Raw genomic sequence first — 115343 nt, forward strand, 5'->3', positions numbered from 1 at the left:
ACCGTAGCCGCCGGCTGTGGCGGCCCTGGTGCGGAGGACGCCTTGCCCGAAGTCTCGCCCAAACCCGGCGCAGTCCGCTCGCGAGTTTCGCGTTTGCTCGTGCTGCTGGTCGTGGCGCTGATCCCGATTCTGCTGTGCGTCGCGCTCGGGCGTTACGAGGCCGAACGCATTGCGCGGCGCGAGGCGAACCTGGCTTCCACGTTCATCGTCGGGCAGGTGGTCTCGATCGTCGAGACGGCGCAAAGCGCAGCCCACGCGTTTGCGCCGCGCGCGGCCGAGTCATGCGAGACGCTCTCGCCGGAGCTCACGCTCAAGGCCGCCACGGTGCCTTATGTGCGTACGCTCAACATCCTGTATGGCGGACGCATCGACTGCTCTTCCGCGATCGCGCAACAGGCGATTCCCGCCGACGGCTTGCTCAACGGATCTATGCCGGCCCCCGGCGCCGAATGGATCATGATCGTCAGCGACACGCCGATGGTGCGCAACCGCCCCTCGCTGCTCGTCGGCGTAACGGGCGAAGCGGGGCGCGCGGTCGTGGCCGTGGTCGACGTGCAGTATCTGCTGGACCTGTTGCATGGCGCGGCGCCACTCACGGTGTTCCGCCAGGCCGAGTTGAGAGTGGGTGAGGGCGCCGTATTGCGCGAAGCCATGGCGCTCGTGAACGTGCGCGGCTCACCGTTGCTGGCCGATGTGCAAAAGCACATGTCGGGCTCCACGATCGACCTGAAGATTTACGGGCGGCCGGAGCGCATTTTCGAAACCTGGGGCGGCCTCTTGCTGCGCTACATGCCGTGGGCGGCCGCCTTCTCCGCGTGGCTCGTCTGGCTCGTGCGCCGCTTGCAGCAAAGCGGCCAGTCACGCCGCGATCAATTGCTGCGAGGCATACGCGCGAACGAATTCCATGTCGAGTACCAACCCCTCTACCGCGTAGAAACTGAGCGGTGCGAGGGTGTGGAGGCGTTGCTGCGCTGGGTGCGGCCAGGCATCGGCACGATCCGTCCGGACGAGTTCATTCAGGATGCCGAAGAAGAGCGCGTGATCGTGCCGCTCACGCAGCATCTGCTGAAGCTCATTGCGCGCGACGTCGCTACGTGGGACGTCGCGCCAGGCTTTCGCATTGGCGTCAATTTCGCACCTGAGCATCTGTCGGGCGACCAGCTCGTGAGGGACGTGCAGGCGCTGCGCGCGGCGGTGGCGCCGCGCGGCGCTGCGATCACTCTCGAAATTACCGAGCGCACACTGGTTCGCAATACCGGGCAGGCGCGCAACAGTCTGGTGACGTTGCGTCGCGAGGGTGTCAACGTCGCCATCGACGACTTTGGCACGGGATATTGTTCGCTCTCGTATCTCGAGCAATTTCCATTCGATGTCCTGAAGATCGATCGGGGATTCGTGCTCACGATCGATCCGGAGGGCAAGAAGGCGGCGGTGCTAGACGCCATCATCGAACTTGCGTATAGCCTTGGGGCGAAGCTCGTGGCTGAGGGCGTGGAAACCCAGGTGCAGCGCGACTATCTGTGTGCGCGCGGCGTGACGTACATCCAGGGCTTCTTCTACGCGAAGCCCATGCCGTCCGATGCGTTCATGCGCTGGTATCGCGCGAACGGGGCGCACATGTCGCCCAATCCGCACATGACGGCTGGCACATAGGGCGCAAGCGAAGCGCGCCCGCGCATTCCCGCCGGCGTGATTTGCTTAGCGCGAAACATCGGTTCTGCGAACGCGTGCGTGCCGGTAGCATCGACGGTTCGATGGCGGCGCCCTGTCGGCGCACGCCCAATGCCGACACGGACCTGCCGAAGATGACCCGCCCCACGCCGCCCAAGCCATACTCCCGCCGCCATTTCCTCGCCACGCTGGGCGCGACGCTCGCCGGCGCGGCGCTGCCCGCCACCGCGTTCGCGAAATATCAGCCCGACCAGTTCCGCATTGGCTACCAGAAGGCTGCGAGCACGCTCGTGCTGCTCAAGGCCAACGGCACGCTCGAAACGCGCCTCGCGCCGCTCGGCATCAAGGTGTCGTGGACAGAATTTCCCGCTGGGCCGCAATTGCTCGAAGGCCTGAACGTGGGCGCAATCGACTTCGGCTATGTAGGTGAGGCACCGCCTGTGTTTGCCCAGGCCGCGGGCGCGGATTTCGTCTATACGGCATACGAACTGCCCACGCCGCACGCAGAGGGCGTGGTGGTGGCGAAGAATTCGCCGATCCGTGACGTGGCTGGACTGAAGGGCAAGAAAATCGGCCTGAATCGCGGCTCGGACGTGCACTGGTTTCTCGTCGCGCTGCTGCAAAAGCACGGTTATTCCATTGGCGACGTGCAGCCGGTGTATCTCGCGCCCGCCGACGCGCGCGCGGCGCTGCAAAGCGGCGCCATCGACGCCTGGGCGATCTGGGACCCGTTCCTCGCCGCCGTCGAATCGCAGGATGGCGCTCGCCTGCTTGCCGATGCGAATGGGGTGGCGAGCCATCACCAATTCTTCCTGAGCCAGCGCGAATTCGCGCAAAACCGCAAGGACGCGTTGGCGATCGCGCTGGACGAACTCGGCAAGACGGGACAATGGGTGCGCGCCAACACGGCGGCAGCGGCCGCGAAACTCTCACCGATCCAGGGCCTGGACGCGGCGACGATCCAGACCGGTCTCACGCACTACGCACATGAATACCGGCCGATCGACGCCGCCGTGATCGCGCAGCAGCAGAAGATCGCGGACACGTTCTACGACCTGAAGATCATTCCGCGCCGCGTGGTGACGAAGGACGCCGTGCTCGCATGACCGTGCGAGCACGGGCGCCCCGTGCGCATGCCTGGTTCAACGCTTAGTGCGAAGACCAGCCCTTGTAGCTGCCCACGTTGTCGCGCGTGACGAGCTGCGGCGTCATCTCGATCATCGGGTTGCTGGGCTTCTTGCCGTTCATGATGTCGTAGCCAACCTGCACGGCCGTTTGCGCCATCTTCCACGGGTCCTGGCTCGCCGAGGCCTGCACCAGCGTATCGGACTTGAGCGCCGTTTCGATATCGGGCGCGCCGTCAACCGACGTAATCACGATGTTGCTGCGATGCAGCTGCTTCGCGGCAAGGTCGCTGCCAATGGCCTGCGGGTCGTTGATGGCGAACACGCCGGAAATCTTCGGGAAGCGCGTGAGGTAGCCCTGCATCACGTTCATGCCGCCTTCACGCGAGCCCTTGGCGTCCTGGTCGTCGGAGAGGATCTTGATGCCGGGCGCCTTCGCGAGCACCTGCTTGCAGCCGTTCACGCGGTCGATCACGGCCGAGACCTGCGGCCCGTTCTGGATGATCACGTTGCCGGTGTTGTTGATCTTCTTCGCGAGGAATTCGCACGAAATCTCGCCGGCCTTCACGTTGTCGGTCTGCACGGTGGCGTCGGCGCCCGCGGCGGCCACGTCCACGGCTATCACCACGATACCGGCCGCCTGTGCCTTCTTCACCGCCGGCAAGATCGCCTTCGGATCGGTCGCGTTCAGGAGGATCATGTCCACGTGCGCCGAAATGAAGTTGTCGATCTGCGTGAACTGCTTGTTGAGATCGTAGTCGGCGGAAACGGCCGTGACCTTGGCGTTCGGGTTGATCTGTTTGGCCTTTGCTTCCGCACCCTTGACGATCGTGACAAAGTAAGGATTACCTAGCGAACCCACGGTAACGCCGATCGACTTGAGTTGCTTGTCTGCGGCATGCGCGCCTTGCAGGGCGAAACCGAGGGTGAGGGCGGCAGCGGCGAGAACGGCTTTTTTCTTGAACATGAGGTTGTCTCCTGAGGGGGCCTGCTTGGGTCCTGTTTGGGTGCTTTCCTGGCGAGCGCAGCAGGACCGCCTGCGCTCGCGCTTGTACCTGTCTGTTGTTGAATCCAGTGGCTTACGTGCGGGCCGAACCACGCTGGCGATAGCGGTCGAGCGCCACGGCGCCGACGATCACGAGGCCCTTGATGATGTACTGCCAGATGTCCGAGACGCCGAGCAGCACGAGGCCATTGGTCAGGACTGCGATGATGAGCGCGCCGATCAGCGTGCCGATGATCGAACCCACGCCGCCCACGAAGCTCGTGCCGCCCAGAATCACCGCGGCGATCGCGTCGAGTTCATACGACTGGCCCAGTTGCAGGCCGTTGGCCGCGTAGAGACGAGCGGCCGACATCACTGCGCCGAGACCCGCGAGCAGGCCCGACACGGCATAGACGAACATCTCGATGCCCCACACCTTGATGCCCGAGAGGCGCGCCGCTTCCGGGTTGCCGCCCACCGAGTAGATGCGCAGGCCGAGCACGGTACGGCGCAGCACGAACCACGAACCGGCCACCACCACCAACGCGATGATCACGAGCCAAGGCACGCCGAGCACCGTGCCGTTGCCGATGAACGCGAACGACAGTTGTGGGTTGAAGATCGTCGTGTCGTGGCCCATCAGGCGCGCAATGCCGCGCACCGCCGTGAGCGAGCCGAGCGTGACGATGAACGGCGGCAGACGCAAGAGCGCGATGAGCGCGCCGTTGATGAGACCGAAGCCCAGGCCCACCGCGAGCGCCATCGGCACGCCCAGCCAGCCCCAGCCCACGATGTTCGAGCCGATCATGGCGGCCATGGCGGCAGCGGCCAGCACCGAGCCCACCGAGAGGTCGATACCGCCCGTGAGAATCACGAAGGTCATGCCGGCGGCGAGCACGATGTTGATCGAGGCTTGCTGTGTGACGATCGAAAGATTCTCCAGCGTGAAGAAGCCATCGTTGAGCAGACCGAAGCCAATGCACAGCAGCACCAGCACCGGCAGCATGCCAGCGGTGCGCACGAGCGACTTCATGCGTTGGCGATGACCGTCGACCGCTACGCTGCGCGTGGGTTGAGCAGCGGGCTGTGAGGACGAGGCCGCGACACCGTGCCGGGGAAGAATGCTTTTCATGTCGTACTCCTGAGGGACGTTTCTTGCGTATGCGGTGAAGGTCAAGCGGCTTCGTCGAGCGGTTGCTGCGAGCCGGTGGCGAGTTCGATGATCGCCTCCTGGGAAATGGGCTTGCCGGTATAGCCGCCAAGCTCGCCGGCGAATTCGCCTTCGCGCATGACGAGCACGCGGTCGGCCACGCCGATGATCTCGGGCAGTTCGCTCGAGATCACGATGATGCCCACGCCGGTCTTGGCGAGGTCGTTGATGATGCGGTAGATCTCCGACTTCGCGCCAATATCGACGCCACGCGTGGGCTCGTCGAGAATCAGCACGCGCGGCTTCGTTTCCAGCAGGCGCGAAAGCAGCACCTTCTGCTGGTTGCCGCCCGAAAGCGCGCCCACGTTCACGCGCGAGTTCGGCACGCGAATGGACAGCGAGCGGATCGCTTCCTTCGCGCGCTCGCCGCCGCGCGCGAGGTCGAGCACGCCCATGCGCGCGTCGCGCCCGGCCACGGCCACGTTGATGTTGTCGCGCACGCTCATGTCGAGAAAGAGGCCTTGATGCTTGCGGTCTTCGGTCAAGTAGACGAGGCCCGCGTTGATCGCGTCACGCGGCGTGTGCACGTGGAGCGTCTTGCCGTCGATGGCGATCTCGCCGCGCACGCGCGGCTCCGCGCCGAAGATGAGGCGAGCAAGCTCGGTGCGGCCCGCGCCAACGAGGCCCGCAATGCCGAGCACTTCGCCCGCGTGCAGATCGAGGCTGCAGCCGCGCACGCGCTTGTCGTCCGCCACGTCGCGCACGGTGAGCACGGCCTTGCCCGGATCGTACGGAGCGTGCGCCTTCTTGTAGAACCCCGAAATATCGCGGCCCACCATCATGCTCACGAGGCTTTCCGCGTTGAGTGCGTCGCGCATGAGCGTGCCCACATAGCTGCCGTCGCGCAGCACGGAAACGCGGTCCGAAAGTTCGTACACCTCGGCCATGCGGTGGCTGATATAGATGATGGCAAGCCCTTCGTCGCGCAGCTGGTTGATGAGCTTGAAGAGACGCTCCGTCTCGCGCGAGGAGAGCGGCGTGGTGGGCTCGTCCATCACGATGATGCGCGCGTCGCTGTGCACGGCGCGCGCGATTTCCACGAGCTGGCGCTCGGCGATGGAAAGCGAGCCGACCAGCGTGGTAGGCCCGAAGCTCGCACCGAGACGCTTGAGCACGTCTTCGCTGCCGCGCTCCATGGCGCGCCGGTCGACGGTGCCGAAGCGGCGGCCGCCCTTGCGCAGCTCGCGGCCCGCATGAATGTTCTCGGCCACCGAGAGATTGGGCGCGAGGCTCAATTCCTGATAGATCACGGCCACGCCGAGTTCGCGCGAAGCATGCGGCCCGTCGATCACGACCGTCTTGCCTTCGATGAGAATCTCGCCGCCGGGGTCGGCCTGGTAGGCGCCCGAGAGAATCTTCATCAGCGTGGACTTGCCTGCCCCGTTTTCGCCCATGAGCGAGTGGACCTCGCCGGGGTAGACGGTGAGGCGCACGTTGTCGAGCGCGCGCACGCCGGGGAAGGTCTTGGTGATGCCCCGCATTTCCAGCAGCGGGGGCGTGGACTCAGAGGGCGACATGGCTCTCCTCCTGCGCTTGAGCGTAAGTTTGTGCGCCGGCGCCCATGAGGATGCCCGCGCGCGGCGAAAAATTGAAGAACATGGGAAGCGTGGCCGCGCCGAGCGCGCCCGCATCGGGACCGAAGGTGCCGCGCACGAGCGCGGGCGTGCCGCGCGCCTCGGGCGCGGTGGCCGCCACCGCGAGGCGCAGGCGCTGCATGAGCGTGTCGATGAGACCCGCGTCCACGTCGGCGTCGAGCACCACGGCCGGCACGTCGAGCACGCAGAACGCCGAACGCAGAGCAGGGGCGAGCGCATCGATGCAGTCGTCGAGCCAGTCCTGCACGCCCGGGTGGCCGCGCGCGATGCACGCTTCGAGATCGGCGCGACTGTCGATCGTCTCGCCGCAATACTGCAGGTGACGGCGCAGTGCGATGAGCGAGGCGCGCGAGAGCAGAATGTCCCACTGGCCGGACGGCTTGTGCGCCGAGGGCAGGCGGCTGGGCGGCACGGGCATCACTGCGAAATCGCCTGCGTTGCCGGTCAGGCCGCGCACGCAGTCGCCGTCGATGGCGATGCCGCCGCCGATTGCCGGGCCGAGAAAGAGGTAGAGGAAGTCGTCGCGCTGGCGCCCACAGCCGTAGAAGATCTCGGCGATGGCGGCCGCGTTCCCGTCGTTCTCGCTGAATACGGGCAGTGCGGTGGCGCGCGCGAGTTCGCCCGCAAAGTCCACGTCGTTCCACACGCGGAAGGTGTCGGTGGGCAGGCCGAGTTCGCTCAGCCAGCTGCCGAGGTTATACGGCTGCGCCACGCCAATGCCGGCCAGGCGGCTACGCTCTTCTATCGTAAGTAACCCTAACAGTTCGGCGATATCGCGCTGGACGATTTCCTGCGCGACCGAGGGTTGCGGCAGCAGCATGTCGCGCGAGCGGCGCTCGATCATCTGGCCCGCGAAATCGACGAGCACAGTTTCGATATTGGTCCGGTCGAGCCGCACGCCAATCGCGAACGCGCCGCGCGGCGAGAGGCGCAGGAGCGAGGCGGGCTGGCCGCGCTGGCCGTCGCGGCGGCCGCTGACCTCGATCAGGCCATTGGCCGTGAGCGACGTGATGATGGTGCCCACCGCGGTGCTCGTGAGATTCGCGAGACGCGCGAGATCGGCCTTCGACGCCTCGCCCGCGCGACGCAGCGCCTGCAGCAGCAGGCGTTCGTTGAAGCGGCGGACATTGGCGGAATTGCTGCCCTGACCGACATGCGGACTTCTCACGTGTCTCCTCCAGCTTAGAGGGGCGACATCTGATCAACTGCGTCGCCGACTAAATAAATCAAGTTGATTTATTTAATGCCAGAAATCGGGGGCTGTCAGCCTGGGGAAATCCCGTTAAGGGTATTGGGGAGCGATGAAGTTCGTTGGCGCGACGCGCGCCTCGATGCAAAAGCTTAGGAGACTTTTGCAGGGAAGGGTAAGAAGCGGGGAGCGAGCAGATCGCGTGCCCGCGCGCTTGTGCGGTTCGCTGGCAGACCGATGGGCGAAGTCAAGTTGCACCCACTGACTGTAAGGCCAATCGTGTGAACGAAAATAGGACGACTTGATCAGGCACCGCCTCGGTCGATCTTGTTTGGTGACAGCGCCCCGATTCTTTAACGCCAGCAAATTGCTGAGCCACTTATTTTCGCTTTTATGTACTCGGCCAACGCTGAATCAGGTTGAGTCTCCACGTAACGCCAAACATCAAGCGCGGCAAGGCGACCATCGAAAGAAAACGCCTCAATGACAGCCAACCACGACAGGGGCGATGAATTCAAGAGAGGATCTGGTTTGCACTCAGCCTACTAGTAACGGCTGATTAAGAGATCGAGGGCTGGAAGAAAACCACTACCTGATCCAATGTCAACAGCCGTTGACACAGAGCCGGTGCAAACTGACTGACACGGACTTGAATGAAAACATTGAGTGCGAGCGGCCAGCCGCGAGTCTAAGACAGGTGACGCATAAATCTGACCGCACAAACAGCTGCATCAGCTATTCAACTTCAATATCGAGCGTGTCGAACTCGACGGCCAGTTCAGCGCCCGCGGTCGCGACGATCATCGAAATTTGACGCCCGGGTCCTTTAGAGAAATATTCGCTTTTTGCTAGCATGGCTAGCGCGAGGTCATAATTTGTGTCTCCCTGCTTGAGTATCTTAACTTCAAACACGATATTGTTTTCCACGCTGAAATGCTCGACGGTGCAGCGGATCGTTCCGTTGAAAGTAAGGGTTGCTCGTTTCCCGTCGTATTCCATCGCAACAATGAGTTGATGTCTGTTGCGAACGGCGAGAATGTCTAGATTCCAATCATGGAAATAGTCAAATTCTTTCAGTTTGTCCATAGAAAAACCTTTCAATGGGAAAGTAGGGAAAAGGCATTTCCGTCATCTCTAACGCCGTTGTCCCAATTATGCGCATGGGGGATGCCGAAACCATGATCATGACCGAAGTCAATATCAACTGCTGCGTTGCCATGCCCGTCATATAAGCGCCATTGTTGCTTGCCCGATGTATTCTCGACCCATTGATTCGGTGGTCCCCCCTTAGAGGGGAGCCATGCCGTTTGCATGTCGTTGCCGAGGGTTCCAGCGTCGTCACGATACTCGAACGCTTGTGCGTCGCTTAATGGCGTCGACGCTTCCCGCACGTTGTCGCTGAACGTGCCGTCATTTTCACCTCCGCTATTTTCCTCATTGTCTGAATTGTCACTGGCGCCGATCAATGCGGCCGCTGCCGTCTCAACCGCACCAAGCCAACTGGACGCACCTTTGGAAGCGGCCGCTTTGCTCACAGTAGCGGCAACCCGTGCAGCGACCGGAACGTATGGCGTGCGATCGATAAAGCCCCCGTCTGCGCCAAGCGGTTCAAGCTGACCGTTGCGGAACGAATAGATGGTCGGCTTCAGGTCGGGCGCCCGTTTTGGCCAACTTTGCGGCCCATAGCGCCGGGTAACTCGCCTGCTGCCGCGCCAGGCACGGTTGATGGCAGGAACGAGTCGGCCATCGCGCACCGCGTCACGAAGAATACGCGTCACGCCTTCACCATCGACCGGCGCAGACAGGCCAGAGATATGCAGGTGATCCCTGATAAACGCAATATGGGCCCTGAAATCACTACAGGCGCGCGCGGCGCGTCGGCTGATGGAAACCCGGAACAGCTGGTCGAAGTCCTTGCTGTCCTGTTCGATTTGTTCCTCACGCTCTTTGCGTGCTTTCTGTCGCTCTTCGTAAGGAAGCTTCCACCCGCGATCGACGTCCTCCACATCGCGTGCAGGCACGAGTGAGCATTGCCAGTCGCTCGTCAGCGGCACATAGAGAGCGTTGTATGAATGCCCCCATTCGGGAAACGACATGTCACCTCCGTCCGTTTTGTGATCGCATTGATATCACGCGACCGAACAAGGGACCTTGAGCTGCATCGGACCTTTGACCACTAACTGGTCGTTGCAAGGAGGTAGAAAGCCGACTCTGTCAGTGTTAGCGATTGAGTCACCGAACCCACGCGCCATCGTCGCGGCGCGATTTCCGCACGCCGGTTCCGCGATATCGCATTCATTGCGTTTGCAACCGTAATTCGACTTGTAGATCAATTGACGCGCGGACAAAACAAAAGCCCCGTAAGTCCTTCAACTCACGGGGCCTCATCACGATTGCTGGCAGTGCATGAACGACTGCGCTACGACCGCGCCTCACTGGCATTACGGCAAGCGAACCACCGGCGCGCCGAACGCGGCGGCTCAGCGCTTTCCACCACCTCGCGCCACCAGCGTTCGCCGCGATGCGGCTCCGCCAGATCAAGCCTTTCACCCATGCGCGGCGTGGAAAGCGTCACGCCGCGCGCGAGCGCAAGGCCAGTCACGCGCTCGAACGGGTCCTGCCAGCGATGCATCGCGAGATCGAACGTGCCGTTGTGAATCGGCACGAGCCACTCGCCGCGCAAATCCACGTGAGCCTGCACCGTTTCCTCGGGCTGCATGTGGACATACGGCCATTGCGGGTCGTACGCGCCAGTCTCGACGAACGTCACGTCGAAGGGGCCGAGCCGCTCGCCGATCGTGCGAAAGCCGTCGAAGTAGCCGGTGTCGCCGCTGAAGAAAACGCGCAGATCGGCGTCGGCGATCACCCACGAGGCCCACAGCGTGCTGTTGCCGTCGAACAGGCTGCGCCCGGAGAAATGCTGAGCGGGCGTGGCCGTGAATTCGATGCCTTCGACATTCGCGCCTTGCCACCAGTCGAACTGCCGCACCTTCGCACCGTCGATGCCCCATTCGATCAACCGGTCACCCACGCCAAGCGGCGTGAGAAACACGCCTGTCGTCGCCGCGAGCGCGAGCACGGTTTCGCGGTCGAGGTGGTCGTAATGGTCGTGGGAGAGGATCACGCCGCGCAATGGCGGCAGGTCGGCCAGCGCGATGGGCGGCGCGTGAAAGCGCTTCGGCCCGAGGTTCTGAAACGGCGAGGCGCGCTCGGCAAACACCGGGTCAGTGAGCCAGAACTGGCCGCGCAGCTTGAAGAGCAGGGTGGAATGACCAAGCCGGTAGACGCTGCGGTCGGGCGCGGCCTCGAGTTGCTCGCGCGTGAGCGGCTGAACGGGCAGCGCGCCGGCGGGCATGGTGCCGCCCGGCTTGTGGAAGATCATGTTCCACATGATCTTCAGTGTCTTGCCGAAGCCTTCGGCCGGGCGCGGACGCACGTTGCGAAAGCGCTCGCCGTCATGCTGCGGCGAGGTGTGCGAGAGCTCGCGCCCACGTTGTGCGGCGCTCAGGCCCAGGGTACGGCTCAGCGATGCGAAAGGCGAGGTCATAGCGGCGGCTGCCTCAGAGAACGGGAAGTAGACTGCACAGTGTAGTTTATTCTGGCGAAAAGTAAACTGCCTGGTGTAAAATTCTGAAATGGATTGCACCCCAGCCACCCCTCAGCGCCTGACCGATCGCAAGCGCGCCGCCATCGTCGCGGCGGCCATCGACGAATTCCTGGCCTCGGGCTTCGACGCCACGAGCATGGACCGCATTGCCGCGCGCGCGAGCGTTTCGAAGCGCACGGTCTACAACCATTTCCCTAGCAAGGAGGCGCTGTTCGCGTCAATCCTGTGCCAGCTCTGGGATTCGAGCGCGACCGCCGACGCACCGGCCTACCGCGCCGGCGAGCCGCTGCGCGCGCAGCTTGTCGAGCTTCTCATGCGCAAGCTGCGGCTGCTGAGCGACGAAGCGTTCTTCAAGCTCGCGCGCGTGGCAATCGCGGCGGGCATCCACTCGCCCGAGCGCGCGCGCGACATGGTGGCCCGCATTGGCGAGCGCGAAGAGGACCTCACGGTCTGGGTGCGCGCCGCCGCCGCCGATGGCCGCCTGAAAACGACGGACCCGGCCTTCGCCTCGCAGCAACTGCACGGCGTCGTGAAGGCATTCGCGTTCTGGCCGCAGGTCGCGATGGGCCAGCCGCCGCTCGACGAGGCGCAGCAGCGCCAGGTCGCCGAGTCGTCCGCCGATCTCTTCCTCGCGCGCTACGCCTGAAAGCGCACGCGCCCCCGACGCGCAACGGTTTTTCTGGCATAGACTCTTGCCTTTCAGGTTCGCAGGCTTCACTGAGAGGACATGCTCATGCCATTCATGCTGCTCATCGCCGAGCCGCGCGGCCAGCGCGATACGCGGGCGCAACCCGAAGGCGAGGCGCTTTACGCGCGCATGGTCGAGTTCGCCGATGAACTCGCCGCCGAGGGCAAGCTGATCGACGCGCACGCGCTCACCGCCGACACGAACGGCGCGCGCGTCCAGGTGCGTGAAGGCCGCACGAGCATCGTCGATGGCCCGTTCGCCGAGGCGAAGGAAATGATCGGCGGCTTTTTCCTCGTCGATTGCGCCACACGCGACGAGGCGCTTGCCATCGCCGGGCGCTGTCCGGCGGCGCAATGGGCGAGCGTCGAGGTGCGCGAAACCGGTCCGTGTTTCCGCTGAATCGGCGTCTTTCCAGGTAGTTTCCCCAGGCACGTAAAAAATTTCGCTGTCCGTTGTCGATTTCCGTGCGCTTCGCGCGTCGTGTTGATGAGCGCACCAGACGGTGCCTTCGAACATCCCCGAACGTCACATTCAGGAGAAGACAATGCGATTCATGATCATGGTGCGCGCCAACGCGTTGACCGAAGCGGGCGAGCCGCCCGACGACGTGGAAGTATTCGCGGAGATGGCCCGCTATCACGAAGAGCTGGCGAAGGCGGGCGTGTTGCTCGACGCCTCGGGCCTGCAGCCGACCTCGCGCGGCTTTCGCGTGCACTACACGAACGGCAAGCCAACGATCGTCGACGGCCCCTTTGCCGAAACGAAGGAGCTGATTGCCGGCTATACGCTGATCCAGGTGCGCTCGCGCGACGAAGCGCTCGAATGGGCGCGCCGCTTCCCGTCTCCGTTCGGCCGCGCCGAAGGCGAGGTCGAAGTGCGCCAGCTCTACGAACTCGACGAACTCCCGCAGTGCGAGGGCGTCGAGAGCTTTCGCCAGCTCCAGGAGCAACGTAAGGCATCCTGAGCATTCTCATCGATCACCGCAGGGACTCAATCATGCATAAGCACATCTTCGTCAATCTGGGCGTGCGCGACCTGAAGCGCTCGATGGACTTCTTCGGCCAGCTCGGTTTCAAATTCGACCCGAAATTCACCAACGACCAGGCCGCCTGCATGGTGCTGGGCGAGAACATGTACGCCATGCTGCTGACTTTGGACTTCATGCGCGGCTTCACCGACAAGGCGCTCGTGGACGCTCGCGAAAGCACCGAGGTGCTGACCTGCCTCTCGTGCGTCTCGCGCGAGGAAGTGGACACGCTCGTCGAAAAGGCGCTCGCGGCGGGCGGCACGTCGAAACGCCCGCCGATGGAGTGCGGCACCGACATGTACGGCCGCAGCTTCGAAGATCCCGATGGCCACATCTGGGAGCTGATGTACATGTCGCCCGCGGCGGTCGAAAAGGGCGCGCACGGCTCGTGACCGGCCCGCGCGAGCCTCAGGACACATTCACGGCGACGCGCCGCGCGGTCGAGGCCGTGTGGCGCATCGAGTCGGCGAAGGTGATCGCCCACGTTGCGCGCATCGTGCGCGATGTGGGCGTGGCCGAGGAAATCGCGCAGGACGCGTTCGTTGCCGCGCTGGAAAGCTGGCCCGAAAGCGGCATTCCCGAGAATCCCGGAGCGTGGCTCATGACCGCCGCGAAACATCGCGCGCTCGACCGGCTGCGTCGCGCGGCCTCCCATGCGCGCGCGCACGAGGCGATGGGTGCGGATCTCGAAGCGCTCGAAGCGCACTTCGCGCCCGACTTCGTGGACGCGCTCGACGCCGCGCGCGAGGACGAGATTGGCGACGATCTGCTGCGGCTCGTGTTCGTGGCGTGCCATCCCGTGCTGCCGAAAGAAGGGCGCGCCGCGCTCACGCTGCGCCTGCTCGGCGGCCTCACCACGACCGAGATCGCGCGCGCGTTCCTCGTGCCCGAGACGACCGTCGCGCAGCGCATCGTGCGGGCCAAGCGCACGCTCGCGGAGGCGAAAGTCCCGTTCGAAGTGCCGCGCCTCGCCGAGCTCGAGCCGCGACTTGCTTCGGTGTTCGAAGTGATTTACCTGATTTTCAACGAAGGCTATACGGCCACGGCGGGCGAGGACTGGACACGGCCCGCGCTCTGCGAAGAGGCGCTGCGCCTTGGCCGCATGCTGGCGGAACTCGTTCCGCTCGAGGGCGAGGCGCACGGCCTGGTGGCGTTGATGGAACTGCAGGCTTCGCGCCTGCCCGCGCGCGTCGACCGGGCAGGGCGCGCCGTGCTCCTCGCCGATCAGGACCGCAGGCGCTGGGACGCGCTGTTGATCCGTCGCGGGCTTGCCGCCATTGCGCGCGGCGCGGCTTGCGCAGGCGCGCCGGGCCCGTACGCGCTGCAGGCCGCGCTCGCGGCTTGCCATGCGCGAGCGCCGAGCGCGGCGGCGACCGACTGGGCGCAGATTGTCTCGATCTACGACGCGCTTCTGAAACTCGACGCCTCGCCCGTCGTGCGCCTGAATCGTGCAGTAGCGGTGGGCATGGCGCAAGGGCCGCAGGCGGCGCTCGATCTCGTCGATGCGTTGTGCGCAGAACCCGCGCTGCGCCACTATCCGTGGCTGCCGGCCGCGCGCGGCGATCTGCTCGAAAAGCTCGCGCGCCATGCCGAAGCGCGCATGGAATTCGAGCGCGCCGCCGCGCTCACGCAAAACGCGCGCGACCGCGAAGTGCTGCTGGCGCGGGCTGCGGCATGCGCGCCACGCACATAGGCATGTGCCACTGAGCGGCGCGCCCTTGCGCTTCTGAAATATCGGGGCACAACGCTTGCTACCTGTGCGCGCGGACCCACTCTCTTTGCGCAGTCCCGCGCGCAAGCCTGACGATGATTTCAAAGACGACGATTCTGGCCGTTTCGTGCTCGGCCTTGCTGGGCACGGCATGTGTGCATCTCGGCCCGACGCGCCTGCGCGCCGATCAGGTCGATTATGCGAGAGCACTCGGCGATGCAAAAAAGCGCAGCATACTCGCAGCGGTGGTCGGATTGCGCTACGGCGATGCGCCCGCCTTCCTCTCAGTGAGTTCGATCATCGCGGCGTATCAATTCGATTCGACGGCTGGCGCGACCGGCAATGTCGGTTCGGGCTCGCAGCCGAACTATGCGCTCGCGACCGGCAGCGTCTCCTGGTCGAACCGTCCGACCTTCACGTTCTCGCCGACCACGGGCGAAGCGTTCGCCAACGCGTACATCCGCCCGCTCGCGCCGGAACTCGTGATGCCGCTCGCCGAAGGCGGCATGCCGGTCGATCTGCTGCTGCGTATCGGTGCGCAATCGGTCGGCGGGCTGCAGAACGGCAGCGCGCTGGGCGGCGAGGACAGCGCGGGCTCGGCCGGCTTCTTCCAGTTGCTGCAGGCGCTGCGGCGCTTGCAACTGGCCGGCGAACTGAATGTGGAATCGCGCAGCGAAAACGGCAAGAACAGCGTGTTTCTCGCGCTCGGCGCGACGAACAGCGCGCAGTCGCCGCAAGTCTCGGCGGACCTGGCGCGCGTGCGAGAACTGCTCCATCTCGCGGCGGACACGCGCACTTACGAGATCGTCTATGGTCCCTCGGCGCAGGGCGGCAATCGCATTCCGATGGTGACGCGCTCGGTGCTCGGCATCCTCCAGAATATCGGCGCGCAGGTTCAGGTGCCGGACGCCGAAGTGCAGAGCGGCGCGACGAAACCGACCGTCGGGCTGATTGGGGGCGAAACGCGGCCGATCATCATCGTGCATCAGGGACCGAAGGCGCCCGCAGATGCTTATGTCGCGATCGACTACGACGGCACGGCGTACTGGGTCGAACGCGCCGACTTCGATTCGAAATACGCGTTCACGGTCCTGCAAAACCTCATGGCGCTCGCGGAAGCCGATACGAGCAGCAAGGCGCCGGTCGTGACGATTCCCGCTAACTAGCCCGCCTCGCTATGCAAAGCGCTTGCGCGCGAACATCGTCAGGTCGATGCGGCTCTCGCCTTGCGTGATGCGCTCGGCCAGCGCTTCGCCGATCGCGCTGGCGAACTTGAAACCATGCCCTGAAAAACCGGTCGCGATGTGCACGTTCGGGCAGGTGGGCACGCGGTCGATGATGAAATGCTCGTCGGGCGTCATGTCGTATTCGCAGGCGCGGCCCACGCGCAGCTTGCCCGCGCCCGGCAAATAGCGTTCGAGGAAGGCTTGCAGATCGCCGAGATCGGACGGCTCGGCGCCGAATGGCGCGAGCGGCGCATCCGCCGAAATGGGCTCGCCGGCATCGTGACGGCCCAGTTTCAGGCCGCTGCCGTCGAGATCGGGAAAGCCGTAAAAGCCGCCCACTTCCGAGGCGACGAAAAAGCCTGGGAAGCGCTCCGGCGCAAAGAGGCCGGGCTCGCCCTCGAACCACGCGAAGCTCTTGCGCACGCGCGTGACGGGAACCTCGAGGCCGAGCGGCGCGAGCAGATCGCGAGTCGATTTTCCGGCGCACACGATCAGGTCGCGGGCGGTGAACTTCTCGTTCTTGTCGGTCCAGACGTTGGCGCTTTCCCTCCCGTGGCACTCGATACGTGTGACGCGCGTATTCGTGCCGAGCGTTGCGCCAAGCGCGATCGCGAGTTCGCGGTAAGCGCTGATCGCCCGCTCGCAATAGAGCACGCCCGCGCCCGGTTCGAAGTTCGCAATCTGCTCCGGCTTGAGCCGCCACGCGGGCCAGCGCTTGCTGGCCGTGGCTGCGTCGAGCGTTTCAAGCGGGATGCCGTGGCTGGCGGCGCTCGCCTGCACCTCGCGCAAAAACGCGTCGCCGGGCGAGCCGATATTGACGACGCCCGTGCGCGTGAAAAGCGCCGTTTGCGTTTGCTGCTCCAGGTCTTCCCAAAGCGGCTGGGCGCGCAAGGCGAGCGGCACGTAAGCGGCACCTTCGCCGTAGGCGTGGCGGATGAGGCGCGTGCCGCCGTGATGCGCACCCTGATCGTGAGGCGGATCGCCGGCGTCGAGCAGCAGCACCTTGTTGCCGAGGCGGCTCAGATAGTAGCCGGCTGCCATACCCATCGAGCCTGCGCCGACGATGAGCGTGTCGAAATGTCGATTGCTTGCGTTGGTGTCCTGCATGGATGCCCCGTGCGCGCCACCGCGCGCGAACGTGTGCGCGCCCGCTCCCGCGGATCGGGACGGGCGCACCGTAAAGGGCATTCATTGTCGGCGCTTCCCCCGCGCCTGTCGAGCGAGGCCGGGTGCGTGCCGGATCAGGTTCGCTCGTGCGGCGGCAGGCTGAGGATGGCGTCGCGCTCGAGCCGGTCGAGCAGGCCGACAATGCGGTTGCGCTGGGTTGTAACCAGATCGTAGGTTTCGGCCACGGCTCGCAGGCGCTTGCGCCAGTAGGCGTAGTCGAAGCCGCTCACGGCGGCGTCGCCGTTGTGGGCGTAGTACTGGACCATGCGCTCGACGTGGTCGAGCTGCGTGTCGGCCAGCGCCGCCGGCAGAAGCCCCGCGGCCTTGTGAGGCGCGGGTTTGGCTAGTGTGCTCATGTTTTTTTCGGTTCTCTCAGGTCGCCTTTACGGCTGCACGGCACGGACAGGCGCATTCCTGGCATACGAAATGCCGCGCATGGCTTGCCTCAACTCCCCCGGCAGGCAAAGCAATGCGGAATGCAAGAATCCGGACCATCGACGGGCCAGCCGCCGCAGGAGCGGGCCGACTCGCCTCGTCGTGGCGCAAATTTACCGCGCTTTTCCGGGGCGGCTTGACCGTGCGTCTCAGTTTCCGGCGCGGTGGCGCGCAGTGGCGGGTTTGCCGCGCGGCATGCGCTCAGGCGCGCGCGCGCCGCTTGCGCGGCCCCGTGGACATGCGCGTGACCAGTTCGGGCGGCGGCCCGAGCACCATCGGCGGCTGCTGGTCCGGTTCGTCGATCAGCCGGATCAGGCTGCGGATCGACAACTCGGCCACGGCCTCGGTCTGGATCGCAACGGTGGTAAGGGCGGGGCGCATCTGATGAGCGAGCTGAATGTCGGTGATGCCGATCACGGAGACATCGTCGGGCACGGCGCGGCCCATGCTGACCAGCGCCTGAATCGCGCCAATCGCGAGCAGGTCGTTGGTCGCGAAGATCGCGCTCACGCGAGGGTGCCGGGCGAGCAATTCGTGGCAAGCCGCGTAGCCGGAGTCGATCGAGTCGCGCACCTGCATCTGCGCCACGTTTGCAGTATTCACGCCGCCTTCGCGCAAGGCCGTTCGGAATCCTTCCGAACGTGCGTCCTGCAAGCCGCCGCAACCGTCGCCGATCAGCATGGCGATGTTTCGGTGTCCCAACTCAAGCAGATGCTGCGCGGCGAGCGCACCGGCGCGCGCGAAGTCCACCGCTACGCACGGCAGCACCGGGGGATTCTCGGGGTGCTCCCACATCGCCAGCAGAATGGGGCCGTTGTGCATGGCCGAAATGCACAGTTCGTTCATGGCGATGTCGGTGTTCATCACGAGCACGCCGTCCGCAAAGGTGCCCGCGATCTGGTTCAGGTAGGCGCGGCCAATTTGTGCGTCGTCGTCGGTGTTGCAGACCATGAGGAAGTGGCCCGCCTTGCGCGCGGCGCGCTCGGCGGCGAGCACGAACTCGGGGTAGAACGGGTTGGAGATGTTCGAGAGCATCAACGCGAGCGTGGACGAGCGCCCCTGCGCGAGCGCGCGCGCATTGAGGTTGGGCCGGTAGCCCAGCTCGGCGATGGCCTGCAGCACGCGCTCGGCCGTTTCGGGGCGGACCTTCTCGCGGTTGCGCAGCACGTTCGAGACGGTAGCCGCCGTAACGCGTGCGCGCCGCGCGACTTCTGACAAGGTAACCATGTAGGACCTTTCCCACATTTAGGGAAGATGATTCAGATGTTGCAATGCTGCGGCCGGGTTTGCTACTTTTCTCCCACAACATCAACGGAGACAACGAATGCGCGATTATGCCGGATTCGAATTTAAGCGGTTAAATGCCCGCTGTGCAAGGGCTGCGTGCTGTTTTCCGCGCAAAAATTTAAGCGCTTAAATTTCGAGGCGAGAACATGGCGACGATACAGCTCTCGGGCGTCGGCAAACGCTACGGCGATCACCCGCCGGTGGTCCGGCGCGTCGATCTCGACATCGGGCATCACGAGTTTTGCGTGTTCCTCGGGCCTTCCGGCTGCGGCAAGTCCACGCTGCTGCGCATGATCGCGGGTCTCGAGGAATTGACCGAAGGCGAACTGCGCATCGGCTCGCGCGTGGTGACGGACGTGCCAGCCGCAGAACGCGGCGTGGCGATGGTGTTCCAGAGCTACGCGCTCTTTCCCCACATGACGGTGTTCGACAACATCGCGTTCGGCCTGAAGATCGCGAAGGTGCCGAAGGCCGAGATCGAGCGCCGCGTGCGCGACGCCGCGCGCAGCCTGCAACTGGAGGCGCTGCTCGACCGGCATCCCAAGGCGTTGTCGGGTGGGCAGCGGCAGCGCGTCGCCATCGGCCGCGCGATCGTGCGCGAGCCTGGCGTGTTTCTGTTCGACGAGCCGCTTTCCAACCTCGACGCCGCGCTGCGCAGCCACACGCGTATCGAGATCGCGCGCCTGCACCAGCGCTTCACGGATGCGAGCGTCGTGTATGTCACGCACGACCAGGTCGAGGCGATGACGCTCGCCGACCGCATCGTGCTGCTGCACGCGGGCGCCGATATGGAGCGCTACGGCAGCGTGGCGCAAAGCGGCGCGCCGCTCGATCTCTATCACCATCCCAAGTCGCGCTTCGTGGCCGGGTTCATCGGCTCGCCGCGCATGAACTTCATCGAGGCGAGCGTTGACTCGGTGGACGAAGAGGGCGTGCGCGTCACGCTCGAGGGCGGCGAGAAGCTCAACGCCGGCGTGGACGGCCGCGGCTTGCAGCGCGGCCAGCCGGTCACGCTGGGCGTGCGCCCCGAGCATCTGCGGCTCGACGGCGATGACCAATCGATTGCGTGCGCAACGGTGCTTGCCGAACGGCTGGGCGAACATAGCTATCTGCATGCGGATCACGTAGCCGGCACACTGGTCGCCAAAGCGCCGGGCGATTCGCCCATCGGTGTGGGCGAGCGCATTCGCGTGCATGTGCCGCCGCAGGCGTGCCATCTGTTCGACGCCGAGGGCGTAGCGCTGCGCCGGCTCGCGGCAGCGCACGCGCCGGCGCTGGCCTGATTTCGTTATACCCCGCCGATAGAGCGGGTCACCAGGTCTGGCGGCGCGAAAGCCGTCAGTCGACAAAGGCAGTCCAACAGCATGTTGGATGGATCGACATAGGAGACAAAAGATGTTTTCTAATCGCTTGAAAACGTTCGGTTCGCTGGCCCGCGCCTCGGCCGCCGTCGCGATCGTTGCGGCGACGGCGTTCACGAGCATGGCCGCCGACGCCGGAACGCTCACCGTCAACGTCTCGGCGCGCGCCAACCAGCGCTCGACATGGCAGGACGCCTTCGACAAGTTCCAGAAGGCGAACCCTGACGTCAACCTCAAGGTCTCCTATATAACGGAGGAAGCCTACAAGGTGCAGATGGGCGGCTGGCTCGCGACCGATCCGCCCGACGTGGTGTCGTGGCACGACGGCGAGCGCATGGCCTATTACGCCGAGCGTGGCCTGCTCGAAGACCTTTCGCCGGACTGGGCCAAGAACGGCTGGAACGAGCAGTACGCGTCGGTGAAGGGCGCGTCTACCTGGAACGGCAAGCAGTACGCCGCGCCGTTGGGCTATGACGCCTACGGCTTCTTCTATCGCAAGGACCTGTTCGCCAAGGCGGGCATCAAGTCGGAGCCGAAGACCTTCGACGAGCTGCTGGAAAGCTGCAAGAAGCTCAACGCCATTGGCGTGGCGCCCATTGCCGTGGCCGCGCGCGACAGCTGGACGCTCGCTGCGTGGTTCGACTATCTGGACCTGCGCATCAACGGCAATGAGTTCCATCAGCAGTTGATGGCCGGTCAGATTCCCTATACCGATCCGCGCGTGAAGAAGGTGTACACCACGTGGAAGACGCTGATGGACAACCATTGCTTCATGGAAAATGCGCTGTCCTACGACGTGGATTCGATTGCGCCAGTGCTCGTGAACGGCAAGGCGGCGATGATGCTGATGGGCACGTTCTTCTCGGCCAGCTTCCCGGCGAACATGAAACAGGACGTGGGCTTCTTCCGCTTCCCCATTATCGATGCCAACGTGCCGACGGCCGAAGACGGTCCCGTGAACGTGCTGCTGATTCCGGCAAAGGCCAAGAACAAGGCCGATGCGCGCCGACTGCTCGCCTTCATGGAAACGCCCGCGATCAACGCCGACCTCGCGCACGGCTGGGGGCAACTGCCTTCGAACAACAAGGCGGCGGAGCCTGACGATCCCATCTCCAAGGTGGGCTTCCAGACGCTCGCGAGCACGCGCGGCGGCATCGCGCAGTTCTACGACCGCGACATGCAGAAGGAAATGGCCGACGAAGGCATGAAGGCCATGCAGCAGTTCTACAGCGACCCGTCGCAGCTCGATACGCTGCTCGCGCGCCTCGAAACGACGCGCCAGCGCATCTATCACAAGTAAGGCCGCGGTGCGGCCGGCGCATTGCGCCGCCGGCCGCACCTTCTTCGATCACCGGCGAGACTTCACCATGTCCGATACCTTGGCGCGCCCCATTGGGGCGGCGCGGCCGCGTCGCGCCTCTACGGTGCGGCGGCAACAGAATCGTGCCGCGCTGTTTTTCCTGCTGCCGGGCTGCGCGCTTTTTACGCTGTGCGTGGTTTATCCGATCATCAGCAGCATCACGCTCAGCTTTTATAACTGGGACGGCATGACGGCGAAGACCTTCGTCGGCCTCGCCAACTACGTCGAACTGTTCCATACCGACACGTTCTATACCGCGCTCAAGAACAATCTGCTGTGGCTCGTGTTCTTCCTGCTCGCGCCGCCGCTCGGTCTCGTGTTCGCGCTCTATCTGAATCAGCACGTGCGCGGGATACGCGCGGTGAAGTCGCTGTTCTTCGCGCCGTTCGTGCTTTCGGGTGTGGTGGTGGGCCTCGTGTTCTCGTGGTTCTACGACCCGACCTTCGGTCTGCTGAAGATGATCGTCGGGCACGGCATACCCGTGCTGGGCGACCCGAAGCTCGTGACGTTCGGCATTATCTTCGCAGCGCTTTGGCCGCAAACGCCGTTCTGCATGATTCTGTATCTCACGGGCCTCACGGGCATCAACCCGGAGATCGTGGAAGCCGCGCGCATGGAAGGCGCGAAGGGCTGGCAGCTTTTCTGGCACGTGGTGCTGCCGCAGCTTCGCCCGGCCACGTTCATGGCCATTGTGCTCACGGTGATCGGCGCGCTGCGCAGCTTCGACCTGATCGCCGTGATGAGCGGCGGCGGGCCGTTCGACAGCTCCACCGTGCTTGCTTACTTCATGTACGACCAGGCGATCAAGTATTACCGCGAAGGCTATTCGGCAGCGATTGCCGTCGTGCTGTTCGCCATCATGCTTGTTTATATCGTGTTCCATTTGCGCCGCATGCTGCGCGAAGAACGCTGATTTTCAGGGAGTTTTCGCCCATGTATCCGCTTCCCGTCGATCGCTGGAAACCCGCGAATCGCGCGCTGTACAAGATCTCGCTGCCCATTGCGCTCGTCATCTGGCTGCTGCCCATGCTGGCGGTGCTCGTCACGTCGATTCGGTCTACCGAGGAATTGCAGCAGGGCGACTACTGGGGCTGGCCGAAGCACTTCGCCTTGCTGGAGAACTACGGCGCGGCGCTCACGCAAACGCCTATGCTCCATTACTTCGCAAACAGCGTGCTGATCACGGTGCCTTCGGTGATCGGCGCCATCGCGCTCGCTTCGATGGCGGGATTCGCGCTCTCCACGTATCGGTTTCGCGGCAACACGGCGGTGCTGTTCGCCTTCGTTGCGGGCAATTTCGTGCCGATCCAGATCCTCATGATCCCAGTGCGCGACATGGCGCTGCGTGTTGGGCTCTACAACACGGTGTGGGCGCTCATCATTTTCCACGTGTCGTTTCAGACCGGATTTTGCACGCTGTTCCTGCGTAATTTCATCAAGCAACTGCCATTCGAGCTGATCGAGGCCGCGCGCGTGGAAGGCGCGAGCGAATGGGCCATTTACTGGCGCATCGTCATGCCGCTCGTGCGGCCGGCGCTCGCTGCGCTCGGCATTCTCGTGTTCACGTTCGTCTGGAACGACTACTTCTGGGCGCTGTGTCTCACTCAGGGCGACGACGCCGCGCCGATCACGGTGGGCGTGGCGGCACTGAAGGGGCAGTGGACCACGGCCTGGAATCTCGTGGCGGCGGGCTCGGTGCTTGCGGCGCTGCCGTCGGTGCTGATGTTCTTCGCCATGCAGAAACATTTTGTCGCGGGGCTTACCTTCGGCGCGAGCAAGGGCTGAACGAGCTCGCTCGCTGCCGAAGGCCATTTTTTATCTAATTCGTATTACTGAAGTTATTCCGAGGCGGATTGTCACTCATGCAAATCGGTGTCTGCTACTACCCTGAACAATGGCCTCGCTCGATGTGGGCCGACGACGCGCGCCGCATGGCCGAACTCGGCATCACGTACGTGCGCATTGGCGAGTTTGCCTGGAGCCGGATGGAGCCGCGCGCGGGTGTCTATGAGTGGGCGTGGCTCGACGATGCGATCGAAACGCTCGCGGCCCGTGGCCTGAAGATCGTGCTCGGCACACCCACGGCCTCGCCACCGAAATGGCTCGTCGACGCGACGCCCGATATGCTCCCCGTGCGTGCCGATGGCACGCCCTGGAACTACGGCTCGCGCCGCCACTACGACATTGCGAGCGAGGCCTATCGCGCGCATTGTGTGCGCATTACGGAGGCAATGGCGCAGCGTTACGGCGCGCATCCGTCCGTGGTCGCATGGCAGACCGACAACGAACTGGGCTGCCACGACACCGTGCCGAGCTGGTCGAACGCCGCGCAGCGCCGCTTCCACGCATGGCTCGCAAAGCGCTACGGCACGATCGAAGCGCTCAACGAGGCATGGGGCAACGTGTTCTGGAGCATGGAGTACCCATCGTTCGAAGCGGTGGGGCTGCCCGTGCGCACGCCGACCGACGCCAACCCGGCGCATCATCTGGACTTTCGCCGCTACATGTCCGACGAAGTCGCGAGCTTTCATCGCGAGCAGGCGGAGGTGCTGCGCCGCCACGCGCCGAACGCGGATGTGCTGCACAACTTCATGGGCTTTTTCACGACCTTCGACCACTACCGGTTCGCGGCGGACAAGGCCATCGACGTGGCGACGTGGGACAGCTATCCGATCGCGCGCACTGAAGCGATCGGGCTGCCGGAAGCGGATAAAGCCCGCTACGCACGCACCGCGCATCCCGATGTTTCCTCATTCGACCACGACCGTTACCGCACGATAGGCGGCGGACGCTTCTGGGTGATGGAGCAGCAGGCGGGGCCGGTGAACTGGGCGCCGTGGAACCCGGTGCCCGCGCCTGGCATGGTGCGCCTGTGGGCTTATGAAGCGTTCGCGCACGGCGCCGAACTCGTTTCGTACTTCCGCTGGCGGCAGTGCCCGTATGCGCAGGAGCAGATGCATTCGGGCCTTAATCTGCCGAACAACGAGCTTTCTCCTGGCGGCCGCGAGGTGGAGCAGGCCGCGCGCGAGATCGCGGCGAGCGAAGCGTTGCGCACGCTCGCGCCAGCGGCGCGCGGCCAGGTGGCGCTCGTATTCGACTACGAAACACAGTGGATGTTCGAAATCCAGCGCCACGGCGCGAGCTTCGACTATCAAACGCTTGCGTTCGACTACTACAGCGCGCTGCGCGAACTCGGGCTCGATGTCGAAATCGTCTCGCAGCACGCGGATCTCTCGGCGTACCGGCTCGTGGTGGTGCCGTCGCTGGCCGTGATCGACGACGCCTTCGTCGATCAGATCGAGCGCAGCGACGGGCTCTGGGTGTTCGGGCCGCGCAGCGGCTCGAAGACCGCGCACTTCGCGATTCCCGGCGATCTCCCGCCGGGCGCGTTGCAGCGCGTGCTGCCCGTGCAGGTGCTCGAAGCCGAATCGCTGCGTCCCACGCTCGCGCCAGCCGTCACGTTAGGCGGCGTGCAGGGCGAGGCATTGCATTGGCGGGATCATGTGCGCGCCAACGGCGCCACGCGCGTTCAGGCGCAATTCGAAGACGGCTGGCCCGCGTTGCTCTCGCATGGTCGTGTGCGTTACGCCGCTGCGTGGCTCACGCGCGAACTGCATCTCGCCATGCTCGACGAAGCCGCGCGCAGTGCAGGCCTTGAAACGCAGCGTTTGCCCGAAGGCATGCGCCTGAGTCGACGCGGTGGCTTGTGCTTCGCCTTCAACTTCGGCGAGCAACGTGCGCAGGCTCCAGCGCCCGAAGGGGCGGAGTTCGTGCTGGGAGCGCGCGAGCTTGCGCGAGGCGACGTGTGCGCGTGGCGCGAAAGCGCGCAGAGCCGAAGCTAGCCAGAAAGAGAGCATGTTCCGCGTCGCTCGAACCCGCGGCGCGGAACACGTGCACTAACGTCAGAACAGATGCCGGATGCCGATGCTCGCACCCACCGTCGAGCCGGAGACTTCGAAGAGCGCGTTGTTGATCGACAGGCCCGTGTCCATGCGCCCGTGATTGTTCACGTAGCCCACCTGGCCGTAGAGCGTCGTTCGCTTGGAGAGGAAGAACTGCACGCCGCTCGATGCCAGGAGCGAGTGATTGCTGCCGTCGTTGCCGTCGCGGGTGTACCAGACGCCCGCATCGACGTCGAGGTAGGGCGTGATCATATAGCTCAGTCCGCCAGAGTAGACGCTGTTATCGAAGGACTGCGCCACCTTGTATAGCGCATACGACGCGGAGATCGTGAGCGAGTTCGGGAAGCGGTAGCTCGCGCCGATCGTGCGGCCCACGAACTCCACGGTGCTCGGCACCGGCGTCGTGGCGGCGCTGCCTCCGGCGTTGCCGCTGTAGAGAGCGCCCGTGAGCGTGAAGCCAGCAATGTGGTAGCGCAGGCTCGCCGAATACTGGCGTCCCGCCTGGAAGTCGCCCGCTGCGCCGCCCATGGCGAACATGCCCATCGCCTGAATGCCGGCGATTTCCGGCGACGTATACGTGATCGCGTTGCTGTTGAAGAGGCCGGTCACGTACACGTTGTTCACGTAGCTCACGAGGCCGCTGCCGAAGTACGACATGCCGCGCGGGTCTGTCTGGTACAGCGAGAGGAAAAACGGTGAGTACTGCAAACCGGCCTTGACCGTACCGTAGGGGCTTTCCATGCCGACCCACGCCTGACGCCCGAAGAAGTTGCCGTTGGAGTTGCTGAACTTGCCGTTCGCCATGCTAATACCGCTTTCAAGCGCGAATACCGCACGCATGCCGCCGCCCAGGTCCTCGGCGCCGCGCATGCCGAAGTTCGAGCCGGACATGCCGCTGTCCGTGAAGGAGAACTGGTGACCGGCGTTCTGGCCCGTCAGTGTATTCATCGTATGGCTTGTATAGAGAAGGGACGCGTCGACGATGCCGTACAGCGTGACGCTGCTCTGCGCGCTCGCGACACCTGCCGCGCCCATCAAACCGGCCGCTGCGAGGCAGCGCACCAGTCGTTTCATGCCGAGGTTGTCGCGTTTTAACATTTCGTCATCCTTAGTGTTATTTATGGATTGAGATCGATGCTGACAGGGTGTGGCTGACGCTTCAGGCAATGCTCAAGGCAAAATCGCAGGAAAAACTTTGGGCGACAGGTGGCCGGGGTCCCTTGCGGGACCACACGAAATCGGGAAAAGCGGGGAGTACTACTCGAGGGACTGCGCTCCGGCGCGGCGGCCGGGATCCTCTCGCTCGCGCAGGAGCAGCGTGGGCGAACGCGTGGTCATCGTGGGCCTGCGGCAAGGCATGAGCCGGATTGAATGCGCGTTCACCGATCGTGTCTCCCCAGACGAGAGGTGTGCAGCGTTGACGGAATGCTACGTTCGATGGAGGCTATTTTTGTACGACCGTGCGGAATCTGTCATCCTGGGAGAAACGATCACTTTTCTGCATAAAATTGATACGCACCGTGCATGTTTCTGCACGCGAGCGCCAACCTCACCCCGCCGGGTTCTCCTCATCCTGCGGCGGCGCGCTCCCCGCGGGCGCGCCCAGAATGCTGACCTGGAAAACCGCTGTGCCCGCAAGCGATTCGAGGCTCGGGTCTTCGGGATAGCTCAGCATCAACGGGAGGATGACCGAGCCGCCTATTACGGCGCGGCGACTGTTGTCGGCGGGGCGCAGGCCCCACACGTCCTGATAGACGAGCGGCACCGTCTTGCCGTCGCGCTCGGTGTTGCCGAGATACAGCATCACGTGGCCGCCTATATAGATGAGCGTGCGCATGGGCGCGCCGTGCTGCACGAGCCAGTCGAGGCGTTGCGCGGGCGTGGACGCCGAAAGGTCGGTCATCGCGCCGGCGTTCATTTGCGTGGACGAATGACGCGGCAACCACACGCCGAACGTTGCGAAAATGCTCTGCAGTTCCGCCGAGCAGTCGTTGTCGAAGTTCGTGTTGCCCCAGCCGTACGGGCGGCCGATCAGCGCTTTCATTAGTTGCGCGAGATGGCGCGGCGTGGCCGCGAGCGGTGCGGGAACGATTGCGTTCGAATCGAGCGCCGCCGTGCGGATCGCCGCGCGGCCGTTGATGTCACGGGCCGGCACGAGCACTTCGCCCGGCGTTGCGCCCGAAGCGGCCCGCAGCGGCAGCAGCGTGCCGGCGGGCGCTTCGAAGCGGAACACGCCGCCGTCGTCGCGCAGCGCGGCGGAGGCCGCCACCACGACGCCGAGCGACTGGTGTGCCGCCGCGCGCCACTTCGAAACGAAGGCCTCGTCGACGCTCGCCACGCCGTCGCTGCGCACCCAGCCCTGCACGTCCGGCGTCTGCACGTAGCGCCAGGCGCCGTCGGCGCTCGTGCCGAGCACGTAGAGCGGCGTGCCCGGCCGCACGGCGCTCACCTGCAGGTTGTCGAAGGGGTAGCCTTCGCCCGCGATGCGATGCGAATAGAACGACGGGTCGAGGGTGGGCAACTCGCGCACGTACAGCGGCGTCGTGGCAATCGCGCGGCGCGTGGCGTCGTAGCCGCTGGCCTGTTCGAACTGGTTGACGTTGGCGTTGCGCTCGATGGCGTCGATCCACGCCTTCGTGTGCGGCCGGAAATTCATGCCGTAGCCAAGGCGACGCGGCTCCTTGCCGGTGTTGTCGAACCAGGCGAGGCGGCGCGTTTGCAGCGCGGCGATGTCGCTGCCGCCGTCGCGATACACGCGCTGCTCGACAAACACGCGATTCCACGGCGAAGGATCGTTCGGACCCGCACCGAAATAGCGCGCGACGAGCGCATCGAATTGCGCGCGCTGGACTTCCGGCGAAAGGAAGGGCTTGTCGTACTCGGCGCTGGCCGGATCGATCCAGTGATCGACGTTCTGGTCGTAGTGCTCGATGGGGAAGAGCGTGACCGTATCGGGCGGGAGCGTTTGCGCGGCTTGCGTGTGCGAAGCCGGCCCGGTTGCGCACCCCGGCAGCACGCATGCGGCGGCTAGCGCCAGTGCGAGGATGCGGGCGCGCGGAGTGCGGGCGAAAGCGGAAAGGCGGATGGAAGAATCGAGGGCGGAGCGCATGGGCGAGCGGGCGGTTCGACAACCCGTGGATCATACAGGACCCGCTACCGCTCGCCCTCGATCAAACGATCACTGCTCGATCTGCCGGTTCCAGCGCGAGTCCCACTGCGCGCGGTGCTCGTTGATGACGTCCCAGTCCACCACGGTCACCTTCTTCACGAGCTGGTCGAGATTGCCGAGGCTCTTTTGCATGTCGGGCGGCATGGTCGCGTTCTGGTTGGTCGGAATCTGCTTGCCGGCGGCAGCCGCCTTGCTTTGCGCGGGCGCCGAAAGCAGGAACTGCGCGAGCTTTTGCGCGAGTTGCGGGTCGGGATTGTTCTTCACGACGCACAGGTCCACGAGCAGCAGCACGGCGCCTTCCTTCGGGTTGGCGTAGGCCACGGGCAAGCCCTTGTCCTTCAGGTCGCCCACCGCCGTGGGCGTGAGCGGGAAGATGCCGGCCTCACCCGTCTGGATCATCTCGGAGAGCTTGGCCGAGTTCGGAATGTATTCGACGACATTCGGCCCCACCGTGCTCGCCCACTTCGTGAAGCCCGGCTCGACGTTGGTCTCGCTGCCGCCCATCAGACGGTTGATGGCGAGAAAGCCGTGCAGACCGAAGGTGCTGCTCGAAGCCGACTGGAACACCACCTTGCCTTTGTATTTCGGATTGGCGAAATCGAGCCACGAAGTAGGCGGCGCCCAGCCTTTATCCGCGAAGAGCTTCGTGTTGTAGCCAATGCCCGTCATGCCCAGTTGCACGCCAGCGCCCACGTCGCCCTTCATGCGCGCAAACGGATACAGCTCCTTGAGCACGGGCGAATCGTCGAGCTTTTCGCACACACCCATGCTCACGGCGCGCGCCATCACGCCGTCGTCGAGAAAGGCGACATGCATCTGCGGGCTGTTGCGGTTGGCGAGGAGCTTCGCGAGCACGTCGGAGGAGGTGCCGGGCACGACCACCACCTTCACGTTGTTGGCCTTTTCGAAGTCGGGCAGGACCTGGCTCGTGTAGGCCTTTTCCATCGGGCCGCCGTTCATGCCGACGTAGATCGTCTTCGTTTGCGACCAGGCGCTGGCGGAGAAGCCAACGGCGACGAGTGCGGCTAGCGAGACCAGGGTGCGTGTGAATTTCATCGTTGGGACTCCTTATTTGATTGGGAGAGCGTCATGAACGGAAGACTGCGCGAAGCGGCCGATAGCGAACGCTTCGATGGGCGTGCTCGTCGCGCCTTGCGTGACGAGTTCGGCGAGGACTTCGCCAACGCCTGGCGCGAGCAAAAAGCCGCCGCCGGAAAAGCCGAAGGCGTGCAGCAGGCGCGGCGTGGTGTTGCTGAAACCGATGATGGGGTTGTTGTCCGGCGTTTCGCCTTCCACGCCGCTCCAGGTGCGGATGAGCAGCGCGTCGCGCAAGCCGGGCAGCAGCGCGCAGGCGTCGCGCATGACGGCGCGCGTGGTGGCGGTGGAGGGCTGCGCGTATTCGCCGTCGCCGTGCCCGCGCCCGCCGCCGATCACGCAGTTGCCGCGCTCCACCTGGCGCGCGTACACGCCGCCGCCATACACGCCCAGGTTGTGCTGGATGAAGCGCGGCAGCGGTTCGGTCACCCACATGTTCGGGTAGATCGGCTTCATCGGCACGGTTTCGCCGAACGCGCCCGCCACGGTATTGGCCCAGGCGCCCGACGAGTTGATGAGCCAGTCGGCGCTGATGCGCTCGTTGCCCGCGCGCATCTGGAAACGCCTCCCGTCGAAGCTCAGGTCGCTGAGCGCGGTCTGCTCCTGCACGTGCGCGCCGGCGCGGCGCGCCGCTGCCGCGAAGCCCGGCGAGACGAGACGCGGATTCGCATGGCCGTCGCTCGCGCAGAGCGCACCGCCAATGGCGGCCTTACCGAGCCACGGGTAGCGGCGGCGAAATGCTTCACCGCTCATGACCTGCGATTCCACGTCGAAATCGCGCGCCATAGCGGCCCACGCATGCAGGGCCTCGAGGTCGCTGTCGCGGCGCGCGAGGCGCAAGTGCCCCGAAACGACGAATTCGCCGTCGATGCCGATCAGTTCGGGCAAGCGGCTCCACACGCGCCGGGCGCGCACCGCGAGCGGCAGTTGCTCGGCGCTGCGGCCATGCGTGCGCACGCCGCCATAATTCACGCCGCTTGCCTGCGCGCCGCAAAAGCGCCGCTCGAACAAGCCGACGCTCACGCCCTTGCGCGCGAGCGCGAGCGCCGCCGATGCGCCGACGAGCCCGCCGCCCGCAATCACAACCTGGAAGTGGCGCGTGTCACTCATCGTGGGCTTCCTCCTCGATGACCTGCACGCCGTCGTCGAACAGCATCGGCGAAATGGGAATCGGCTTGATGGGCGCCTGGCTGCGCAAGCGGCCCACTTCGTGCAGTGGCTTGCCGGTTTCGGCGCTCAGCAGCGCCATCGCGGATTCTCCGCACATGCGCCCCTGGCAGCGCCCCATGCCGATGCGCGTGAGCGCTTTCAGGCGGTTGACCTCGGTGGCGAACCCGTTGCGGATGCAACTACGCAGCGTGCCCGCATCGACTTCCTCGCAGCGGCAGACGGTCAGATCGTCGGGCCAGTTGGCTGCGCAGTTCGCCGGTGGGGCGAACGCTTGTTCGATGCCCACGCGAAAGCGCGTAATGCGCGCGAGGCGCTTTTCGAGCGTCGCCGCATCAGGCAAATTCGTATCGTGCAGCGGCGCTTTAGTGCCCATGTCTTCGAGTACGGCAAGTGCTGCGCGGCGGCCCGCAAGTTCGGCGGCATCGGCGCCTGCAATGCCCGCGCCGTCGCCGGCGAGGTAGACGCCCGCCACGGAACTGCGGCCCGCCGCATCGCGTTCGGGCAGCCAGCAGCGGTTGAGGGCGTCGAAGGCGAAGCGGCAGCCCGCGAGATCGGCGAGCTGGGTTTCGGGCCGCAGACCGTAGCCGAGCCCGACGGCATCGCAGGCGAGTGCGTGCTCCTTGCCGTCGTTTGAGTGCCAGCGGATGTATTGCACAGCCTCGTCGCCTTCGATGGCTTCGAGCGAAACGCCATGCTCTATGCGCACGCCATGCGCTTTGAGCCACGTGACGTAATAAACGCCCTTGGCGAAAGTACCCGGCTGGTTGAGCAGCTTCGGCACGGCGGCGGCCTGGCGCGCGAACGGGCTCGTGTCGAGCACGGCAGCGACCTGCGCGCCCGCTTTCGCATATTGGTAGGCGACGAGGTAGAGCAGCGGCCCGGTGCCGGCGAACACGGTGCGTTGCCCAATGGCGCAGCCCTGCGCCTTCAGCGCGACCTGCGCGCCGCCGAGCGTATACACGCCTGGCAGCGTCCAGCCGGGCAGCGGCACGATGCGGTCTGTCGCGCCGCTCGCGATGATCAGATGCGACCACGGTACGCTCGCTTCGCGGCCCTCGCGCAAGGTATCGAGCCGCCCTGGCTCGCACGACCAGGCCAGCGTGTCAGGCCGATAGTCGATCTTCGGGAGCAGTTCGGCCATGGCGCTATGCACTGCATCGGCCTTCTTCGCCTCGAAGCCGTAGAGCGCGGCCTTCGTACGCGAGAAGCCCGCGCCGGCAGCAGGCTGGCGATAGATCTGGCCGCCCCAGCGCGCGTTTTCGTCGATCACGGTGGGGCGCAGTCCCGCGGCCACGAGCGTTTGTGCGGCGCGAATGCCGGCCGGTCCCGCGCCGACGATGACAATGCGAGGAGGCTTGTTCGCACTCATTGCGCACCTCCGTCAATAATTTCGACATCCGAACTAATCCGCGTCAGCACGCGCATGCCTTCTCGCAGCGGCGTGGAGCAGGCGCGCAGGCGCGTGCCGTCCTCGCTGCGTACCCAGCAGTCCTGACAAGCGCCAATCAGGCAGAAGCCAGCGCGAGGTTCCGTGCTGAACTCGCTCGTGCGCACGTGCCGCTGGTGCGTGAGGATCGCGGTAAGAAGCGTATCGCCCGCGAGCGCCTTGACTTCGACGCCGTCTAAAACGAAGGAAACGCTCGCGCGCGCGGTCTCGGCAACGCGGACGAACTGGGCAAGGGGAAGCGGCGTGACGGTGCTCATGGAAGTTCAGTGGCGCGGCAGCAGGAATCGAAAGAGGCGGGCGGCGTTCAATGCTGCCCGATCAGAATGCGGTTGAGCCCGTACACGCGGTCGAGCAGGAACATCGCACCGGCCGTGATGAAAATGACGAGCGCGGAAACGGAGGCCATCATCGGGTCGATCGACTCGGTCGCGTACATGTACATGCGCACGGGCAGCGTGACGGTTTGCGGCGAGGTCACGAAGATCGACATCGTCAGTTCATCGAAGCTGTTGATGAACGCGAGCAGCCAGCCCCCCGTGATGCCGGGCACGATCATCGGCAGCGTGACGCGGCGGAAGGTGGTCCACGCATTCGCGCCGAGCGACGCGGCCGCATGCTCGATGCTGCGGTCGAGACCGCTCACTGAGGCGAGCACGAGCCGCATGACGAACGGCGTGATGATGATCATGTGCGCGAGGATCAGCCACGCGAACGAGCCGGTCGCGCCGATCAGCGCGAAGAAGCGCAGCAGCGCGATGCCCAGCACGAGCCCCGGAATCACGAGCGGCGACAGCAGCAGCGCGTTGAGAAAGCCGCGGCCCGGAAAACGTGCGCGTCCAATCGCCAGACCCGCGGGCAACGCGATGACGAGCGAGAGCGTGGCCGAGGCGAATGCGAGCTTCAAGCTATTGAAGAACGCGGTGATGAAGTCGGGGTAGTCGAGAATCGCGCGGAACCAGCGCAGCGAGAAGCCGTGTGTGGGAAGCGTCAAGGTTTCGTCGGGCGTGAAGGCCACGAGAACGACGATGACGAGCGGCGCCAGCACGAACAGAATGACGAAACTGTGGAACGTGAGGGCGAGCGGTCCGTTTTTGCGCATGATGTTGTGTCCTTAGCCCATGCTGCGCGCGTAGCGCCGTTCGAGCACGCGGTAGTAGGTGAGCATCACCACGAGATTGGCGACGAGCAGCAGCACGGCGATGGTCGCGCCGAGCGGCCAGTTCATCGAGCTGAGGAACTGGTCGTACACGGCGGTAGCGGCCACTTTGAGGCGCCGGCCGCCCAGCAGGCCAGGAATCGCAAAGGCGCTTGCCGAGAGGCCGAACACCATCAGGCTGCCCGAGAGAATGCCGGGCATGAGTTGCGGCAGCACGATACGGCGCATGGTGGTGAAGGGCGACGCCATCAGCGAAAGCGCCGCATTCTCGGTTTGCGGATCGAGCCTTTGCAGCGCGGTCCAAACGGGAATCACCATGAACGGCAGCATCACATGCACGAGCGCGATGACGATGGCGAAGGTCGTGTATTCGAGCTTGAAGGGGCCCGCGCCGAACAGGCCGAAGAACTGGTTCACGAGACCGTTCGTGTTGAGCAGCATGCTCCAGCCGAACGCGCGCACCACGACCGAAACCAGCAGCGGCGCGAGGATCACGAGCAGGAAGAGCGAGCGCCACGGGTCGCGCATGCGCGAGAGGATGTACGCCTCGGGCGTGCCGATCACGACGCACAGCAGCGTGGTGAGCGCGGCAATGCCGAAGGTGCGCAAAAAGATCGTGTGAAAGTACGACGAACCCAGCACCTCTGCGTAGTTGTGCAGATCGAATGCGGCGATGGGGCCGCTCATCGGATCGAAGCGGTAGAACGTGAGCGCGAAGGTCATGGCGAGCGGCACGAGCACGAGCGCGGCGAACAGCAGCAGCGCGGGCGCGCTCATGAGCCACAGCGGCATGTATGCCTGCCAGCCCGCGCGCATCGCGGCGCGCGGCGCGCGTTGAGAAGCGGGAAGCGTGCTAGACACGGGCGCCCTCCTGATGAATGAAGCGGATCGCGTCGCTATGCCAGTCGATGCCCACCTGCTCGCCTTCGGCAAGCGGTTCCTTGCCCTCGTTCTGGCAGCACACCAGCATCTCTCCTGCGCGGCTGTCCAGGCGGTAGAGCCACTGGCTGCCGAGAAAGAAGCGGCTCGTCACGCGCCCAGCAAGACGGCCTGAGCCATGCGCGCACAACTTGAGCTTTTCGGGCCGAATGCAAAGCGTAATGGCGTCGCCCACGCCAACCGAGCGCCCGCGCTCAGGCAGTTGCGCGGTCGAGCCCGTTTCCGCGAGATCGTTGCCGAGGTCCACGCGGATCGTGTCGCCCTCGCGCGCGACGATGCGGCCCGCGAGCATGTTGGCCTTGCCGATGAACTGCGAGACGAAGTCGTTCTCGGGCCGCTCATACGCGCGATAAGGCGTGTCGACCTGCGTGATGCGGCCGCTTTCCATCACGACCACGCGGTCGCTGATCGAGAGCGCTTCCGACTGATCGTGCGTGACCATCAGCGTGGTCGTGCCGATCTTGCGCTGAATGGCGCGCAATTCGAACTGCATGTCTTCGCGCAGCTTGGCGTCGAGATTGGACATCGGCTCGTCGAGCAGCAGCACGGGCGGTGCGATCACGATGGCGCGCGCGATTGCTACGCGCTGGCGTTGGCCGCCCGAAAGCTCGCGCGGGAAGCGGTGCGCGTAGGCGTCGAGGCGCACGAGCGCGAGCGCCTCGCGAATGCGGTCGCGGCGCTCGGTTTTGTCCACGCCGCGCATTTCGAGCCCGAAGCTCACGTTCTGCTCCACGCTCATGTGAGGAAAGAGCGCATAGCTCTGGAACACGATGCCGAGGCCGCGCTTGTTCGGCGGCATGTGCGTGATGTCGCGCCCGTCGAGCGCGATGCGCCCGCGCGTGGTTTCCACGAAGCCGGCGATCATCTGCAGCGTCGTGGTTTTCCCGCAGCCCGAGGGGCCGAGCAGCGAGACGAATTCGCCTTTTTCCACCGACAAATTGACGCCGGTGACCGCCTGAAGGTCGCCGAACGATTTCGATACATCGGTCAGGGTGAGGAACGACATGGTGTGGTCTTCCAGTGCTTGGGTTGCGCCGGCGCTCGCTGAGTGGATGGCGGCGCATGGCGTTGAACCGACTGTAGCTAGCCAAATTTTTGGTCGTCAATTTAAAATTCCATCAAGCGATAGAAATCTGGCTTATATTCCGTTTGATGGAATGTGGAGGCGCAGTGACCTGTTGATTATTTCATCGCGTGAACTTCGGGATATCCCTGAATGATCCCGCCACAAGCAGGGCGACGTGTGGCGCCGCAGCAGTTCGAGCCGCACGCGAATTCGTACAACCATTGCGCGGATATTCCGCTGAGTGGAATAAATTGAGGTCGATATGACGGCAGTGGACGAGAAAAGTGGAACGCCGGCCGACGACGCGCGCGGCGCGGGCGTGTTGCAGCGCGCCTTCGCGGTGATCCGCGCACTGGGCGTAAGCCAGGCGGAGGGCAGTCGCGTGACCGCGCTCGCCAAGGCAGTGGGGCTGACTCAGGCCACCGTGCACCGGCTGCTTCAAGGGCTGATCGCCGAGGGCGTGGTCGAGCAGGACGAAGGCACCAAACGTTACCGGCTGAGCGTGGATTTTTTTGCGCTCGCGGCGCAGGCGGGCAATCCCAGCGGCATGCGCACGCTGTGCCGTCCCGCGTTGCTGCGTCTGTGTGCGAGCCTTGGCGACACGATTTTCCTGCTCGTGAAAAGCAGCTTCGACGCGGTTTGCCTCGATATGTGCGAAGGGCCGTTCCCGATCCGCTCGTTCACGGGCGATATCGGCGGGCGCGTGGCGCTGGGCGTGGGCCAGGGCAGCCTTGCCATTCTCGCGTTCCAGCCCGAGGCCGAGCGCGAAGAAATCATTCGTTTCAACGTGCCTCGCTTGCGCAGTTACGGCGTGCTGGACGAGGTGTATCTGCGCACGGAGATCGAACGCGTGCGCAAGCTCGGCTACGCGGGGCGCAATACCGGCGTGCTCGAAGGCATGGCGGGGGTGGCCGTGCCGATTCTGGACCAGAACGGTTGCGCTGTGGGCGCACTGAGCGTGGGCACGCTGGCTGCTCGTTTCACTGAAGACCGGTTGCCCACCATCGTCGAACTGCTCAAGCGGCAGGCCGAGGTCATCGGGCCGCAAACGAACCCGTTCGACGTGGCGGTGCGCCGCCCCATGCACGGGCTTACGCGAGCGATGACGACGCAACCATTGGCTTGAGCCATGACGGGTCGCGATTGCTCAGATCAAATGGATTCCTAACTAAATCAGCTAATCGCGAATCGTTCTCGTTATGCGTTCGGCGCGTGGACGGTCCTGTAGATTCCGTCTGCAGATTGAGACGATGCTGCAATGCAAAACCGAGCAGTATGGTCGGACAAAAATCTACCAGGGAGATAACCCAACCGCATACGGCTTGGTTTTGGCGTAAACCGGCAGGGTGCTATTCGTAGACTGAAGGCGGTGTGCGAAGGGCAGTTCGCCGCGAGGGAGTGTTGCAGTCCGTCGCTGCGCGAGCAGGTGAACCAGGAAAAGAAAACAGAAGCGCTCGAAGCGCCGTCTTGCGCGCAGTCTCGCAAGACCTGGGAGGGATAAGACTGCCTGCCACGTGAACTGTCACATTGAGTACACGCCGTTGCCATGCCGACTCGCAGTCATTGAGGAGCGTGGGCGCCGGGGGAGGGTGGGGCGCATGTGCGACCCGCGGCGCTTGCAGTCAGAATATATCGGTGATCGATGACGACCATAAACGACCGGACGTTGCCCGTTCTCGAGGCACCGGCAGCGACTGTTGCGCCGGTGCCGGTACGCGCGGCGCCTTCGATCTTTCACGAGCGCTGGTGGCTCGATATCGCCACGCAAGGCAACTGGAAGCTTGCGGTGGTGAAGCAGAACGACGAAGTCATCGGCGAGATGCCGTACGCGATGCAGCGCACGCGCCTGTGGCGTGTCTCGCATCTGCCGCCTCTCACGCGCACGCTCGGCCCGGTCATCAAGTCCGTGACGGGCAGCGAGGCCCGCCAACTGCATCATGAACTCGACGTCACTGGAAAGCTGATCGAGCAGTTGCCCGAGTGCGACAGTTTTTTCCAGGTGCTCGACCCGCGCATTGACGACGCGCTTGCGTTCGCGCTGCATGGCTTTACGGTGTCGGCGCGCTACACCTTCCGCATCGACCGGAACACCACGCTCGACGAAGCATGGATACGTTTGAACAGCAAGACGCGCAACGTGATCCGCAGCGCATCGCGTGAACTGACTGTCGTGCCGGAACTCACGCCCGACGAGTTTATTGCGTTCTACGAAGCGAATCTCGCGGCACGATCGCGTACCAATGCCTATGGAGACGAAGTCATGCGCGACCTCGTCAACGCGTTCGTCGAGCGCAAGGCCGGGATGCTGCTCGGCGCCTATGGGAAGGGTGGGCAGCTCGTGGCGGCGGTCGGTCTCGTTTGGGACCATCAGGCGATGTATTACCTGCTCTCGTCGCGGGCGCAGGACGCGCACAGCGGCTCGATCAGCCTGCTGCTGTGGACCGGCATTGGCCGGGCGCTTGAGCGCAAGCTCACGTTCGACTTCGACGGTTTTTCGAGCCCGTCGACATTCAGCTTCCTCAATGGGTTCGGTGCGACGCTCACACAACGGCTGGGCGTCGAGCGCCATGCCACGGTTTATCTGCTGATGCGTACGCTCAAGCGGAAATTCGCGCCGGGGCGCGTGTTCGCCCCCAATCTCTGAGCGGCGGCATACAAGGCGCCAGGTGGTGAACCGGGGTTCGCGCTAAACGGCGCTAGACGAGCTCGTGCTGCGCGGGGTCGTTTGCGTTGCGGGTCGTGACTTCGGCAAGCTCCAGTGCGCTCGATGCAAAGAGCAACGGCGTCCAGCGCCGGATCGTGCTCTGCGCGCCGGCGGCGAAGCGCTCGCGCAGCGCGGGCTTGCCGCCCAGCTCGCCGATACGCTGCGCGAGCGTCGAGACGTCGCGCGGTTCGACCACGAAACCGTTCACACCGTCGATAACCACTTCGCCCGCCACGCCGCACGTGCGCGTGACGATGGCAGGGCAGCCGGCCGCGAACGCTTCGTTCACGCACAGGCCCCATTGATCGAATTCGCTCGCCAGTACGACGAATTCGGCGAGCGCATAGAGATTCGGCATTTCCTGGTTGGCGAGCGAGTTGAGAATCGTCACATGCGGCGTGAGGCCGAGCGAGGCGATGCGCGCGCGCAATTGCGCTTCGAGCGGCCCCTGACCCACCAGCACGAGGCCGATATTTTCGTTGTACACGCCGGATTTCCGGTAGGCGTCGATCAGTACGTCGACGTTCTTGCGGGCAACGAAGCGGCTCACGCATAGCACGTAACGCTGCGGCAGCCCGAAGCGCGACCGCACGGCTTCGGGGTTATCGCTCGCGGCCTGCGCGAGATCCGAAAAGTAGTCGACGTCGATCACGTCGAAACCAATGCGCGAGCGTTCCTTCGGTATGCCAAGCGATTGCGCGTAACGGCGATGCTTTTCGCCCGCGACGAGCGCGCCGTCGAAGCGGCTCACGATAAAGCGCTTGAGCCGCTCCTTGGTGCGCTGGCGCAGCCCGTCGTCGGCCTTCGAGTCCGACATGTAGATGAGCTTGAAGCGCCGCGTGAGATGTCTGAGGAAACAGAGCACGGCCGAATAGCCGGTGTTGTAGCCGAGCGTGATGACCACGTCGGGCATGAAGTTGTGCACCTTCGCGATGAGACGCGCGGTGTCGCGCGCGCCGAGCCCGTCGCTGTCCGCGCCGTTCTCGACGAGCGTTTCCGCCATTCGCGGGCGGTTTGCGAAGAAGGCGGCGCGGCGTTCCTGCGGGAAACCGTAGACGCCGGAGCGCGCGAAGACCTCGAGAAGCGCCACCTGGTGGCCGCGACCGGAGGCCGCGTTCACGAGAGCCTCATAGCGAGGGACGTGATAGTCGCCCAGGTTGCCGATGACGAAGAGGATGCGCATGGACAATGTCGGCTCACGGTGGCGCTTGGTTGAGCAGGCTGCGCACCGCGACGGTGCCAGGCCGGCATGAAATCCCGGACAGTCGTGCCGACCCGTCAGGCAGCGTTGGCTGCGCCACACCGCTCGCACATTCGCGGCGGGGACCCGCAGTCGCGCCGTTTAGAGCATCGTAACCCGATTGTGAGTCGTTTTTACGCAATGTCGGCCATCAGCGAAAAGTTGTCCGATATGGCGGAGGCGATGCGAAGCAGATGAAAAACTGCCGGTTAATTCGTCCAGGGAATACGAAAGGCGCGCTCCAGTACTGGCATACGACTTGCGTCGCTCAGCTGAATTGATGCGTATTTCTGGTGTTGGAAGGCGGGTTGCGCCTGGCTTGTAACCGATTGTCATCACAACGGCCATCAATTAGCGTTGTGCGATGAAAACTGTCATATCAATGCGCCATACTGGCAGATTCACATGTATGCAATACGTCGGAAGAAGGGAAAGCGCTTAAGGTCAGCATCAGAATTTCAGCTTAATATCTTAGGGTTGACCTGTAGTGATTAGGCCTTCAATTCGATAACAAACATGCGGGCCAGAATGGCAATTGAATGTTTGCTGTATGCGTTTTGAGGAAATTGCGCGGCGTTGGAGGCTGACGAAGCACAGCAGGTTGCAAACCGGGTTTCACCATACTGCGCGGACAATCGAGGACTATGAAAACGCTGTTTCTGCAGGCCCCGTCGTATGACGGCTTCGACGGTGGCGCGGGCTCGCGCTACCAGGCAAAGCGCGAGATCCGCTCGTTCTGGTATCCCACCTGGCTTGCGCAGCCCGCGGCCCTCGTGCCCGACAGCCGCGTGCTCGACGCGCCCGCCGACGGCATGAGCGTTGAAGAGACGCTGAAGATCGCAGCCGGATACGACCTCGTCATCATCCACACGAGCACGCCGTCGTTTCCGACCGACGCGCTCTTCTGCGAAGACCTCAAGAAGCGCAAGCCGTCAGTCGTCATTGGCCTCGTGGGCGCGAAGGTGCAGGTCGATCCGCACAATTCGCTGACCGCGTCCGAGGCAATCGATTTCGTCTGCCGCGAAGAATTCGACTTCACCTGCAAGGAAATCGCCGAAGGCATGCCCTTGTCCGAAGTGAAGGGCATTTCGTGGCGCGCCAAGGACGGCTCGATCGAGCACAACCCGGGCCGTCCGGTGCTCGAGGACATGGACTCGCTGCCGTTCGTCGCGCCCATCTACAAGCGCGACCTGAAGATCGAGAATTACTTCATCGGCTATTTGAATTACCCGTACGTGTCGATCTACACGGGCCGGGGCTGCAAGTCGCGCTGCACGTTCTGCCTGTGGCCGCAGACGGTGAGCGGCCACGTCTACCGCACGCGCTCGGTCGAGAACGTGCTGGAAGAAGCGAAGTGGATCCGCGAGAACATGCCGGAAGTCAAGGAGCTCATGTTCGACGACGACACCTTCACCGACGACCTGCCGCGCGCCGAAGCGATCGCCATTGGCCTTGGCAAGCTCGGCATGACGTGGTCGTGCAACGCGAAGGCGAACGTGCCGTACAAGACGCTGAAGGTCATGAAGGAAAACGGCCTGCGTCTCTTGCTGGTGGGCTTCGAGTCGGGCGACGACCAGATTCTCGTGAACATCAAGAAGGGCGTGCGCACGGACTTCGCGCGCCGCTTCAGCGCCGACTGCAAGAATCTGGGCATCAAGGTTCACGGCACCTTCATTCTGGGGCTGCCTGGCGAGACGCAGGACACGATCAAAAAGACGATCGAGTACGCGAAGGAAATCAATCCGCACACGATTCAGGTGTCGCTGGCCGCGCCGTATCCGGGCACGACGCTCTACAAGCAGGCCGTGGAAAACGGCTGGATGGAAGAGAACAAGACCATCAACCTGGTGAGCAAGGAAGGGGTGCAGCTCGCGGCGATCGGCTACAAGCACCTGTCGCGCGAGGAGATCTATCACCACCTGGAGCAGTTCTATCGCCAGTTCTATTTCCGGCCGTCGAAGATCTGGGAGATCGTGCGCGAGATGCTCACGAGCTGGGACATGATGAAGCGGCGTCTGCGTGAAGGCGTGGAGTTCTTCCGCTTCCTGCGCGCGCACGAGGCATGATGGACCGCGCACACGCGATGGGGCGAACGGGCGCCATCGTCGCGATGGCCGTGACGGCGCTTGCTGTCGCCTCGGCGGCAATTGAAGTCATGCGCGCTCAATGGCCCGGATTCTCTCATGTGCTCTTCGATTCGCTCGCGGTGCTAAGCGGGCTAAGCGCAGTGCTCGGCATTATCTATACCTGCACGGCCAGCGCACTGGTTGGCCGTTTCTTCACACGTGAGGTGGCAGCGCCGCAGCATTTTCCGGCCATCACACTCGCCAAGCCGCTGCACGGCGACGAATGGCACCTCGAGGAGCACCTCGCGAGCTTCTTCGAGCAGGACTATCCTGGACAAGTCCAGTATCTGTTTGGCGTTCACGACGCGCGTGATGAAGCGCTCAACGCCATCGAACGGCTACGCGTGCGTTACCCGGAAGCACACATCACGGTTGTCGCCGATGCGCGCCTGTATGGCCCCAACCGCAAGATCGCGAACCTCGTGAACATGCTTGAAAAGGCCGAGCACGACGTGCTGTGCTTTGCCGATAGCGACGTGCTCGTCGACAAGAACTATTTGCGCCAGGTGGTCGGGGCGCTCCAGCAACCCGGCGTCGGTCTGGTGACAGCGGTTTATCGCGGCCTGTGCGCGCCCGGATTCTGGCCTCGCGTGGCGTCGGCCTTGACCAACTATCATTTCCTGCCCGGCGTCGTCACGGGGCTCGCAATCGGGCGCGCGCGGCCGTGCTTCGGCCAGTCCATCGCCATGACGCGTGAGATGCTCGAACGCATTGGCGGTCTTGCGCAATTCGCCCATCACCTCGCCGAAGATCACGCGATTGGCGAAGCCGTGCGCCGCGCCGGTGCGGAGGTATCCATTCCGCCCATTCTCGTGCGGCACGCCTGTGTGGAAAATACCTTCGCCCAGCTCTTTGCACACGAATTGCGCTGGAGCCGCACCGTGCGCGCGGCGGACCGCTCGGGTCATCTGGGCGCGGTGCTGATGCATCCGTTCGCGCTTGCCATGCTTGCCGTGGCGTTGTCCGGCGGCGCTGCATCCGCGTGGATTCTGGCCGCCCTGGCGCTCTGCGCGCGCGCGTGGCTGATCTGGAGGACCGATCGCGCGACCGGCGACAAGTCCAACGGACTGTTATGCTTACCCCTTTGGGAAATGGTCCAGTTCGCGATCTATGTCGCGAGCTTTTGTTCGTCTGGCGTCGTTTGGCGCGGCACGCGCTTTCGCGTCGACAGGAATGGCATGCTTTCGCCAGTCCACGAGACCTGAGCGTTACAGTAGATTGGGGGGCACAATGAGACGGGAGCATCCACTAGAGAGCACCCGCAGATGAAGCACATGGGACGTATCGCCGCCGTGGTCGGCCTTGCGATCGCCGTGTGGCTCGTATGGCGAGAACACCCCGCAGCGGTGCTGCAACTGTTGCGGGGCGCGGGCATGGGCCTCGTGCTGGCGGCCATCGTGCATATCTTTCCGATGTGCGCAAACGCATGGGACTGGCGCAGCCTGATCCGCGCCGCGCAGCGTCCGTCGTTCGCGGCGATGCTCAAGCTCGTGTGGATTCGCGAGTCGATCAACGGCCTCCTGCCCGTTGCGCGCGTGGGCGGAGAGCTCGTTTCGTTCCGCCTGCTTGGCCGCGCGGGCGTACGGCCCGCCACGGCGGTGGCGAGCCTCATTGCCGACATGCAGCTCACGCTGATCAGCCAGGTGCTCTTTGCGCTGGTCGCAGCCGGTTATCTGCTCGAACATTCCTCATCCGATACGGCGCGGTTCGTGGGGCGCCTCGCATGGGGCCTCGCGGGCTTCATTCCACTGCTCGTGCTTTTCGCGCTCGTGCAGCACGCGCGGCCGTTCGAGCGCGCGGCACGCACGCTCAACCGTATCACGAGCGGCAAGGTCGTCGATCTCGTGGGCAAGTCCGCTCGCGTCGATCTATCCCTCAAGCTGATCTGGCGCCAGACCGGCGTGATTGTGCGCTACGTGCTCATCTGGCAGACGCTGCAATGCCTCGGCTACGCGCTCGAAATCTGGATTGCGTTGCGCGTGCTCGGCACGGATGCGACCTTCATGCAGGCCTTCGTGATCGAAGCCCTGATCCAGATGCTGAGCAGCATCGCCTTTCTCGTTCCTGCCGGCCTTGGCGTGCAGGAGGGCGGTTTCGTCGTGATAGGCGGGCTGCTCGGCTTCGACGCACCCACTTGCCTCGCGCTCGCGGGTGCCAGGCGTGTGCGCGATCTGCTGTTCTATTTGCCAGGACTGCTTGCCTGGCAGGCCGCCGAATACGGATGGCCGTCCCGACGCAGGACTGAAGGCACGGCGGCGCGCGCCCGCACGGAATAATTCCCGGAAGTGACCTGTTATTGAATACAGGTCGCTTCACATTGCTCGATTGTCAGCAAACACCCCAAAGGTTTCGACATGGCAAGGGATTTCCGTGCGTTGAACCGGTACGCTCACCGGGAATATAAATTCGTTCAGCGCGACTCATATGCCCAGGTCAGGGCGCGATACCGTGCAGACATGGCGGACGGGGTATGCATGGGCGTTGTATTGAATTGGGTGAAGGAAAAGTTGTCGACCTCAAACGGACTGAGGCGTGTTGAAGGCCCCCTGCGCAATCCGACCGTGCAGCAGTTTTCGAATCCCCTGAATCCCCTTACTCGCATTCGTCAAGGAATCTCTCCGCCCACGCATTCCCTGCTCGGGAAATTAATGGGCAAGCAGCCAGGGCAACCACACAGCAGGAAGAGCGGGCCGCGCAATGAAAACACCATGCTGGATGGCGCGCATACGCAAGCGAATTACCGGTACAAAAGCAGAGACGATCTGGTCAGCGATCTCGGGCTCGTGCCGGGCAAGCATGTGCCAAAGGAAAAAATGCGGCAGGAACAGTTTGCCGAGAAGAATGCTCGCACCGGCTACACCGCGCAGCGAATCATAGCTGTGCGCGCCGACGATGAAATGCTCGCCGAGGCCGGGGAAAACTTGCCCAAGGGCAACGCCATCGTGCTCGATTTGAAGCAAGAGGCCGGCGGCCCGGGGCATGCGGTCGCGTTTTACAAAAGCCGGGGAGGGACGCTGTATTTTTTTGACCCAAACGCTGGTGTGTACGAGATATCTCGTCCGTATTCGAAGTACGCTCTGCCATTCATGAGGGCGTGGCTCGAGGTGTACACCAATGACACCGACGGAGACGGGAATGCGACCCCGCGAATCTGGAAAGCGAAAGATGGCGATCGCTGGTATTCAGTTTTCAACCGCACGAAAAGCTAACACCTGAAAGCGAATGGCGTTCAAGCGCCCGCACGCGTCGCCAGACGAAAAATCGCCCCATGCCGACGCGTGCGGCCACACGCATTCACGCGCGCAATATCAGTGCGCTTCGTACACGGTCAGTTTGCTGGTGACCGACTGAACGCCAGGCACTTTCGAAGCGGCGTCCTGTGCGATCTGTTCCTGCGAGGCGTCCATGATCATCCCGGCGAGAATGACCTTGCCCGTACGCGCTTCGGAAAACACGGCGATGTCCGTGTCCTCCAGACCCTTCGTCTTGTAGACGGCCTGCCAGACAGTCTTGGAAAACGCCTTGTTCGCCGCCTTGTCAGCCTTCATTTGCGCACGAACCTGCTCCTTCGTGGGAGCCGCCGGGGCCGCTGTTTGCGCCAGAACGGAAGAAGAAAGCAGCACTGCGAATACGCCCGTGAGCGCCTTGTTACGAAGGTTCATGATTCACCTCTTGACGTTGTGGTTGGACTAACGTGTTCAGTCAAGCGACCGTGCTTTGCATTAGAACTGCGAGACGTATCGCGCATGTGTCGAAAGAAGTGGCCTGTGCAATCTTGCGTATCAAAATGGGACTTATACACATTGGGATACAAATGAAATCCACGCGGCGAGCGCGAAGGTCCAACGCCATGGCGATTCAATACGGAAAACGCGGAGCCCTCGCAAGCGTTAATCGTGACTCGTGCGTAACTGAAAGCGCCAACGTTCGAGGTTCGAGAGTTCATTCACCGTCTTTTTCTCGATTTCGCCACGAATCAGGTGGCGAATCGTGAGTTTCCCATTCTGTGTCTCCAGGATCTGCACAAGCCGCGCTCGCTCCCGGTGACCCTCGAAGCCCAGATCGAAATAGATGACGCGGCGGCGCGTATCGCCGATGAGGAGGCTTTGGCCACCGCCGCCACCCGATCCGCCAAGAACGCCCATCTGGGGAATGTCATGGATGCGCATATTCCAGCTAAAGCCATGGCGCGCAATCCACTTCTTTGCATCCTCCTCGCGCGTCATGGCTCTGAGTGCGGGGGGCGGGCGGTTGGTTACATCGGTCGCGATCGTATAACGCGACTCGCGCCACGGCTTGAAAGTCTGCGACGCCGGATTGCGCGCAAACAGGTTCCCCTCGATCTTGCCTGCGAATTCCCATTGCCGCGTCGCGGCGTTGAACCTGAACCATTCGATGCACTCGTTCCACACGAGTCGAGGGCATTCGATGTCATCGGCCATGAGCTTCCCGAGCAAGGGCGCCTTGACCTCGACGCGAAACGCCAGATCGAATTCATGACCTGCGGCGCCGGTTGAAGAGGGGCCGCCCTTGGTTTTGATGCGCTCCACGGGCACAGAAAGATTGGAAATCGTCATGCGTGCCTTCATGGCTTACCTCTGTGCAATTGTTGATTCAGGCATAACAGCCGGACGTTTTCAGATATTCCCGCCCATACGCGGCGACCACCTGCAAAACAAATGGAATAGTTTTCCGTGGCGGGCTGTTGTGGAAGAGCGGATCGAACTGGATCGACCCGATGGGCTAAAGGAGCTTCTCCATGAACCACCTCGTACGCGGGAAGCACATTGCAATAGGGGCTGGGCTGATTTCGATGATGAGCGGATCGTCTGCGCAAGCGGAATCGATCGATCTGCCGGGCGCGCAGCCGTTTCTGACCACGACCGCAGCGGGCGTGCAGATCTACGCCTGCGAGTACGGTGCCGATCGCACGCTCGGCTGGGTCTTCCAGCAGCCGCGCGCAACGCTTTACGATGCGCACGGCGCCGCGGTAATCGAGCATTCGGCCGGCCCCTCGTGGCAAGCGCGCGACGGCAGCCGCATCGAGGGAAAAGTCGTCGCGCAGATGCCCAGCGAGACACAGGGCAGCGTGCCGCAACTTCTGCTCGATGCGCACTCCACCGGATCGCAGGGCCTGCTCGCGTCCGTGCGCTACGTGCAGCGGGTCAGGACGGTTGGCGGTGCAAAACCGGCTGCGCCGTGCACAGTCGAGCACGAGTCGGGTAGTTCGCCCTATATGGCGACTTACATCTTTTATAAGTAGTAAGACAGATCTCTGAACGGTCTATACGGAAAGATGCATCGTCAGTTATTACGGAATACGAATTAAAAAAATTCAACCTGATATGACCATCGAATTCATCGCACATCAGGACTGGACCGCGTGGCTCGAACCCCTCACGCAGGCAGCACCCTGCGGCCCCGACCTCGAGTACGACGCGCAATTCCGCGAGCTCGAAGAAGCGCTCAGCGGACGGCCGGAAGCCGAATATGGCGCCACGCTCGTGGCCGCGGTGCCGCCCGACTGGGACGCCGCCGATGCACTAGGCACCGCGTTGATGGCCCGTACGCGCGACCTTCGTGTGGTGCTGCAACTGGCGCGGGCGCGCTGGGTGCGCGAGGGCATCGGTGGCTTCGTTGATGGCCTGGTCCTGACCGCCGCACTGCTGGAACGCCACTGGGAGCACGTGCACCCGCAACTCGACGCCAGCGACGGGGACGACGCGACTGCGCGCATCAACGCGCTGGCGGCGTGGACGGATGCCGGCGGCGTGCTCGCCGGTCTCATGGATTGCCCGCTGCCGCAGGGCGGCTCCGCGCTCACGCTGCGTGAGTGGCTGTATGCGAATGGCGAAGCCGTCGCGCCGGAAGGTCACACGGTGATGAGCAGCGCGGCGATCGAAGCGTCGATTGCCGCGTCGCCGGAAGCGGCGCTGCGCGCGAAGAAGACGTTCGAAGCCGCTTACAGCAGTGTCCGCGCGATCGAAGCGACGCTAGCCGAACGCGTAGGCGCAACGCAATCGCTCGATTTCGCCCAGCTAAAGGCGTTGCTGGAGCGCGCGTCGTCGCTGCTTGCCACAGGCGTGGGCGAGCACGCGAACGAAGCGCACCTGTTGCATGCTCAGGAGAACGGATGCGCGGCGCCTGCCGCCGCCACCGGCCACGCAACTCCGAATGCGCCCATCAACGCGATCGGCAGTCGCGCCGACGTGGCCGCCACGCTGCAGCGCATCTGCGCCTGGTACGCACTGCACGAGCCCGCCAGTCCGGTGCCATTGCTGCTCGAACGGGCACGCAGCCTCGTTGACAAGTCCTTTGTCGATCTGTTGATAGACCTCGCGCCGGAAGGGCTCGCGCAACTTACCCAGGTGGTCGGTACGGCTGCCGTCGAAACGCCGGCGGAATGATCGAAGCCGCACTGCAACGCAATTCAACCAGGAGAACGGTCAAATGGCCAAGGAGAGCAGTCAGAAGTTCATCGCGCGCAACCGGGCGCCGCGCGTGCAGATCGAGTACGACGTGGAAGTCTATGGCTCGGAAAGGAAGATCAGTTTGCCCTTCGTGATGGGCGTGCTGTCCGATCTCTCGGGGCAGACGCAGGAAGCGCTGCCAGCCGTCGCGGACCGCAAGTTTCTGGAGATCGACATCGACAACTTCGACGAGCGCCTGCGCTCGATGAAGCCACGCGTGGCGATGCAGGTCGACAACACGCTGACCGGCGAAGGCAAGATCGGCGTGGACATGACCTTCGCGAGCATGGACGACTTCGAGCCGGCCGCCATTGCGCGCAACGTCGAACCGCTCGCAAGACTGCTGGAGACGCGCAGCCAGTTGCAGAACCTGCTGACCTATATGGACGGCAAGACCGATGCGGAAAAGCTCGTCGCGAGGCTGCTCGAGGACCCCGCACTGATGAGTGCGCTCGCCGCCGCGCCGAAGCCCCAGGACGCGCCCGAAGTCACACCTGCAGCCACGGCGCAGACCGGCGCTTCCGACATCGAATAAAGGACCCACGATGGCAGACACCCAACTCGATCCCACCGCGTTCGCGCAGCCAGATGCGCACGAAGCCGACGCGGCGAGCGCATCCGGCGAATTTCAACAGCTCCTGCAAAAGGCATTTCGCCCGCGCACGGAGAAGGCGCGCGATGCGGTCGCAAGCGCCGTGCGTACGCTCGCCGAACAGGCGCTGCTCGACACGCATCGCGTGTCCGACGACGCGCTCGCGACCATCGAAGCGCTGATCGCGCGCATCGACGAAAAGCTGAGCGCGCAGATCAACGTCATCCTGCACGCCGAGCCGTTCCAGCAGCTCGAAAGCGCGTGGCGCGGGCTCCACTACCTCGTCACCAACACCGAGAGCGACGAGAGCCTCAAGCTGCGCGTGATGAACATCTCGAAGGCCGACCTGCACCGGTCGCTGCGCAAGTACAAGGGCGTGGCGTGGGACCAGAGCCCGCTCTTCAAGCGGCTCTACGAAGAAGAGTACGGTCAGTTCGGCGGCGAGCCCTACGGCGCACTGGTAGCCGATTACTACTTCGACAACAGCGGCCCCGACGTCGATTTCCTCACGCAGATGGGCAAGATTTCCGCAGCGGCGCATGCGCCGTTCATCGCGGGTGCGGACCCCGCCGTCATGCTGATGGACTCGTGGCAAGAGCTCGCCAACCCGCGCGATCTCACGAAGATCTTCCAGACGCCCGAGCACGCTGCATGGCGCTCGCTGCGCGAATCCGAAGATTCGCGCTATATCGGCCTCGCCATGCCGCGCTTTCTCGCGCGCACGCCCTATGGCGCGAAGACGAGCCCCGTCGAGGAATTCGACTTCGAGGAAGACACCGCGGGCGCAGACGCATCGAAGTACGCTTGGGCGAATGCCGCCTATGCGATGGCCGCGAACATCAACCGCTCGTTCAAGACGTGGGGATGGTGCTCGCGCATTCGCGGCATCGAGTCGGGCGGGATGGTGGAGAATCTGCCGGTTCACGCGTTTCCCACCGACGACGGCGGCGTCGACATGAAGTGCCCGACCGAGATCGCGATTAGCGACCGCCGCGAAGCTGAACTGGCGAAGAACGGCTTCATGCCGCTCGTGCACAAGAAGAATTCGGATATCGCGGCTTTCATCGGCGCGCAGTCGCTCAACAAGCCGGTCGAGTACGAAGACCCGGACGCCACCGCGAACGCGAACCTCGCCGCGCGTCTGCCTTATCTATTTGCATGCAGCCGTTTCGCGCACTACCTCAAGTGTATTGCGCGCGACAAGCTCGGCAGCTTCAAGGAGAAGGACGACATGCAGCGCTGGCTGCAGGACTGGATTCTTCAGTACGTAGACGGCGACCCCGCCAACTCGTCGGAAGAGACCAAGTCGCGCCGGCCGCTCGCGGCAGCGGAAGTCGTGGTCGAGGAAGTGGAAGGCAATCCGGGCTACTACACCTCGAAGTTCTATCTTCGCCCGCATTATCAGCTCGAAGGCCTGACCGTTTCGTTGCGGCTCGTTTCGCGGTTGCCGTCGACAAAGGCGGCATAAGCCGTCGCGATGTTCAAATCTGCGCGAATTCAATCAATAAGGAATCCAAATGGCAGTCGATATATTTCTGAAACTTGGCACGGTCACGGGCGAGTCGCTGGATTCGACTCACAAGGACGAAATCGACGTGCTCTCGTGGAGCTGGAGCATGGACCAGTCCGGGACGATGCACCTCGGCACGGGCGGTGGCGGCGGCAAGGTCGACGTGCATGACCTCTCGATCACCAAGTACACGGATCACGCCACGCCGGCCATCATGACCTCCTGCGTGACCGGCAAGCACTTCCCGACGGGCAAGCTCACCGTGCGCAAGGCGGGCGGCACCAAACCGCTGGAGTACTACACGATCGAGCTGGAGAAAGTGCTGATCACGAACTATTCGACCGGCGGATCGGATGGCGAAGACCGCTTTACCGAAACGGTCACGCTCAATTTCGAGAAGTTCCACGTGACCTATCAGCAGCAGGATCCGAGCACCGGCTCGGCGCTCGGCGGCGTGGTCGAGTGCAAGTGGAATATTCCGGCTAGTGCATCGGCGTAAGCAGATCATGCGCGCGAAAAACGCCGAACGCGTGCAGCCCTCGCTGCTGGAACGGCTGACCGACCACGCACCCGAAGCGACGAGCGAAGTCCGCGAGCATCGGGCCAGTTCGGCGCGCGCGCAACGCTTGAGTGTGATGCGCGATATCGGCTGGCTCCTCAATGCGCGGGGCATCGCGTCGGCGCAGGAGATCGCGCGCTTTCCGTGCGTGGCCGACTCGGTGCTCAACTTCGGCTTCGCGGATCTGGCAGGCAGGAGCGCGTCGGACGTGGAGGTCGCGCGGATCGAACGACTGATTGCCGAGGCCATCGGCGCGTTCGAGCCGCGCATCGTGCGCGGCACCTTGCGAGTGCGCGCCATCCGCTCCGATGGCGTGGCTATCGCGCACAACGCGCTGGCGTTCATCGTCGAAGGCGATCTGCATGCGCATCCCGTGCCGGAGCGGCTCTATTTGCGCACGGAACTCGATCTGGAAGCCGGTAAGGCAAACGTGTACGAAGAGACGACGCTCAGATGAACCCCGACTTCCTCCAGTACTACAGCCGCGAATTGCAGCATGTTCGCGAGATGGGCGGCGAGTTCGCCAAGGCGTTTCCCAAGATCGCGGGGCGCCTGGGCCTGGAAGGCAACGAATGCGCCGACCCTTATGTGGAGCGTTTGCTCGAAGGTTTCGGTTTTCTTGCTGCGCGCGTGCAGATGAAAATCGACGCCGAATTTCCGCGTTTCACGCAGCATCTCGCCGAGCTGGTGTATCCGCATTATCTCGCGCCAACGCCCGCGATGACGGTCGTGCAATTGCAGCCCGACAAGACTCACCCCGCGCTCGCCGATGGCGTCGCGGTGCCGCGCGGCACGGCCCTGCAAGGCCGGTTCGACGGCGAGCGCACGACGCGCTGCGAATTTCGCACGGCGCACGCGCTCACCTTGTCGCCGCTCGAACTAGTGGAGGCGCGGCTCTTTACGCATACCGGCGCGCTGTCCGGCATCCCAGCCGCCTTGCCGCGCGGGGTGAAGGCGGGCTTGCGCCTGAAGCTGCGCGCGCTCGGTGAGCGCACGATCGGCGACGTCGCCATCGATCATCTGCCCATCTACTTGCGCGGCAGCGACGGCATGGCGCCAAGGCTCTATGAGTTGCTGGTTGGCTCGACGCTCGGCATTGCGACGCCCTTTGGCGTGCTGCCGCCTGCGTCGCTGCGCCCGCTCGGCTTCACCGACGAAGAAGCGCTGTTGCCCGTGAGCGCGCAATCGTTTCCAGGCTATCGGCTGCTGCAGGAGTATTTCGCCTTTGCGCAGCGGTTCATGTTCGTCGGGATCGATGGATTGCGCGCGCACTTCGCTCGTTGTGAAAGCAACGAAATCGAGCTTGTCGTGCTGCTTTCGAAGAACGATAACTCGCTCGAGCAACGGATCGATCACGAGAATTTCGCGCTCCATTGCACGCCCGCGATCAACCTCTTTGCGCGCCGCGCCGATCGAATCGCGGTGACGGGTGAACAGTTCGAACATCACGTCGTGGTGGATCGCACGCGCCCGCGCGACTTCGAGGTGTACCGCGTGGAGAGCGTGACGGGCCACCGCTCGGGCGGCAGCGCGCCGATCGCGTTTCAACCGTTCTACCGTATGCGCGATCTGGGCGCGGGGGATCCCGATACGGCGTTTTATCAGGTTCGGCGCGAAAAGCGATTGCCGTCCGCGAGAGAACAGGAGCGCGGTGCGCGTTCGTCCTATGCGGGCAGCGAAACCTGGATCGCCCTCGTGGATACGCACGAAGCGCCATATCCCGGAGATCTGCATCAGCTCGGCGTGAGTGTGCTCTGCACCAACCGCGATCTCACGCTGACCTTACCGCTCGGGCGCGGCGAGACCGACTTCACGCTTGAGCTGGAGGCGCCGGTTTCCGGCGTGCGCTGTGTCGCCGGGCCGAGCCGGCCGTTGCCTTCGTACGCGCAAGGGGCCGTGGCCTGGCGTCTCCTGAGTCATTTGTCGCTGAACTACGCGTCGCTGGTGGACGACGCGAACGGGAGCGGCGCGCGCGCCATGCGCGACCTGCTCGCGCTCTACGCGCCCGAGGGCGACGGCGCGGCCGTGCGGCAGATCGAGGGCCTGCGCTCCATCCGTTCGCGATCGCTCACGCGCCGCCTGCCTTCGCGCGGGCCGATCGTGTTCGGGCGCGGCCTCGCGCTCGATGTGCTGCTCGACGAAAGCGGTTTCGAGGGGGCGAGCGCGTTTCTGTTCGGCGCGGTGCTCGCGCGTTTCTTCGAGCAATACGTGTCGATGAATTCATTTACCGAGACCTGCGTGTCCTCGACCACACGCGGCGAAATCATGCGCTGGGCGCCGGGGAGCGGGCAATGCCGGACGCTGTGACGCTATTCGAGCGCTTCTGCGCCGACGCGAACCGCTTCGACTTCTTTCAGGCCGTGCGGCTGGTGGAATGCGCGCATCGCGCTTTGCCGCGCGTGGGGGCATCGATGCGTCCGCGCGACGACGCGGTGCGATTCGGTCAGGATGCCGAACTGATTTTCTTTCCAACCGCGCTGCGCCGTTTCAGCAATCCGCAAGATGCCGCACCGAAGTTCACCGTGAACTTCTTCGGTCTGCTTGGCCCGAATGGACCGATGCCTACGCATCTGACCGAATACGTGCGCCACCGCGCGCGTAACGCGGGCGACCCGACGTTCGCGCGCTTTCTCGATGTATTTCATCACCGCATGGCGTCGCTGTTCTATCGCGCGTGGGCCACGGCGCAGCCGGTGGTGAGCCTCGATCGCGAGGACGACGACCGCTTTTCCGCATACGTCGGCACCGTGTTCGGGCTCAACGAAGCGGCGCTGCGCGATCGCGACACCGTGCCCGACTTCGCCAAGCTGCATTTTGCGGGGCTGCTCGCAGGACCCACGCGCCACGCGGCGGGATTGCGTATCGTGCTGTCGCGCTTTTTCGGCTTGCCGGTCGAGGTGGTGCAAAACGTGGGGCACTGGATGAAGCTGCCCGAAGGTGCGCTAACGCGCCTTGGCGCGCGCGACGAAAGCACGCGCGTGGGCGTCGGCACGATGCTCGGCGCAAGGGTGTTCGATCGGCAGCACAAGTTTCGCGTCGTGCTCGGGCCGCTTTCGCTGGGCGACTACGAACGCTTCCTGCCAGGCGGCGCAAGCCTCGCGCGGCTCGCGGACTGGGTGCGCCTGTACGTGCGCGATCCGCTCGACTGGGACGTGAACCTGCAATTGCGCCGCGCGCAGGTGCCGCGTCTTGCGCTGGGGCGCAACCAGCGCCTCGGCTACACGACCTGGCTGCACGCGCGCGCCGCGACCGCCGACGCGGCGCAACTCAAGCTGCGTCCGTGGGCCCCAACTCATGCAAAGGACTAGTGCAATGGCAGACATCAGCCGCGCCGTCATGTTCGGCAAGCTCGACACGCTCAGTTTCGGCGCAATGGAGAGCGCGACCACGTTCTGCCGCTTGCGCGGCAACCCGTATGTCGAGCTTGCGCACTGGCTGCATCAACTGTTGCAGTTGCCCGACTCGGACCTGCATCGCGTGATCCGGCACGCGCGCATCGAACCCGCCGCGCTCGCGCGCGACTTGACCGACGCACTCGATCGACTGCCGCGCGGCGCGGCCTCAGTCAGCGATATTTCCGCGCAACTGGAGGAAGCCGTGGAGCGCGGGTGGGTCTACGCATCGCTGCTCTTTGACGCCCAGAAGGTGCGCAGCGCGCATGTGCTCGTCGGTATGTTGCAGACGCCCGTGCTTCGCAACGCATTGCGCGGCATCTCGCGCGAGTTCGATCGCGTGAAGCTCGATGATCTCGTCGCCAGTTTCGCCGATGTGCTCGACGGGTCGCCCGAAGCCTCGACGCAAGCCGCGGTCGTGACGCAGGAGCCCGACACGCCACATCGCACAGACGACGCCCTGCAGCGCTTCACCGTCGATCTCACGGGCCAGGCGCGCGCGGGCCAGCTGGATCCCGTGGTCGGCCGCGACGCGGAAATTCGCCAGGTCGTCGACATTCTCATGCGGCGCAGGCAGAACAACCCGATCCTCACGGGCGAGGCGGGCGTCGGCAAGACGGCGGTGGTCGAAGGCCTCGCGCTGCGCATTGCCGCGGGCGACGTGCCGCCCGCCCTGCGCGACGTGAGCCTGCGCGCGCTCGACGTTGCGCTGCTGCAGGCCGGGGCGGGCGTGAAGGGCGAATTCGAGGCACGCTTGCGCCAGGTGCTGGAAGCCGTGCAAACAGCGCCCCATCCCGTCATTCTCTTCATCGACGAGGCGCACACGCTGATCGGCGCAGGCGGCGCGGCGGGCACCGGCGACGCGGCGAATCTGCTCAAACCCGCGCTCGCGCGCGGCAGCGTGCGCACCATCGCGGCGACGACGTGGTCGGAGTACCGCAGGCACATCGAAAAGGACCCGGCGCTGACGCGCCGCTTTCAGGTCGTGCAGGTCCACGAGCCCGACGAGGCGCGCGCCGTGACGATGATGCGCGGCCTGGCCGCAGCGCTGGAAACGCATCACGGCGTGCAGGTCCTCGACGAGGCGATCGAGGCCGCGGTGACGCTCTCGCATCGCTATCTGCCCGCGCGGCAGTTGCCGGACAAGTCGGTGAGCCTGCTCGATACCGCATGCGCCCGCGTGGCGGTGAGCCAGCACGCCACGCCGCCCACCGTCGACGACGCGCAAAGGCGTATCGATGCGCTCAACACGGAGCTCGAAGTGATCGGGCGCGAGGCGGCCATCGGCGTCGATACGGCGGCGCGCCGCGAAGCCGCGGCGACGGCATTGCAAACCGAAACCGCGCGTCTTGCCGATCTCCACGCCCGCTGGCGCGTGGAGCGCGAAATGGTAGAGGACATTCTCGCGCGCCGTAGAGCGCTGCGTGAAGGCGTACCGCACGCCGACCTGGCCGCGCTGCGCGAACGCCAGGCGCAACTCGCTGCGCATCAGGGCGAAGCGCCGCTCGTGCTGCCGGGCGTCGACCGTCATGCGGTGGCGGCGGTCGTGCAGGACTGGACCGGCGTGCCCGTGCTCAACATGCTGAAGAACGAGATCGGCAACGTGTTGCGCCTCGCCGAGGTGCTCGACCGCCGCATCGTCGGCCAGCATCACGCCACGCAAATGATCGCGCGACGCGTGCAGACTTCGCGCGCCGGTCTCGACGATCCGGACAAGCCGGTTGGCGTGTTTCTGCTCGCGGGCACATCGGGCGTGGGCAAGACCGAAACCGCGCTCGCGCTCGCCGAGGCGCTCTATAGCGGCGAGCAGAACCTCATCACCATCAACATGAGCGAGTACCAGGAAGCGCACACGGTGTCGCTGCTCAAGGGCGCGCCGCCGGGTTACGTGGGTTTTGGCGAGGGCGGCGTGCTGACCGAAGCGGTGCGCCGGCGGCCGCACAGCGTCGTGCTGCTCGACGAAGTGGAGAAGGCGCACCCGGACGTGCACGAACTGTTCTTCCAGGTCTTCGATAAAGGCCGCATGGACGACAGCGAAGGCCGCTCCATCGACTTTCGCAATACGCTCATTCTGCTCACGACCAATGCGGGCACCGATTGCATTGCGCACTTGTGCCGCGATCCGCAAACGAGCACACCGATGGAGGTGATTGAACGCGAGCTTCACGCGCAGTTGCTGCAGACCTTTCCGCCCGCGTTGCTCGGGCGCATGGTGACCATTCCGTATTACCCGCTCTCCAGCGACATGCTGTGCGCCATCATCCGGCTGCAACTGGGCCGCGTGGCCGAGCGCGTGACGCTCACGCACCACGTGCCTTTCACCTATGACGAAGCGGTGGTGTCGCAAATCGCGTTGCGTTGCACGCGCATGGAAAGCGGCGGCCGCATGATCGACGCCATTCTGACCAACAGCGTGCTGCCGCGCATCAGCACCGAGTATCTCTCGCGCGTGATGGACGGCAAAACGCTTGCACGCGTGCACGTGAGCGTCGAGGGTGAGGAGTTTGCTTATGCCTTCGACTAATCGCCATGTACGCATGAGCTGTGCGGCGCTCGGCGACGACGCGGTGTTTCTGCGCATGTCGGCGAGCGAGGCGCTGGGGCGCTTGAGCCGCTTCGAGATCGCGTTCCTTGATATGCGCAACGATATCGATCCGGGCGCGGTGCTTGGGCAGAACCTTTGCGTGACGCTCGACTACCCGGCCGGCGGATCGCGCGAATTCAACGGCGTCGTCACGACGCTGCGCCTGCTCGCGCCCGGCGACACCACGAAGAACCGCATGGCGCGCTACGAGGCCATCGTGCATCCGCGCCTGTGGCTGCTCACGCGCGCATCGCACCGGCGCTTCTTCCATCAGCGCACCGCGCCGCAAATCGTCGCGCAGGTTCTGGAGTCGTACGACATCGACTTTCGCAATACCTGCACGGCGAGCTATCCGGCGCTCGATCATTGCGTGCAGTTCCGCGAAACGGATTTCGACTTCGTGAGCCGCCTCATGGAGCGCGAAGGCATGCATTACTTTTTCGAGCACGCGGGCGGCAAACATACGCTCGTGCTGGCCGATTCCGGCGCGGAGCACCGGCCCATCGCGCACTATGAGTCGGTGCCGTTTCAGGGCTGGGACACGCCTCGTCCAGACGAAGAGTGCGTATACCGCTGGCACGCGGGCGCGACGCTCGAAACGGGGCGCTACGAAGTCAACGACTACGACTTCGAAAAGGCATCGGTGAGCAATAGCGAAGGGCTCGTCTCGCGCGCGACGCGCAGCGCGCCCTATGATCCGCCGCGCTATTTGATGCAGGAGCATTTGAGCGGGCATGTGAAAGCCGACGACGGCGAGCGGCTTGCGCGCATCAACGTGGAGATCCATCAAACGCAGAACGACGCAATGGAAGGGCGCACCACCGCACGCGGCATTGCGGCGGGCGGCCTGTTCCGGTTGCGCGATCATGCGGGCGGCGCACAGAACCGCCAGTATCTGGTGATCGAGAATCAGGCGGAAATCGTATCGGATGCCTATGTATCCACCAGCGACCCCACCCAGCCGCTGTTCGACTGCCACTTCCGGGCGATTCGCAGCGACAACACGTTCCGTTCGCCGCGCGTCACGCCTGTCCCTCGCGCCGCGGGCCCGCAGACGGCGGTTGTGATCGGGCCGCCCGGCGAGGAGATCCTCACGGACAAGTACGGGCGCGTGAAAGTGCAGTTCCACTGGGAACAGCTTTCGCAAACGGGCGGCGCGAACCGCCTCGAGCGCTGCTGGGTGCGCGTGGCGCAAGGCTGGGCGAACCGGCGCTGGGGTGCGATGTGTCTGCCGCGTGTCGGGCAGGAAGTGCTGGTGGATTTCATCGAGGGCGATCCCGACCGGCCCGTGATTGTCGGCGCGCTTTACAACTCGACCAATATGCCGCCGTACGAGCTGCCCGCGCAAAGCGCGGTGTCCACGCTTAAAAGCCAGTCCACCAAAGGCGGCAACGGCTACAACGAAGTTCGCCTCGACGACCGCAAGGGTGGCGAGCAGATGTTTTTTCATGCCGAGCGCGATCACGAAACATGGGTCAAGCACGACGCGCTGATGAACGTCACCGGCGAGCGGCACTTATGCATCGGCGGCAGCGAATTCCGCGAGACGGGCGGCGCGCGCAACGATTCGGTGCTGGGCGGCAGCACGTCGCGCGTGGCGGGCCCCGTCTCGGCGGCCAGCATGACGACGCACGAGCAGTTCGTGGGCGCGGCGTATTCGCTCGACGCGGGCGCGGCCGTGCACATCAAGGCGGGCGCGGCGGTGGAGATCGAGGCGGGCGCAACCATCGCGCTGCGCGCCGGGGCGTCGTACATCCTTATCGGCCCGGAAACGATCGAGATGTCGAGCTTCCCGATTCCGCTTGGTCCAGGTGTGCCGCCCGTGCCGCCTGGCGTGCCGCCTGCGCCGCCCAGACCGCCGCGCGACGCCGACGACGGCACGCGCAAGATTCGCAATCAGGAGGCCCCGTGAGACTGACGCTGACTGTACAGGGCGGCGAAGGCGGCGAGCACGCCATGCCGCACACGATCGAGATCGATGATCGCGCAACCATTGGCCGCGCACAGGACAGCACCGTGGTGCTGAGCGACGCACAACGCGGCATTTCGCGCATGCAGGCAAGCATTGAGCGCCGTGGCGACACCTATGTGCTGGTCGATGCGGGAAGCAATCCGACGCTGCTGAACGGCGAGGCGCTGAACGGGGCACGCGAGGCTGTGTTGTCGCATGGCGATCAGATCCGGATTGGCGCTTATACGCTCGCGGTTTCCTTCGAAAAGAGTGAGGAAGCCTGGGCGTCATTCGATCAAACGTTGATGACGCAACCTGCGCCACACGTGGAGCCATTGGCCGCGAGCCTGCCGGGCACGCCGGAGTTCGAGGCGCCGCCGGGCGCGCCGCTCATTCCCGACGACTGGGACGCACCGCGCGCTGGCGTCTTGCGGCCCCCGCGCGACGAAGCGCCGTTCACGCCCGATCCGCTAGCCGCGACGCCGCTGCTGCGCGAACCGGGACATTTCGATTTCGGCGGCAACGCGAATCAGGCGCTGATGGACGCGTTGGGTGCAGCCGACCCGTTGCGCGACGCTCCCGCGCGGGGGGAGCGCGAGCCCGCAGCACCCTCGCGAAGCTTCGAGCACGTGTCGCCAGAAAGGGCGCTGGCTGCGATACCGGCGCACCGGTTCGAGGACTCGCGCGCTGCGACGTCAGAGACTGCCGCTGCGGCCCCGCGCGCGGACGATTCCGCCGTGCTGCAGGCGCTGCTGGAGGGCCTCGGCATTGCAGCCGAGGATGTCGCCCACCTTGGCGCGCAGGAGGTTGCCCGCCTCACCGGCGCGCTGTTGCGCGAAGCCACGCAGGGCACGATGAGCGTCTTGCGCTCGCGCGCGATGGCGCGGCGCGAGGCCCGCATGGCGATGACGATGATCGAGGCGCGCGACAACAACCCGCTCAAGTTCTTTCCCGACGCGGACCGCGCATTGACGCAAATGCTAGGCGCGCGCGGGCGCGGCTATCTCGCGCCGGACGAAGCCTTGCGCGCCGCCTATCGCGACATCCAGGCACACGAGCTCGCGCTCGTCGCGGGCATGCGCGCCGCGTTCGACGACGCCATGGGGCGCATCGACCCCGCCGCGATCGAGCGCTCGCTCGACGCGCCCGCTGGCCTCGAAGCGCTCATCGGCAATCGGCGGGCACGCCTGTGGCAGCGCTACGTGAAGACCTGGGAGCAGGTGTCGCGCGACGCGGGCGACGACTTCCAGCAGCGCTTTGGCGAACCGTTTGGCCGCGCCTATCAGGCGCAGCTGGACGCGCTGCAATTTCCGAAGGATTGAGTCATAGCATGTACTGGAACAACAAAGTGATCTGGTCGGAGGGCATGTTCCTTCAGCCGCAGCATCTTCAGCAGCACGACCGGCATGTCGAGGCGCTGGTCGCGGGGCGCGTGAACGGCCTGCGCGCGTATAGTTGGGGCTTCACGGCGCTGGAGATCGACGAGGCGCTGCTCAAGCTCGGCAAACTGGCGTTGCGCGCGGCCTCGGGCGTGCTGCCCGACGGCACGCCGTTCAACCTGCCCGCAGACGACGATTTGCCCGAGCCGCTCGATATCCCCGAAAACGCCGCGAATGTGACGGTGATGCTCGCGCTACCCGTGCGCCGCGCGGGCGCGCCCGAATCGGGCGGCATGGAGCATGCGGATAATCTCGTGCGTTACGGCGCGGGGGACTTCGAAGTCCACGACAGCAACGACGCCGATGCGCCCAGCACGCTGTTGCAGATCGGCAAGCTGCGCCTGCGCCTCGCGCTCGCGCCCGACGTGGCCAACGCGCACGCATGCGCGGGCGTGGCGCACGTGGTCGAGCGCCGCAGCGACGGCCGCGTCGTGCTCGACGACGACTACTGCGCACCGTGTCTCGACTATCGCGTGGCGGGCCGCCTTGCGCGCTTCTCGACCGAGCTGGGTGGGCTCCTTCAGCAGCGCGGCGAAGCGCTCGCTGGGCGTCTCGCACAGCCCGACGGCGCGGGCATGGCCGAGATCGCCGATTTCCTGCTGCTACAGATCGTCAATCGCGCGCAGCCGCTCGTGGCGCACTTCAATGCGATGGATGGTTTGCATCCCGAATCGTTTTATCAGTCGTGCATCGCGCTGGCGGGCGAGCTTGCCACGTTCAGCCAGGCCGTGCGGCGGCCGCCCACGTTTGCGGCTTACCGGCACGACCGGCTGAAGGAGACCTTCGAACCCGTGATCGATGCGCTGCGGCTCGCGCTTTCGCGCGTCGCCGACCCGCAGGTGGTGGCGATCGCGCTCGAAGAGCGCAAATATGGCTTGCGTGTGGCGCGGGTCGCGGACCGCACGCTCTTTGCCGGCGCGACCTTCGTGCTTGCGGTGCGGGCGCAGGTGCCGGCCGGCACGCTGCTGTCCGCGTTCGCAAGCCAGGTGAAGATCGGCAGCATCGAGAAGATCCGCGATCTCGTGAATCTGCAACTGCCGGGCATCGCGTTGCGCGCGCTGGCCGTCGCGCCGCGCCAGTTGCCGTTCCATGCGGGCTACAGCTATTTCGAACTCGACGACCAGAACGAGGCGTGGGCAACGCTCGCTTCTTCTGCGGGCATGGCGCTGCACGTGGCGGGTGAGTTCCCCGGGCTTGCGATGGAACTCTGGGCTATCCGTCATTGAAGTCATGCATAGAGGACCGCTTTCCATGACCGAAAACACGAATGCGCCGCTCGACGATGCGGATTTTCTCGACGCCGCGCGCACCATCCGCATGCCAATGCCGGGGCGCAAACGCGAACGCACGGCCAGCGCCGACGCAGAACCCGCGCCGCAGCGTACACCGCGATCGGCTGAACCCGGGCTCGCACCGCTCGATGCAACGATGGCTGGCCGCAACCCGCTGCTCAGGGCGGCCAACCCATTGCTGGAACTCGCGCTGCCCCTTCGCCGGCTACCGAGCCATCCGGATCTCGACACGTTGCGTGCGCAACTGATACAGATGGTGCGCCGCTTCGAGGCCGACGGACGCGCCTTCGGTGTGCCCGACACGCAGCTCGGCCCGGCGCGCTATTGCCTGTGCACTTTCATCGACGAGGCGATCGCGGCGACGCCGTGGGGCGCGGGGGTCTGGGGCCGCAGGAGCCTGCTCGTGACGTTTCACAACGAGGCTTCGGGCGGCGAGCGGCTTTTTGTGATCCTGCAGCGCCTCGCGCAAACGCCCGCCGCCGACATCGACCTGCTCGAGCTGATCTACGTGATCCTTGCGTCAGGGTTTGACGGGCGCTACCGGCTCATCGAAGGCGGCAAGCGGCAACTCGACGAGATTCGCGAACGCCTCGAACAGATGATCCGTGCGCAACGCGGCCCGCTCGAGCGGGCGCTGTCGCCGCATTGGCAACCCGCGGAGCACGCTCGCGAACGCACGCTCGGTTTCGTGCCGCTGTGGGTTGCGCTGGCGCTCGCGGCCCTCGTACTGATGGTGACGAGCCTCGTGCTGGGACTGCGCATCAATGCCTTCTCCGACCCGGTATTCGCCGCGATGCGCGGTATTCGTGTGGCGCCCGCGCCCGTGCTCGCGGCCAAGACACAGGCTGCGCCGAAGTTCGCGTCGGCGCTCGATGGCTTTCTCGCGCCCGAGATCGCGCAAGGCCTCGTCACAGTTGGGGAATCGGCGGACCGCACGACCGTGACCATCAACAATCGCGCCGAAGGCGCGCAGATTTTCGCGTCCGGCAGCGCCGAGCTCGACCCGCGTTTCGCGCCGCTCGTTCAGCGCATTGGCGAGGCGCTGGCGGACAAGCCAGGCAACGTCGTCGTGATCGGGCATACGGATGACCAGCGCATCGTGTCGGCGCGCTTTCCCTCCAATGTCGCGCTCTCGCAGGCGCGCGCGGAGACGGTGCGCGCGATCCTCGCGGCGCATCTTGCGGACCCCGCACGCGTGAGCGCCGAAGGCCGCGGCGATACCGAGCCCGTTGCATCGAACGAAACCGCAGCGGGCCGCGCGCGCAACCGCCGCGTGAGCATCGCCATTCTTGCGCCGGGAGCCGCGCCATGAAGTGGATTCACGTATTGAAAAGACCGCCTTTCGTGACGTTTGCGGGTGTACTGGCGCTTTGCGCACTGGTCTGGTTCGAGGGGCCGCTCGTGGCGTTCAATGGCGCGGCGCCGCTGGAGAGTAGCGCCCGGCGTTGGGCGGCGATCGCGCTCCTCCTCGCGTGCTGGGCGCTTTACTGGGGCGTGCGATTCGCGAAAGCGCGCATCGCCAGTTCGCAGTTCGTGCAGAGCCTCGTGGCCGATGCGCTCGACCCCGCGAAGCGCACGCCGGACCCCGCACGCAAGGCCGCCGACGCCGACCTCGCGGCACTGCGCACGCGTTTCGAAGCGGCGCTGAAAACACTGCGCGATTCGCGCGCGCCAGCCAGCGGCGCGCGCGACATGCGGGGTAGGTTCGCGTGGCTCGACCCCCGCCGCGACACGCTCTACGACTTGCCGTGGTATCTCTTTGTCGGCGCGCCGGGCGCCGGCAAGACGACCGCGCTCGCGCATTCGGGCCTGCGTTTTCCGCTCGCAGACTGGCTCGGCGCGCAGGCGGTGGGCGGCGTGGGCGGCACGCGCAACTGCGACTGGTGGTTCACGGACCACGCCGTGCTGCTCGACACGGCGGGCCGCTTCACCACGCAGGACAGCCACGAGCAGGCCGACCGTGGCGCATGGCTCGGCTTTCTCGGGCTGCTGCGCAAGTACCGGCCGCGCCGCCCGCTCGACGGCGTGATGGCCGTGGTCTCGGTGGCCGATCTGTTGCAACAGTCCGACGCGCAGCGCGCGGCCTATGCCGCTGCGATCCGTGAACGACTTGCGGAACTGAACCAGCAACTCGGCGTGAACTTACCGGTGTACGTCGTCGTGACGAAAGCCGACATGCTCGCGGGCTTCTCCGAGTATTTCGACGACTTCGGGCGCGACGAGCGCGAGCAGGTGTGGGGCATGACGTTCCCGCTGGCGTCGCAGGGCGAGGCGAGCGAAGGCAGTGCGCCGCTTGCGCGATTCTCCGAAGAGTTCGCATTGTTGCATGCACAACTACAAGGCCGCGTGCTGCAACGCATGCAGCAGGAAACCGACACACGGCGGCGAGCACTCGTCTTTGCGTTCCCGCAGCAGTTCGCGGGCATCGAGCGTGCGTTGCGGCGCTTTCTCGAAGAGGCGTTCGGCGAATCGCGCTTCGCGCGCGCGCCGACACTGCGCGGCGTGTACTTCACGAGCGGCACGCAAAGCGGACGCCCGCTCGATCGCATGATGAGCGCGATGGCGGCATCGCTCGGCCTGAGCCGCGAGGTCGTGATGGCGGACGCGTCGAGCGGGCGCGCCTATTTCGTCAAGCGGCTGCTGCGCGACGTGATCTTCGCGGAGCAGGGCATCGCGGGCAGCGATCCGCGTGCGGTGCGGAGGCGCGGGCGTTTCCAGCAGGCGGCGATCGCGGGCATTGCCGTGTTGATGGTGGCGGGGCTGATTGCCCTGTTCGCGAGCGGTCGGGCGAATCGCCGCTTCGTCGACGAAAGCCGTCAGCAGAGCGCCGCGCTCGCCGAGCTTGCGAAGAAAACCAGTGCGGGCGACAGTCCGCTCGCGGTCCTGCCGCTGCTCGACGCCGCGCGCGATCTGCCTGGCGGCGAAGCGGAGCGCGCCAGGCGCGAAGCGCCGTGGTGGGCGGGCCTCGGCCTCGATCAGCGCGAGAAGCTGGGCCTCGAAGCGCAGCGTGTGTACCAGCGCCTGTTGCGGCAGACCTTGCTGCCGATCGTCGTGCAACGCATGGAGGACCAGCTTCGCCACGGCAGCGCGGACGATCCCGCGACGCTCTATGAAGCACTGCGCGCATACCTGATGCTGGGCGACCCGACGCATTTCGACCCGGACGCGCTGCAGGTCTGGGCGCTGCGCACCTGGCGAACGGGTTCGATGAAAGAGGCGAGCGACGCACAGCGCGCCGACATCGAGCAGCATCTGGCCGCATTGTTCCGACGCGGGCAATTCGATTCGAACCTGCCGCTCGACCAGAACCTGATCGCGCAGGCGCGCGCCGTGCTCAACCGGGTGCCGCTCGCGCAGCGGCTGGACGGGCGTATCGACCAGCAACTCGCACAACTGCGCCTGCCCGAGTTCACCGTGGCGAAAGCGGCGGGACCGAGCGGGCAGATCGTGTTCGTGAGAAAGAGCGGCTTGCCGCTCACGCAGGGCATCGAAGGTACGTATACGCGCGCGGGTTTCGACGCGTTCGTGCGGTTGCGCGAAGCGGCGCTCGCCAATCTGTCGAAGGACGATTGGGTGCTCGGCGCGGGGCAGACGCATACCGATGCACAAAGCGCGGAGGCGCTGCGTGCGGCGCTCACGCGGCTCTACAGCGAGGAAGCGATCCGCCAGTGGGACGCGTTGCTCGCCGATATCGGCGTGGTGCCGTTCAGCGCGCCCGATCAAGGCGCGCGCATTGCGAACCTGCTCGGCTCGGCGAATTCGCCGCTGCGCGCGCTGATTCAGGCCGTTGCGCGCGAAACGACATTCACGCCGCCGGCCCCGGCGGCCGGCAAGCTCGATGTGCTGGAAAAGCGCATAGGCGTGCAGGCGCAGCAGGCCGCCGCGCCCACGCTCGTCGATACGCATTTTCAGGCGCTGCACGATCTGGCGGGCGCCGCGCTCGACGATGACATCAACGCGCTCAAGGACGCCGCCGCGACCCTGCAGGCCGAGGACACGGCACGCAGGCAGTCGCTGCCGCCGCCCGCCACGGGACCGCTCGACCGCCTGAAGCTGCTCTCGCAGAACGCGCCCGCGCCGCTCGCGGCGGTGCTGCAAGGCGTGGCGGGTAACGCGGATACCGTGCAGATTCAAAGCCAGCGCGTCCAATTGCAGACGCTGTGGGCCACGACTGTCGCGCCCGTGTGCAGGCAGGCGCTCGATGGCCGCTATCCGCTTGTGCGGAACTCGGCGCGCGACGCCGCACCCGACGACTTCGCGCGCGTGCTCGCGCCTGGCGGGTTGATCGACGCGTTCTTCCAGAACAATCTGCAGAATCGGGTGGACATGTCCGGCGCGGTGTGGAAGTGGCGGCCCGAAGCGAAAGCGCTCGGCATTCCTGACGATGTGCCAGTGGCGTTCCAGCATGCGGCGATGTTGCGCGACGCGTTGTTCCGCGATGGCGGCCACGACGTGTCCGTGCGCTTCTCGGCGAAGGTGGTTTCGCTCGATCCTTCGGTGAAGCGCTTCGTGCTCGATATCGACGGCACGCAGTTGAGCGCGACGAGCGATGCGCCCAACGCCACCGCTGCGTTCCAATGGCCGAGCGGCAAGGGCACGGGGCAGGCGCATGTCGAACTCGACCCCGCGCCCACGCCGCCGCCACGCGCGGAGGGGCCGTGGGCGCTGTTCCATCTGCTCGATGCCGCGCGTGTCGAGCAGGCCGGACAAGCCGATCATTTCAACGCCGCGTTCGACGGCGGCAAGGTCAGGCTCGCGCTTGTGGCCAGCAGCGTGAACAATCCGTTGCGCGCGGACGTGCTCAATGGCTTTCGTTGCCCGGCTTCGCTATGAACGCGGATTATCGAAACGACGCGGGTTTTTACGGCAAGGTCCGCACGCATGGCGACTTCGTTGGGCGCGGCCTTGCCGCGGCTTTCGTCGACCGCTGGGACGCGTGGCTGCAACGCGGCCTGCTGGGCGCGCGCGAGCGTCATGCGGGAGGGTGGCTCGAGCGCTATCTGGAGATGCCAGTGTGGCGCTTCTCGGCTCCGCCCTCCGTTATCGACGACTGCGCGTGCACCGGCGTGCTCATGCCCGGAATCGATGCGGTGGGGCGGTATTTTCCATTCGTGATTGCGCGGCAGATCGAAAGCGGAGCGTGCGCTGTCGATTCGCGCTGGCACGACGAGGCTTGTGCGCTGGCGTTGTCTACACTGGCGGCTTCGTTTTCGCTGGAGGCATTCGAGCCGAAACTCGCTGCGCTGCGCGATGAGCCGATTGCGTTGGCGCCGTGCGAAGGCGCCAGCGTGTGGTGGACTCAGGACGATGGCGTGACGCATCGGCACGAGGGCGCGCTCGATACGCGCTTGTTTCTGCATTTGCTCGAAGCACGCGAGAAGGCAGACTAGTCGCCTTCGATGTCCCACTCGCGCCGTAGCGCTTCGCGGTGTGGTTGAGGCACCGCATCGAGCAGTTGCGCGTGGAAGGCGCGCAGATCGGTGGCGCGTGCCGCCGCGCGGCGCGCCACGATGCGGGCGACGGGACCCAGAAGCGCCGTGAGGCGCGCGATAGCGTCGTTCACGCTTTCTGCGCTGATGGTCTGCGCAGAAAGCATACGTGATGCGCCTGCGCCCACGGGGATCAACAGCGAATCGAAGTCGCGTCGCGCGTCGTCGGTGGGCAAGTGGGCGCTCAGGCGTTCGCGCAGCGTATCGATGTTCGTCGCGCCTGCGCATGCACGCCGTACCAGCAGCGAGGCCACGGGCCCGACATGGCTCGCCAGGCGCTTCTCCAGGTGCGCGACGAGTTCGGGGTCGAGATTCGCCGTAGACGGCGGTGTTCCGGAGGTGGCATGCACGAGTACGGTTCGTTCGGTATCCTCATTGACCTCCGACGCGAGTGCGGTGAGTAGTGCATCTCGCCATTCGCGCGCGCTGGCGTAACGCTCCTCGGCGCGTTTCGCCATGCCTTTCATCACCAGTTGATCGACATAGGCAGGCAAGCCGGGCGCGACCGCAGAAGGAGGCGGCGGCATCTCGTCCAGAATCCTTCGCATGACCGCGCCCGGCGTTCCCGTAAACGGACACGCCCCAGTGAGCATTTCGTAGAGCACGACAGCGGCGCTGAAGAGGTCGGAACGCGCATCGACGGCGTCGCCGGTGAACTGCTCCGGCGACATATAGCTCGGCGTGCCGAGCAGCGTGCCGGTTTGCGTGAGCGTGGACGTGTCGAGTTGCGCGATGCCGAAGTCCGCGACCTTGCAGTCGCCGCGCGACGAGATCAGCAGGTTGGCGGGTTTGATGTCGCGGTGCACGATGCCCGAGCCGTGTGCGTAGTCGAGCGCATCGAGCAGTTGCGCGAACCAGCGCAGGGCGGCCAGCGCATTCATGCGCGTGCCCGCGCTCGCGTGCCGCGCGAGATTCGCCGCTAGCGTTTCGCCAGGCACATATTCCATCGTGATGAAAGCGGTTTCGCCCGTTTCACCGTAGTCGTACACCGCGACGATGTGCGGATGCGCGAGACGACCCGCGGCGCGCGCTTCGTTCAGAAAGCGCGCGGTCAGTTCGTGATCCGCTTCGCCGCCTGCGGGCCGCTGAAGGGTCTTGAGCGCCACCTTGCGCTCGATGCGCGGGTCGAACGCCAGGTACACCACGCCCATTGCGCCGCGCCCGAGCACGCGCTCGATGACGTAGCGCTCGAATGTCGTGGGGATGTCGATGGCGCGGGACATCGCTCGGGGCCTCAGGTCTGCTCTTCGTCGAGAATGCGGAACGCTTCGATGAGGCTGGTTTGCATGCGCCCGAACGACACCGCGAGCGATGCGATTTCGTCCGAGCCGCCCGTGGGCAGTGTGGTCGCATCGAGCTTGCCGAGGCTCATTTCGTCGGCCGCGCGCGAGAGCGCACGAATGGGCCGCGTGATGAGCACGTGCATCATCGCGTTCATCACGATCAGCACGATCGCGAACACGGCCGTGAGCGAAAGCATGAACGTGCGCCACACGGCCCGCCCGCGCGCAATGGGCTGCGCCATCGGGACCGACACGAATTCTGCGCCGATCACCTCGTTCATGGTCCAGCCGAAACCGTTGGACGTGCCGTACTTCGCGGTCATCGTCGCGGGCGCGGCGCTCGGTGTGCTATGGCATTGCATGCAGGCGGTGTCGGTAATGCTGCTGGGGCGCGCGAGGAAGAACGAGCGGCCGCCTGGCGCGTCGCGCTGGCCGGTCAGTTCCTTGAGTTCTGGATGATCGTGCAGATGGCGAATGACGTCGGTTTCCCAGTCGGTCGGGCGATCGCGCGGGTTGGTCGGGTTGAGCATCGTGGCGTTGTACGAGAAGCTCGGGAAGTCCTTCTCCAGCAGTTTGAGCATCTCGATGGCCGAAAACGCGGGGATCGATTCCGGCACGAAGCTGTATTTGATCTGCGTGGCGAGCAGCGGCGTCACGTGCGCCGCCGTGTAGCTCTGCATCGACGATGCCGCGCTCGCGAGGATGTTGGCGTCGTGCGCGGTTTCTTCGAGCGCCTGTGCTTGCAGCAGACGGTCGGAGACCACGCCGATCACCACCAGCGCGATCGCGAAGATGATCAGGAATACCAGGTTGAATTTGACGCTGAGGGAGAGTCCAGGCTTCATGGCGGTGATGGATCTTGCCTTATGGATAGCGCACATTGCGCACGTTACGCACATCAGGCACGCCGTGGCGCTCGGGCGGATAGAGCAGGGCGCGCCAGTCGGGCAGCGTGTTCAGATGCGCTTGAACATCGTGGCGAAATGCACGATCGGCCAGACGCGAGCGAAAGCGTGCGGGAAAGGTCTTGCGTGCGGGCAGCTTGCTGTCCAGCCACGGCGCGATGTCGTCGTAAGTCACAGCGCGCGAGGGCGGCGCAACGCGTGCGGGTTTTGCGAAGGCGAGAGCGAGCGGCTGCAAGGCGTCGCGAAAGGCGAGCGGCATGTTCGTGAGGAAAGCGTCGGTCGGGCGCGCCGACAACTGCACGTGCCCACGGCTGTCGATGCTCGCGAACCGGCCACTCGCTATCGACACGGGCGGCTGCGCCGCGAAAGTCTGCGCGCCGGTTTCGCTGAATACGCTAACCGTTTGCGTGTTTGCGGGCGCGGCGACGATCGCCGCAGCGTTCGATCCGACATCGAGCGCGCCGGATTCCGTCTCCGCGCGCACCTGTGGACAGGGCGCGGTTGCGCACGCGGCGGCGATCTTCAGCCAGCCGCTCAGCAAGGCGACATGCGCGTCGGCTGTGAGCATCGCGCGTGTTTGCGGACCGAGCGCGGCGAGCGTGCCGTGTTCGTCCTGCAGATGCGCGACGCCTTCGCCCGACTCGAGAAGGTCGCCGTCGCGCAAGGTCTCGCCCGCCGCTGCCGAGGTCACGTTCGCGCCGCGCACGACGGTGACGGGTGCGTCGGTGGTCGCGAGCCGCCATGCGGCGTGCGCGGGCGACACGAGCGCCGCCGCGATGACGATGCTCGCTGCCCAGAGGTGCAATCGATGAATCATGCCGAGCCGTTGGTCGAGGGTTCTTCAACACAACAGCCTGGCGCGGCAATTATTCCGTGGCGGCGTCGGGTCTTAGCCGTTGCTCGACGGTGCGGCCTGCTGCGCCTCGCTGAATAGCGCCGCCGTATCGAGGTTGGAGATACGCTTGCCGAGCGCCGCCAGGTCGACGTCGACCGTCTCGCCGATGAGCGCGTAGGTCAGTTCGTTCTGCCGCCACGTGGTGATGCCCATCGAATCGACAGTGCGGGAGGCGACCGCTTCGTCCGGGCGCGCGTCCTTCATCACGCACAAGGCGATGGGCGGCCCGCTGCGCGGCAGATAAACGATCTGCACGAGCGGCTTATTGTGAAAACGCAGGCGCTGCACCGACTTGAAAGTGAGCCCGGCGCTGCTCAGGTCGGGCACGCGCAGCGCGAGACGGTCGTCGCGGCGGATGTCCTCGACCACCTTCGCGGCGAGCGCCGGATCGTCCTGCCGGTACGCGACGGTCTCCCGTGTATAGAGCTTCTGGTAGCCAACCGCCGCGTTCACCCACGGCGACATGTCCGATGCGCTTGCCAGTTGCGCGGCGCCGGGTCCCTGTGCACCCGGCCCGAACAGCGAGTCGAAACGCACGAACTGGCCGGCCACGAAAGCGCCAACCACGCATGCCGCCGCGAGCCAGACCGGCACGCGGCGCAGGCGCGATCTCACAGGCGCGCCAGCCTGCTGTTCCGCGGCGGGCATCGCGGCGTCGTTCGCGCTGGCGGAAGGTTGCGCGGGTTGCGCACGCACCATTTCATCGATGGTGAGACGCAGCGATTCAGGCACGGGCGGCAGCGTCTGCTCAGCGAATGCGCCGGCGAAATCGACCTGCGAGGCACGCAGCAGCGAGACCTTCTTGCGCGCTTCGGCGGACTCGCGCAACTGCGCTTCGATCGCCGCGCGCTCGTCGGGCGACAGGCGGCCATCCACATAGGCGAGTAACTGGGCGTCGTCGGCAATCATGCGATTGAGTCCTTGCGCTGCGGAGCGGGCGGCGCCTTGGGCGCCGCGCCGCTGAACATGGCACCGACCGACTGCCGCGCTCGCGAGAGCCGGCTCATGACGGTGCCAATGGGTACTTTGAGCACGTCGGCGGCCTGCTGATACGTCATGCCTTCGACCGCGACGAGCAGCATCACCACACGCTGCGCTTCGGGCAGTCGCTCGACTGCTGCGATGATCTGGCTGTGCATGAGCTGCGTCTCGGGGCCATTATCGACGGGATCGGGGAGATTTTCGAGGAAATCGTCGTCCCACTCGAAGCTCGCGCGCTTGCGCACGCTGCGCGCTCGTAGCTCGTTGATCCATGTGGAATGCATGATGGAGTACATCCAGCTCAACGGAGCCGTGTCGGGTTGGAGCTGATGCGCGCGTTCGAGCCCCCGCAGGCAGGCGCGCTGCACGAGATCTTCAGCATCGTGTTGATCCCCGGAGAGGCGCAGCGCAAACGCCCACAGCCGCGGAATCATGGCGGGAAGCATGCCCGGTAAGTCTGTACCGCTCATCGAAGGGTTTTCTCCACGATCCCCGCTCAATCCGGACTGGTGCGCGCTGTGCGGTCGTGTGCGACCGTCTGGTGAAGGGCACGCGGCACGGGCCATTTTGGTGAACTTGAAACGAAACACCTGGTCAGTGCGCTTTATTCCATACTTTCGTTTGGGTTGCGGGCGCACCGGCCTTCAGTGGCCTTTCACTCCGGCATGTGCTTCTTCGCTCGTGCGCCGGTCGAACGATACCGCGTAAGCGGCGGCGCGCGCGGCGAGCAGCGGGTCGTCGGAGGGCGCAATGCCCGCCGGCAGCACAGTCGGGTCGAAATTGAGGTCGCGGCAGGGACCGTCGATCTGCGACTGCGCATGCTCGATGACGATCGTACCCGCATCGACGCGATGCCGCTCGCGTTCGGCAGGCCAGGCGCGTGTGGCGTCGTCGACCGGGTCGCCCGCGCCCGCTGGCGTCAGCATGAGACGCCAGCGCACCGGACCCGATTGCAGTCGCACCCTCAGGTCGTGCGAGAGAAAGTCGGGGTCTCTCGCGTTCGAATCGTGGTTGTCTGCCGGCGCGTAAGGCGCATCGGGCACGACGCTCCAGCGCACGAATCGCATGTTGCCGCTTGCGTTTGTGAAGCGGAACGCATCGATGCTGTAATAACTCGCGTTATAGAAAGCGGAGGCCGGCGGATGCGCGGCGAGCCAGTCGCGCAGCGCATTGGTTTCGGGGTGCTGTGCAAAGAACGCGGCGAGTCTCGCGGGGTCGGGACGGCCCGTGCGCTTGTCGTGCTCCATCGCCTCTTGCAGTTCATACACCGCTTGCGGCGTGCGCACCGCGAATACCGGCGCGGAATTCATGCCGGTGCGCCACTCCTCGCCGTCGCGCATCGCGAAGCGCAGTGCGAAGCTGCGCACGGTCGTGTCCGCGTCGTCTTCAGCGGGATTGCCGCCGGGCGCGGAGAAGCGGCCAATCAGCGGCGTGCGGCCGCGCTCGAATACGCTCGCGCGAGAAAGCGCGGCGCCGTTGCCATTGCTGTCGAAATAGCCGCTCACGCAGATGCCTTTCGCATGATTGCGGCGAAAACCGGGATGCTTGCCTGCGCTGCGTTCGAAAGCGTCGATGAGGCGGCTCGGCGTGAGCGCGGCCTCGCGGCCGGGCCAATGGATCCAGCCCGCCGCCCATGCGAACGCTGCGGCACAAGCCGCGAGCGTGAACGCGATGAATGCGTACCTGGCAAGAAGTTGCGAATGCGAAAGACGGGACATAAATCAGCGCAGGGGCCTCGCGCATACGCCGATGAATTGAAAGGCCCTCTATGAATCTCTTGCGTTGCCGCTGTGCGGCGAGGTCGATATGGTAATCCGCTTGCCGCAATTCAGTGCGCGCTGAATGATGGATGTATACCAAGGTATGGGGTCGCCATCCAAAAGCGTCATTAAGTCTATGCGTGGGAAGAATACCTGGTAGCGGCACTTCTCCTTAAGCTTCAGTTATCGGAAATCATTGGACGCAATACAGAAGACGTTCCGGCTCCGGGAGGCGGGGCACGCGTGACTGTCACGCTCATCCAGAACATGGGAGTTTGCCGTGGTGAGGTTGGATTCGTGGAGGTCGACATACGCGGGAACCGCACTCGATGGCGGCGGCCCTTGTGAAAGCGTGCACTGCGCGCAGCCCCGTGGCGTCAATGACGCCAACGATGAAACACACGAGCCAGACGATGACGTGAGCGCCTCGGCGCCGGACTGCCCGCATAATCCGTGGGCGCACGTGGTCTCGGGCCTGCTTGCGTCGCCGGCTTCGAGGACGAGCGTTTCGCGCCGCGCACCCGCGACGCGCACGCGAACCGACCTCCGGGCCGCCGATGACAACACATACGCAAGCTGCACGGTCAAGATAGAAGAGCGTCTGGCCAATACGTCTTTCACGCTCTCGTGGAGCGACCCGACGCGATGCAGTTACCGCGAGCAAGTCTGGCGACGCGCAATCGCCAGAAAATCGGGCGTCTGCGTGCTGTCCGGGGAGCGTATCAAGCGCGGCGACGCGGTTTTCCGGCCGCTGGCCCGGCGCTACAAGGTCCCTTTGAATTCGGGGGCAATGATACTGGCGGCGTCGCTGGAGGCATGGGACGCTCGCCTGGCCGATCACGAATCGCCTGGCATGGCGCCGTAAAGACAATAAAAGAGGCGCAAAAAATTCATTATTTGGGATTTTGCGGTCCCTTTCAGTTTCTCCCGCCAGGCGATCGGGCTGCATCAACTCGCCCATACCCCCAATACCAAAGTACTAGAGCCACGCAAGAACGCGCGATGTAAGCTTCTGGCGTGGCGCTGCAGTGTCTGCGCCATCTATCAGTCTCGCGGTATCGGCCGCCGGCTACGCGGCTGGTGCTTGAACGCGTGAGTCAGGCATTGGCGTCCCATGGCTATGGGGAGGTGTCCATGATGGTTCAATTCGCACAACGTAACACTGCAGATCGCTTTCGTAGATGCTAAACACTGTGACCGCCCGGTCGGCTGCCCCTTGCGGCAACACCGCGACGGGCGTCGTTTATATCGTGGACGACGACGATTCGGTGCGCGGCGCATTGGCAAGCCTGCTGCGCTCGATCGACCTGGATGCCCACGCCTTTCACTCCGCCGAGGCGTTCCTCGCGGCGCCAAAGAGCCCGGGGCCATCGTGTCTCGTGCTGGACGTGCGCTTGCGCGGTCAAAGCGGGCTGGCGCTGCAGAAGTCGCTCCTCACGCAGGAGCGCGCGCCCATGCCCGTCGTTTTCATGACAGGCTACGGTGACATTGCCATGACGGTCGAGGCGATGAAGGCGGGCGCAATCGACTTCCTCACCAAGCCCTTTCGCGATCAGGACATGATCGACGCCGTGGTCGCCGCGCTGCAGCGCGATGCACAGCGTCTCGAAGCGGACAGCTCGCTCGTTCAGGCGCGCGAGCGCTGGGACGCGTTGACGCCGCGTGAGCGGGAGGTGCTGGTCAATGTCGCGGCGGGGCTGATGAACAAGCAGATCGCGTCGAAAATGGGCATTGCGGAAGTCACGGTCAAGATTCACCGGGGACAGGCCATGCGCAAGATGAATGTGCGCTCCGTTGCCGAACTCGTGCGCAATACCGTTGCGCTCGGCGTCGATCCATCGGAGCAGTGAATTCATACCAGGGTTTAGGTTCCTCCAATCTTTGGGATGCGTTGATCACCCCATGATCTAGCGCTGAATTCGAGCCTTTGCGGTTATCTTTTGCACTCCACCCTGAAATAAACCAATTGGAGAGAGTGCGATGGAAAAGCGTGACGTCTACGATACGATCAAGACGATGGGTATCGAGCTGCCGCAAGTCAGCTCGCCGGCTGCGGCCTACACCATGAGCGTTCGCAGCGGCGGCACGGTCTATCTGGCAGGCCACCTTCCCCGCGACGCCCGCGCGGTCGTGACCGGCAAGCTGGGCGCCACGCTGAGCACCGAAGAAGGCCGCGAGGCCGCGCGCAAGATCGCCGTCGATCTGCTCGCGACGCTGCACGCGAAAGTCGGCAACCTCAATCACGTGAAGCAGATCGTGAAGCTCACGAGCTTCGTCAATTCTGCGGCGGGATTTTCCGAGCAGCATCTCGTGACAAACGGCGCTTCCGAATTGCTCGCGAACGTATTTGGCGAGGCGGGCGTGCATGCGCGCTCGGCAGTGGGCGTCGCGGAGCTGCCGCTCAATGCCTGCGTCGAAATCGAATTGATCGTCGAAATCGCCGACTGAGTAGTGAGTCGATTCCGGAGTCGACGCCGCGCTGAGTGGCGCGGCATCGATCCGATGCGTTCGCAACGAAATCACGCGATATGGCGGCAACCCAGCGCGGTTGCGACGCCTGTTTTCGCATGCAATAATCCCAAAATTCTCCGGTCAAACCGCATAGCCCACGAAAATCGCACCTGAGCGCGGGCATTTGCGCATGTTTGAAACTCCGTCGCCCGCTCGAAAATATCAAAAAAATGATGGGATTGGCCCTTGATCCCGGCATCGTGCTGGATGCGCTCTCCGTTATTGCATGGACTTCGCTGCCCGACGGCCGGGTCGACTTCGTCAACCGGAAATGGTCCGAATACACGGGCCTTGGCTTCGCAGCCTCGTCCGGTTCGCAGTGGCAGGACGCGGTAAGCGCCGACGACTTGCCGGAACTGCTCGAGCGGCGGTCCGCCATTCTCGCTTCCGGCGAGCCCGGAGCCATCGCGGCGCGTCTGCGCCGCTTCGACGGCGAGCCGCGTTGGTTCGACATTCAAATCAGCCCGCTGCGCGACGCCGCCGGGCAAATCGTCCGCTGGTGCGGAACATGCAGCGATATCGACGACTTGCGACGCGCTCAGGAAGCGCTCGATCGGCAGGCGCTCGACCTGGAATTGATCGTCGAGTGCATCCCCGTGCCTGTCACAGTGACGTCGGCGACGGGCGAAGTCGAAGGCCAGAACCAGCTCACGCGCGATTATTTCGGCAAGTCGTTCGAGGAACTCAAAGCCTGGCGCAGCCACGACATCGTTCATCCGGACGATCTCGACGAGGCGATTGCGGCTCAGGAAGCCTCGCTGGCAAGCGGCAACACGTACAACGTCGAAAGCCGGCATCGGCGCGCAGACGGCGCTTACCGCTGGGTCAACGTGCGTGGATTTCCGTTGCGCGATCGCGCCGGCAGCATTCTGCGCTGGTTTCTCCTGTGCATCGATATCGAAGACAGGAAGCGCGCCGAAATCACGCTCGCGGAGAGCGAGCGCCACCTCAACGAGACCATCAACGCACTGCCCGCACTGATCTGGTCGGCGCGCCCGGATGGGACTGGCGAATTTTATAACCAGTACTACCTCGACTATCTCGGGCGAACGCTCTCGCAGGTGAAGGACCACGAGTGGACCAAGGCGGTGCATCCCGATGACCTCCCGGGGCTCATGGCCGCCTGGCAGGAGATTATGGCGAGCCGCATGCCGGGCGCCGCGGAAGCGCGCATGCAGCGCTACGACGGGCAGTATCGATGGTTTCTGTTTCGTACGAGCCCGTTGCGGGACCAGGACGGAAACGTCGTCAAATGGTACGGCATCAACATCGATATCGACGATCGCAAGCGCGCGGAGGAAGAACTGCGGCGCAGCGAGGCGTTCCTCGCCGAAGGTCAGGCGCTGGCCAGGATGGGCAACTTCTCGTGGGATGCCGGGACGGATGAGATCGCGTGGTCGGAGCAGATTTACCACATCTTCGAGTTCGAGCCAGGCACGCCGGTCACGCTGGACCGTATCGCCGAGCGCGCTCACCCGGAGGATGCGGGGTTCGTCGCGCAGTTCATCGAGCAGGGGCGGCGCGGCGAAACCGACATCGAGTGCCAGCACCGGCTATTGATGCCCGACCAGAGCGTCAAGCATCTGCACCTGATCGCGCACCGCGTGACCGACCGGCCGGGGCGCAAGGAATATAGCGGCACGACGCTCGATATCAGCCTGCGCCGCCGCTCGGAGGAGGCGCTCGACAAGGCGCGCGCGGAGCTTTCGCATGTTGCGAGGGTAATGAGCCTCGGCGCGTTGACGGCTTCGATCGCCCATGAAGTCAATCAGCCGCTCGCGGGCATCGTGACCAACGCGAGCACCTGCCTGCGCATGCTGGCGGCCGTGCCGCCCAATATCGAAGGCGCACAGGAAACGGCGCGGCGCACGATCCGCGACGGCAATCGCGCCGCCGACGTCATTACGCGTCTGCGCGCGCTCTTCAGCAAGCGCAGCGCCACGCTCGAACCGGTCGATCTCGGCCACACCGCGCGGGACATCATCGCCCTCATGCAGAGCGACCTCGACCGTGCGCGTGTCGTCGTGCGCATGGAATTCGCCGAGGGCGCGCCTTTTGCGGGCTGCGACCGCGTTCAGGTGCAGCAGGTCATCATGAATCTGTTGCGCAACGCGGCGGATGCCATGAGCACGGTGGACGACCGGCCCCGGCGCGTGACGGTGAAGACCGAGGCTGGGCCGGACGAGACAGTCCGCTTGATCGTGCGGGACTCGGGCGTCGGCTTCGACCCGCACGATGCCGAACGGATTTTCGACGCCTTTTATACGACCAAGCATGACGGCATGGGCATTGGTCTCGCGATTAGCCGCTCGATCATCGAAAGCCAGAACGGCCGCCTCTGGGCTGAGATCCCGACGGACGGTCCAGGCGCGATTTTTTCGTTCGCGCTTCCTGTTTATGGCGCTTGAATGGTGCGTACGCGGCCCTCGCGCGGCGCGTATACATACCTCCGTATGATGGACGCGTGCGTTGGCATCGGGCATTGTGCGGTGTTCGCTCCAGAGGCATCGGGCGCCTTTGCGTGGCTTGGCCGTTCTGGCGGACAGGTTATGTGTTCGAGTGATACCAAAGTATCGTAGATTCGCTGCCCGGCCTGGTGCATCCTTGGTGAACGGGGTAGCGGTCTCAACGAGACTTGATTGCGGGCAATCATGCTGGTAACGTTGGTCGATGATGACGAAGCAGTGCGGGAGTCGCTTCCAGATCTGGTGAGAGTGTTCGGATACGCCGTGAGCGTGTTCTCCTCCGCGGAGACTTTTCTCGCGTCCGAAGTCGTCGATCAAACCCATTGTCTGGTCCTCGACATCAACATGCCGGGTATGGGCGGGCTGGGGCTATTTCGCGAGTTGAAGCGTCTTGGCAAGAACGTGCCGGTCGTTTTCATTACCGCTCACAAAGATGCAGCCGTTCGCGATCGCCTGATCGCGCAGGGCGCGTGCGATTGCCTGTTCAAGCCCTTTAGCGATACCGCGCTTCTCGCGGCGCTCAAGGTGGCGCTCGGTGAAAACTGAAAGCGTTACAGTGCTTCGGGGCAATCAAGAGGAATAACGTGCCTCAAAGTAGAACAGGTAGAGCAGATCAGGGCGCCATGTCATCGGGCGGTTCGCAAGCCGAGCCGATCGTATTTGTCATCGACGACGACATATCCGTGCGCGAATCGCTGGAATTATTGCTGCGCAGTGCAGGTTTGCACGCGCAGATATTCGCTTGCGCCGAAGATTTTCTTGCTCACCCGCGCATGTTCGCGCCCAACTGCCTGGTTCTGGACGTTTCGCTTCCGCAAGTAAACGGTCTGGAGTTGCAGCAGCGCATCGCTGCCGATCGGCCCGATATGCCGATCATTTTCATCACGGGGTACGGGGACGTGCCCATGACCGTGAAAGCCATGAAGGCCGGCGCCGCCGAGTTCCTGACCAAGCCGTTCAACGACGAGACTTTGCTGGAGGCCATTCGCGACGCCATCGAGCGAAGCCGTGAAGCGCTCGCAAGCCACATGGAGGTGTGCGCGCTTCACGATAGCTATGCGACGCTCACGCCGCGCGAGCGCGAAGTCATGACGCTCGTGGTTTCGGGTTTGCTGAACAAGCAGATAGGCGGCGAACTCGGTATCAGCGAGATTACCGTGAAGATGCACCGCGGCAAGGTCATGCAAAAGATGAACGCGGATTCGCTGCCGGAACTCGTCAACATGGCGGCGAAGCTCGGCTTGCCGCCGCCGCGCGATCGAAAGCGCTAGCCCTCGATTAGCACGCAATCGCGCAGCTATACCTGCGTATAGTGCGCTAAACCGATCGCCGTATGGTGCTGCCTCTGTGCGCGATGGTACGCTGTGGCGTCTCTTGCATCCCCGCTTCAAGCCATGCTGCGCGAGTCTTCGCAGCAATTATTGGGGATAACGAAAGATTCGTAAATTGGCTTGCGATTGAACGCATTCCATTGAATTCGATTCGTAACGCGCCATGCCGTTTCGATTGCTTGCAACCACATATCGTGTTGAGAGGGAAATCATGGGCACAATGACGATCGCGGAATATCTCGCACGCACGCTCGCCGCGGCAGGCGTCGAACGGATCTGGGGTGTAACGGGCGACAGCCTGAACGGCCTTTCGGCGAGCCTCCAGAAGATCGACTCGATTCGCTGGATGCACACGCGGCACGAAGAGAGCGCGGCGTTCGCCGCCGGCGCCGATGCGGCCTCCACGGGGCGCCTGGCCGTCTGCGCGGGCAGTTGCGGTCCGGGCAATCTGCACCTCATCAACGGGCTCTATGACGCGCATCGCAATCACCAGCCGGTGCTGGCCATCGCGGCGCATATCCCGTCTACCGAAATTGGCCTTGGATACTTTCAGGAAACGCATCCTCAGGAACTCTTCAAGGAGTGCAGCCACTTTGTCGAACTCGTGACGAACGCGCAGCAGTTTCCGCGCGTGCTGGCGCGCGCCATGCGCACCGCCATCGAGGAACGCGGGGTTGCCGTCATCGTGCTTCCGGGCGATGTGGCATTGAAGGAACTCGAGCAGGCATCGATCGGCTGGAACGAATCTTCCGGGGCGGCTGCGATCGTCCCCGCGCAAGCGGACCTCGAACGGCTCGCCGCGCTGCTCAATGAATCGGAAGCGGTCACGCTCCTGTGCGGCAGCGGAACGGCCGGCGCGCACGACGAGGTGGTGGCGCTTGCCGATACGCTGGGCGCGCCGGTCGTGCACGCACTGCGCGGCAAACAGTTCATCGAGTGGGACAACCCGTACGACGTGGGCATGACCGGGCTGATCGGTTTCAGCTCGGGCTATCACGCCATGGCCTCGTGCGAGACGCTGGTCATGCTCGGCACGGATTTCCCTTATCGCCCGTTCTATCCGGCGAACGCAAAGGTCGTACAGATCGACTGGAAAGGCTCGCAGCTCGGCCGTCGCGCACCGCTCGAGCTGGGTCTCGTCGGCACGGTGCGCGAGACCGTCGCGGCGCTTTTGCCCATGCTCGCGCGCAAGACCGACCGGCAATTTCTCGAGAATGCGCGCAAGCACTATCACGCGGCGCGCAAAGGCCTTGACGATCTCGCCACGCCTTCCGCGCCCGGCAGGCCCATTCATCCGCAATACCTCGCGCGAATGATCGACGAGGCCGCGAGCGCGGACGCGATCTTCACCGCCGATGTCGGCACGCCGACGCTTTGGGCCGCGCGCTATCTGACCATGAACGGCAAGCGGCAGTTGCATGGCTCGTTCAATCACGGCTCGATGGCCAATGCCATGCCGCAGGCGCTTGGCGCGCAAGGCGCGCATGCTGGGCGCCAGGTCGTTTCGCTTTCGGGCGACGGCGGTCTTTCCATGCTGCTGGGCGATCTGCTCAGCGCGCGTCAACTCGGTCTGCCGATCAAGGTGGTCGTGTTCAACAACAGCCTGCTCGGCTTTGTTTCCATGGAACTGAAGGCGGCCGGTTACCTCGATGCGAATGTCGATCTGGATAAAACCGATTTCGCCGCGATTGCAAAGGGCGCTGGCATTTATGCCGCGCGAGTCGAGGAGTCGGAGGACCTGGCGGGCGCACTGAAGGCGGCCTTCGCGCATCCGGGCCCCGCGCTCGTCGATGTCGTGATTTCGAAGCACGAACTCGCCATGCCGCCGAAGGTGGAAATGGAGCACGCCAAAGGCTTCAGCCTGTATATGCTGCGCGCGATTTTCAGTGGACGCGGTGACGAAATCGTCGAACTCGCGCGAACGAATCTCCGCTGATGCACGGGTGAGTGCGCAAGTTTTCACTTGACTTCGATTCTCGGGAGAAAAAGGATCATGTCGGAACAGATCAATGAACGTCGTCGCCGTATCCTCGGAACGGGCCTCGCAGGCGCTGCGCTGGCGGGAACGGGTTTGAGCGAACTGGCGCGCGCGCAGTCGGCGCCGGCGGCCTCATTTGGCGAGATTCATCAGGTTCAGGCGAATGGTTTGAGCATCGGCTATGTCGATGCCGGGCCGAAGAACGGCCCGCCCGTCGTGCTGCTGCACGGCTGGCCTTACGACATCTACAGCTTTGCCGAAGTCACGCCGATACTCGTGGCAGCGGGGCATCGCGTGCTCGTGCCGTATTTGCGCGGCTATGGCTCGACGCGCTTCCTCTCGGCAGACACGCCGCGCAACGGACAACAAGCCGTTGTCGCCGTCGATATCGTCGCGTTCATGGACGCGTTGAAGATCAAGCAAGCCGTGATCGGCGGCTTCGATTGGGGCGGGCGCACCGCCAACATCGTCGCGGCGCTGTGGCCCGAACGCTGCAAGGCGCTCGTTTCCGTGAGCGGTTATCTGATCGGCAGCCAGGCCGCCAATGCGAAGCCGCTGCCGCCTGCGGCCGAGCTGGCCTGGTGGTATCAGTTCTATTTTTCCACGGCGCGCGGCGTTGCGGGATACGAGCAGAACCGCCACGATTTCAACAAGCTGATCTGGCGTCTCGCTTCACCGCAATGGCGTTTCGACGATCTCACCTACGATCGCACGGCGGCTTCTTTCGAGAATCCCGATCATGTCGCGGTGGTGATTCACAACTATCGCTGGCGGCTCGGTCTCGTGCAAGGCGAGGCGAAATACGACGACATCGAAAAGAAGCTGGCCCTGTCGCCCACGATCGCAGTGCCCACCATCACGATGGAAGGGGACGCCAACGGCGCACCGCACCCGCAGCCGGCCGCTTACGCCGGGAAGTTCACGGGCAAATACCAGCATCGTGACATCAGCGGCGGGATTGGGCACAATCTGCCGCAAGAAGCACCCAAGGCGTTTGCGGATGCCATGCTGCAAGTCCAGCATCTGTAGCGATCAGAGGTAAATTCAACGGATGACTCATGGTAATGGTTAAGCTTCGTACATTCGCTCTCGCTGGGGTTCTGGCGGGTTGCTCGCTTCCTTGTGTCTGGGCGCAGGCACAAGAACATGCGCAAACGCAGACAATAAAGCCGGTGAAACTCTCCAAAGCAGATCTCGCCGGCGCCGTTTTCAACCGCAAGGACGCGCAAAAGTCGGTTGAAGGCGGCACGCAGATGACCGACGTGGTTGGCTATACGTCGCCAGATAAGGCTTATCAAACCGGTGTGTTCAAGTCGGGGCCTTCGCATGAAGTCATCAAGGGACCCGAGGGGCTTGCGTACACCGAGTTTCTCTATTTTATTTCGGGCGGCGTGAAGCTCACGTCATCGGACGGCTCGGTATTGAACGTGGGCACCGGCGAAGCCGTGACGCTTCCCAAGGGATGGACGGGCCAATTCGACACACAAGGTTATACGAAGCTATACGTGACCTATAGCCCCGGTGATGCGAAGCAATAAGACCGTGTACGCCGCACCACCGGCGGACGCGATAGTGAGGGCGCCGGGATGGCGAAGCTGACCCGGCGCCGCTCGACGTCAACGCGTATGCACGCGCAATGACGTCACGCCGCGCAGATTGTTGCGTCGATGCCAGACCAGCCCGTCCAGATCCACTGGGCGGATCTCGGGGAAACGGGCGAGCAGGGAGCGCATCGCGACATCCAGTTCGAGTGCGGCGAGCCGCGCGCCCAGGCAATAGTGAATACCCGCGCCGAACGATAGCGATGGCGTGTTCGCGCCGCGCGCGAAGTCCAGTGTGTCGGGCGCGGGGAATGCGGCTGGGTCGCGGTTGGCCGACCCGATCAACAGGAAGACGACGGAGCCGCGCGCGAGTGAGGCGTCGCCAAGCGTGACGTCTTCCAGCGCGGTGCGAGCCAGCAATTGCACCGAGTTGTCGTAGCGCATGCATTCCGCGATCGCTCGCGGCAACAGCTTCGGGTCGCCCTTTAGCGCCTCCATTTGCTGAGGATGGCGAAAGAGCGCGAGCATCATATTGCCGATCATGTTCGACGTCGTTTCGTGACCGGCGAAGAATAGCAGCACGGCATTCGACACGACCTCCTCATCGGTGAGACGCGAACCTTCATCTTCAACGCTGAGCATGGCGGAGATCAGATCGTCGCCAGGCTGTGCGCGGCGCTGCTCGATCACGCCGTGAAAGTAGCGCTCGAGCATGAGCGCGCCTTCGTCGGCCGCGCGCAAACCGGTTTCGTCGAGCGGCGCGAGATCGAATGCCGCGGCGAGCTGGCTCGCAGCGCCGCCTAGCGCGATTGCGTCCGCAACGGGCACGTCGAGCAGCCGGCAGATGATTTGCACCGGCAAGGGGAACGCGTAGTCGCTGACCAGATCGAACTCGGCGCGCGAGCCCACGCGTTCGAGCAGTTCATGCGTCGTCGCCTCGACAATCGCCGTCAACTTCTCGATGCCGCGCGCATTGAACGTCTTCATCAACAAGGCGCGCAGCCGCGTATGCGCGGGCGGATTCATCATCAGCAAGGTACGGCTGAGCGACTGGAATACCGGTTGTGCCGTTGCGTCTGCGCCATAGCGTGCAGCCACGCTTTGCAGATAGCTCTTGCCCATGCGCGAGTCGCGCAGCACGGCGTCGATGATCTCGAAGCGCCCGGTCACGAACATATTGGGCGCGACCTGCAAAATCGGCCCCGCTGCGCGAATCTTTTCGTACAGGGGATAAGGATTGTCGAAGAACGCGGGCGAGGAGAAGTCGGAGAATTGCATGGTTGCGAGAGACGGTTAGGCGTGAGCGGCGGGTTTGTCTTCCAGCACCTTGACGAGGGTGTGGAGCATGCGGTTGGCAGGTGTTGCGATGCCGGCGATCGTACCGCGCTGCACGATCGCACCGTTGAGATAGTCGATTTCGCTGTGTTTGCCGCGCGCGAGATCCTGGGCGGTGGACGAAAACTGTCCGCCTGGAATCGTGGCTTCGATTCTCTCGACCATGCATGCGGCGTCGTCCTCGAAATGTACGCCTTCGGCAGCAGCGACGGCAAGACATTCGGCGACCACGTCGCGCATGGTTGCGCGCAACGCGTCGCGATGCCCCATGGCGCCGAGCGGCAACTGGACGATGGCGGAGACCGCGTTATAGGCGCAGTTGAGAATGAGCTTTTGCCAAAGCGTCGCGTGCACGTCGGCGGCGATCTGGGTGGGAATCTTCGCTGCACGCAGGACGCGTGCAAGGGCTTCGCTGTGCGGCGTCGCCTCGATGGCAAGATCGCCGCGGCCGTGGTGCAGCAGGTGCCCCGGGCCCGCCATTTCGCTCGCAACGTACACGGCGGCGCAGATCACGGGCTGCGCGACGCGCTCGCGCAGCAACGCGGCGTTGTCGACGCCGTTTTGCAGGCTCACCACGATTGCGCCTGGCGCGAGCACCTGGCCGAGCCTGCGCGCGGCTTCGGCGGTATCGGTCGATTTCACGCACACGAACACGACGTCCGCACTGGCGGCCGCCTCGATTTGTGTTTCCGCGCGCACGGGCAGGCGCACATCGAACGCCTGCGACTGAATGCGCAAGCCGTCCTGGCTCATCGCCGCGACATGCGAGGGCCGGCCGATAAAAACGACGTCGTGGCCGTGGCGCGCGAGCATGCCGCCGTAATAGCAGCCGACCGCGCCGGCACCGAGAACTGCAAACCGCATCATGCCTCCCATTGCACATGAACCGCGCAAATGCGCTGACCTCACTGGAACACGCGAGGCCTGGCGTTTATTCCGTGCCGCGCTTTTGCGGAGCGCTTGCCGCGAAAACCGTAAGCCTCTCCTGTATCCACTTGAGCAGTTCCGCAGGCGCAGGCGCGAGTGCGCGATTTGCCTTGACGAGCAGGCGCACCCGCATGCTCTGAAAGATGGCGTGGGCAATCGGCACCGTCGTGAGCGCGCCGCTCGCTACCTCGCTGCGCGCGGCGCACTCGCCAATGAGCGTGATGAAGTTTTCGACAGCGACGATGTGTTTCAACGCCACGAGGGAATTGCTCGTCATCGCCGCTTCGATCCGGATTCCCTCGGCAAGCTCGAGCATTTTAACCGCGTAGCCGATGCCGAACGACTGAGGCATCAGGGCGAGCGGCCACGCCAGCAAGTCCTGAATCGTGGCCGTCCGCCGCGCCTGCGCCAGCGGGTGATCCGTGCGCATCAACAGCATGGCCGGCTGGTTTGCACTGGCGAGGTAGCGGATCTGCGGATGCGGCGGCGGGTTGTACGCGAGGCCAATATGCGCACGATGGGTGCAGACGTCCTCGATCACGCCGTCGCCGCTCGATATGCTGAAATCGACGTCGAGGTTGGGATATTGAGCGCAGAATGGCGCGAGCACGTCATGCGTGAGCATTTCGACAAAGCCTTCGGTCACGGTAAGACGAACGCACCCGTGCTGCAGACCGCGAATGGCGCTCAACTGGTCGTCGAGCTTTTCCTGCTGGGACTCGCAGGCTTCGCAGTACTCGAGCACATGCACCGCCGCTTCGGTGGATCGCACGCCTTTGGCGTAGCGCTCGAACAACGTGACGCCCAGTTCCTCTTCGAGAATGCGGATCTGCCGCGTGATGACCGAGGGCGACGTGTTCATGTGATCCGCGGCGCCGCGGATCGATCCGTGACTCAATACGGCATGAAAATAGCGTAGACGTTGTGGATTGAGCTGCCTCATTGACATCCCTCGCGTGTTATCGCGCCGACCATATCGTACGAATATCGGGCGTTGACTTGAAGGCAACGCAGGGTGAACACAATTGCTGTTGTGCTGCTTGTGCGTTCCTGCCACCATCGCCCAGGATTTGAGCGCCGAAATGTATCTGCAGAATGTCGAACTATTTCTGCCGTGCCCGCCTGTGTATCTGCGTGACAGCCAACATGAAAAAGCCTGACCACATTCTGATCGTCGACGGCGATCGGGAACTGCGCGAGCGCGTCGCGGTGTTTCTGGAGTCGAACCGCATGCGCGTCTCGCACGCGAACTGCGGCCGCGTATTGCGCTCGATGATGGAGAGCGATCTGCCCGACCTGGTTGTGATCGACGTCGATCTGCCCGATATCGATGGACTCTCGCTTTGCAGTGAATTGCGCGCTAGCCGTCATCATTACGCAGTGCCGATCTTGTTGCTTTCAGTGCGCCACGACGAGGAGGACCGCATTCTCGGCCTCGAAATGGGCGCCGACGACTACATGGGAAAACCGTTCGGCGTGCGCGAACTCCACGCGCGCATACGTGCGATTCTGCGCCGGGCCAATATGCTGCCGCCGGGCATGCGCGTCACGGAATCGGGCAGCGTGCTGCGGTTTGGCGAATGGGCTTTGGATACCGTGGCGCGTCACCTCGTGGATGCCGATGGTGCGATCGTTTTTCTAAGCAGTGCGGAGTATCGCTTGTTGCGCGTGTTTCTCGACTACCCCAACCGCGTGCTCACGCGCGATCAGTTGCTCAACCTCACGCAAGGCCGTCAGGCCGATTTGCTGGACCGCTCGATCGACCTTCTGGTCAGCCGTATCCGGCAACGCTTGCGCGACACCGTGCGTGAGGCGCGCTACATCAAGACGCTTCGCAACGAAGGCTATGTGTTCGCGGCGGCGGTGACCGTCGCCGCGAATCGCGAGCCTCGCGCGCTGCAACTGGAATACATGGCATAGGGCCTGTTATTGGCGTGAACGGGCCCTGGCAGAACATGCGTGTTATGCACGAGGGTCAGGCGGAATCAGCAGCAGCTTGCCTGTCGTGCCGCGGCTTTCCATGTCCGCATGGGCACGCGCGGCTTGCTCGAGCGGATAAAGCCCCCCGATCCTGATGTCGATGGCGCCCGAGATAATCCAGTCGAACAATTGCTTCGAGCGCTCGCGCAGCAGCGCCGGCGTGGAGATGTGATCGGTGAATACCGCATAGCCGATCTTGATGCTGCGCGGCAAGCTCGTAATACGCAAGGGTCCTGAGTCGCCGAGCACGGGACCGTACCAGCAAAACGTGCCGCAGCGGCGCAATGAAGCCATCGAGGCGTCGAACGTCGCGGGCCCGGACCCGTCGTAGACGACATGGACGCCTTCGCCGCCCGTCAGCCGCATGACCTCGGCGGCGAAGGCGCCCTTCGTGTCGACGATCACGTGGTCGGCGCCCGCCTGCCGCGCGATTTCGGCTTTGCCCGCGCTCGAAACGCGGCCGATGACATTGCCGCCGCGCATCTTGACGATCTGTGTGAGCAGCAAGCCCACACCGCCCGCCGCCGCATGCACGAGTGCAACGTCGCCCGGCTGCACGGGGTAGAAGTCCGTTGCGAAGTGGCTCGCCGTGAGCCCTTGCATCATGAGCGCTGCGGCTGTGCGATGATCGATTTCGTCGGGCACAGGAACCAGCGAGGCGGCGGGAATGGCGATCCGTTGCGCGTAGCTGCCGGGGGCATAGACCCACGCAACGCGTTGCCCCGGACGAAAGTCCTCGACGTTGTGGCCGACTGCGAGTATGCGCCCCGCGCCCTCGACGCCCAGTGGCTTGGGATCGGCCGTGTCAGTCCAGAAGTTGCCTTGCCGTACGCCAATGTCCATGAAGTTCACGCCTGCGGCTTCCACCTCGACGAGCGCGTCGTTCGGGCCCGGTTCGGGCTCGCCACGCTCGACGAGGCGCAGCACGTCCGGGCCGCCGGGGCCTTGCATCACAATTGCTTTCATAAGCTGGGTGTTCCGTATTGTCAGCGTGCCGCGCGCGGCGTTGATCAGGAGTGCGCGTAGATCGGCTCCAGCCCCACGACGTCCTGCTGCTGCGCGGGCGTTTGCGCCGTTGCGTTGCGCGAACCCGATGCCGCGCCATTGGCGGGCGCGCCGCCGTATGCCGCGTTTTGCTGCGCGTCGAGGCGCATCTGGGCGGCTTCGATATTCTTCGGATATTGCGTGGTATCGGTGGCCGGGTTGTAGCCGGCCTGCTGCAGCTGTACCAGCTCCGCGCGGACCGATGCGCGCGTGACCGGCGTGTTCGGCGATTGTGCGAAGGCGAGTGCGGGGGCGGCGACGAGAGCCGAGACGAAGAGGGTGCGAACGAGCTTCATGACTTTTCTCCACGAGGTCAGGTGTCAGGGGAAATCCAGGCAGCGGTTTTGAATCGCCGTTGCATGGAGTCATTAGAAGCTGCGCACGTATCGGGCTTGTTTCCGGAATCGGGCGGTTTGTAAGCCGTTGTTTCGTCTCGCACGCTCGATACATTGCGCTACAAAAATCGCCTGCCCCGAAGCCGCGCCGCGACGCCCGGGGCCGCTAAAGCGCAACGCAGAGCGCATCGCTTTCAGCGTGGGACCGGATGCCCTGCGCTGCCTCGCGCGCATCGTGGTGAACCGTGACCGGCGTGGAAAGAATGTAGCCCTCGTTGCGCAGCGTCTTGATGTAGCGGGCGGCGCGCGCCGTGTCGTTCAATTTTTGCCGGAGGCGGCTCACCAGCAAATCGATCGAGCGGTCGAAGGGATCGGCGTTGCGCCGCTGCGTGAGGTTGAGCAACTGGTCGCGCGTCAAGACACGTTGCGCGTGGTCGAGAAACACGCGCAGCAAGCGATATTCGGCGCCGCTGAGCATGACGACCGTGTCGTCGGATTCGAGCAGATGGCGTGCGGTGGTGTCGAGGCGCCACTCTCCGAAGCCGAGCACCGGCGTGTCGTCCACGGGCTGCAGGTCGGGCGGCAGCATGCGAGTGCGGCGCAGCACCGCGCGGATGCGGGCGAGGAGCTCACGCGCCTGAAATGGCTTGGCCATATAGTCGTCTGCGCCCATTTCGAGCCCGACGATGCGGTCGGTGACATCGCAGCGCGCCGTCAGCATGACAACGGGCAGCGCGCGATGGCGACTTTCGCGCAACGCGCGGTAGAGCGCGAGACCGTCTTCGCCGGGCAGGATCAGGTCGAGCAGGATGAGGTCGGGTGTATGCCTTCCCAGGTGCTCGTGCATTTCCCTTCCGTTGCAAACGGTGCTCACCTGCATGCCGTTTCGCTCGAGATAACCGGCAACCAGTTCGCGTATGCCGCGATCGTCGTCGACAACCAGTATGTGATCGATTTTTTCCATGATCGTCATAAGCGGGACAGCGGTGCATTTCTACCGCTGCCAGCAGATTAATCGGAAGCAGGCGATCGATCCATCCCAATCTGGATTGGGGCGACAGATGATTAAGGATAGGTGGCCGCATACCTTCGTATAGGGATATTCCGGCCTTAATGAAGAATATATCCGGCTGACTGCATTTGTGCACGGCTTACGAAAGATTACATTGCCGACATACACGAGATACATTGCCTGAATTTAATGAGGGGCGACTTTCCGGAAACGATCGTCAGCGTGAACGCCGCACGTTGCCGTGTCGCCGCGTCAAATTGACTTTCCCTCACGAACAGGATGCCAGTAATGTCTTCGAACGATTTCTCCCCGATGCGACGCCATCTGCTTGCCGCATCGGCGGCGGTTGGCGCGTTTGCGCTCTTTCCCAAAGCGATTTACGCCGACACTCAAAACGCAAAAATCCGGCCATTCAAGGCGAATATTCCGGACGGCGCGCTGATCGATTTGCGGCAGCGTCTTGCCAATACGCGTTGGCCCGGAAAGGAAACCGTGACCGACGAATCTCAAGGCGTTCGTCTCGCGCGTATGCAGCAACTCGTCCAATATTGGGGCAGCGATTATGACTGGCGCAAAGGCGAGGCAAAACTCAATGAGTTTCCCATGTTCGTGACGGAAATAGACGGGCTCGATATCCAGTTCATTCACGTGCGCTCGCGGCACGAGAATGCGCTGCCGATGATCATGACGCACGGATGGCCCGGCTCCATTCTCGAACTGACCAAAGCCATTAAACCGCTGACCGATCCTGCCGCTTTCGGCGGGAGCGCCGACGACGCCTTCCATGTGGTGGTGCCGTCCTTGCCCGGCTTCGGCTTTTCGGGCAAGCCCACCAAGCCGGGTTGGGGCTCCGACCATATCGCGCGGGCGTGGGGCGAGCTGATGGCGCGCCTTGGCTATACGCGTTTCGTCTCCCAGGGCGGCGATTGCGGTTCGGTCGTCTCGCACCGCATGGCCATGCAGCACGTCAAGGGCTTGATTGGCATTCACGTGAACATGCCGGCAACCGTGCCGCCGGACATTGCGCGGCTGCTTGCGCTGGGCGAGCCCGCGCCCGCGAGCCTTGCGCCGGACGAGAAACGCGCGTACGAAAAGCTGAATGTTTTCTATCGCGACAACTGCGGTTATTCGGCCATGATGGTGACGCGCCCACAGACCGTTGGCTACGCGCTCGCCGATTCGCCCGTGGGCCAGGCGGCATGGATGTACGACAAGATCTCGCAATGGACCTATAGCGGCGGCGTTCCCGAACGTTCGCTGACCCGCGACGAGATTCTCGACGATATTTCGCTCTACTGGCTGACCAACAGCGCAACATCGTCGGCCCAGATTTACTGGGAAGATCACTCGAATAATTTCAACGCGGTGGATATCAGCATGCCTGCGGCCATTACCGTGTTTCCAGGCGAGATCTATCAGGCGCCGCGCAGCTGGGCGGAGCGCAGCTATCACGATCTCGTCTACTTCAACACGGTCGACAAGGGCGGCCATTTCGCGGCCTGGGAAGAACCGCTGCTGTTCGCGCAGGAGGTTCGCGCCGGATTCAGGCCGATGCGCAAGCTCGCGTAAAGGCGGTTGTGTGCCGCACGCTAGCGGTTTTAGCGTGCGGTTTTACCCATCCGTAGGTTCGAACTTATACGTTCATATAATGGCGCCGTGCGCGTGAGGTGCCCTATTCTGGCGCTGCCGGGCAGGGCGTACCACGAAGCAGATGTTTCCGGTCAAGGTGCCGGCTGTCTGTCAAATGCGCGTTCCCTTCGGTGCAAGGCGGCCCAGCCTGGTAGGCCCGACCAGGTAGGCCCAGCCCCGGCCAGTACAGGATAACGGATATGAGCGCGCACGCCATCGACCCATCGAATAACCCAAACGCTTCCCTGCACGCAAGCGCCGCGCGCGCTTCGCCGTCTCGCGACGCGCCGCGCGCTGTCGAGGCGTGGTCGCGGCCCATATGGGTGCTGCTCGCCGCGGCCTGCGCCTACGCCTCGTACGCAACGCATGCCGTACCGTGGCAGGTGCTGCTGCGCTCCGGCTTGCCCGTGGCGTTGCCGGCCATACTCGTGGCGGCGCTCGCGGCGCTGAAGTTCGTCGAACTGCATGTGTCCATTCAACGCATGCAAGCCCAGATCGAGCACAGTCTCGGCGAAGGCTCGCAGGCGCTCCTGCCCGAAGACGCGGGGCCTGCTGCCATTGCGCGTCTCGCTCGCGCGTTCAATGTCTGCGCGCGCCATCGCGCGCGCCGCCAGGCCGAACTGCTTCACGTGCTTGCCGCCTACGCGCACGATTTGCGCACGCCGCTCACGCGCATGACCATGCGTGCCGAACTCGTGGAGGATGCCCCAGTGAGAGACGCGCTCGCCCGCGATCTCGCGGAGATGACCGAACTCGTCGATGGCAGTCTATCCTGTGCGCGCATGCAGTGCAGCGCCCAGGAGCCCATGCGTTCTGTCGACGCAGATAGCTTGCTCGGTGCGCTGATTGCCGACTATCGGGACGCCGGGAGCATCGTCGAACTCGAGGGGCAGGTGGGACGTCCCGTGGTGACGTCTCCCCATGCGTTGCGCCGCGTGCTCGTGAATCTCATCGATAACGCGCTGCGCTACGGCGTGGATGTTCGTCTTAGCGTGCGGGTCGAGGCGCAGCGTCTGGTGCTCGCCGTACTCGATTCGGGACCGGGGATCGTTCCCGCGCGTCTGGAAACGGTTTTCACCGCGTGGTATCGCGCACCGGAAACGGCGAGCTCGGCGTCGGGCTCGGGTCTCGGGCTCGCCATTGCGCGACGCCTCACCCTCGCCATGCACGGCGAGCTCGAACTCGAAAACCGCCGCACAGGAGGCCTCGAGGCGCGCCTCACGCTGCCACTGGCGGCCGCGTGAGGCTGGCAGGTCGAATCGTTGGGCCATTGGCGCGGCATCGAGCATGATTACGCGGGCTTAACTACGCGGACGTCACAGTAACGATGGTCGTTCCGCACAGGCGCTCGGCCAGATCGACGTGAGCGGGGCGCTCGCTCCACCACCGCGAGCGCTTCGCTCGCGTGCGATGACCGAGCACGATGAGGTCGGGGTTGAACGTTTGCGCGTGGCGCGCCACGACATCGGCGATCCGGCCGTATTTGACGTAGCCGTTTGCGCTAATGCCGATATTGGCCAGTTGCGCGATGGCATCGTTCAGCGTGTTGCGGGCGATTTCCTCAAGGTGACTGTAGGCAACGTCGGTAAGCAGGCCGCCTGAGCTCGCGTTCACGCTTTCGGCGTCGACGACGGCGACCACGTCGACGGGTGCGGACAAGGCCAGCGAGAGCTGCGAGCAGCGTTGCAGAGCGGCCTGGGCCTCGCTCGTGCCGTCATACACGAGCAGCATGCGGGAAAAGGAAGACATGGTGTGTCGATAACGTAACGGTGCCGCTGGCGGCGCCTGACTGAGTAGGGAGGGCGGCCAGCGCATTCGCCCCGCAGGGCGATGTGTCCGGTCGCGCAATCAGAACAGTCCGTTGTCGACGTTTATTCCCGGTGGTGTGCTCGTTCGCGTTAGCCGGTGGTGACAGCAGTAGAAAAGATAAACTCCGACATAATTCGGAATCCAGATTGACTGATAAAGCGTTCGATCGATCAACTCGCGGCGTTGCCGCGCGGCGCCAGCTGGCCCACGGTTTCGCCGGTCTGGCCTTTGGCAATCTGCTTGCCGATTGCGAAGAGCTGGTCGTCGTCGAGCGACGCAATCAACGCGTAGCTGAGGTTGGCGCGCCGCCACGTCAAGACATTCATGCTTTCGACACGCTCATGCGTCATGCTCGCATCCGGCTTTTCGTCCTTCATCACGCACAGGGCAACGGGCAAACCCGTTTTGGGCAGATACACGATCTGCACGAGCGGCTTGTTGTGAAAACGCAGCCGCTGAATGCGAGTGAATGTGAGACCGGCCGGGCGCAAGTCCGGCACGCGTATTGGCACGCCGTCGTCGCTGTGGATCTGCGCGATCACCTGCGAGGCCACTTCCGGCGTGAGCGCGTCGAAGGCGACGGTGTCGCGCGTATAGAGCTGTTGATAGTTCACCGCCGCCGCGACCCACGGCGAGACTCGCGCAGCCGCGGCGTGCAGCGCGCTGGAGCCTGCGCCACGGTCATCGCGCACCCAGTCCGTCGCAAAGCGCAGCACGAGCGCGCAGCTTAGGGCGCCCGCCGCGAACGTCATGGCGAGACCCGGCAGCGATAGCTTCAACGCAAAGCGAAAAGGCAAGCGCGAGAGCAGCTGCGAAAACGCCGCAGGTTTCGCAGCGTCGCCCGACGATTCAGGTGCGCCCGAATACGCGCGGCTGAGTTGCTCGATCTTTAGCGTGAGCCGTTCGGGAACGGGCGGGAGTTTCTGGTGCGCAAAAGCGTGCTGATACCGCAGCGCCGACGCCTTGAATAGCGCAACGCGCTCGGCGATTTCGGGCGATGCGCTAATTGTCTTCTCCACGTCCTCGCGCTCACGCGGCGTCAGTCCGCCGTCGACATAAGCCATGAGCAGGATGTCATCCATAGTCATGCCCCAATTTCCTTGCTGTTCGCCGCGCTTTTCGCGCGCTTGTCTTTTTTCTGGTCGTTGAACAGGGCACCGATCGCCTGGCGCGCCCGCGAAAGCCGGCTCATGATCGTGCCGATCGGCACATCGAGCACTTCGGCGGCTTCGCTATAGCTTAACCCTTCCACCGCGACGAGCAGCATGACAATGCGCTGTGCTTCGGGTAATTGCTGAACGGCGCGGATGATCTGCCCGTTCATGGCCTGTTCTTCCGGCGTCCTTGCAGAAGGATCGGCAACGGTTTCGAGGAACCCGTCATCCCATTCCATGCCCGAACGATTGCGCACGTTGCGGGCCCGCAGTTCGTTGAGCCAGGTGGACTGCACGATGGAGAACATCCAGCTGAGCGGCGCCGTTCCGGGTTCGAGTTGATGCGCGCGTTCGAGCGCGCGCACGCACGCGCGCTGCACGAGATCTTCGGCATCATGCTGATCGCCCGAAATGCGCAACGCGAATGCCCACAATCGTGGAAGCATGGAAGGCAGGAGCGCGGACAATTCGGCGACAGTCATCGTCTTGGTAGAGTTCATTTGTCGACGATAGGGTTAAGCGGCAAAACCGTCGCCTTGACCAGAACACCCGGCGGGCGAACAAAATTCCATACACGCCAGCAGATATTGCCGGGTCATTTCATCTTCACGGCGAGCCGGGTTCAAGGCGGACAGGACACAAGACGAATTAAAGCCAGTGAAGGTATCTGTCATATGTCCGGCCAGCCGATTATTGAAAATCTTTGTATCAATGCCGGAAGCGATACACATTGCGACACAGATCGTCGTACTGAACGGTGAACAGATCGTGGAATGCGCGGCGCTCCCCAGGTGTTCTCTGTGAGGAAGCCATTACGTTCGACGCTTCCCTCCCTTTTGAAGAACACGGAATTCAGATGCGAAATCAGCAAGCGGATATCGAAAGCAACACGAAACAGGCGCCCGTTTTGGTCAGGGCGCTGGGCGGTACGGAACATTTGTTCTGGCTCATCGACAGGAATCGCACGATACATTTCGCGCTGGTCGCGCAAATCGACCGTGTGTTCGAACCCAGCGCCTGGCACGCGGCGTTGCTTGCACTCCAGCAGCGGCATCCCTTGCTTTGCACGCGCATCGTCGCCGATGGTGGCGCGGCTCCGGCTTTTTATCGCGATCCGCATGCACGGATTCCCCTGCGCGTGGTGGTGGACGCGCGGGCGTCCTGGCAGGTCGAGGTGGAGAGAGAAATGAACACGCCCTTCGACTGGTCGACCGCACCGCTTGTGCGCGCAACCGTGTTGCAGGGCGAAAGCGGTTCGACGCTCATTCTCGCCGCGCACCATTGCGTGCTGGACGGCATGGGCGGCGCCTATGTGATCGAGGATTTGCTGCGCGCGCTCGCGGGCGGCTCGCTCATGAGTCTGCCCCTCGTGCAACCGCTCGAAAGCCTGTTGAGAGCGCAAATGGCCGCGGCGAGCGTACCCGGTGCGATGGCGCCGGCGCCCGCACCCAAGGTGTTCCGCGCGGCTTCGGGCGCGCGCGCCGAGGTCGCCGCGCTCGCGCTCAGCGCGGAACTTACGCGCGCCGTCGTGGAGCGCTCGCGCATCGAGCGCACGACGGTGCATGGCGCGGTCGCAGCGGCGGTTCATGAAGCGGGGCGGCGTTTGTCGCGGGCGTGGCGCGAGCGGCCCGTGCGCACCGTTTCGCCGATCGACGTGCGCCGGACCGTGGGTGGCATGGGCGAGGCCAACGGCGTATACATCACGCAAACCGTGACGATCGACGATCGACCGCGCGGCGCGCCGTTCTGGCATGCGGCTCGCGAGGTCAAGGCATTGCTGGCGCCCGCGCAAACGCATGCCTCGGTCGTGCAGGAAACGAAAGCGCTGGATGCGTTCATGTCGTCGAATCCGTCTGTTGAAGATGCAGCGGGTTTTCTTTCGCACATGCTGGCGTTCGACGTGCTGCTTTCGAACCTGGGCCGCGAGCCAGTCGCTACGAACTACGAGGGCTTCGCGCTGAAGGCGCTATGGGGGCCGATCGTGAGTTCGGGTTTCGCGGACGATCAGGTCGTGGGCGTCTGCACGCTAGGGGGCGTGCTGCGTCTCACGCAGGCGAGCTACAGCGCCATGCCAGGACTGCTCGACGAAGTGAGCGCCGTACTGAGCGAGGCCGTTGCCACCTGATTTGAAAACTGAGTTGAACACCGGGCTGGAAACTGCGGCGCAAACCGAAGCCGCACCAGGATGAAGCGAAGTGCGCCGGCGTGGCCGGCGCACTCGCTCACCGTGCAACCGCGAGCATCAGGGTGCTGCGTAGAGCGTCAGCTTGGTCGAGACCGACTGGACGCCCGGCACTTTCGATGCGACGTCCTGAGCGACCTGGTCCTGCGATTCGTCGAGAATCGTGCCCGCCAGAATGACCTTGCCCGTGCGCGTATTGGCGAACACGGCGATGTCCGTGTCGTTCAGCTCGGGGTTCTTGAAGAGGGCTTCGCGAACCTTCTTCGCCAGCGCGTGGTTGGCGGCGCGGTCGGCATGCATTTGCGCGCGGATCTGCTGCTTGGTGAGCGCGGGCGCGTCGCCGGTCGTCGTGGTTTGTGCGAGGGCGGCGGAAGAGAGCAGCACGGCGAGTGCGGCCGTAAGTGCCTTGGAGCGAAGCGTCATGGAATCACCTGTTGACGTTGAATATGAACGAGGAGTTGTCAATGCGGGTCTTGCCCGGTGGGAAGCATAGACCGCTGGCCGTCCTGGCTCTATCAGACGTTAGGTGCTTCGAACTATACGAATGTCAACGGCGCGTTATACCTTCGAATGACCCGGCGATGCGTAATGATGATTTACGCTGCGGCAGCGGCCGCCGCGGCAACGGCGGCGGCGAGGTCCTTCGCGCGCACGGGCTTGATGAGGAATGCACTCGCGCCATTGTCCAGCGCCTGGCTCTGGAGTTCGGGCATGGGGTAGGCAGTCACGAAAATCGTGGGTATGCGAATACCGGCGCCCAGCAGGCGCAAAAACATGTCGACGCCGGTCATGCCGGGCATCTGGACGTCCGAAATGATGCAGCGAGGGTGCCGGGCGCCCACGGCGGCCAGCAGATCCACGCCGGATTCGAAGGTCACGACGTCGTAATCGAGTGAGCGTAGCAAGCTGGAGAGGCCGGAGCGGACCGAAGGGTCGTCGTCAACCACCCAGATGACTTGTGGCGTACACAATGAATATCTCCCGTGGCGTGCTGGAAGGCAGGATGGCTGTGATTCGTCGCGTGTACGCGGCTTAAGCTTACAGGAGACCTCCAGCCGCCGAAATCATACGGAGGTATAGATAGGGTTTGCCGCAATCCATAGGTAAGATGCAAACGGGATATGAGGGTTCACCCACCGCACGACCCCTCGCTCGGCACACAACGCTTACAAAACAATTGCGCTTTTTCGCGCGCGTCGCGCGCGATATTCCCTTTGGATTGACGCCTGAAATCAGCAAACGGTGGAGTCTGGCATGTACCAAGTCGAGAGCGATCGTGGCGAGCGCGGGTCCGTGGACGCGAGCCTTGGCACGCCGCCTGCCGGGCAACGCCGCGCTGAAAACTCCGATCAAACCTGGTCCGATTATGCGATCGCGCTGGAAGAGGCGAAGATCTGCGCGCGGCTCAAGGCGTTGCGGCTTTCGCGGCGTATCGATCTGAAAACGCTGGCGGCGCTGTCCGGATTCACCGAGGCGCAGCTTCTGGGCATGGAAAGCGACGTGAAGGCGCCGCCGTTCGCCACGCTTGCGCGGCTGGGGCGCTGCCTGGGCGTGGAGCTGGGCTACTTCTTCGCGGAGCGTGAGCCGCTGGATGAACGCGCCGCGGACCGGCGCGTTTCGATCGTGCGTCATGGCGAGCGCAAGCCGCGGGCAAAAAGCGACGTCGCGCCCGGCATCGAGCATGCAACGCTTGCGCACCCTGTGGGACGCAAAAGCATGGAGCCCCTGTTGTTCAGTTTTTCGGCGCATGCACAGCACGACTATTTTTTCGAGCACTCGGGCGAGGAATTCGTTTATGTGCTGGAAGGCGAACTCGATTTCGAAATTGTGATTGACGGAAGCGTCAAGAAGTTCTCTCTGGGCGCGGGCGACAGTTTTTACTTCGAAGCGGCGCTGCCCCATCGCTATTTTTCCACCGCCACCGAGGCAAAGGCGCTCATGATCGTTGCGAATCAGGACGGCGGGCGATGAGCGGCGCAGCGAATGGATCGTTGTCGTCGTTCAGGTTTGACGCGCAGAGCCACGCGAACCACGCGAATCGTGCTTGCGCCAAGTCTGCCGCATCGAAGGTCTTTATTGTCGACGACGACGAAAAGCTCAGGGAAGGACTCAAGAGCCTGCTCGAATCGGTGGGGTTTCATGTCGAGACGTTCCCGTCCACGGCGCTGTTTTGCGAGCGCGTGCAAACCGACATTCCAGGCTGCCTGATACTCGACGTGCGATTGAAAGGCGAGAGCGGTCTTGAGTTTCAGGATTGGGCGGCGGAAAACGAAATCGTCATTCCGATTATTTTCATGAGCGGATATGGCGACATCGAAATGTCGGTACGCGCCATGAAAGGCGGCGCCGTCAATTTTCTGACCAAGCCGTTTCGCGAGCAGGACATGATCGAGTCCGTGACCGAGGCGTTGCAGCGAGACGCGGCGCGTTTGACGAAGCTGAACCAGTCGAGCACGCTCAGGGAGCAGTTTGCGACCTTGACGCCGCGAGAGCGCGACATCGCCATGCTCGTGGCTGTTGGGTATATGAACAAGGCGGCCGCAAGCAAGCTGGAACTCAGCGAGATGACCGTGAAGATTTACCGCGCGAGAGCGATGAAGAAGCTCGCCGCGCGCACGACGGCGGACCTGGTGCGAAAAATCCGGACGCTGCAGATCGAAGGCGATGCCGGGTCGATAACCGACCCGCTTCCCCGCGATTGATGAACTATCCCGGAGAACAACGTGCATGCCAGCAGGGGAACGGTAATGGATAAAAACGCAGTTCGTACTGCGCCAAAGGTGGAAGGTGCGGTCGTCTACGTGATCGACGACGACGAGTCGATTTGCTCGGCGCTTTCCAGCCTGCTGCGATCGTCCGGATTCGCGACCCGCACGTTCACGCGCATCGACGAATTCCTGCTGGCGCCGAAAGAGGACGTGCCGGGCTGTTTGCTGCTCGACGTGCGCCTGCGCGGCGAGAGCGGCCTGACTTTTCAGCAGAGCGCGCACCGCTACGAAGTGGACATGCCCATTATCTTCATGACGGCGCACGGCGACATTGAAATGTCGGTGCGGGCCATGAAGGCGGGGGCGATCGACTTTCTCACCAAGCCCGTTCGCGAGCAGCGCGTGATCGACGCGGTTTCGACCGCCATCGCGCGCCACGCCGCGTGGCGCGAACGCGCCCGTTCGGAGGCGACGCTGCGCGCGCGCTACGACCAGTTGACCACGCGCGAGCGGGAAGTCGTGTCGTACGTCGTGGAGGGCTTTCTGAACAAGCAGATTGCGGGCGAACTGAATCTGAGCGAGATCACGATCAAGATTCACCGCAGCTCTGCCATGCGCAAGCTCGAAGCGCAGTCGGTTGCCGATCTCGTGAGGAAGATGGAGGTCATCAGCGCCGCGCAGCAAGCGCGCAATTGAGTGCCGGCAGGACATGGATGGGGAGAAGCATGACAGTTAGAGCGGCTCGGCAAACGATTGCCGATATCCCGGGTTGGGAGGCGACAGGCGCCGCGGAAATTCACGGGCGCATTGTCTGCGCCGAACGGCTCCATCGCGAAGACGGCCTGGTGATGTACCGCGTGCGCACCGACGCGAGCGACCAGCCGCTCATCGTGAAGGCGCCGTTCGAGGAACGCGCGTCGCGCGAACTCCTCGCTTCGTTCGAGAAAGAATATGGTCTGCGCGATTCGATCGACTCCCAATGGGGTATTCGTCCGCGCGAGTTGTTTCGTTCGGGCGGCCAGTTTCTCCTCACGCTGCACAATTGCGAAGGCGTGTCGCTTGGCGGCGATATCGCGCATGGCCGCTCGCTGCCGCGCTTTCTAACGCTTGCGGTGTCGCTCGCCGCGGCACTCAAGGGCATGCACGCGCAAGGCCTCGTGCATCACAATCTGAGTCCCGCCAATCTGTTCGTGGATTGGGAGCAGCGCGTGTGGATCACGGGCTTCGGCAGCGCCTGCGGCATCGAGGGCAATTACGTCGCCAACTATGGTGCCAACTACGCGGGCGGTGGCGAAACCGGCCTCGTGCCCATGAGCCAGCTCCCGTATCTCGCGCCCGAGCGCACCAGCGCCGCGAGCCAGCGCAGCGATCCGCGCAGCGACCTGTATTCGCTCGGCGTGCTGCTGTATCAGTTGCTCTCCGGGCAGATGCCCTACGAGGCGCGCGAGCGCGAGGAATGGGTCTATTCGCATCTCGTGAGCACGCCGCGGCCGTTGGGCAATCTCGTTCCCGGAATCCGTCCCGAGATCGAATTCGTCATCAACAAGCTGCTGGCGAAAGCCGCCGGCGACCGGTATCAGAGCGCAGCGGGCGTCGAGGCCGACCTGCAGCTGTGTCTCGACGAAATGACCCAGGGTGCGGAGGTCTCGCCCGCGCTGCTCGGTCGCGGCGAGCGTCAATCGCGTGCCGTGTTCCCCGTGCGCACGTATGGGCGGCAGCGCGAACTCGAACAGCTGCACGGCGCGCTGGAACGTGTGCGCCAGACTGGCGACGCCATGGCGGTGATCGTTGAGGGCGAGCCTGGCGTCGGCAAGACATTCTTCATCGAGGAATTCAAGCGCAATATCGGTGCGGCCGGCGTGCATTTCACGCTCGGCAAGTTCGATCAGTACAACGACAACGTGCCGTACGCGGCTTTTGTTCAGGTGCTGCGCGGTCTCGTGCGTCCGCTCCTGAGGAAGACCGGCCCGGAAATCGCGCTATGGAAAGGGCGCTTCGAGGAGGCGGTGGGCAAGAGCGGCCAACTGATCGTCAATCTGGTGCCGGAGATTGGGGCGATGGTGGGGCCGCAGCCCGCAATCGAAACCCTGCCGCCGCAAGAGGCGACCAACCGTTTTCTGCTGGTCGTCAAGCGCTTTCTCATGCTGTTTTCGGACAGGCAGCGGCCGCTCGTGCTCTTTCTGGACGACGTGCAATGGCTCGATTCCGGCACGCTGGAAATCATCGACGGACTCGCTTCGGATGCCGAATTAAAAAATCTGCTGCTCGTGCTCGCCCACCGCAGCATCGATCTGGGCCGCTCGCGCGTGGCGAGCGAACGGCTCAACGGCATTCTGTTCGGCCGCAAGGTGACCGAGAAAATCGGCCTGTTGCCGCTCACGCTCGCGGACGTGGTGACGCTGATCGCGGAGACGCTCGTCGAACCGCCTGAAGCCGTCACGCCGCTCGCTTCGGTGATTTTCGAAAGGACGGGAGGCAATCCGTTCTTCACGATCGAGTTTCTGCGCGAGCTGATTCAGGACCGGCTCATCATGCCGGACTCATACAGCGTAGGCTGGACGTGGGACATCGACACGATTCGCAACAAGGGCTACACCGACAATGTGGTCGATCTGCTCACGCTGCGTCTCACGCGCCTGAACGACGAAACGAAACACGTGCTGGCGGTCTTCGCGTGCGTGGGGGGCACGGCGCGCGTTGGCGCGCTGGCGCGCGTGCTCGGCACCGACAGCCGCCGCGTGCTGGCGACGATGCGCGAAGCGGAGACGGCGGGCCTCGTGTCGCGCAAGGGCGAAGCCTACCGCTTCGCGCACGACCGCGTGCAGGAGGCTTCGTACGCGATGCTGGGCGAAACCACGCGTGAGCTTGCGCACGCGCAGATCGGCACCAATCTGCTCTTTGCCATGCCAACGGCCCCGAGCGCGGCCGAAGTGTTCGAGGTGGTCGGTCACCTGAATCGCTCGCAGCGCATTCTTTCGCAAACGGACCGCATACGGCTTGCCGAACTCGACGTAGTGGCGGGCAACGCAGCCAAGGCCGCGGCCGCCTGGAGTTCCGCGCGCGAGTATTTCGCCCAGGCGGAAAAGCTCATCGATCAGTACGGTGTGAGCGAGGCGCGTATCGACGTATTCCGGCTGCTGCTCGATATGGCGGAATGCGAGTACCTCACGGGCGATTTCAGCCGGGCGCTCGAAACGGCGCGCAAGGCGTGCAGCCGCGCGGGCGGTCTGCTCAAGCGCGCCGCCGCGTTGCGCATGGAAATCCGTATTCACCAGGCGTCGGGCGACTACCGGCTTGCGGTCGACACGACGCTCAAGGCGCTTGCGCTGCTGAACGTCGAGGTGCAGGGCGAAGGCATCGACGATGCGCTGGTCGCGCAAAAGCTCGCGGCATTGCGCGAGCAGTGCCCGCCGCACCAGGTGGCGGCGCTGCTCACGCGCGGCTGCCTCGAAGACCCCATGCACGAGGCCGTCATCGGCCTCATCATCGACGCGATTCCGAGTGCATATATCGGCGTGCAGAAGCTGTTCCCGATCCTCGTGCTCAAGGCAGCGGAATTGTGCCTGGCGCACGGCAACACGCGTCTGGCGGGGTACGTCTACGCAATCTATGCGCTGTTGCTGGTCGGCACCACGCGCGACTTCGATTTCGCGCTGCGCTTCTCCGAGCTTGCGCTTGCCGTGAACGAGCGCTATGGCGAACAACGTTTGACCGGCACGCTGCTGCACTTGCACGCCGACCATATCCTGGTCTGGCGACGGCCATTTCGCGCGGCGATCCCCATACTGAGCCGCGCGATGAGCCAGTGTGTGGAAGCGGGTGACTTCATCTACGCCGGCTATATCGCGTTCGAGAGCATCTGGCAGGCCTACGAGCGCGGCGATCACCTCGACGAGGTGACGAATCTGTGCCGCGAAAATCTGCGCTTTGCGAACGAGCTGCGCAACAGGACCATCAGCGTCACGATCGAGCTCGAGTTGATGTACCTGCTGCGCCTGCAGGGCATCGATACTGCGGACCTTGGGCTGCCGTCCACGCGTGAAGCACTCGTTGCGTACGTGCGCGAGAGCCAGTTTGGCTGTGGTATCGCTTATGCGGCGATCATGGACATGAAGCTGGATTTCCTGCACAGCCGCTTCGCCGCCACGGTTGCGCGCGCGAGAGAAATCGAGCCGCTGCTGGGCGCCGTGATGGCCATGCCGATCGAGGTGACTTACTACTTTCTTCGCGCGCTTGCGCTCGTGCGCGTGATCGACGAAGTGCGTCAGGAAGCCGGGCAGGAGGCGGGCTACCAGGCGCGCCGCGAATTGATGGAGCGTGAGCTGGTCGACGCCATCGAGCGGCTCAAGTCATGGGCGCAAAGCGCGCCTGAGAACTTCGGCAGCCGCTGCGCGCTCGTCACGGCCGAATATGCGCGGCTCGTGGGCGACTATGTCCAGGCGGAGCAGGAATACGAGCGCGCGATCGAACTGGCCCGTGAGAATGGCCAGCCGCATTACGAGGCCATGGCGCGCGAATGCGCGTCGCACTTCTACCTGCAACGCGGGTTGATTTCGGTGTCCCAGGCGTGCCTGCGCTCGGCTCGCGACGCTTATGCGCGCTGGGGCGCCGACGCCAAGGTGCGCAGTCTCGAGCAGGCCTTTCATCACCTGCGCGACTCCGCGCCCGCTGCGCGCGGTGCGCTCGCCCACGCCGCGCCACAAGGCACAGTCGATGTCGCGGCGATGGTCCAGTTGTCGCAGGCCGTTTCGAGCGAGATCGATCTCGACAAGCTGGTGCAGGCGTTCATGCAGATTGCCGTGCGCCACAGCGGCGCGCAGCGTGCGCTGCTCATTCTCTGGTCGGGCGAGAGCTTTCGCATCGTGGCCCAGGCCGGCTGCAAGGAGAGCGGCATTACGGTCGAGGCTAGCGACATGGGCCTGTGCGAGTCCATGGTGCCGCTTACCGTAATTCGCCATGTCATGCGGGTTCACGAGAGCGTCGTCATCGACGACGGCGCGGAGCCGAACGACTTCCGCGACGACCGCTATCTCGGTACAAGCCGCTGCCGCTCGCTTCTCTGCCTGCCATTGTTGCGGCATGGGGGGCTGGTCGGCGTGCTGTACATGGAAAACGGTGTCACCCCATACGTGTTCGATGTCGCGCGCATCAACCTGATGAACATGCTGGCGACCCAGGCCGCCATTTCCATCGAGAACGCGAGACTCTATTCCGCGCTCAAGCGCGAGAACGTCGAGCGCCGCCAGACCGAGGCGCGGCTCAGACGCAGCGAGGCGTTTCTCGAAGAGGGGCAGCGTATCAGCAAGACGGGTACCTTCATCTGGAACACGACCACGAACGAGTTGCTGTGGTCGCGCGAGAACTACGCGTTGTGGGGCGTGGAGTTCACCTGCGAGCGGCCGACGATCGAAATGTGTCTGGCACGCGTGCACGTCGACGATCATCTGCGCTTCAAGGAAGTCTTCGTGAAAGCGATCAGCGAAGATGCGACCCATAGCTTCGAATTTTCGACCGTACAGGACGACGGCAGCCTGCGCCGCCTGCAGGTAATTTTCCGTCCGTGGTCGAGCGACGAGAGCGGCGCGCGCGAGTATATCGGCGCGACGATCGACATTACGGACCGGCGCGCCTTCGAAGACGCCTTGCGGCGCGGCGAGATGTATCTCTCCGAAGCCCAGCGCCTGAGCAATATCGGCAGCATTGGCTGGAATGTCGAATCGCGCGACATGACGTGCTCCGCGCAAACGTACCGGATCCTCGAAATGGACGAGCCCGCGCGGCCGCACATGGATCTCATGCTGGAGCGCATTCATCCCGACGATGTCGATCAGGTGCGTCGGGCGCTGCGCGAGGCGGAGGAAGGCGCGTCGATCATCGAGGCCGAGTATCGCGTGCGTGTGGAGGCTGGCGCCGTGAAGTACCTGCGCATGGTGGCAAGGCCGATCGAGTCCGCTTCCCGCGCCGTGGAATACGTCGGCGCCCTTGCCGACATGACGGAAATTCACCAGGCGCAAAACGCGTTGCTGCGAGCGCAGGCGGAACTCACGCACGTCACGCGCGTGTCGACGCTGGGCGAATTGACGGCGTCGCTCGCGCACGACCTCAAGCAGCCGCTCATGGCGATCATCACGCATGGCGAGGCGGGCATGCGCTGGCTGGACCGCGCGGTGCCTTCGGTCGCCGAAGCGCGCAACAATCTCTCGCGCATCGTGAGCGACGCGGACCGCGCGAGCGAAGTGATCAATCGCTTGCGTGCGCTCGCGCGCAAGGAGCGCCCGAATCGCGCCGCCATCGATTTGACGCAAACCGTCACAGAAGTGGTTGCGCTCGTTCGGCAGGAAATGGAAAAGAACAATATTCGTCTGCGTGTCGTGGCGGAGGACGGTTTGCCCAGGGTCGCCGCCGACAAGATCCAGATTCAGCAGGTGGTCATGAACCTGATCTTCAACGGCATGCATTCGATCCTGAAGTGTTCGGGCAGCACGCGGGTGCTGAAAATCTCGGCTGAACTGGTTGGCGCGGAATCCGTGCGCGTGAGCGTGTGCGATTCGGGTACGGGTATCGCCGCCGATATCGTCGAACGGCTGTTCGAGCCGTTCTTCACGACGAAATCGGACGGCATGGGGCTTGGTTTGTCCATTTGCCGCTCGATCATCGAGGAGCATCGCGGCTCGATCTGGGCATTCAACAACGACGAGGTGGGCGCGACGTTCTGCTTCGAGCTTTGCGCGGCAGGACGCTGCGCCGACGTCGCTGTGCCGGCTCACGCGAACGGGATGCTCGCATGAGCCATTCCGCGCCCATTCTCGATCAACTGGCCGATTACGATGTCACGCAACTGGTCGCGGGTCCGCCTGCGCTCTATCGCGGCGTGAACAAGGAAGGCGCCCGTGTGCTGTTCGTGGTGACGGAGGACGGCCCGAACGAGCACGAGTGCCGCGCGCAGCTGGAGCACGCCTATGCGCTGCGCACGCGTCTTGCTGCGCCATGGGCGGCGCGGCCTCACGCGCTATTGCGCGAGAACGGCTTTTGCGCGCTCGCGTTGCGCGATCCCGGCGGCACGCTCTTGCGCGAGCGTTGGCGTTCGCCGCAAAAGCTCGAGCGCTTTCTGCTCGCCGCCATTGCCATTGCGGGCGCCGTGGAATCGCTCCATGAAGCCGGGCTGATCCATTGCGACCTGAATCCCGCACATATTCTGCTCGACAATGCCGAAGCGTCGGCGTGCCTCATTGGCTTCGGCCACGCGATGATGGCGAATCGTTCGGAGCGCGAAACGAATCTTCACCGTGGCAGCAGCGGCTCGATCGAATACATGGCGCCGGAGCTTTGCGGGCGCATGGAGCGGATGCTGGACTGCCGCGCCGATTTGTATTCGCTGGGCTGCCTGTTCTACGAAATGCTTACCGGCGTGCTGCCGTTTACGGGCGTCGACAGAATGGCGCTTGCGCATGCGCAGCTCGCCAAGCAGCCCATGCGTCCTTCAACCTATGCGCTGGGACTGCCTCGCCAGGTGGAAGCGGTCGTCATGAAGCTGCTCGCCAAGAATCCCAACGATCGCTACCAGTCGGCGGCGGGGTTGCAGGCCGATTTGATGCGCTGCCTGAATGCCGGCGCCGGCCCGGAGCGCAGCGGGCCCGCTGTGTTTCCGCTGGACCTCCACGCGAGCGTCGCGATCAGTCGTCATGCCGGCGCGCTCTATGGCCGCCGCGTCCAGATGGACGCGCTGGACGCAACCTTACGCCGCGTGAGCACGAGCGGCGCGGTCGAGCTCATCTTCGTCGCCGGATATTCGGGCAGCGGAAAGTCCGCGCTCATCGATCAGTGGGCAAGCGCAATCGGCACGCCGGCGATTTCGTATGCGCGGGGTGTCTGCGAACAGCTCGACTCGACGCAACCTTACGGCGCGCTGGCCCGCGCGCTCGAGCGGCTCATTCGTCCGATTCTCGGCCAGGAAGACGCGAGCTTTGCCGCGACGCGCACGCGCCTGGCCGCGCGCCTGGGTAAGCGCGCGGAAATTCTCTATGGTCTCTTGCCCGACCTGAAGCTGATACTGGGCGATCTGTCGAGCGACGACGAAGCGCAATTCAACGTAGACAGAGCGCTTTATTTGCGCACGATTGCCGATCTGCTCAAAGGCGTGTTGCAGCCCGAGCGCCCGCTCGTGCTCTTTTTCGACGACATGCAGTGGGTCGATGAAGGCACGCTAACCGTCCTCGATTATCTGACCCGTGACGGCGAGCTCTCGCATGTCATGCTGATCGCGGCGTTTCGCAGCAATGAAGTGACGCCGGGGCATGCACTTGCGCGGCTGATTGCAGAGGCGAAAGACCGGCATCAGGTGATTGCGGTCGATCCGCTCGAACGCGGCGACATGGCGCGCCTCGTTGGCGATACGCTCGGCTGCAAGCTCGACGCGTCGCTGCCGGTCGTGGACATCATTCGGGAGAAGACGGGCGGCAATCCGTTTTTCACGATCCAGCTTGCGGCGGAACTCGCGAGCGAAGGGCTGATTGAGTTCGAGGAAAAGGGCGCGCTGCGGCTCGTGGACGTCGATCGCATTCGCACCAAGCTGTATTCGGACAACGTGGCAGACCTCATGCTGCTGCGCTTCGCGCGGCTGTCCGAAGCCGCGCGTCACGCATTGCAGGTCTTTGCGAGCCTGGGTGGCGCTGCGAAAGTCGCGGATCTCGCCGCGGCGGCGAGCCTCACGCAGCAGGCGTTGGAAGCGAGCCTGCGCGAGGCGTTCAACGCCTCGCTGATCGACCGGGACGCGGACATGCTTCGCTTTACGCACGACCGCATACGCGAAGCCGCGTACGCCTCGATGAGCGAAAGCGAACAGGCGGCCCTGCACCTCGATATCGGGCGCAGGCTCGCCATGCGCTTGCGCGAGGACGAGCCCAGCGACGAGCTCTTCGTCGTCGCGAACCAGATCAATCGTGGGGCTTCGCGGATCGTCTCGCCCGAGGAGCGCAAGCGCTTTGCCTACCTCAATCTGCTTGCAGGGGAAAGAGCGAAGACAGCGACGGCGTACACGTCGGCGCTGGTCTATTTCGAAACGGCCGCGGCGCTGATCGACGAAAGCACCGACGAAGACACGGCGCAATGGACGGAATTCCACCGGGCCGACGTGGAATGCCTGATCGGCACCCTCGCGCCCGCCGAGGCGCGGCTCGCAGCGCTCGGGCGCAAGCCGGTGAGCATGCCGTTGCGGGCGGAATTGACGCGCTTGACGGCGAGCCTGCAAACCGCGCAGAACAGGCAGATTCAGGCAATCACCACGGGGCTCGATTTCCTCGCCAGGCTCGGCGTCAACATCGAGGAGCGTCCGGCGGACTCCGAGGTTGATCGCCTTTACCGGCAGTTGCGCAGCGAATTGGGCGACCGATCGGTTGCGCAGCTTGCCGATAACGCGTGGGTCGAAGACCCGGTGTGGCGCTGCGCGCTCGACGTGCTCGCGGACCTCATTCCGCCTGCGCTCTTTTTCAACGCGAATCTGCTCGACGTGATTCTGCTGAACCTGACCTTGCTCAGTTTGCGGCACGGTCTTTCGGATTCCGCGGCCTATGGTTTCGTGTGCCTGAATCTGGTGTTCGCGCAGCGCTATGGCGACTACAGGACGGGCTACGAGTTCGCACAACTGGCCGTCGACGTGGTCGATCGTTGCAAGCGGTCCCGTTACAAGGCGCGCATCTACATGCGCTTTGGCAGCCTCGTGATTCCCTGGAGCCGGCCGGCCCAGGACGCCATGCCGTATATCGAGCAAGCGAAGAAGGTGGCGAAAGAAGACGGCGATCTGGTGTTCGACGTGTCCGGCGCGCGCAATGTGGTGAGCGTGCTGCTTCTTGCGGGCAGGCCGCTGGACGAAGTGCTTGCGGAGGCGAGGAACGGGCTGAACGTTGCAAAGCTGTCGCGGTTCTTTCTGTATTCGGGCGTTTTCCGCGCGCAGATCCAGCTAGTCGAACAACTGGGCGATGTGGGTCGGCGCGAGAGCGCGGAGCCGCCCGGTGACGAGGAGTACCAGCGGGACATCGACGCCGTTCGTGCGAACAACACGAGCGTCGGCTTTGCCTACTGGACATGCATGCTTCAGGCGAGCTTTATTTCTGGCGATATCGAAGCGGCGCTCGAAGCGGAGGTGGCGGCGAGGCGGTCGATCGGCGCGTCGAGAATGTTCCTCGAATTGATCGAATATCGCTTCTTTGGCGCGCTTACGCGGGCGAAGCTGTGCGAACTGGCGGCCACGCCGCAAGAACAGGCCACGCACCGCGAAGCGCTCGACGCACATCGCGCGGCGCTGGCCGAATGGGCGCATGTCGGCCCCGCCAACCTCATGGGCCGGGCGGCGCTCGTCGATGCCGAAATCGCAAGGATCGACGGCCGCGCCCGCGAAGCGGAGCACCTTTATAACAAGGCCATTCGCCACGCTCACGAACGGCGCATTCTGCATGTCGAGGCGCTCGCGTGCGAACTCGCAGCGGGGTTTCATCGCCAGCAGGGCCGCGCCGTGATTGCCGACGCCTACTTGCGCGATGCTTCGCACGCCTATGCATGGTGGGGCGCGAATGCCAAGGTGCGCGCCATGACGGAGCGCGGCCTCAAACCCGAGGCCGCGGCCAGCGCGTCGATGCCGGCTTTCGACTACCCGTCCCAGCAGCTCGATATTGCCGCCATCATCAAGGCTTCGAGCGCGCTGTCCAGCGAAATCGTGTTGAGCCGTCTGATCGAAACGCTCGCGCTCGTGACGCTCGAGCACGCGGGCGCCCAGCGTTGCGTGCTCGCGCTGAACCACGAAGGCGGTTTGCAGATTCACGCCGAAGCCGAAACTCGCGCCGAACTTGCCGAAGTCAATGTCGTGCGACGCGAGATTTCGAGCGAGGACCTGCCGCTTACACTGGTGCGCACGGTGATCCGCACGGGGCAGCCGCTCGCGCTCGGCAGCGCGGCGACGGAGGGCGGCTATACGCGCGACGACTATGTGCGGCGGACCCAGGCGAAGTCGGTGCTGTGCCTGCCATTGCTCAAGCAAGGCGGTCTGGTCGGCGTGATCTTTCTGGAGAACCGGCTCAGCGAGAACGCGTTCACCGAGGACAAGATCGCAGTGCTTTCCGTGCTCGGTGCCCAGGCCGCCATCGCGCTGGAAAACGCGCGCCTCTATCAGGATGTCGTCGAGCAGAATCAGCGCATCGCGCATACGGAGGAGGCACTGCGCAACGCGATGGCCGAACTGTCACGCGTAACGCGCCTCACGACCATGGGGCAACTGGTGGCGTCCATTGCGCATGAAATCAGTCAACCTATCAGCGCAATTCATTCGTCGGCCTCGGCGGGCGTGCACTGGCTCGAGCGAGAGCCGCCCGCGCTCGAGGAGGCGCGCAAGATGCTCGCGCTCGTGGCGGGCGAGAGCCTGCGCGCTTCGAGCATCATTCATGGCATACGCGAGCTGGCGAAGAACGTGCCGCCCACGCTAACCGTATTCGACCTCAGGTGCGCCGTTGCCGAAGCGCTGCTGCTCGCCGGCGCCGAGGTCGAGAATAACCATGTCGAAGTCAATAACGCCATCGCGCCGGAGTTTTTCGTCAAAGGCGATCGCGTGCAGATTCAGCAGGTCGCGCTCAATTTGATCGTCAACGCGGTGGAGGCGATGGCGAGCGTCGATGCGCGCGCCCGCGTGCTCGAACTCTCCAGCCGCCATGTGGACGGCGGCCGGGCCGAAATCATCGTGGCCGATTCGGGCCACGGGCTGCACGCCTGCATCGAGGGTTCGCTATTCGAGCCGTTCGTGACGACCAAGGCGACCGGCATGGGGCTGGGCTTGTCGATCTGCCGCTCGATCGTCGAGCGCCATGGCGGCACGCTGGAGTTCGAGCCCAATACGCCGCATGGTGCGCGCTTCGTTTTCTCGCTTGCGGCAGCGTTCGCGCCGCGCGAGGACATTCGGCACTAAGCGTCAGCCGGTCCGGTCGATCGCCTGCTTGACGTGCATCGCCAGCGCCTGTGCGCTGACCGGTTTAGTGAGGAACGCGCGCACGCCGATCGACATGGCCCGGGCCTGAACTTCGGCGGTCGGATACGCGGTGATCAGCAGGAAGGGCGCATCGACGCCCATGTCGAGCATGCCTTCGAACATCTGAAGGCCGGACATGCCCGGCATCTGGAGGTCGGAGACAACGCACGCGGTGCGATTGTGCGCAAGCCAGCGCAGGACGTCATTCCCCGATTCGAAGGTTTCGACCTCGTAGCCGAGCGAACGAAGCAAGCTGGCAAGTGCAAGCCGAACTGACTGATCGTCGTCGACCACACAGACGTGATGAGCGGCGGACACGCATGATCTCCTGAACAACAATGGCGCGATGGAACAGAACCACAGCGCGGGTCGACAGCGCTGATAGTAATGAGGGAATTCGCCTGGCGGAATCATACGCTTGTATAGCGGGTGTGAATATTTACAACACCGGCAACAAGGCGAGCGCCATTGAGGAGAGAAAAGCGCGTGAGAACGCTGCGCGGCGCACGTGACGGGTGCGCACGCCGCGCAGGTTACTTGTGATTCATTCCGAATAATTTCGGAATGGAAAGTTATTGTGCCGTCGCATTGGAGGCGCGGGGCAAGGCGAGACTCGTCAATGCGCCGATGATGCAGAGTGCGCCCACATAGAGTTCGGGGGCAGACGGGTTCCACTTCAGCATCAACGAAACGAAAACGGGCGTCAGGCCGCCAAATACCGCGTAGGCCACGTTGTACGAAAACGATATGCCGGAAAAGCGCACGGCGGCCGGAAAGGCATTGACCATGGCCACAGGAATGGCCGCCACCGCGCCGACAAAGAAGCCGGACACGGCATAGAGCGGCAGCAGTGCGCCCGGATCGGCGGCGAGATGCCGGAGCATCGCGAAGTACGACGCGCCGAGCAGCAGGCAGCCAACGAAGATCGTGCGCCGTGTGCCGATGCGGCCCGCAAGCGATCCGGCGACCACGCAGCCGATGGTCAGGCAAAACGTCGCCGCGGAATTCGCCTGCAGCGCGGTCGCGGGATCGATATGAAAGCGCTTGGCCGCGAGCGTGGGCGTCATCAGGATCACGACGACGATCGCCGCGGTGAGCGTCCACGTGAGCAGCATCGAAACGATCACGGCGCGGCCGTGCTCGCGCAGCACGGTCTTGAGGGGCACTTCGGTGGCGAGCGTGCGCTGCGCCTTCATTTCGACGAACACCGGCGTTTCGTTGAGCCAGCGGCGCAAAAAGGCCGAGAGAATGCCGAACAGGCCGCCGATCACAAAGGGAATACGCCATGCGTAGGCGGCAATTTCCGCGTGCGAGTAACGATGATTCACGGCCGAGGCAATGAGCGAGCCGAGCAGGATGCCGAACGTGAGGCCCCCGGTGAGCAGGCCGCACGCGTAGCCGATATAGCGCGGCGGCACGTGCTCGGAAACGAAGACCCATGCGCCCGGCACTTCGCCGCCCACGGCAGCGCCTTGCAGCACGCGGCACAACAGCAGCAGGACGGGTGCGGCGATGCCGATGGCCTCGAAAGTCGGCAGCAGGCCCATGAGGAGCGTGGGCAGCGCCATCAGCATCACGCTCAGGGTGAACATGCGCTTGCGGCCCACCAGATCGCCGAAATGCGCCAGGATCACGCCGCCGAGTGGCCGCGCGAGGTAGCCCGCCGCGAAAATGCCGAACGTTTGCGTCTGGCGCAGCCAGTCGGGAATGGTGGGGGGAAAGAACAATTGGCCGATTGTGGCGGCGAAAAATACGTAGATGACGAAATCATAGAATTCGAGTGCGCCGCCAAGCGCAGCCAATGTGAGCGTGCGGTGATCGCTTCCCGCCAATGGGCGGTGCGGCACATAGGGAATTTGTGGCGAATTTAGGGAATTCATCGTCGAGGCCAGGTTGGTTTGATGGAGGGCACGTTCGGTGCGCGTGGGCGCGATGCGCGAGTCGTGAACCGACCTCGACGCCGATAACGTGCCAGGCCATCAAAACACCTGATCGATTCGCGCTATTCCAACCGCAGCGCAAGAGATACACGGTGATAACAGTGGTGTACAAAAAACTCACGAAGTGCAACGGGTCATTCGGATATGATTTAGGACGGAATTCACCAACAATCCCTTGATGCTCGAATTGAATGCGCATGGCGAGCGGCGGTACCGGTTAAATCGAATATGTCCGAATTTATATTTTCCATGTCCGAAGCGTATAAAAGGAGTGAAAGCATGGTTGCGGACAGGAATAAGGCCGATGCCTCCGATCTGGCAACCAGCTTGATCGATGCGAAGCTCACACTTTTGCGCGACGGCGCGGTGCAGCTTTATCGGGTGGAGAAGCAAGGTTCGTCGGTGCTCGCCGCAATCCCGCTGTCGCCTGCGCCCGAGGCCGGGCTGGCCCAACTGCGCCACGAATACGGCATTCGCGCGAGGCTCGAACATGGATTTGCGCTGCGGCCCATTCAGTTCGTGATTCACAACCAGAACCCTGCGATGCTGCTCCACGATCCGCGGGGGCAGATGTTGAACGGGCTCGTTGGCGCGGCCATGTCGCTCGAAGCGTTCATGCGCCACGCAGCGCGCATGGCGCTGGCTCTCGCCTCGGCGCATGCCGCGGGGCTCGTGCATGGCGCGCTGACGCCTGCAAACTTCATGGTTCACAACGAAGGGCGCCGCGCATGGCTCACGGGTTTTCGCGCGCTGCGGGCCGTACCTGACGCGGAGGCATTCGACAGCGACATGCTCGCGAATGTCGACCCGGAGCGCGTGCACTACGTCGCACCGGAAGCAACGGGGCGGCTGCGGCGCCCCGTTGACGCGCGCTCGGACCTGTATTCGCTGGGCTGCATCTTCTATCAGATGCTCACGGGCAGCGTGCTGTTTCCGAATCTCGCGCCCCCCGAAGAAATTCACGCGCATATCGCGAGGCGCCCGATGGACGGCAGCGCCGCGCCGGTCATCGCGCCGCAGCTATTGCCCATCCTGTTGCGCTTGCTCGCCAAGGAGCCCCAGGAGCGCTACCAGGCCGCGACCGACGTCGTCAAGGATCTGCTGGCCTTGCATGATCGCGAACGTGGGGACGACCTGGGCTCGCCGACCGCTGCGCTGGCGCTCGCGCAAGGCGCGCAGGGCATGCAGGACGTCCAGGGCGGCCGGCGCAGGTCGGATCTGCTTTTCGGGCGCGAACGCGAGATGAACCGGCTGCTGCAGGCCGTGCTCGATGCATCGGTGGGCGAGCCCACGCCGCTCGTGCTGGTGGAGGGGCCGGCCGGCATCGGCAAGACGGCGCTGGTTCAACATCTGAGGCAGCGGCTCGCCGATACGCCGCACGAATTCGCGCAGGGCAAATGCGAACAGGCGGACGGCGCGAAGCCGTATGCCAGTCTCGGCCGCGCGCTCCATGCGTTGCTGCGCAATGCGCTGGGTTATCTGCCCACGGATTTCGAGCAGCTTCAGCGGCGCATTGCCGACACGCTGGCGGACGAGGTGTCCATCGTCACCACGATTTTTCCCGAACTCGCGCGCATTGTCGGCGAGCATGCGTACCGCCCGGCGGTGTCGGCGCATGCGGAGCGCCCGCGCTTTCTGGATGCGATGACCCGCCTGCTGGGCACGTTCGCCGTGCGCGGGCGTCCGCTGATCTTTTTCCTCGACGACCTGCAATGGGCCGACGAAGGCACGGTGGAAGTGCTCACGCACGCCGCGCGCAGTCTCGCTGGCCGCCACGTGCTGTTCGTGGGCGCGATGCGGGAGAACGAAGGCAACGGCATCGGCCCGCGCGGCGGCGCGCTGCGTGCAGACGGGCTCTGGCAGAAACTGCCTTTAGGCCCGCTCTCGCACGACGACGTGGGCGCGTTGCTGACGGCATTGCTGCGAGGAACGGTAGATCAGTTCGATATGCTAAGCAATGCGATCTGGCGCTGCACGGGCGGCAATGCGCTCTTCACGATCGAGTTCGTGCGAGCGTTGATCGACGACGGCGTGCTCGCCTGCAGCGAGAGCACGCAGGAATGGCAGGCTAGCGTTCCGGCTATCGAAGGGCGCATGCGCACGCCGAATCTGATCGAGCTGATCTCGGGAAAGATCGGCACGTTGAGCGCCGATGCGAGGGCGGTGCTGCGATGCCTTGCGTTGCTCGCGGAACCTGCCGTGCTCAATACGATCGTGGCTGCGATGCGGCTCACCGGCATGCAGGTCAAGGCGGGCCTGAGCGAAGCGGTGGAGGCGCAGCTTCTCAATCTGAACGATGAGCTTTACTCGTTTGCACACGACCGCGTGCGAGACGCGGTGTACTACGGATTGAGCTTCGATGAGCGTGAATCCGGGCACCTTGAGATCGGGCGGGAATTGCTGGCAAGCCGCGAGTACCAGGCGCAATCCATTAGCGTATTCGTCGTTGCGAATCAGTTGAACGAAGCCGTGTCCATCGTGGCGGCGCCCGAACAGCGTCATCAGTTCGCCCTGGTCAATCTCGAGGCCGCGCGCAGCGCCAAGGAGGCGACGGCCTATGCTTCGGCAATTTCCTATCTCTCGCACGCGCGCACCTTTCTTCAAGGCAGCTCGGCGCCGGAAGCAGTCGGCGCGCTGATCGATTTACGCTGGGGCGAGTGCGAGTTTCTGTGCATGGAAATCAATCCGGCGTTGCG

At 64.1% G+C, this 115343-nt stretch carries 96 protein-coding genes (1 of these 96 only partly in view); 55 read left to right on the top strand and 41 right to left on the bottom strand.

Annotated features, from left to right (window positions below; translation table 11 throughout):
• The first annotated feature begins 42 nt into the window (after positions 1–42).
• Positions 43–1653 carry an EAL domain-containing protein gene (locus VSR72_RS24265; protein ID WP_342954885.1) on the top strand — a complete coding sequence of 537 codons (1611 nt, stop codon included), beginning with the start codon at positions 43–45 and terminating at the stop codon, positions 1651–1653.
• A 152-nt stretch (positions 1654–1805) separates the two neighbouring features.
• Positions 1806–2777, top strand: a complete 972-nt coding sequence (locus VSR72_RS24270; protein ID WP_342955011.1) for a sulfonate ABC transporter substrate-binding protein — start codon at positions 1806–1808, stop codon at positions 2775–2777.
• Positions 2778–2820: 43 nt separating this feature from the next.
• Here the strand turns inward: VSR72_RS24270 and VSR72_RS24275 are convergent, their stop codons facing one another.
• The 7 genes from VSR72_RS24275 to VSR72_RS24305 all read right to left on the bottom strand — a co-directional run bounded on the left by VSR72_RS24275 (position 2821) and on the right by VSR72_RS24305 (position 11321).
• Complete coding sequence (locus VSR72_RS24275; RefSeq protein ID WP_342954886.1) at positions 2821–3762, bottom strand: ABC transporter substrate-binding protein; 942 nt, start codon at positions 3760–3762, stop codon at positions 2821–2823.
• A 112-nt stretch (positions 3763–3874) separates the two neighbouring features.
• Entirely contained in the window at positions 3875–4912 is a 1038-nt protein-coding gene (locus VSR72_RS24280) for a ribose ABC transporter permease (protein ID WP_342954887.1), read from the bottom strand.
• Positions 4913–4953: 41 nt separating this feature from the next.
• The gene (locus VSR72_RS24285) at positions 4954–6507 is read right to left on the bottom strand and encodes a sugar ABC transporter ATP-binding protein (RefSeq protein WP_342954888.1); all 1554 of its coding nucleotides are present in this window, start codon (positions 6505–6507) and stop codon (positions 4954–4956) included.
• A complete protein-coding gene (locus VSR72_RS24290) occupies positions 6494–7753 on the bottom strand; it encodes an ROK family transcriptional regulator (protein WP_342954889.1) in 1260 nt (419 codons plus the stop codon). The genes VSR72_RS24285 and VSR72_RS24290 overlap by 14 nt, the downstream gene beginning before the upstream one ends.
• Before the next feature lie 756 nt (positions 7754–8509).
• Positions 8510–8860 carry a hypothetical protein gene (locus VSR72_RS24295; protein WP_342954890.1) on the bottom strand — a complete coding sequence of 117 codons (351 nt, stop codon included), beginning with the start codon at positions 8858–8860 and terminating at the stop codon, positions 8510–8512.
• A gap of 11 nt (positions 8861–8871) precedes the next feature.
• Positions 8872–9870 (bottom strand): hypothetical protein, encoded by a 999-nt coding sequence (locus VSR72_RS24300; protein ID WP_342954891.1) that lies wholly within the window; start codon positions 9868–9870, stop codon positions 8872–8874.
• A gap of 323 nt (positions 9871–10193) precedes the next feature.
• Entirely contained in the window at positions 10194–11321 is a 1128-nt protein-coding gene (locus tag VSR72_RS24305; protein WP_342954892.1) for an MBL fold metallo-hydrolase, read from the bottom strand.
• Between the two features lie 88 nt (positions 11322–11409).
• On the opposite strand from VSR72_RS24305, the gene VSR72_RS24310 reads away from it, so the two are divergent.
• The 6 genes from VSR72_RS24310 to VSR72_RS24335 all read left to right on the top strand — a co-directional run bounded on the left by VSR72_RS24310 (position 11410) and on the right by VSR72_RS24335 (position 15973).
• Positions 11410–12027 carry a TetR/AcrR family transcriptional regulator gene (locus VSR72_RS24310; protein ID WP_342954893.1) on the top strand — a complete coding sequence of 206 codons (618 nt, stop codon included), beginning with the start codon at positions 11410–11412 and terminating at the stop codon, positions 12025–12027.
• Between the two features lie 87 nt (positions 12028–12114).
• Positions 12115–12468, top strand: coding sequence for a YciI family protein (locus tag VSR72_RS24315; RefSeq protein WP_342954894.1), 354 nt, complete (start codon positions 12115–12117; stop codon positions 12466–12468).
• A gap of 145 nt (positions 12469–12613) precedes the next feature.
• Entirely contained in the window at positions 12614–13033 is a 420-nt protein-coding gene (locus tag VSR72_RS24320; protein ID WP_342954895.1) for a YciI family protein, read from the top strand.
• A 32-nt stretch (positions 13034–13065) separates the two neighbouring features.
• Positions 13066–13488, top strand: coding sequence for a VOC family protein (locus VSR72_RS24325; RefSeq protein WP_342954896.1), 423 nt, complete (start codon positions 13066–13068; stop codon positions 13486–13488).
• A complete protein-coding gene (locus VSR72_RS24330) occupies positions 13485–14789 on the top strand; it encodes a sigma-70 family RNA polymerase sigma factor (protein ID WP_342954897.1) in 1305 nt (434 codons plus the stop codon). The genes VSR72_RS24325 and VSR72_RS24330 overlap by 4 nt, the downstream gene beginning before the upstream one ends.
• A 113-nt stretch (positions 14790–14902) precedes the next feature.
• Positions 14903–15973 carry a hypothetical protein gene (locus VSR72_RS24335; protein ID WP_342954898.1) on the top strand — a complete coding sequence of 357 codons (1071 nt, stop codon included), beginning with the start codon at positions 14903–14905 and terminating at the stop codon, positions 15971–15973.
• Between the two features lie 9 nt (positions 15974–15982).
• On the opposite strand, the gene solA is transcribed toward VSR72_RS24335, so the two are convergent.
• The 3 genes from solA to VSR72_RS24350 form a co-directional block, all read right to left on the bottom strand.
• Complete coding sequence (gene solA / locus VSR72_RS24340; RefSeq protein ID WP_342954899.1) at positions 15983–17140, bottom strand: N-methyl-L-tryptophan oxidase; 1158 nt, start codon at positions 17138–17140, stop codon at positions 15983–15985.
• Positions 17141–17274: 134 nt separating this feature from the next.
• The gene (locus tag VSR72_RS24345; protein ID WP_342954900.1) at positions 17275–17556 is read right to left on the bottom strand and encodes a hypothetical protein; all 282 of its coding nucleotides are present in this window, start codon (positions 17554–17556) and stop codon (positions 17275–17277) included.
• A 280-nt stretch (positions 17557–17836) separates the two neighbouring features.
• Positions 17837–18862, bottom strand: coding sequence for a LacI family DNA-binding transcriptional regulator (locus tag VSR72_RS24350; protein WP_342954901.1), 1026 nt, complete (start codon positions 18860–18862; stop codon positions 17837–17839).
• A gap of 206 nt (positions 18863–19068) precedes the next feature.
• Here VSR72_RS24350 and ugpC point away from each other — a divergent pair, with 206 nt between their 5' ends.
• The 5 genes from ugpC to VSR72_RS24375 all read left to right on the top strand — a co-directional run bounded on the left by ugpC (position 19069) and on the right by VSR72_RS24375 (position 25485).
• The gene (ugpC, locus tag VSR72_RS24355; protein ID WP_342954902.1) at positions 19069–20205 is read left to right on the top strand and encodes a sn-glycerol-3-phosphate ABC transporter ATP-binding protein UgpC; all 1137 of its coding nucleotides are present in this window, start codon (positions 19069–19071) and stop codon (positions 20203–20205) included.
• Between the two features lie 112 nt (positions 20206–20317).
• Positions 20318–21583: an extracellular solute-binding protein gene (locus VSR72_RS24360; RefSeq protein WP_342954903.1), complete on the top strand. Its 1266-nt coding sequence runs from the start codon at positions 20318–20320 to the stop codon at positions 21581–21583.
• A 67-nt stretch (positions 21584–21650) separates the two neighbouring features.
• Positions 21651–22556, top strand: a complete 906-nt coding sequence (locus VSR72_RS24365; protein WP_342954904.1) for a sugar ABC transporter permease — start codon at positions 21651–21653, stop codon at positions 22554–22556.
• Between the two features lie 20 nt (positions 22557–22576).
• A complete protein-coding gene (locus VSR72_RS24370) occupies positions 22577–23428 on the top strand; it encodes a carbohydrate ABC transporter permease (protein ID WP_133187218.1) in 852 nt (283 codons plus the stop codon).
• 77 nt (positions 23429–23505) lie between these two features.
• On the top strand, positions 23506–25485 hold the full coding sequence (locus tag VSR72_RS24375; protein WP_342954905.1) for a beta-galactosidase: 1980 nt from the start codon (positions 23506–23508) through the stop codon (positions 25483–25485).
• A 60-nt stretch (positions 25486–25545) separates the two neighbouring features.
• On the opposite strand, the gene VSR72_RS24380 is transcribed toward VSR72_RS24375, so the two are convergent.
• From VSR72_RS24380 to VSR72_RS24420, 9 genes are all read right to left on the bottom strand, one after another.
• A complete protein-coding gene (locus tag VSR72_RS24380) occupies positions 25546–26619 on the bottom strand; it encodes a porin (RefSeq protein ID WP_342955012.1) in 1074 nt (357 codons plus the stop codon).
• 475 nt (positions 26620–27094) lie between these two features.
• Complete coding sequence (locus tag VSR72_RS24385; RefSeq protein WP_342954906.1) at positions 27095–28654, bottom strand: SH3 domain-containing protein; 1560 nt, start codon at positions 28652–28654, stop codon at positions 27095–27097.
• A 69-nt stretch (positions 28655–28723) separates the two neighbouring features.
• The gene (locus VSR72_RS24390) at positions 28724–29770 is read right to left on the bottom strand and encodes an ABC transporter substrate-binding protein (RefSeq protein ID WP_342954907.1); all 1047 of its coding nucleotides are present in this window, start codon (positions 29768–29770) and stop codon (positions 28724–28726) included.
• A gap of 12 nt (positions 29771–29782) precedes the next feature.
• On the bottom strand, positions 29783–30919 hold the full coding sequence (locus VSR72_RS24395; RefSeq protein ID WP_342954908.1) for an FAD-binding oxidoreductase: 1137 nt from the start codon (positions 30917–30919) through the stop codon (positions 29783–29785).
• Positions 30912–32348 carry an NAD(P)/FAD-dependent oxidoreductase gene (locus VSR72_RS24400; protein ID WP_342954909.1) on the bottom strand — a complete coding sequence of 479 codons (1437 nt, stop codon included), beginning with the start codon at positions 32346–32348 and terminating at the stop codon, positions 30912–30914. Before VSR72_RS24400 ends, VSR72_RS24395 begins: the two co-directional genes overlap by 8 nt.
• On the bottom strand, positions 32345–32683 hold the full coding sequence (locus VSR72_RS24405; RefSeq protein ID WP_342954910.1) for a (2Fe-2S)-binding protein: 339 nt from the start codon (positions 32681–32683) through the stop codon (positions 32345–32347). The genes VSR72_RS24400 and VSR72_RS24405 overlap by 4 nt, the downstream gene beginning before the upstream one ends.
• Before the next feature lie 47 nt (positions 32684–32730).
• A complete protein-coding gene (locus VSR72_RS24410) occupies positions 32731–33525 on the bottom strand; it encodes an ABC transporter permease (RefSeq protein ID WP_342954911.1) in 795 nt (264 codons plus the stop codon).
• A 12-nt stretch (positions 33526–33537) separates the two neighbouring features.
• Positions 33538–34398, bottom strand: coding sequence for an ABC transporter permease (locus VSR72_RS24415; RefSeq protein WP_342955013.1), 861 nt, complete (start codon positions 34396–34398; stop codon positions 33538–33540).
• 37 nt (positions 34399–34435) lie between these two features.
• A complete protein-coding gene (locus tag VSR72_RS24420; RefSeq protein WP_342954912.1) occupies positions 34436–35527 on the bottom strand; it encodes an ABC transporter ATP-binding protein in 1092 nt (363 codons plus the stop codon).
• On the opposite strand from VSR72_RS24420, the gene VSR72_RS24425 reads away from it, so the two are divergent.
• From VSR72_RS24425 to VSR72_RS24435, 3 genes are all read left to right on the top strand, one after another.
• The gene (locus VSR72_RS24425; RefSeq protein ID WP_342954913.1) at positions 35526–35741 is read left to right on the top strand and encodes a hypothetical protein; all 216 of its coding nucleotides are present in this window, start codon (positions 35526–35528) and stop codon (positions 35739–35741) included. The genes VSR72_RS24420 and VSR72_RS24425 overlap by 2 nt on opposite strands.
• Positions 35742–35849: 108 nt before the next feature.
• Positions 35850–36713 (top strand): IclR family transcriptional regulator, encoded by an 864-nt coding sequence (locus VSR72_RS24430; RefSeq protein WP_342954914.1) that lies wholly within the window; start codon positions 35850–35852, stop codon positions 36711–36713.
• Positions 36714–37229: 516 nt separating this feature from the next.
• Complete coding sequence (locus VSR72_RS24435; RefSeq protein WP_342954915.1) at positions 37230–38231, top strand: GNAT family N-acetyltransferase; 1002 nt, start codon at positions 37230–37232, stop codon at positions 38229–38231.
• Positions 38232–38283: 52 nt separating this feature from the next.
• On the opposite strand, the gene VSR72_RS24440 is transcribed toward VSR72_RS24435, so the two are convergent.
• Complete coding sequence (locus VSR72_RS24440; RefSeq protein WP_342954916.1) at positions 38284–39474, bottom strand: glycosyltransferase family 4 protein; 1191 nt, start codon at positions 39472–39474, stop codon at positions 38284–38286.
• Between the two features lie 701 nt (positions 39475–40175).
• On the opposite strand from VSR72_RS24440, the gene hpnJ reads away from it, so the two are divergent.
• From hpnJ to VSR72_RS24460, 4 genes are all read left to right on the top strand, one after another.
• A complete protein-coding gene (gene hpnJ / locus VSR72_RS24445) occupies positions 40176–41597 on the top strand; it encodes a hopanoid biosynthesis associated radical SAM protein HpnJ (RefSeq protein WP_342954917.1) in 1422 nt (473 codons plus the stop codon).
• Between the two features lie 89 nt (positions 41598–41686).
• Entirely contained in the window at positions 41687–42862 is a 1176-nt protein-coding gene (hpnI, locus tag VSR72_RS24450; RefSeq protein ID WP_342955014.1) for a bacteriohopanetetrol glucosamine biosynthesis glycosyltransferase HpnI, read from the top strand.
• A 60-nt stretch (positions 42863–42922) separates the two neighbouring features.
• The gene (locus tag VSR72_RS24455; protein ID WP_342954918.1) at positions 42923–43933 is read left to right on the top strand and encodes a lysylphosphatidylglycerol synthase domain-containing protein; all 1011 of its coding nucleotides are present in this window, start codon (positions 42923–42925) and stop codon (positions 43931–43933) included.
• A 78-nt stretch (positions 43934–44011) separates the two neighbouring features.
• Positions 44012–44866 (top strand): YopT-type cysteine protease domain-containing protein, encoded by an 855-nt coding sequence (locus VSR72_RS24460; RefSeq protein ID WP_342954919.1) that lies wholly within the window; start codon positions 44012–44014, stop codon positions 44864–44866.
• Positions 44867–44965: 99 nt separating this feature from the next.
• On the opposite strand, the gene VSR72_RS24465 is transcribed toward VSR72_RS24460, so the two are convergent.
• Positions 44966–45319, bottom strand: a complete 354-nt coding sequence (locus VSR72_RS24465; protein ID WP_342954920.1) for a BON domain-containing protein — start codon at positions 45317–45319, stop codon at positions 44966–44968.
• Positions 45320–45547: 228 nt separating this feature from the next.
• Positions 45548–46246 (bottom strand): hypothetical protein, encoded by a 699-nt coding sequence (locus VSR72_RS24470; protein ID WP_342954921.1) that lies wholly within the window; start codon positions 46244–46246, stop codon positions 45548–45550.
• Positions 46247–46416: 170 nt separating this feature from the next.
• Here VSR72_RS24470 and VSR72_RS24475 point away from each other — a divergent pair, with 170 nt between their 5' ends.
• From VSR72_RS24475 to tagF, 15 genes are all read left to right on the top strand, one after another.
• Positions 46417–46920, top strand: a complete 504-nt coding sequence (locus VSR72_RS24475) for a DUF3455 domain-containing protein (protein ID WP_342954922.1) — start codon at positions 46417–46419, stop codon at positions 46918–46920.
• An 82-nt stretch (positions 46921–47002) separates the two neighbouring features.
• Complete coding sequence (tssA, locus tag VSR72_RS24480) at positions 47003–48064, top strand: type VI secretion system protein TssA (RefSeq protein WP_342954923.1); 1062 nt, start codon at positions 47003–47005, stop codon at positions 48062–48064.
• 43 nt (positions 48065–48107) lie between these two features.
• Entirely contained in the window at positions 48108–48662 is a 555-nt protein-coding gene (gene tssB / locus VSR72_RS24485; RefSeq protein ID WP_342954924.1) for a type VI secretion system contractile sheath small subunit, read from the top strand.
• A gap of 10 nt (positions 48663–48672) precedes the next feature.
• Positions 48673–50187, top strand: a complete 1515-nt coding sequence (gene tssC / locus VSR72_RS24490; protein WP_342954925.1) for a type VI secretion system contractile sheath large subunit — start codon at positions 48673–48675, stop codon at positions 50185–50187.
• Between the two features lie 49 nt (positions 50188–50236).
• A complete protein-coding gene (locus tag VSR72_RS24495; protein ID WP_342954926.1) occupies positions 50237–50728 on the top strand; it encodes a type VI secretion system tube protein Hcp in 492 nt (163 codons plus the stop codon).
• Positions 50729–50735: 7 nt separating this feature from the next.
• On the top strand, positions 50736–51245 hold the full coding sequence (gene tssE / locus VSR72_RS24500; RefSeq protein WP_342954927.1) for a type VI secretion system baseplate subunit TssE: 510 nt from the start codon (positions 50736–50738) through the stop codon (positions 51243–51245).
• The gene (gene tssF / locus VSR72_RS24505) at positions 51242–53095 is read left to right on the top strand and encodes a type VI secretion system baseplate subunit TssF (protein WP_342954928.1); all 1854 of its coding nucleotides are present in this window, start codon (positions 51242–51244) and stop codon (positions 53093–53095) included. The genes tssE and tssF overlap by 4 nt, the downstream gene beginning before the upstream one ends.
• Positions 53080–54096, top strand: a complete 1017-nt coding sequence (tssG, locus tag VSR72_RS24510) for a type VI secretion system baseplate subunit TssG (RefSeq protein WP_342954929.1) — start codon at positions 53080–53082, stop codon at positions 54094–54096. The genes tssF and tssG overlap by 16 nt, the downstream gene beginning before the upstream one ends.
• A 4-nt stretch (positions 54097–54100) precedes the next feature.
• Positions 54101–56704 (top strand): type VI secretion system ATPase TssH, encoded by a 2604-nt coding sequence (gene tssH / locus VSR72_RS24515; protein ID WP_342954930.1) that lies wholly within the window; start codon positions 54101–54103, stop codon positions 56702–56704.
• A complete protein-coding gene (tssI, locus tag VSR72_RS24520) occupies positions 56691–58676 on the top strand; it encodes a type VI secretion system tip protein TssI/VgrG (RefSeq protein ID WP_342954931.1) in 1986 nt (661 codons plus the stop codon). The genes tssH and tssI overlap by 14 nt, the downstream gene beginning before the upstream one ends.
• Positions 58673–60037, top strand: coding sequence for a type VI secretion system-associated FHA domain protein TagH (gene tagH, locus VSR72_RS24525; protein WP_342954932.1), 1365 nt, complete (start codon positions 58673–58675; stop codon positions 60035–60037). Before tssI ends, tagH begins: the two co-directional genes overlap by 4 nt.
• 8 nt (positions 60038–60045) lie before the next feature.
• On the top strand, positions 60046–61380 hold the full coding sequence (tssK, locus tag VSR72_RS24530; RefSeq protein ID WP_342954933.1) for a type VI secretion system baseplate subunit TssK: 1335 nt from the start codon (positions 60046–60048) through the stop codon (positions 61378–61380).
• Between the two features lie 25 nt (positions 61381–61405).
• On the top strand, positions 61406–62758 hold the full coding sequence (tssL, locus tag VSR72_RS24535; protein ID WP_342954934.1) for a type VI secretion system protein TssL, long form: 1353 nt from the start codon (positions 61406–61408) through the stop codon (positions 62756–62758).
• Positions 62755–66279, top strand: a complete 3525-nt coding sequence (tssM, locus tag VSR72_RS24540) for a type VI secretion system membrane subunit TssM (RefSeq protein ID WP_342954935.1) — start codon at positions 62755–62757, stop codon at positions 66277–66279. Before tssL ends, tssM begins: the two co-directional genes overlap by 4 nt.
• Positions 66276–66836 carry a type VI secretion system-associated protein TagF gene (tagF, locus tag VSR72_RS24545; protein ID WP_342954936.1) on the top strand — a complete coding sequence of 187 codons (561 nt, stop codon included), beginning with the start codon at positions 66276–66278 and terminating at the stop codon, positions 66834–66836. The genes tssM and tagF overlap by 4 nt, the downstream gene beginning before the upstream one ends.
• On the opposite strand, the gene VSR72_RS24550 is transcribed toward tagF, so the two are convergent.
• The 6 genes from VSR72_RS24550 to VSR72_RS24575 all read right to left on the bottom strand — a co-directional run bounded on the left by VSR72_RS24550 (position 66833) and on the right by VSR72_RS24575 (position 72717).
• Positions 66833–68158, bottom strand: coding sequence for a serine/threonine-protein kinase (locus VSR72_RS24550; protein ID WP_342954937.1), 1326 nt, complete (start codon positions 68156–68158; stop codon positions 66833–66835). The genes tagF and VSR72_RS24550 overlap by 4 nt on opposite strands.
• An 11-nt stretch (positions 68159–68169) precedes the next feature.
• Positions 68170–69063 carry a DUF3365 domain-containing protein gene (locus VSR72_RS24555; protein WP_342954938.1) on the bottom strand — a complete coding sequence of 298 codons (894 nt, stop codon included), beginning with the start codon at positions 69061–69063 and terminating at the stop codon, positions 68170–68172.
• A 19-nt stretch (positions 69064–69082) separates the two neighbouring features.
• On the bottom strand, positions 69083–69940 hold the full coding sequence (locus tag VSR72_RS24560) for a hypothetical protein (protein ID WP_342954939.1): 858 nt from the start codon (positions 69938–69940) through the stop codon (positions 69083–69085).
• Between the two features lie 72 nt (positions 69941–70012).
• Positions 70013–70927 (bottom strand): anti-sigma factor, encoded by a 915-nt coding sequence (locus VSR72_RS24565; protein ID WP_342954940.1) that lies wholly within the window; start codon positions 70925–70927, stop codon positions 70013–70015.
• Positions 70924–71469: an RNA polymerase sigma factor gene (locus VSR72_RS24570; protein ID WP_342954941.1), complete on the bottom strand. Its 546-nt coding sequence runs from the start codon at positions 71467–71469 to the stop codon at positions 70924–70926. Before VSR72_RS24570 ends, VSR72_RS24565 begins: the two co-directional genes overlap by 4 nt.
• Positions 71470–71643: 174 nt before the next feature.
• Positions 71644–72717 carry a catalase family peroxidase gene (locus VSR72_RS24575; RefSeq protein WP_342954942.1) on the bottom strand — a complete coding sequence of 358 codons (1074 nt, stop codon included), beginning with the start codon at positions 72715–72717 and terminating at the stop codon, positions 71644–71646.
• A 460-nt stretch (positions 72718–73177) separates the two neighbouring features.
• Between VSR72_RS24575 and VSR72_RS24580 the strand changes: the two genes are divergently transcribed.
• From VSR72_RS24580 to VSR72_RS24620, 9 genes are all read left to right on the top strand, one after another.
• Positions 73178–73624: a DUF3331 domain-containing protein gene (locus VSR72_RS24580; RefSeq protein ID WP_342954943.1), complete on the top strand. Its 447-nt coding sequence runs from the start codon at positions 73178–73180 to the stop codon at positions 73622–73624.
• A gap of 316 nt (positions 73625–73940) precedes the next feature.
• Positions 73941–74609 (top strand): response regulator, encoded by a 669-nt coding sequence (locus VSR72_RS24585; protein WP_342954944.1) that lies wholly within the window; start codon positions 73941–73943, stop codon positions 74607–74609.
• A 130-nt stretch (positions 74610–74739) separates the two neighbouring features.
• Positions 74740–75207, top strand: a complete 468-nt coding sequence (locus VSR72_RS24590) for a RidA family protein (protein ID WP_342954945.1) — start codon at positions 74740–74742, stop codon at positions 75205–75207.
• A gap of 233 nt (positions 75208–75440) precedes the next feature.
• The gene (locus VSR72_RS24595) at positions 75441–77678 is read left to right on the top strand and encodes a PAS domain-containing protein (protein WP_342954946.1); all 2238 of its coding nucleotides are present in this window, start codon (positions 75441–75443) and stop codon (positions 77676–77678) included.
• A gap of 231 nt (positions 77679–77909) precedes the next feature.
• Positions 77910–78281: a response regulator gene (locus VSR72_RS24600; RefSeq protein WP_342954947.1), complete on the top strand. Its 372-nt coding sequence runs from the start codon at positions 77910–77912 to the stop codon at positions 78279–78281.
• Positions 78282–78358: 77 nt separating this feature from the next.
• The gene (locus VSR72_RS24605; protein WP_342954948.1) at positions 78359–79006 is read left to right on the top strand and encodes a response regulator transcription factor; all 648 of its coding nucleotides are present in this window, start codon (positions 78359–78361) and stop codon (positions 79004–79006) included.
• Between the two features lie 271 nt (positions 79007–79277).
• The gene (gene poxB / locus VSR72_RS24610; protein WP_342954949.1) at positions 79278–81002 is read left to right on the top strand and encodes a ubiquinone-dependent pyruvate dehydrogenase; all 1725 of its coding nucleotides are present in this window, start codon (positions 79278–79280) and stop codon (positions 81000–81002) included.
• A gap of 57 nt (positions 81003–81059) precedes the next feature.
• Positions 81060–82073 carry an alpha/beta hydrolase gene (locus VSR72_RS24615; RefSeq protein WP_342954950.1) on the top strand — a complete coding sequence of 338 codons (1014 nt, stop codon included), beginning with the start codon at positions 81060–81062 and terminating at the stop codon, positions 82071–82073.
• Between the two features lie 143 nt (positions 82074–82216).
• Positions 82217–82582 (top strand): cupin domain-containing protein, encoded by a 366-nt coding sequence (locus tag VSR72_RS24620; RefSeq protein ID WP_342954951.1) that lies wholly within the window; start codon positions 82217–82219, stop codon positions 82580–82582.
• 78 nt (positions 82583–82660) lie between these two features.
• Here the strand turns inward: VSR72_RS24620 and VSR72_RS24625 are convergent, their stop codons facing one another.
• From VSR72_RS24625 to VSR72_RS24635, 3 genes are all read right to left on the bottom strand, one after another.
• On the bottom strand, positions 82661–83863 hold the full coding sequence (locus tag VSR72_RS24625) for a cytochrome P450 (protein ID WP_342954952.1): 1203 nt from the start codon (positions 83861–83863) through the stop codon (positions 82661–82663).
• 15 nt (positions 83864–83878) lie between these two features.
• Positions 83879–84784: a 2-dehydropantoate 2-reductase gene (locus VSR72_RS24630; RefSeq protein ID WP_342955015.1), complete on the bottom strand. Its 906-nt coding sequence runs from the start codon at positions 84782–84784 to the stop codon at positions 83879–83881.
• 67 nt (positions 84785–84851) lie between these two features.
• On the bottom strand, positions 84852–85790 hold the full coding sequence (locus VSR72_RS24635) for a LysR family transcriptional regulator (RefSeq protein WP_342954953.1): 939 nt from the start codon (positions 85788–85790) through the stop codon (positions 84852–84854).
• A 203-nt stretch (positions 85791–85993) separates the two neighbouring features.
• Here VSR72_RS24635 and VSR72_RS24640 point away from each other — a divergent pair, with 203 nt between their 5' ends.
• The gene (locus VSR72_RS24640; RefSeq protein WP_342954954.1) at positions 85994–86767 is read left to right on the top strand and encodes a response regulator transcription factor; all 774 of its coding nucleotides are present in this window, start codon (positions 85994–85996) and stop codon (positions 86765–86767) included.
• Between the two features lie 42 nt (positions 86768–86809).
• Here VSR72_RS24640 and VSR72_RS24645 read toward each other — a convergent pair whose 3' ends face one another.
• The 3 genes from VSR72_RS24645 to VSR72_RS24655 all read right to left on the bottom strand — a co-directional run bounded on the left by VSR72_RS24645 (position 86810) and on the right by VSR72_RS24655 (position 89170).
• Complete coding sequence (locus tag VSR72_RS24645; protein ID WP_342954955.1) at positions 86810–87793, bottom strand: quinone oxidoreductase; 984 nt, start codon at positions 87791–87793, stop codon at positions 86810–86812.
• A 44-nt stretch (positions 87794–87837) separates the two neighbouring features.
• Positions 87838–88167 carry a DUF4148 domain-containing protein gene (locus VSR72_RS24650; RefSeq protein WP_342954956.1) on the bottom strand — a complete coding sequence of 110 codons (330 nt, stop codon included), beginning with the start codon at positions 88165–88167 and terminating at the stop codon, positions 87838–87840.
• A 205-nt stretch (positions 88168–88372) separates the two neighbouring features.
• Entirely contained in the window at positions 88373–89170 is a 798-nt protein-coding gene (locus VSR72_RS24655) for a response regulator (RefSeq protein ID WP_342954957.1), read from the bottom strand.
• A 336-nt stretch (positions 89171–89506) separates the two neighbouring features.
• Between VSR72_RS24655 and VSR72_RS24660 the strand changes: the two genes are divergently transcribed.
• A complete protein-coding gene (locus VSR72_RS24660) occupies positions 89507–90787 on the top strand; it encodes an epoxide hydrolase (protein WP_342954958.1) in 1281 nt (426 codons plus the stop codon).
• A gap of 260 nt (positions 90788–91047) precedes the next feature.
• Positions 91048–92091, top strand: a complete 1044-nt coding sequence (locus VSR72_RS24665) for an ATP-binding protein (RefSeq protein ID WP_342954959.1) — start codon at positions 91048–91050, stop codon at positions 92089–92091.
• A 61-nt stretch (positions 92092–92152) separates the two neighbouring features.
• On the opposite strand, the gene VSR72_RS24670 is transcribed toward VSR72_RS24665, so the two are convergent.
• The 3 genes from VSR72_RS24670 to VSR72_RS24680 all read right to left on the bottom strand — a co-directional run bounded on the left by VSR72_RS24670 (position 92153) and on the right by VSR72_RS24680 (position 94292).
• Entirely contained in the window at positions 92153–92596 is a 444-nt protein-coding gene (locus VSR72_RS24670; protein ID WP_342954960.1) for a universal stress protein, read from the bottom strand.
• Between the two features lie 230 nt (positions 92597–92826).
• Positions 92827–93744 carry an anti-sigma factor gene (locus VSR72_RS24675; RefSeq protein ID WP_342954961.1) on the bottom strand — a complete coding sequence of 306 codons (918 nt, stop codon included), beginning with the start codon at positions 93742–93744 and terminating at the stop codon, positions 92827–92829.
• Positions 93741–94292 (bottom strand): RNA polymerase sigma factor, encoded by a 552-nt coding sequence (locus VSR72_RS24680; protein ID WP_342955016.1) that lies wholly within the window; start codon positions 94290–94292, stop codon positions 93741–93743. The genes VSR72_RS24675 and VSR72_RS24680 overlap by 4 nt, the downstream gene beginning before the upstream one ends.
• On the opposite strand from VSR72_RS24680, the gene VSR72_RS24685 reads away from it, so the two are divergent.
• Together VSR72_RS24685 and VSR72_RS24690 are read left to right on the top strand one after the other, a co-directional pair.
• Entirely contained in the window at positions 94206–94571 is a 366-nt protein-coding gene (locus VSR72_RS24685) for a hypothetical protein (protein WP_342955020.1), read from the top strand. The two genes, VSR72_RS24680 and VSR72_RS24685, sit on opposite strands and share 87 nt — an antisense overlap.
• 95 nt (positions 94572–94666) lie before the next feature.
• Positions 94667–95935, top strand: coding sequence for a condensation domain-containing protein (locus VSR72_RS24690; RefSeq protein WP_342954962.1), 1269 nt, complete (start codon positions 94667–94669; stop codon positions 95933–95935).
• A gap of 117 nt (positions 95936–96052) precedes the next feature.
• Here VSR72_RS24690 and VSR72_RS24695 read toward each other — a convergent pair whose 3' ends face one another.
• Positions 96053–96415, bottom strand: coding sequence for a BON domain-containing protein (locus VSR72_RS24695; protein WP_342954963.1), 363 nt, complete (start codon positions 96413–96415; stop codon positions 96053–96055).
• Positions 96416–96588: 173 nt separating this feature from the next.
• Entirely contained in the window at positions 96589–96963 is a 375-nt protein-coding gene (locus VSR72_RS24700) for a response regulator (protein ID WP_342954964.1), read from the bottom strand.
• Positions 96964–97246: 283 nt separating this feature from the next.
• On the opposite strand from VSR72_RS24700, the gene VSR72_RS24705 reads away from it, so the two are divergent.
• Genes VSR72_RS24705 through VSR72_RS24725 form a run of 5 tightly spaced genes read left to right on the top strand, consistent with a single transcriptional unit; the run spans position 97247 to position 110647 of the window.
• Positions 97247–97963: an XRE family transcriptional regulator gene (locus VSR72_RS24705; protein WP_342954965.1), complete on the top strand. Its 717-nt coding sequence runs from the start codon at positions 97247–97249 to the stop codon at positions 97961–97963.
• A complete protein-coding gene (locus VSR72_RS24710) occupies positions 97960–98694 on the top strand; it encodes a response regulator (RefSeq protein WP_342954966.1) in 735 nt (244 codons plus the stop codon). Before VSR72_RS24705 ends, VSR72_RS24710 begins: the two co-directional genes overlap by 4 nt.
• A 45-nt stretch (positions 98695–98739) precedes the next feature.
• Positions 98740–99396 carry a response regulator gene (locus VSR72_RS24715; RefSeq protein WP_342954967.1) on the top strand — a complete coding sequence of 219 codons (657 nt, stop codon included), beginning with the start codon at positions 98740–98742 and terminating at the stop codon, positions 99394–99396.
• Between the two features lie 29 nt (positions 99397–99425).
• Complete coding sequence (locus VSR72_RS24720) at positions 99426–105488, top strand: AAA family ATPase (protein ID WP_342954968.1); 6063 nt, start codon at positions 99426–99428, stop codon at positions 105486–105488.
• Positions 105485–110647, top strand: a complete 5163-nt coding sequence (locus VSR72_RS24725; RefSeq protein WP_342954969.1) for an AAA family ATPase — start codon at positions 105485–105487, stop codon at positions 110645–110647. The genes VSR72_RS24720 and VSR72_RS24725 overlap by 4 nt, the downstream gene beginning before the upstream one ends.
• A gap of 3 nt (positions 110648–110650) precedes the next feature.
• Here VSR72_RS24725 and VSR72_RS24730 read toward each other — a convergent pair whose 3' ends face one another.
• Positions 110651–111025 carry a response regulator gene (locus tag VSR72_RS24730; protein ID WP_342954970.1) on the bottom strand — a complete coding sequence of 125 codons (375 nt, stop codon included), beginning with the start codon at positions 111023–111025 and terminating at the stop codon, positions 110651–110653.
• Between the two features lie 254 nt (positions 111026–111279).
• Positions 111280–112587: an MFS transporter gene (locus VSR72_RS24735; protein WP_342954971.1), complete on the bottom strand. Its 1308-nt coding sequence runs from the start codon at positions 112585–112587 to the stop codon at positions 111280–111282.
• A gap of 339 nt (positions 112588–112926) precedes the next feature.
• On the opposite strand from VSR72_RS24735, the gene VSR72_RS24740 reads away from it, so the two are divergent.
• Positions 112927–115343 carry the start of an AAA family ATPase gene (locus tag VSR72_RS24740; RefSeq protein ID WP_342954972.1) on the top strand. It continues 2818 nt past the right edge of the window, so 2417 of the gene's 5235 nt are visible here — the first part of the coding sequence; the start codon lies at positions 112927–112929; its stop codon lies off the right edge, out of view.

Source organism: Paraburkholderia sp. JHI869 (genome assembly GCF_038900775.1).
Classification (GTDB): Bacteria; Pseudomonadota; Gammaproteobacteria; order Burkholderiales; family Burkholderiaceae; genus Paraburkholderia.

Excerpts from the sequence above, each read along its gene's own strand:
- VSR72_RS24725 (WP_342954969.1), top strand. The coding sequence starts at position 105,485 with ATGAGCCATTCCGCGCCCATTCTCGATCAACTGGCCGATTACGATGTC.
- VSR72_RS24320 (WP_342954895.1), top strand. The coding sequence starts at position 12,614 with ATGCGATTCATGATCATGGTGCGCGCCAACGCGTTGACCGAAGCGGGC.
- VSR72_RS24625 (WP_342954952.1), bottom strand. The coding sequence starts at position 83,863 with ATGCAATTCTCCGACTTCTCCTCGCCCGCGTTCTTCGACAATCCTTAT.
- VSR72_RS24585 (WP_342954944.1), top strand. The coding sequence starts at position 73,941 with ATGCTAAACACTGTGACCGCCCGGTCGGCTGCCCCTTGCGGCAACACC.
- tssF (WP_342954928.1), top strand. The coding sequence starts at position 51,242 with ATGAACCCCGACTTCCTCCAGTACTACAGCCGCGAATTGCAGCATGTT.
- VSR72_RS24720 (WP_342954968.1), top strand. The coding sequence starts at position 99,426 with ATGACAGTTAGAGCGGCTCGGCAAACGATTGCCGATATCCCGGGTTGG.
- VSR72_RS24710 (WP_342954966.1), top strand. The coding sequence starts at position 97,960 with ATGAGCGGCGCAGCGAATGGATCGTTGTCGTCGTTCAGGTTTGACGCG.
- VSR72_RS24380 (WP_342955012.1), bottom strand. The coding sequence starts at position 26,619 with ATGAAACGACTGGTGCGCTGCCTCGCAGCGGCCGGTTTGATGGGCGCG.
- VSR72_RS24365 (WP_342954904.1), top strand. The coding sequence starts at position 21,651 with ATGTCCGATACCTTGGCGCGCCCCATTGGGGCGGCGCGGCCGCGTCGC.
- VSR72_RS24705 (WP_342954965.1), top strand. The coding sequence starts at position 97,247 with ATGTACCAAGTCGAGAGCGATCGTGGCGAGCGCGGGTCCGTGGACGCG.
- VSR72_RS24565 (WP_342954940.1), bottom strand. The coding sequence starts at position 70,927 with ATGATTGCCGACGACGCCCAGTTACTCGCCTATGTGGATGGCCGCCTG.
- poxB (WP_342954949.1), top strand. The coding sequence starts at position 79,278 with ATGGGCACAATGACGATCGCGGAATATCTCGCACGCACGCTCGCCGCG.
- VSR72_RS24375 (WP_342954905.1), top strand. The coding sequence starts at position 23,506 with ATGCAAATCGGTGTCTGCTACTACCCTGAACAATGGCCTCGCTCGATG.
- VSR72_RS24350 (WP_342954901.1), bottom strand. The coding sequence starts at position 18,862 with ATGGTTACCTTGTCAGAAGTCGCGCGGCGCGCACGCGTTACGGCGGCT.
- VSR72_RS24670 (WP_342954960.1), bottom strand. The coding sequence starts at position 92,596 with ATGTCTTCCTTTTCCCGCATGCTGCTCGTGTATGACGGCACGAGCGAG.
- tssE (WP_342954927.1), top strand. The coding sequence starts at position 50,736 with ATGCGCGCGAAAAACGCCGAACGCGTGCAGCCCTCGCTGCTGGAACGG.
- VSR72_RS24715 (WP_342954967.1), top strand. The coding sequence starts at position 98,740 with ATGGATAAAAACGCAGTTCGTACTGCGCCAAAGGTGGAAGGTGCGGTC.
- VSR72_RS24685 (WP_342955020.1), top strand. The coding sequence starts at position 94,206 with ATGCTGATCGCCCGAAATGCGCAACGCGAATGCCCACAATCGTGGAAG.
- tssH (WP_342954930.1), top strand. The coding sequence starts at position 54,101 with ATGGCAGACATCAGCCGCGCCGTCATGTTCGGCAAGCTCGACACGCTC.
- VSR72_RS24650 (WP_342954956.1), bottom strand. The coding sequence starts at position 88,167 with ATGAAGCTCGTTCGCACCCTCTTCGTCTCGGCTCTCGTCGCCGCCCCC.
- tssB (WP_342954924.1), top strand. The coding sequence starts at position 48,108 with ATGGCCAAGGAGAGCAGTCAGAAGTTCATCGCGCGCAACCGGGCGCCG.
- VSR72_RS24415 (WP_342955013.1), bottom strand. The coding sequence starts at position 34,398 with ATGCGCGCGGGCTGGCAGGCATACATGCCGCTGTGGCTCATGAGCGCG.
- VSR72_RS24460 (WP_342954919.1), top strand. The coding sequence starts at position 44,012 with ATGGCAAGGGATTTCCGTGCGTTGAACCGGTACGCTCACCGGGAATAT.
- VSR72_RS24315 (WP_342954894.1), top strand. The coding sequence starts at position 12,115 with ATGCCATTCATGCTGCTCATCGCCGAGCCGCGCGGCCAGCGCGATACG.
- VSR72_RS24400 (WP_342954909.1), bottom strand. The coding sequence starts at position 32,348 with ATGAGTGCGAACAAGCCTCCTCGCATTGTCATCGTCGGCGCGGGACCG.
- VSR72_RS24470 (WP_342954921.1), bottom strand. The coding sequence starts at position 46,246 with ATGAAGGCACGCATGACGATTTCCAATCTTTCTGTGCCCGTGGAGCGC.
- VSR72_RS24575 (WP_342954942.1), bottom strand. The coding sequence starts at position 72,717 with ATGTCCCGTCTTTCGCATTCGCAACTTCTTGCCAGGTACGCATTCATC.
- VSR72_RS24550 (WP_342954937.1), bottom strand. The coding sequence starts at position 68,158 with ATGTCCCGCGCCATCGACATCCCCACGACATTCGAGCGCTACGTCATC.
- VSR72_RS24595 (WP_342954946.1), top strand. The coding sequence starts at position 75,441 with ATGATGGGATTGGCCCTTGATCCCGGCATCGTGCTGGATGCGCTCTCC.
- VSR72_RS24495 (WP_342954926.1), top strand. The coding sequence starts at position 50,237 with ATGGCAGTCGATATATTTCTGAAACTTGGCACGGTCACGGGCGAGTCG.
- hpnJ (WP_342954917.1), top strand. The coding sequence starts at position 40,176 with ATGAAAACGCTGTTTCTGCAGGCCCCGTCGTATGACGGCTTCGACGGT.
- VSR72_RS24640 (WP_342954954.1), top strand. The coding sequence starts at position 85,994 with ATGAAAAAGCCTGACCACATTCTGATCGTCGACGGCGATCGGGAACTG.
- VSR72_RS24275 (WP_342954886.1), bottom strand. The coding sequence starts at position 3,762 with ATGTTCAAGAAAAAAGCCGTTCTCGCCGCTGCCGCCCTCACCCTCGGT.
- VSR72_RS24325 (WP_342954896.1), top strand. The coding sequence starts at position 13,066 with ATGCATAAGCACATCTTCGTCAATCTGGGCGTGCGCGACCTGAAGCGC.
- VSR72_RS24300 (WP_342954891.1), bottom strand. The coding sequence starts at position 9,870 with ATGTCGTTTCCCGAATGGGGGCATTCATACAACGCTCTCTATGTGCCG.
- VSR72_RS24735 (WP_342954971.1), bottom strand. The coding sequence starts at position 112,587 with ATGAATTCCCTAAATTCGCCACAAATTCCCTATGTGCCGCACCGCCCA.
- tssA (WP_342954923.1), top strand. The coding sequence starts at position 47,003 with ATGACCATCGAATTCATCGCACATCAGGACTGGACCGCGTGGCTCGAA.
- VSR72_RS24370 (WP_133187218.1), top strand. The coding sequence starts at position 22,577 with ATGTATCCGCTTCCCGTCGATCGCTGGAAACCCGCGAATCGCGCGCTG.
- VSR72_RS24410 (WP_342954911.1), bottom strand. The coding sequence starts at position 33,525 with ATGCGCAAAAACGGACCGCTCGCCCTCACGTTCCACAGTTTCGTCATT.
- VSR72_RS24455 (WP_342954918.1), top strand. The coding sequence starts at position 42,923 with ATGAAGCACATGGGACGTATCGCCGCCGTGGTCGGCCTTGCGATCGCC.
- VSR72_RS24435 (WP_342954915.1), top strand. The coding sequence starts at position 37,230 with ATGACGACCATAAACGACCGGACGTTGCCCGTTCTCGAGGCACCGGCA.
- VSR72_RS24420 (WP_342954912.1), bottom strand. The coding sequence starts at position 35,527 with ATGTCGTTCCTCACCCTGACCGATGTATCGAAATCGTTCGGCGACCTT.
- hpnI (WP_342955014.1), top strand. The coding sequence starts at position 41,687 with ATGCGCGCTCAATGGCCCGGATTCTCTCATGTGCTCTTCGATTCGCTC.
- VSR72_RS24635 (WP_342954953.1), bottom strand. The coding sequence starts at position 85,790 with ATGAGGCAGCTCAATCCACAACGTCTACGCTATTTTCATGCCGTATTG.
- VSR72_RS24680 (WP_342955016.1), bottom strand. The coding sequence starts at position 94,292 with ATGACTGTCGCCGAATTGTCCGCGCTCCTGCCTTCCATGCTTCCACGA.
- VSR72_RS24440 (WP_342954916.1), bottom strand. The coding sequence starts at position 39,474 with ATGCGCATCCTCTTCGTCATCGGCAACCTGGGCGACTATCACGTCCCT.
- VSR72_RS24660 (WP_342954958.1), top strand. The coding sequence starts at position 89,507 with ATGTCTTCGAACGATTTCTCCCCGATGCGACGCCATCTGCTTGCCGCA.
- VSR72_RS24605 (WP_342954948.1), top strand. The coding sequence starts at position 78,359 with ATGTCATCGGGCGGTTCGCAAGCCGAGCCGATCGTATTTGTCATCGAC.
- tagF (WP_342954936.1), top strand. The coding sequence starts at position 66,276 with ATGAACGCGGATTATCGAAACGACGCGGGTTTTTACGGCAAGGTCCGC.
- VSR72_RS24405 (WP_342954910.1), bottom strand. The coding sequence starts at position 32,683 with ATGAGCACCGTCACGCCGCTTCCCCTTGCCCAGTTCGTCCGCGTTGCC.
- VSR72_RS24285 (WP_342954888.1), bottom strand. The coding sequence starts at position 6,507 with ATGTCGCCCTCTGAGTCCACGCCCCCGCTGCTGGAAATGCGGGGCATC.
- VSR72_RS24645 (WP_342954955.1), bottom strand. The coding sequence starts at position 87,793 with ATGAAAGCAATTGTGATGCAAGGCCCCGGCGGCCCGGACGTGCTGCGC.
- VSR72_RS24675 (WP_342954961.1), bottom strand. The coding sequence starts at position 93,744 with ATGACTATGGATGACATCCTGCTCATGGCTTATGTCGACGGCGGACTG.
- VSR72_RS24430 (WP_342954914.1), top strand. The coding sequence starts at position 35,850 with ATGACGGCAGTGGACGAGAAAAGTGGAACGCCGGCCGACGACGCGCGC.
- VSR72_RS24390 (WP_342954907.1), bottom strand. The coding sequence starts at position 29,770 with ATGAAATTCACACGCACCCTGGTCTCGCTAGCCGCACTCGTCGCCGTT.
- VSR72_RS24665 (WP_342954959.1), top strand. The coding sequence starts at position 91,048 with ATGAGCGCGCACGCCATCGACCCATCGAATAACCCAAACGCTTCCCTG.
- VSR72_RS24385 (WP_342954906.1), bottom strand. The coding sequence starts at position 28,654 with ATGCGCTCCGCCCTCGATTCTTCCATCCGCCTTTCCGCTTTCGCCCGC.
- VSR72_RS24295 (WP_342954890.1), bottom strand. The coding sequence starts at position 8,860 with ATGGACAAACTGAAAGAATTTGACTATTTCCATGATTGGAATCTAGAC.
- VSR72_RS24590 (WP_342954945.1), top strand. The coding sequence starts at position 74,740 with ATGGAAAAGCGTGACGTCTACGATACGATCAAGACGATGGGTATCGAG.
- VSR72_RS24695 (WP_342954963.1), bottom strand. The coding sequence starts at position 96,415 with ATGACGCTTCGCTCCAAGGCACTTACGGCCGCACTCGCCGTGCTGCTC.
- tssM (WP_342954935.1), top strand. The coding sequence starts at position 62,755 with ATGAAGTGGATTCACGTATTGAAAAGACCGCCTTTCGTGACGTTTGCG.
- VSR72_RS24615 (WP_342954950.1), top strand. The coding sequence starts at position 81,060 with ATGTCGGAACAGATCAATGAACGTCGTCGCCGTATCCTCGGAACGGGC.
- solA (WP_342954899.1), bottom strand. The coding sequence starts at position 17,140 with ATGCAGGACACCAACGCAAGCAATCGACATTTCGACACGCTCATCGTC.
- ugpC (WP_342954902.1), top strand. The coding sequence starts at position 19,069 with ATGGCGACGATACAGCTCTCGGGCGTCGGCAAACGCTACGGCGATCAC.
- tssL (WP_342954934.1), top strand. The coding sequence starts at position 61,406 with ATGACCGAAAACACGAATGCGCCGCTCGACGATGCGGATTTTCTCGAC.
- VSR72_RS24305 (WP_342954892.1), bottom strand. The coding sequence starts at position 11,321 with ATGACCTCGCCTTTCGCATCGCTGAGCCGTACCCTGGGCCTGAGCGCC.
- tssC (WP_342954925.1), top strand. The coding sequence starts at position 48,673 with ATGGCAGACACCCAACTCGATCCCACCGCGTTCGCGCAGCCAGATGCG.
- tssI (WP_342954931.1), top strand. The coding sequence starts at position 56,691 with ATGCCTTCGACTAATCGCCATGTACGCATGAGCTGTGCGGCGCTCGGC.
- VSR72_RS24280 (WP_342954887.1), bottom strand. The coding sequence starts at position 4,912 with ATGAAAAGCATTCTTCCCCGGCACGGTGTCGCGGCCTCGTCCTCACAG.
- VSR72_RS24335 (WP_342954898.1), top strand. The coding sequence starts at position 14,903 with ATGATTTCAAAGACGACGATTCTGGCCGTTTCGTGCTCGGCCTTGCTG.
- VSR72_RS24360 (WP_342954903.1), top strand. The coding sequence starts at position 20,318 with ATGTTTTCTAATCGCTTGAAAACGTTCGGTTCGCTGGCCCGCGCCTCG.
- VSR72_RS24270 (WP_342955011.1), top strand. The coding sequence starts at position 1,806 with ATGACCCGCCCCACGCCGCCCAAGCCATACTCCCGCCGCCATTTCCTC.
- VSR72_RS24425 (WP_342954913.1), top strand. The coding sequence starts at position 35,526 with ATGGTGTGGTCTTCCAGTGCTTGGGTTGCGCCGGCGCTCGCTGAGTGG.
- VSR72_RS24690 (WP_342954962.1), top strand. The coding sequence starts at position 94,667 with ATGCGAAATCAGCAAGCGGATATCGAAAGCAACACGAAACAGGCGCCC.
- VSR72_RS24570 (WP_342954941.1), bottom strand. The coding sequence starts at position 71,469 with ATGAGCGGTACAGACTTACCGGGCATGCTTCCCGCCATGATTCCGCGG.
- VSR72_RS24395 (WP_342954908.1), bottom strand. The coding sequence starts at position 30,919 with ATGAGTGACACGCGCCACTTCCAGGTTGTGATTGCGGGCGGCGGGCTC.
- VSR72_RS24630 (WP_342955015.1), bottom strand. The coding sequence starts at position 84,784 with ATGCGGTTTGCAGTTCTCGGTGCCGGCGCGGTCGGCTGCTATTACGGC.
- tssG (WP_342954929.1), top strand. The coding sequence starts at position 53,080 with ATGCCGGACGCTGTGACGCTATTCGAGCGCTTCTGCGCCGACGCGAAC.
- VSR72_RS24345 (WP_342954900.1), bottom strand. The coding sequence starts at position 17,556 with ATGAGCACACTAGCCAAACCCGCGCCTCACAAGGCCGCGGGGCTTCTG.
- VSR72_RS24560 (WP_342954939.1), bottom strand. The coding sequence starts at position 69,940 with ATGATTCATCGATTGCACCTCTGGGCAGCGAGCATCGTCATCGCGGCG.
- VSR72_RS24655 (WP_342954957.1), bottom strand. The coding sequence starts at position 89,170 with ATGGAAAAAATCGATCACATACTGGTTGTCGACGACGATCGCGGCATA.
- VSR72_RS24465 (WP_342954920.1), bottom strand. The coding sequence starts at position 45,319 with ATGAACCTTCGTAACAAGGCGCTCACGGGCGTATTCGCAGTGCTGCTT.
- VSR72_RS24555 (WP_342954938.1), bottom strand. The coding sequence starts at position 69,063 with ATGAAGCCTGGACTCTCCCTCAGCGTCAAATTCAACCTGGTATTCCTG.
- VSR72_RS24310 (WP_342954893.1), top strand. The coding sequence starts at position 11,410 with ATGGATTGCACCCCAGCCACCCCTCAGCGCCTGACCGATCGCAAGCGC.
- VSR72_RS24475 (WP_342954922.1), top strand. The coding sequence starts at position 46,417 with ATGAACCACCTCGTACGCGGGAAGCACATTGCAATAGGGGCTGGGCTG.
- tssK (WP_342954933.1), top strand. The coding sequence starts at position 60,046 with ATGTACTGGAACAACAAAGTGATCTGGTCGGAGGGCATGTTCCTTCAG.